This window comes from Sphaerochaeta sp. (assembly GCA_022482495.1).
In the GTDB taxonomy this organism is placed as follows: Bacteria; Spirochaetota; Spirochaetia; order Sphaerochaetales; family Sphaerochaetaceae; genus RUG023.
In genome coordinates this window covers 1-84,897 of the sequence record JAKVPA010000009.1, presented here as the reverse complement: position 1 = coordinate 84,897, position 84,897 = coordinate 1, and the positions used below count along the sequence as shown (strand labels likewise).

The 84,897-nt window shown below is 55.3% G+C and carries 76 protein-coding genes, 2 tRNA genes and 3 pseudogenes; 48 read left to right on the top strand and 33 right to left on the bottom strand.

From position 1 onward, the window contains the following. Window positions 1-289: 289 nt before the first annotated feature. Window positions 290-568, bottom strand: coding sequence for a helix-turn-helix domain-containing protein (locus LKE28_10040; GenBank protein ID MCH3908550.1), 279 nt, complete (start codon window positions 566-568; stop codon window positions 290-292). Window positions 569-731: 163 nt separating this feature from the next. Between LKE28_10040 and LKE28_10035 the strand changes: the two genes are divergently transcribed. Then, window positions 732-1,889, top strand: coding sequence for a hypothetical protein (locus LKE28_10035; GenBank protein ID MCH3908549.1), 1,158 nt, complete (start codon window positions 732-734; stop codon window positions 1,887-1,889). A 63-nt stretch (window positions 1,890-1,952) separates the two neighbouring features. On the opposite strand, the gene LKE28_10030 is transcribed toward LKE28_10035, so the two are convergent. The 5 genes from LKE28_10030 to prfA all read right to left on the bottom strand — a co-directional run bounded on the left by LKE28_10030 (window position 1,953) and on the right by prfA (window position 7,244). Next, window positions 1,953-2,507, bottom strand: coding sequence for a TetR/AcrR family transcriptional regulator (locus LKE28_10030; protein MCH3908548.1), 555 nt, complete (start codon window positions 2,505-2,507; stop codon window positions 1,953-1,955). 120 nt (window positions 2,508-2,627) lie between these two features. Next, entirely contained in the window at window positions 2,628-3,113 is a 486-nt protein-coding gene (locus tag LKE28_10025) for a hypothetical protein (protein ID MCH3908547.1), read from the bottom strand. Window positions 3,114-3,302: 189 nt separating this feature from the next. Further along, window positions 3,303-5,336, bottom strand: coding sequence for a bifunctional (p)ppGpp synthetase/guanosine-3',5'-bis(diphosphate) 3'-pyrophosphohydrolase (locus LKE28_10020; protein MCH3908546.1), 2,034 nt, complete (start codon window positions 5,334-5,336; stop codon window positions 3,303-3,305). Next, window positions 5,321-6,178, bottom strand: coding sequence for a peptide chain release factor N(5)-glutamine methyltransferase (gene prmC, locus LKE28_10015; protein ID MCH3908545.1), 858 nt, complete (start codon window positions 6,176-6,178; stop codon window positions 5,321-5,323). The genes LKE28_10020 and prmC overlap by 16 nt, the downstream gene beginning before the upstream one ends. A gap of 1 nt (window position 6,179) precedes the next feature. After that, window positions 6,180-7,244, bottom strand: coding sequence for a peptide chain release factor 1 (gene prfA, locus LKE28_10010; protein MCH3908544.1), 1,065 nt, complete (start codon window positions 7,242-7,244; stop codon window positions 6,180-6,182). 151 nt (window positions 7,245-7,395) lie between these two features. On the opposite strand from prfA, the gene LKE28_10005 reads away from it, so the two are divergent. Then, window positions 7,396-8,085 (top strand): hypothetical protein, encoded by a 690-nt coding sequence (locus tag LKE28_10005; protein ID MCH3908543.1) that lies wholly within the window; start codon window positions 7,396-7,398, stop codon window positions 8,083-8,085. Between the two features lie 67 nt (window positions 8,086-8,152). Continuing rightward, window positions 8,153-8,224: transfer RNA gene (locus tag LKE28_10000), tRNA-Val, on the top strand. A 45-nt stretch (window positions 8,225-8,269) separates the two neighbouring features. On the opposite strand, the gene LKE28_09995 is transcribed toward LKE28_10000, so the two are convergent. Beyond that, window positions 8,270-8,896, bottom strand: coding sequence for an HAD-IA family hydrolase (locus LKE28_09995; GenBank protein ID MCH3908542.1), 627 nt, complete (start codon window positions 8,894-8,896; stop codon window positions 8,270-8,272). 2 nt (window positions 8,897-8,898) lie between these two features. Then, a complete protein-coding gene (locus LKE28_09990; GenBank protein ID MCH3908541.1) occupies window positions 8,899-9,786 on the bottom strand; it encodes a carbohydrate kinase in 888 nt (295 codons plus the stop codon). A 125-nt stretch (window positions 9,787-9,911) separates the two neighbouring features. Here LKE28_09990 and LKE28_09985 point away from each other — a divergent pair, with 125 nt between their 5' ends. The 9 genes from LKE28_09985 to LKE28_09945 all read left to right on the top strand — a co-directional run bounded on the left by LKE28_09985 (window position 9,912) and on the right by LKE28_09945 (window position 19,641). Continuing rightward, on the top strand, window positions 9,912-11,714 hold the full coding sequence (locus tag LKE28_09985; protein ID MCH3908540.1) for an alpha-amylase family glycosyl hydrolase: 1,803 nt from the start codon (window positions 9,912-9,914) through the stop codon (window positions 11,712-11,714). Window positions 11,715-11,821: 107 nt separating this feature from the next. Next, window positions 11,822-13,006 carry a tryptophan synthase subunit beta gene (gene trpB / locus LKE28_09980; GenBank protein MCH3908539.1) on the top strand — a complete coding sequence of 395 codons (1,185 nt, stop codon included), beginning with the start codon at window positions 11,822-11,824 and terminating at the stop codon, window positions 13,004-13,006. Next, entirely contained in the window at window positions 12,999-13,787 is a 789-nt protein-coding gene (gene trpA, locus LKE28_09975; GenBank protein MCH3908538.1) for a tryptophan synthase subunit alpha, read from the top strand. The genes trpB and trpA overlap by 8 nt, the downstream gene beginning before the upstream one ends. Before the next feature lie 21 nt (window positions 13,788-13,808). Then, a complete protein-coding gene (locus LKE28_09970; GenBank protein MCH3908537.1) occupies window positions 13,809-14,726 on the top strand; it encodes a substrate-binding domain-containing protein in 918 nt (305 codons plus the stop codon). Then, entirely contained in the window at window positions 14,727-16,226 is a 1,500-nt protein-coding gene (locus LKE28_09965; GenBank protein MCH3908536.1) for a sugar ABC transporter ATP-binding protein, read from the top strand. Further along, window positions 16,223-17,164: an ABC transporter permease gene (locus LKE28_09960; protein MCH3908535.1), complete on the top strand. Its 942-nt coding sequence runs from the start codon at window positions 16,223-16,225 to the stop codon at window positions 17,162-17,164. Before LKE28_09965 ends, LKE28_09960 begins: the two co-directional genes overlap by 4 nt. Next, window positions 17,164-17,640, top strand: coding sequence for a hypothetical protein (locus tag LKE28_09955; protein ID MCH3908534.1), 477 nt, complete (start codon window positions 17,164-17,166; stop codon window positions 17,638-17,640). Before LKE28_09960 ends, LKE28_09955 begins: the two co-directional genes overlap by 1 nt. Before the next feature lie 49 nt (window positions 17,641-17,689). After that, complete coding sequence (locus tag LKE28_09950) at window positions 17,690-18,544, top strand: hypothetical protein (GenBank protein MCH3908533.1); 855 nt, start codon at window positions 17,690-17,692, stop codon at window positions 18,542-18,544. Beyond that, on the top strand, window positions 18,541-19,641 hold the full coding sequence (locus LKE28_09945; GenBank protein ID MCH3908532.1) for a M20/M25/M40 family metallo-hydrolase: 1,101 nt from the start codon (window positions 18,541-18,543) through the stop codon (window positions 19,639-19,641). The genes LKE28_09950 and LKE28_09945 overlap by 4 nt, the downstream gene beginning before the upstream one ends. Here LKE28_09945 and LKE28_09940 read toward each other — a convergent pair. Continuing rightward, window positions 19,627-20,901: a Y-family DNA polymerase gene (locus LKE28_09940; GenBank protein ID MCH3908531.1), complete on the bottom strand. Its 1,275-nt coding sequence runs from the start codon at window positions 20,899-20,901 to the stop codon at window positions 19,627-19,629. The two genes, LKE28_09945 and LKE28_09940, sit on opposite strands and share 15 nt — an antisense overlap. A 77-nt stretch (window positions 20,902-20,978) precedes the next feature. Here LKE28_09940 and umuD point away from each other — a divergent pair, with 77 nt between their 5' ends. The 3 genes from umuD (at window position 20,979) to LKE28_09925 (ending at window position 23,378) form a co-directional block, all read left to right on the top strand. Further along, a complete protein-coding gene (gene umuD / locus LKE28_09935; GenBank protein ID MCH3908530.1) occupies window positions 20,979-21,371 on the top strand; it encodes a translesion error-prone DNA polymerase V autoproteolytic subunit in 393 nt (130 codons plus the stop codon). Window positions 21,372-21,830: 459 nt separating this feature from the next. Then, on the top strand, window positions 21,831-22,361 hold the full coding sequence (locus LKE28_09930) for a TlpA family protein disulfide reductase (GenBank protein MCH3908529.1): 531 nt from the start codon (window positions 21,831-21,833) through the stop codon (window positions 22,359-22,361). Window positions 22,362-22,484: 123 nt separating this feature from the next. Continuing rightward, the gene (locus tag LKE28_09925) at window positions 22,485-23,378 is read left to right on the top strand and encodes a 4Fe-4S binding protein (GenBank protein ID MCH3908528.1); all 894 of its coding nucleotides are present in this window, start codon (window positions 22,485-22,487) and stop codon (window positions 23,376-23,378) included. Here the strand turns inward: LKE28_09925 and LKE28_09920 are convergent. From LKE28_09920 to LKE28_09905, 4 genes are read right to left on the bottom strand one after another with little or no spacing between them, the layout of a single operon-like run. Then, a complete protein-coding gene (locus LKE28_09920) occupies window positions 23,290-24,165 on the bottom strand; it encodes a hypothetical protein (GenBank protein MCH3908527.1) in 876 nt (291 codons plus the stop codon). The genes LKE28_09925 and LKE28_09920 overlap by 89 nt on opposite strands. Beyond that, window positions 24,162-24,935 (bottom strand): class I SAM-dependent methyltransferase, encoded by a 774-nt coding sequence (locus LKE28_09915; protein ID MCH3908526.1) that lies wholly within the window; start codon window positions 24,933-24,935, stop codon window positions 24,162-24,164. The genes LKE28_09920 and LKE28_09915 overlap by 4 nt, the downstream gene beginning before the upstream one ends. Window positions 24,936-24,968: 33 nt before the next feature. After that, window positions 24,969-25,505, bottom strand: a complete 537-nt coding sequence (thpR, locus tag LKE28_09910; GenBank protein MCH3908525.1) for an RNA 2',3'-cyclic phosphodiesterase — start codon at window positions 25,503-25,505, stop codon at window positions 24,969-24,971. Further along, window positions 25,502-26,836, bottom strand: coding sequence for a bifunctional folylpolyglutamate synthase/dihydrofolate synthase (locus LKE28_09905; GenBank protein MCH3908524.1), 1,335 nt, complete (start codon window positions 26,834-26,836; stop codon window positions 25,502-25,504). Before LKE28_09905 ends, thpR begins: the two co-directional genes overlap by 4 nt. A gap of 144 nt (window positions 26,837-26,980) precedes the next feature. Here LKE28_09905 and LKE28_09900 point away from each other — a divergent pair, with 144 nt between their 5' ends. Then, entirely contained in the window at window positions 26,981-28,714 is a 1,734-nt protein-coding gene (locus LKE28_09900) for an acyl--CoA ligase (protein ID MCH3908523.1), read from the top strand. A gap of 33 nt (window positions 28,715-28,747) precedes the next feature. Further along, the gene (locus LKE28_09895) at window positions 28,748-29,044 is read left to right on the top strand and encodes a YhbY family RNA-binding protein (protein MCH3908522.1); all 297 of its coding nucleotides are present in this window, start codon (window positions 28,748-28,750) and stop codon (window positions 29,042-29,044) included. Window positions 29,045-29,095: 51 nt separating this feature from the next. Here the strand turns inward: LKE28_09895 and LKE28_09890 are convergent, their stop codons facing one another. Beyond that, the gene (locus tag LKE28_09890; GenBank protein ID MCH3908521.1) at window positions 29,096-30,574 is read right to left on the bottom strand and encodes a beta-N-acetylhexosaminidase; all 1,479 of its coding nucleotides are present in this window, start codon (window positions 30,572-30,574) and stop codon (window positions 29,096-29,098) included. 111 nt (window positions 30,575-30,685) lie between these two features. On the opposite strand from LKE28_09890, the gene LKE28_09885 reads away from it, so the two are divergent. The 6 genes from LKE28_09885 (at window position 30,686) to LKE28_09860 (ending at window position 36,885) form a co-directional block, all read left to right on the top strand. After that, window positions 30,686-30,859, top strand: a complete 174-nt coding sequence (locus LKE28_09885) for a winged helix-turn-helix transcriptional regulator (protein ID MCH3908520.1) — start codon at window positions 30,686-30,688, stop codon at window positions 30,857-30,859. Next, window positions 30,834-31,886, top strand: coding sequence for an ROK family protein (locus LKE28_09880; protein MCH3908519.1), 1,053 nt, complete (start codon window positions 30,834-30,836; stop codon window positions 31,884-31,886). The genes LKE28_09885 and LKE28_09880 overlap by 26 nt, the downstream gene beginning before the upstream one ends. Next, complete coding sequence (locus LKE28_09875; GenBank protein MCH3908518.1) at window positions 31,879-32,796, top strand: sugar ABC transporter permease; 918 nt, start codon at window positions 31,879-31,881, stop codon at window positions 32,794-32,796. Before LKE28_09880 ends, LKE28_09875 begins: the two co-directional genes overlap by 8 nt. Window positions 32,797-32,799: 3 nt before the next feature. Then, window positions 32,800-33,651, top strand: coding sequence for a carbohydrate ABC transporter permease (locus LKE28_09870; protein MCH3908517.1), 852 nt, complete (start codon window positions 32,800-32,802; stop codon window positions 33,649-33,651). A 152-nt stretch (window positions 33,652-33,803) separates the two neighbouring features. After that, window positions 33,804-35,144, top strand: coding sequence for an extracellular solute-binding protein (locus LKE28_09865; GenBank protein MCH3908516.1), 1,341 nt, complete (start codon window positions 33,804-33,806; stop codon window positions 35,142-35,144). A 259-nt stretch (window positions 35,145-35,403) separates the two neighbouring features. Then, window positions 35,404-36,885, top strand: a complete 1,482-nt coding sequence (locus LKE28_09860; GenBank protein MCH3908515.1) for a sodium:solute symporter family protein — start codon at window positions 35,404-35,406, stop codon at window positions 36,883-36,885. 161 nt (window positions 36,886-37,046) lie between these two features. Here the strand turns inward: LKE28_09860 and LKE28_09855 are convergent, their stop codons facing one another. Both LKE28_09855 and LKE28_09850 read right to left on the bottom strand, forming a co-directional pair. Continuing rightward, window positions 37,047-39,527 carry a glycoside hydrolase family 2 protein gene (locus LKE28_09855; GenBank protein ID MCH3908514.1) on the bottom strand — a complete coding sequence of 827 codons (2,481 nt, stop codon included), beginning with the start codon at window positions 39,525-39,527 and terminating at the stop codon, window positions 37,047-37,049. Window positions 39,528-39,620: 93 nt separating this feature from the next. Next, window positions 39,621-41,278 (bottom strand): annotated as a pseudogene (locus tag LKE28_09850) (diphosphate--fructose-6-phosphate 1-phosphotransferase). A 101-nt stretch (window positions 41,279-41,379) separates the two neighbouring features. On the opposite strand from LKE28_09850, the gene LKE28_09845 reads away from it, so the two are divergent. From LKE28_09845 to LKE28_09835, 3 genes are read left to right on the top strand one after another with little or no spacing between them, the layout of a single operon-like run. Next, a complete protein-coding gene (locus tag LKE28_09845) occupies window positions 41,380-43,677 on the top strand; it encodes a glycoside hydrolase family 2 protein (protein MCH3908513.1) in 2,298 nt (765 codons plus the stop codon). Next, on the top strand, window positions 43,670-44,206 hold the full coding sequence (locus LKE28_09840; GenBank protein ID MCH3908512.1) for a DUF188 domain-containing protein: 537 nt from the start codon (window positions 43,670-43,672) through the stop codon (window positions 44,204-44,206). Before LKE28_09845 ends, LKE28_09840 begins: the two co-directional genes overlap by 8 nt. A 36-nt stretch (window positions 44,207-44,242) precedes the next feature. Beyond that, entirely contained in the window at window positions 44,243-44,812 is a 570-nt protein-coding gene (locus LKE28_09835; GenBank protein ID MCH3908511.1) for a LuxR C-terminal-related transcriptional regulator, read from the top strand. Here the strand turns inward: LKE28_09835 and LKE28_09830 are convergent. After that, window positions 44,809-45,536 (bottom strand): annotated as a pseudogene (locus LKE28_09830) (phage Gp37/Gp68 family protein). The gene LKE28_09835 and the pseudogene LKE28_09830 overlap by 4 nt on opposite strands. After that, window positions 45,536-46,921, bottom strand: coding sequence for an asparagine--tRNA ligase (gene asnS / locus LKE28_09825; GenBank protein ID MCH3908510.1), 1,386 nt, complete (start codon window positions 46,919-46,921; stop codon window positions 45,536-45,538). Before asnS ends, LKE28_09830 begins: the two are co-directional and overlap by 1 nt. 168 nt (window positions 46,922-47,089) lie before the next feature. On the opposite strand from asnS, the gene LKE28_09820 reads away from it, so the two are divergent. The 8 genes and pseudogenes from LKE28_09820 to cysK all read left to right on the top strand — a co-directional run bounded on the left by LKE28_09820 (window position 47,090) and on the right by cysK (window position 54,735). Beyond that, window positions 47,090-47,872, top strand: a complete 783-nt coding sequence (locus tag LKE28_09820; GenBank protein ID MCH3908509.1) for an MBL fold metallo-hydrolase — start codon at window positions 47,090-47,092, stop codon at window positions 47,870-47,872. Further along, the gene (locus LKE28_09815) at window positions 47,869-49,677 is read left to right on the top strand and encodes an AMP-binding protein (GenBank protein MCH3908508.1); all 1,809 of its coding nucleotides are present in this window, start codon (window positions 47,869-47,871) and stop codon (window positions 49,675-49,677) included. Before LKE28_09820 ends, LKE28_09815 begins: the two co-directional genes overlap by 4 nt. Before the next feature lie 37 nt (window positions 49,678-49,714). Then, window positions 49,715-50,776, top strand: a complete 1,062-nt coding sequence (locus LKE28_09810; GenBank protein ID MCH3908507.1) for a 3-deoxy-7-phosphoheptulonate synthase — start codon at window positions 49,715-49,717, stop codon at window positions 50,774-50,776. A 12-nt stretch (window positions 50,777-50,788) separates the two neighbouring features. Next, window positions 50,789-51,337 carry a DJ-1/PfpI family protein gene (locus tag LKE28_09805; GenBank protein MCH3908506.1) on the top strand — a complete coding sequence of 183 codons (549 nt, stop codon included), beginning with the start codon at window positions 50,789-50,791 and terminating at the stop codon, window positions 51,335-51,337. Between the two features lie 75 nt (window positions 51,338-51,412). Beyond that, window positions 51,413-52,877, top strand: a pseudogene (locus LKE28_09800) (DUF1846 domain-containing protein). An 8-nt stretch (window positions 52,878-52,885) separates the two neighbouring features. Further along, window positions 52,886-53,290 (top strand): Rrf2 family transcriptional regulator, encoded by a 405-nt coding sequence (locus tag LKE28_09795; protein MCH3908505.1) that lies wholly within the window; start codon window positions 52,886-52,888, stop codon window positions 53,288-53,290. After that, window positions 53,287-53,697 (top strand): Rrf2 family transcriptional regulator, encoded by a 411-nt coding sequence (locus LKE28_09790; protein MCH3908504.1) that lies wholly within the window; start codon window positions 53,287-53,289, stop codon window positions 53,695-53,697. The genes LKE28_09795 and LKE28_09790 overlap by 4 nt, the downstream gene beginning before the upstream one ends. Window positions 53,698-53,802: 105 nt before the next feature. Then, window positions 53,803-54,735 (top strand): cysteine synthase A, encoded by a 933-nt coding sequence (gene cysK / locus LKE28_09785; protein MCH3908503.1) that lies wholly within the window; start codon window positions 53,803-53,805, stop codon window positions 54,733-54,735. On the opposite strand, the gene LKE28_09780 is transcribed toward cysK, so the two are convergent. Beyond that, a complete protein-coding gene (locus tag LKE28_09780; protein ID MCH3908502.1) occupies window positions 54,728-55,225 on the bottom strand; it encodes a DUF3320 domain-containing protein in 498 nt (165 codons plus the stop codon). The two genes, cysK and LKE28_09780, sit on opposite strands and share 8 nt — an antisense overlap. Before the next feature lie 73 nt (window positions 55,226-55,298). Here LKE28_09780 and LKE28_09775 point away from each other — a divergent pair, with 73 nt between their 5' ends. The 6 genes from LKE28_09775 to LKE28_09750 all read left to right on the top strand — a co-directional run bounded on the left by LKE28_09775 (window position 55,299) and on the right by LKE28_09750 (window position 61,219). After that, complete coding sequence (locus LKE28_09775) at window positions 55,299-56,459, top strand: MFS transporter (GenBank protein ID MCH3908501.1); 1,161 nt, start codon at window positions 55,299-55,301, stop codon at window positions 56,457-56,459. A gap of 64 nt (window positions 56,460-56,523) precedes the next feature. Further along, window positions 56,524-56,892: a desulfoferrodoxin gene (locus LKE28_09770; protein MCH3908500.1), complete on the top strand. Its 369-nt coding sequence runs from the start codon at window positions 56,524-56,526 to the stop codon at window positions 56,890-56,892. A gap of 36 nt (window positions 56,893-56,928) precedes the next feature. Then, window positions 56,929-57,675, top strand: coding sequence for a DNA lyase (locus LKE28_09765; GenBank protein ID MCH3908499.1), 747 nt, complete (start codon window positions 56,929-56,931; stop codon window positions 57,673-57,675). Beyond that, the gene (locus tag LKE28_09760) at window positions 57,663-59,372 is read left to right on the top strand and encodes a cyclase family protein (GenBank protein MCH3908498.1); all 1,710 of its coding nucleotides are present in this window, start codon (window positions 57,663-57,665) and stop codon (window positions 59,370-59,372) included. The genes LKE28_09765 and LKE28_09760 overlap by 13 nt, the downstream gene beginning before the upstream one ends. A gap of 40 nt (window positions 59,373-59,412) precedes the next feature. Next, entirely contained in the window at window positions 59,413-60,057 is a 645-nt protein-coding gene (locus LKE28_09755; protein MCH3908497.1) for a cytidylate kinase-like family protein, read from the top strand. Window positions 60,058-60,235: 178 nt separating this feature from the next. Then, the gene (locus LKE28_09750; protein MCH3908496.1) at window positions 60,236-61,219 is read left to right on the top strand and encodes a LacI family transcriptional regulator; all 984 of its coding nucleotides are present in this window, start codon (window positions 60,236-60,238) and stop codon (window positions 61,217-61,219) included. Window positions 61,220-61,275: 56 nt separating this feature from the next. On the opposite strand, the gene LKE28_09745 is transcribed toward LKE28_09750, so the two are convergent. Continuing rightward, window positions 61,276-62,538 carry an FKBP-type peptidyl-prolyl cis-trans isomerase gene (locus tag LKE28_09745; GenBank protein MCH3908495.1) on the bottom strand — a complete coding sequence of 421 codons (1,263 nt, stop codon included), beginning with the start codon at window positions 62,536-62,538 and terminating at the stop codon, window positions 61,276-61,278. A gap of 98 nt (window positions 62,539-62,636) precedes the next feature. Between LKE28_09745 and LKE28_09740 the strand changes: the two genes are divergently transcribed. From LKE28_09740 to LKE28_09725, 4 genes are read left to right on the top strand one after another with little or no spacing between them, the layout of a single operon-like run. After that, the gene (locus LKE28_09740) at window positions 62,637-63,140 is read left to right on the top strand and encodes a nucleoside deaminase (protein ID MCH3908494.1); all 504 of its coding nucleotides are present in this window, start codon (window positions 62,637-62,639) and stop codon (window positions 63,138-63,140) included. After that, on the top strand, window positions 63,137-64,096 hold the full coding sequence (locus LKE28_09735; GenBank protein ID MCH3908493.1) for a translation initiation factor 2: 960 nt from the start codon (window positions 63,137-63,139) through the stop codon (window positions 64,094-64,096). The genes LKE28_09740 and LKE28_09735 overlap by 4 nt, the downstream gene beginning before the upstream one ends. Window positions 64,097-64,105: 9 nt before the next feature. Then, window positions 64,106-64,825 carry an MTAP family purine nucleoside phosphorylase gene (locus LKE28_09730; GenBank protein ID MCH3908492.1) on the top strand — a complete coding sequence of 240 codons (720 nt, stop codon included), beginning with the start codon at window positions 64,106-64,108 and terminating at the stop codon, window positions 64,823-64,825. Beyond that, complete coding sequence (locus LKE28_09725; protein MCH3908491.1) at window positions 64,822-66,690, top strand: DUF2207 domain-containing protein; 1,869 nt, start codon at window positions 64,822-64,824, stop codon at window positions 66,688-66,690. Before LKE28_09730 ends, LKE28_09725 begins: the two co-directional genes overlap by 4 nt. Before the next feature lie 48 nt (window positions 66,691-66,738). Here LKE28_09725 and putP read toward each other — a convergent pair whose 3' ends face one another. The 5 genes from putP to LKE28_09700 form a co-directional block, all read right to left on the bottom strand. Then, window positions 66,739-68,229 carry a sodium/proline symporter PutP gene (putP, locus tag LKE28_09720; protein MCH3908490.1) on the bottom strand — a complete coding sequence of 497 codons (1,491 nt, stop codon included), beginning with the start codon at window positions 68,227-68,229 and terminating at the stop codon, window positions 66,739-66,741. Between the two features lie 118 nt (window positions 68,230-68,347). Continuing rightward, window positions 68,348-69,397: an extracellular solute-binding protein gene (locus LKE28_09715; protein MCH3908489.1), complete on the bottom strand. Its 1,050-nt coding sequence runs from the start codon at window positions 69,395-69,397 to the stop codon at window positions 68,348-68,350. Window positions 69,398-69,627: 230 nt separating this feature from the next. After that, window positions 69,628-70,431 (bottom strand): ABC transporter permease, encoded by an 804-nt coding sequence (locus LKE28_09710; GenBank protein MCH3908488.1) that lies wholly within the window; start codon window positions 70,429-70,431, stop codon window positions 69,628-69,630. Then, window positions 70,428-71,375, bottom strand: coding sequence for an ABC transporter permease (locus tag LKE28_09705; protein MCH3908487.1), 948 nt, complete (start codon window positions 71,373-71,375; stop codon window positions 70,428-70,430). The genes LKE28_09710 and LKE28_09705 overlap by 4 nt, the downstream gene beginning before the upstream one ends. After that, window positions 71,372-72,505 (bottom strand): ABC transporter ATP-binding protein, encoded by a 1,134-nt coding sequence (locus tag LKE28_09700; GenBank protein ID MCH3908486.1) that lies wholly within the window; start codon window positions 72,503-72,505, stop codon window positions 71,372-71,374. The genes LKE28_09705 and LKE28_09700 overlap by 4 nt, the downstream gene beginning before the upstream one ends. 171 nt (window positions 72,506-72,676) lie before the next feature. Here LKE28_09700 and LKE28_09695 point away from each other — a divergent pair, with 171 nt between their 5' ends. Then, window positions 72,677-73,006 carry a hypothetical protein gene (locus LKE28_09695; protein ID MCH3908485.1) on the top strand — a complete coding sequence of 110 codons (330 nt, stop codon included), beginning with the start codon at window positions 72,677-72,679 and terminating at the stop codon, window positions 73,004-73,006. Window positions 73,007-73,134: 128 nt separating this feature from the next. Here LKE28_09695 and LKE28_09690 read toward each other — a convergent pair whose 3' ends face one another. Together LKE28_09690 and LKE28_09685 are read right to left on the bottom strand one after the other, a co-directional pair. Next, window positions 73,135-73,545, bottom strand: a complete 411-nt coding sequence (locus LKE28_09690) for a hypothetical protein (GenBank protein ID MCH3908484.1) — start codon at window positions 73,543-73,545, stop codon at window positions 73,135-73,137. A gap of 175 nt (window positions 73,546-73,720) precedes the next feature. Beyond that, window positions 73,721-74,752, bottom strand: coding sequence for a DUF2156 domain-containing protein (locus tag LKE28_09685; GenBank protein MCH3908483.1), 1,032 nt, complete (start codon window positions 74,750-74,752; stop codon window positions 73,721-73,723). Window positions 74,753-74,892: 140 nt separating this feature from the next. On the opposite strand from LKE28_09685, the gene LKE28_09680 reads away from it, so the two are divergent. Beyond that, window positions 74,893-74,966 (top strand) — tRNA-Arg (locus tag LKE28_09680). A 29-nt stretch (window positions 74,967-74,995) separates the two neighbouring features. Here LKE28_09680 and LKE28_09675 read toward each other — a convergent pair. Beyond that, on the bottom strand, window positions 74,996-76,822 hold the full coding sequence (locus LKE28_09675; GenBank protein ID MCH3908482.1) for an ABC transporter ATP-binding protein/permease: 1,827 nt from the start codon (window positions 76,820-76,822) through the stop codon (window positions 74,996-74,998). Further along, window positions 76,809-78,530 (bottom strand): ABC transporter ATP-binding protein/permease, encoded by a 1,722-nt coding sequence (locus LKE28_09670; GenBank protein MCH3908481.1) that lies wholly within the window; start codon window positions 78,528-78,530, stop codon window positions 76,809-76,811. Before LKE28_09670 ends, LKE28_09675 begins: the two co-directional genes overlap by 14 nt. A 339-nt stretch (window positions 78,531-78,869) precedes the next feature. Between LKE28_09670 and LKE28_09665 the strand changes: the two genes are divergently transcribed. Together LKE28_09665 and LKE28_09660 are read left to right on the top strand one after the other, a co-directional pair. Next, window positions 78,870-80,174 (top strand): ISL3 family transposase, encoded by a 1,305-nt coding sequence (locus LKE28_09665; GenBank protein ID MCH3908480.1) that lies wholly within the window; start codon window positions 78,870-78,872, stop codon window positions 80,172-80,174. A gap of 92 nt (window positions 80,175-80,266) precedes the next feature. Then, window positions 80,267-80,659: a hypothetical protein gene (locus LKE28_09660; protein ID MCH3908479.1), complete on the top strand. Its 393-nt coding sequence runs from the start codon at window positions 80,267-80,269 to the stop codon at window positions 80,657-80,659. Window positions 80,660-80,875: 216 nt separating this feature from the next. Here the strand turns inward: LKE28_09660 and LKE28_09655 are convergent, their stop codons facing one another. The 4 genes from LKE28_09655 to LKE28_09640 all read right to left on the bottom strand — a co-directional run bounded on the left by LKE28_09655 (window position 80,876) and on the right by LKE28_09640 (window position 84,769). Then, complete coding sequence (locus LKE28_09655; GenBank protein MCH3908478.1) at window positions 80,876-81,118, bottom strand: hypothetical protein; 243 nt, start codon at window positions 81,116-81,118, stop codon at window positions 80,876-80,878. Window positions 81,119-81,488: 370 nt separating this feature from the next. Then, window positions 81,489-82,556, bottom strand: a complete 1,068-nt coding sequence (locus LKE28_09650) for a site-specific integrase (protein MCH3908477.1) — start codon at window positions 82,554-82,556, stop codon at window positions 81,489-81,491. Further along, complete coding sequence (locus tag LKE28_09645) at window positions 82,537-83,505, bottom strand: tyrosine-type recombinase/integrase (protein MCH3908476.1); 969 nt, start codon at window positions 83,503-83,505, stop codon at window positions 82,537-82,539. Before LKE28_09645 ends, LKE28_09650 begins: the two co-directional genes overlap by 20 nt. After that, window positions 83,495-84,769, bottom strand: coding sequence for a tyrosine-type recombinase/integrase (locus tag LKE28_09640; GenBank protein MCH3908475.1), 1,275 nt, complete (start codon window positions 84,767-84,769; stop codon window positions 83,495-83,497). The genes LKE28_09645 and LKE28_09640 overlap by 11 nt, the downstream gene beginning before the upstream one ends. Window positions 84,770-84,897 lie beyond the last annotated feature (128 nt).

The following is an 84,897-nucleotide window of genomic DNA, read 5'->3' as shown; positions in this document are numbered from 1 at the left end:
GTATGATTTTGCAACTCAACTGAATACATTGGGTGTTGATGTTCAATTGGTGATGTACCCAGGAGCAGGACTGAATCATGAATACCAATTCTCAATGAATTTGCCAGAAGCACAGGTAACGTTTGAAAAATTAGTGGAGTTTGTGAGAAAGCAAGGTGCGTAATAAAAGAACGTATTATGGCAGATGGATAAAAAAGGCGCGAATTCACCAAACAGAATAATTTGTTTTTCTTTTTGCAATTTTTCTTGCCACAAAATAAAGTTTAATTTGTGGCAAGATAAATAAATGTCAAGAAATTCTAAAATTTGTGTAATGTGTTTTTTTCTTTTTCACAATATGTGTGTGTGAACAATACTCAGGTTCTCCATCTCTGCAAACTAAAGGATATTTTAACCCGAGGATTGAGCAAAGTTTAACGAGATTTTCTTGTGTAGGATTGGTATATCCTGCTTCATATTTGCTCACCATAGAATCTGATAAACCAATTGCACGAGAAAGTGCAATACGTGTAAATCCAGCTCGCTCCCTAGCTTGTCTGATAATGCATGCCAAATCTATTTGTCTCATATTCTTCCTCCTTAATGCCAGAATAATAGTGAATTAAGGAATTGACAATACACTAGAAAAAGTTTGCAGTTTCTTGATTGTGAAGAATTGTTAAGAATGAAAAAAAGCACTTAACTTCTTTCTTAAACAGAGTATATTTTTTCATTGAGAGGTAGAAAGTACTATGAAACAAGTACATGGTTTCCGTTTGGTAGTTATTTTGCTAGTGTTGGTGTTCATTTCTAGTGGCCTTTCCGCCGAATCATTAAGTGGAAAGAAATATCAATCATTTCAGGTGCTTGACCTGTCACTTACAAGCTATTCTGATGTAAAAAAAGCGTATGAAGAAATGCAAAATGAATACATTTCAGAATATCAAGATCTTCGAAAGCAATTACAAAAGGCATTCAATCAGAACAATGCAACAAAGTATTATGCTACCTTGCAACAAATTAAGGATTTACCTGATCCGACACTTTCTGCTGAACAAACAGAAATGCTAGTCACTCGGATGGCAAATGCAACAGGGGAAGAAAAAGCGCAGTGGGCTGATTGGTTGTTTGAAAACAGCAAATATTATCATCCAACTCTTTCGCTCACATTATCTAATCAAAGTGAAAATCGTAAAGTTGCATATAGTCAAACCATTTCTATCAAGCCAGGCGAGAAAGTTACTCTTCCAACAATAGATATTGGTGGAAATAATGGAATTTTTGTAGGGTGGGGGATTACTCCCGATGAAGTGAAGTATAAAGCAGGCGAAGAAATTTCAATGCCTTATACTGACCAAAACCTTTATGCAATTTTCCAAGATGGAATTAAATTCTCTGATTCAGTTACGAACCTAAGTCAGATAACACAAGGGAATTCTGCTAAAGTTCCTTCTGTTGTCGCCCCTGATTCAAGCTATATCTTTGATGGCTGGTACAATAATGATACAGGAGAGAAATTGACGACAGATTCCGTTTCTCTTCCTGATGGGGTAGCAAGCGCTTCTTATAGTGCATCCTGGAAGTCGATTCGTTTTGATGCAATCAATACCAAATATTATAAGAATTTGACGATTCCTGCTGGCGAACAGGTTTCTGTTTTGTTCACTCTGAGTAACCAGGGAAACGAAACATTGAGTGGTGTTACGGTAACATTGGAGAGTACCAACCAAAGTTTGCGTGTTCTCTCTTCCAATCTTTCAGCAAGATATATCCGTCCACAGGAAAAACGAGAAGGAAGCTTCTTGGTGTTGGTGAGTGGACAGCCAGGAGATAAAATAGATGCGACTGTCAAAGTCACAGATAGCGATGGTGTTTCTTGGAGCCAGCCTGTTACTTTTACAGTAAAATAGAAAGTTAAAAACTTTCTTAATCATTTGTGATGCCCTCTTGAAAAAAGAGGGCATCAATTTTGCTTAATTCACTTTTTTCGCGGGAGTGAGGGATGCAACAAGCAATGCCACCATTGCAATAAAACTTGCATCTGTCCCTGTAGCATTTTTAAAATATCCTAGGTTCTCCAGTTGTATATATCCAAAAACAGCAGCACTATATGCCCTAATAAAATGTTTTGCGTCATTGGGTGCTAATGTGAACTCTGCGAGAGGTTTATCTATGAGTCGCTCAAGTTCCATACCTCCTTCATTAGCGGACAGAATAAAAACTGTTTTAAAGAGTTCAGGGTTTGTCTTTGCAAACTTGCGTATTGCTATGGCTATAGAAACGAGAGCTTCTTTCCCTTCTTTTCCTTCCCCTGCAGTATGAACGACATTTTGGAGTTGTTCGATTGCGCAGAGACTAATAGCTTTCTTAAGATCTTCCAGATTCTTCATATGATTATAAAGTGAAGATGGTTTTACTCCTAAGCGATAAGCCAATTCATGTAAAGAGAAATTCCCATAACCCATCTCTTCTATCATTTCTGTCGCGCCATGAACAATGATGTCTTTTGAAATGCGTTTCTGAGCCATAGAATACCTCCATACGAATGATGTTAGTTTTATTGTATGCTAACACTGTTCGTTTGGCAAGAAAAAACAAAGTCTGCATAATGGAAGAAACAATAATTGGTGATTACATGTTTGGATTTTCTATTTTGCTTCCCCGCTCATTGCCCTGAACCCGATGGTGATGATCCATACGAACGTAACGGCTTGAGGAATCATAAGAACCCAAAGAGAAGGAGCATAGCGGATCCAAATGACTACTGGAATATAACAAGCATAGTTGCAAGCAATTGCCAAAGACATCCAATGGAAATGTTGGTCATTAGCTTTCTTTGATTCAATTGCGAAAAAGATACAGACAAGAACGCCTAATGCGATATATGGGATAGCTCGTACAATTCCAATTGTCCATGAGGGCGAACGCGTAATCCAATGATTCTGTGGGAGCACATGAAGTACAAAGGTTGCCCCTGCACAAATGTACACACACACCATGAATGGAATGTGACCTTGAATCCGGTAACGAAGACGGGCTACATGATAGAGCAGCACAAAAAACGTCACATGGGAAAGAAGAGCAACCAGCATCCCGATTCCACTGACCCAAGCATTTGTCTCAAGATTCCCCATACTGAGCGCATAGGCCCGTGGAAGGAGATACATGGCATCGCCCGTACCAAGCAACAGAGAAGCGACCGCAAACAACCAGTACTGCTTCCGTCCATGGCACCTTCGTACCATTACACTTCCTGTCGTCATGACAATGACAAGATATACAAGATAAAAAGCGGTCTCAAAGAGATTTCTCATGCGTTCGCCTCAGTTGATCGTCGTGATATTAACGATGGATGGAATGGTCTTCAGACTCTTCATGATTTTGTTGAAATCCTCCTCATGAGCAACTTCCATGGCGAAATTCCCAATCAACCGGCCTTCAGGGTTGTCATGAAGGTTTCCGCTGATCAAATGGCCTTGGTATTTATGGATAGCACCCTCAATCTCTCCAAACAAATCATTGGTGCGTTTGGAAATGATGGAAAAATTGCGTGTAAGCCGAGGATTGCCTGTTTCCCACTCAACATCAATGACCCGGTCTTCCATCTCACTCATGTGCCGAAGGTTTGGGCAATCCTTTTTATGGACAATAATACCTCGACCACGTGAAATATATCCGACGATATCGTCTCCTCGTACAGGATTGCAACATCGGGCGAGATGGATCATCATGTTTCGCTCATCACCGACTTTCAGTTTGGAAAGCCCGCTGTTGTTCACATGACGGACAATACCATCCGCATCCGGAACAAAGGTGGATGTCGTCTGTTGTTCTTGTTTGGGAGGTTGGGGTTCCTCGCTCTTCCGTTTGGCAATAATGTCGTTGTCGATCAAAATATCTTGGTCGTACTTGTTCAACCATGCCTTGATCTTCTTTCTCGCACCAGACGTCTGGGCATAGCGCAACCATTGGACATGGGGATGGGCGTTCGGACTGGTCAAAATCTCAATGACCTGGGTATTCTTCAGCGGGGTGTCCAAAGAGATGATCGAACCATCCGCTTTCGCCCCAACGGTATGATTGCCTACCTCCGTATGGATCTGATAGGCGAAATCAAGAGCGGTCGCGTTTGCCGGCAGTTCGATGATGTGACCCTGAGGCGTAAACACATAGATGGTGTCCTTTAGGATTTCATCCTTGATGTCATCCATGAACGACTCGCTGTGCTCGATCTCATTTGACCAACTCTGGAGCTTGGAGATCATCTTGGAGAATTGTTCGCTGTCCATCTTGGACCACGCGCCACTTTCTGAGCCTGATTCCGCCTTGTACGCCCAGTGGGCGGCGACACCATATTCGGCGGTATAGTTCATCTCCTTGGTGCGGATCTGAATCTCCAACAGCTTCCCATCCAGCGACATCACCGTCGTATGCAGGCTCTGGTAGTTGTTCGCCTTTGGCATGGCGATGTAATCCTTGAATCGCCCTTCGATCGGGGGCCAAAGGCTATGCACGACACCAAGAATCGCATAACACTCCGTAACGGAATTGCACAGGATCCTCACGCCGAGGATATCGAATATCTCATCGATTTCCTTTTTCCGCTTCTTCATCTTCATGTAGACGGAGTAGGCGTGCTTGACACGGCTGGAAACGATGATATCGGAGATCTGCGCCTCGCTGCAGGCCCGGTAAATGGATTTTTCCACTCGTCCCAGATAGGCGGTCTGCTCACCTTTCTTGCCCATCAGATAGTCCTGGATAAACTGATAGACATCAGGCTTCAGCGTCTTCAGGGAAAGATCCTCAAGCTCATCTTTCAGCCAGGAAATGCCAAGCCGATCCGCCAGTGGCGCGTAGATGTCCAGACACTCTTGGGCGATCTCCTTGGCTCGCTCCGGCTTGAGATGCTGAAGGGTGCGCATATTGTGGAGTTTGTCGGCCAGCTTGATGATGATCACCCGGATGTCCTTGCTCATGGCGAAGAACATCTTGCGAATCGTTTCCGCTTCCGCCGCGCTCTTGTTCATTGTCTTCAGCGCGCCGATTTTCGTTACGCCTTCCACCATGTCCGCAACCGGTTTTCCGAACAGGTGCTGGATATCCTCGTACGTAGTGGACGTGTCTTCAATGGTATCATGCAGGAGCCCGGCGCAAATGGTATCGGCATCCATTTTCAGTTTGATCAGGATTTCGCCGACGGCTAATGGGTGGATCAGATACGGTTCCCCGCTGGCCCGTTTCTGGTTCGCGTGCTTCTCTGCCGCGAACGTCGCCGCGGCCAGGATCTTTTCCTGGTCTTCCTTGGGATACTTGAACGCTTTCTGGATGAAACGTTCGATCAGCTGGTCGTACATGCGATCTCTCCCCAAACGACGCGTTCTTGGCCTGTAAGGTCCTTTTCACTGTACTCATTCACAAACCCATTGGCAAGTAGAAGTCGCTTCGCCGCATTGATTTGCCGGTCATCACACTCAAGAAACAGCTTCCCTCCAGGGGTGAGGTGCTCGACAGCGGCGGGAACCAGGCGCCGGATCAGATCAAGCCCATCGTCACTGCCACCATCCAACGCCAAGATGGGTTCTTTCCTGACTTGGGGGTCCGCCTCTTCAATCCAGGAAGGAGCGAGGTAAGGGGGATTGGATACGATGACGTCAAAGATGCCGTCAATGTGGGAAAACAAATCGCTTTGGACAAGCGTATATGGAACATCGCAAAACCTTTGCGCGTTTTTGTCTGCGACGGCAAGCGCGTCGGTACTGATGTCGGCCAACGTGACGGGACAATGAAGTTCCCGGGAGAGCGTGATGCCGACACAACCGCTTCCCGTGCACACATCCAGGAGCCTGAGAGATGGGGAAGGAGTGGTTACGCGGAGAACCGTCTCCACTAACGTCTCCGTATCAGGGCGAGGGATCAACACGCGGGGATCGACAAGAAAATCCAACCCGTAAAACTCTCGGTGTCCCAAGAGATAGGCGATGGGGATATGGGACAATCGTTTGGAAAGAAGATTCCGCAGTTCCGTTTCTTCGTTGTCATCGAGAAGCTGGTCGCGCCGGGTGACCAGCTCGGTCGGACTCAATCCCGTGGCGTGTTCCACCAAAAGCTTCGCCTCCAGATCCGCCGTCGGCGTCACGGAGGCTTCTGTGAGCGCGCGCCTGACGAAGCGGATCGCTTCCCAGGTCCGCCATGCCATGTCAGATATCCTTCAGCGCCGCTTCTCCCGCGGCGATCTTCAGCGGATCGATCACCAGATCCAGGTTTCCCGCCATGATCTGGTCAAGTTTGTACAACGTCAAGTCAATGCGGTGGTCGGTAAGCCGGTTCTGAGGGAAGTTGTAGGTACGGATCCGCTCCGACCGGTCGCCGGTTCCCACCATGCTCTTTCTCGCCGCAGCGCGCTCGGCGTTCTTCTTGGACTCCTCCAGGTCGAGCAACCGTGCCCGAAGTACCCGCATCGCTTTGTTCTTGTTTTTCAACTGGCTTTTCTCATCCTGCTGGATGACGACCAGACCGGTTGGGATGTGGGTGATCCGCACGGCGCTGTCCGTCGTGTTGACGCATTGGCCCCCATGACCGCCCGCTCGCATCACATCGATGCGGATGTCTTCGTCACGGATGACGATATCTGTTTCTTCCGCTTCGGGAAGCACGGCGACTGACGCCGCGGATGTGTGGATTCTTCCTCCGTTCTCCGTTACCGGAACCCGTTGGACACGATGCACACCGCTTTCCCAACGGAGTGAGCCATACACATCCTTGCCGCTGATGGAGACGATGATTTCCTTGTATCCGCCCAAATCGATCTGGTTGGCGCTGAGCACTTCCATTTTCCAACCTTTGATCTCAGCATACCGTTTGTACATGTCGAACAGATCGGCGGCGAACAGCGCGGCTTCGTCACCACCAGTTCCTGCCCGAATCTCCATGATGATGTTCTTGCCTTCCAAGGGATCAGGGGGGACCAGCATGATTTTCGCTTGTTCCTCAGATGCCTCGTATTGTTTGGAAAGGCCGGCAAGTTCCTCTTTCGCCAATGCGACCATTTCCGGCTCGCTTTCCGTACGAAGGAGCGCTTCGGCATCTTTGATCTGGTTGTCCAACGCTTCCAACTCGGTCAGCTTGTCCACGATGGGAGCGAGGTGCCCGCGTTCCTGCATCAGGGCTTTGTACGCGGACATGTCCCGTGTCGCGTCGGAACGCGAAAGCTTTTCGTCGAGTTCTTCGAGTTGTTTGCGGAATTCTGGCAGTTTCTCCAACATACGGGTAAGTATACCTAAAAGATTGGCGCTATATCAACAAGCTACACGGGACATGTTTCAAATGAGCGGAAACTGATATTTGTTGTTTACACCTTGTTTTTTCCATTGTACAATTCCCTCAAAAATTGAAAACACACAAGGAGAAAGATACATGGTTTCCCTCTCCGACACTTTGGTAGGGGCGCTTGATGCTGTGAGTGAGGCTACGGCGGGGTTTTTAGGGACAAGCATTCATCGAAGTGGATTGTCGATTCCCCAACTCAGTGACGCATGCCGGATTTCAGAGCGTACATTGAAGAGTTATCTTCTTGAAAAAAAGCTCGGGAACTTCTATCCATTTTCCATTGTTTTGATCGCGATAGGAGCTCAACATGAGGATTGGTTGGACGCACTTAAGCAAGAGACACCCCACGCGATGCCGCTGTTCAGCCGGACTGGTTTCGCTCGAGCCAACGCGTACTTCCGTAAAACGTCCCGAAACAGATCCATGGAGTTTCGGCAACGGTATCATCGTGTAGACACTTCCATCATCCACCAATCCAACGACAACTACAAGCATTGGGCAAATTTGGCGCAAATTGTGGCGATGGCGTACGATTTCAATGTATCTCTGGGGGCGTACATGGCAGTGGTCTCCGAAAAATCCCAAGAACGGTTGTTGGAATTGCTCGTCAAAGGGGAGACGATCGACGACGATGAATTCATCATCATGGACGAAAGCAGCGTGGATGATTTCGTCCATCACATGAAACCGAAACTCGCCGGGCCAACCGCATCCTTGTCTCCTTTATCCCACCCATGGAAGAGCATCGTTGTGCCACAACGGACATTCCTTCCGTGATGTGTAACGGGTTTTCTTTTTTTCCTATGGACAAAGACTCGGTTCTTTAGTAGGATGACATTGTTTCGGACGAGTAGCTCAGTGGGAGAGCATCGCTTTCACACGGCGGGGGTCGTTGGTTCAATCCCAATCTCGTCCAAATCGGGTCCAGGACTTCGGTTCTGGATCTTTTTTTGTATTCGTATCACGCCAAAGGGGGCGTGAACCCATACCTCTGGTTGAGAAACGCTTCCAGATTGGTCGCGTCCGGGTCTTCAGAGAACAGGTATTGGTAGGAAGGGATGCCGGCCTCTTGCGCTCCTTTGATGTTTTCCTCACGGTCATCAATGAACAGGCAGAGAGCCGGTGCGACGCGCTCTTTGTCCAGGACCGCGTGGAAGTATTCCTGGCTGGGCTTTGCCAGATGCAGCAGGTGGGAAGGGTAGTGGGCGCTGAACACTGACATATCGGCGTACCGGAAACAGACGTCCCAGTTTGGTGCGTAGGTGTTGGATGCCGAGACGAGGCGGATGCCATGGGCCTTCAGCGCCTTGAATACTCGTTCCATTCCTTTGATCGGCGTACCGTCAAAATAGGTGGTGAACGGATCTCCGGTCACGTTGACATGATAGGTGATGTTCACCGTCTTCCAGAATTCCTCGATGGGAAGGATCCCCTCATACAACATGGTGGCGAACCCGTTGAGGTACCAAGAGGTGAATTCTTCTTTGGGAAGGCCATAAATTTGGCAGATACGGGAAATAACCCCGTGCCAGCGAACATATACGTCCCCGATGTCGGAGATGACCAGGCGAAGTGGCTTATGGACCATGTTCACCTTCGTACCGGAATTCCTTGTTCTAGGAGAAAGCGGGTGATCTGCTGGTCATACGGAGGAATCGCTCCACGATGCGCGCAGACATAATCGGCAAGGGTGGAGCCGACGGCCAGCGCTTTCTTCGCGTCGTTGGTGGCCAGATAGGAAGTAAGAAATCCCGCTGACAGACTGTCTCCCGCGCCGACGGTGTCCGCCACAGGGACGTCCCCGCATGGCATGTCGATCTTCTTGTCTTCCTGGTAGCACGTCGACCCATGTTTTCCTTTGGTAAGCAAGACCACCGGGATGCGGTACTCGTCCATCAGGAACCGGACCATCCGCTCCTCATTTGCTTCCGGTCCTCCGGAAAGGGAGGAGATCAACGGAAGTTCCTCGTCATTCATCTTCAGGATGGTGGCGTATTCCAGGCCACGGTGGATGATATCCTCCGTATAAAAGCGTTTCCGGATGTTGACGTCAAAGAAGACTTCCCGGGACGGGACGGAGGATAAGAGATCTTCCAGCGTGTCCCTGCTCGTCGCGCCACGCTGGGCGAGCGTGCCGAAATAGATCAAGTCGTAGCGGGACTCAGGGGCTTTCACCAACGTAATGTCATCCCACGCGCATGGCTCGTTGAACGTATAATCAGCGTTTTTCCCAACCAGGGAAATATCGGCTCGTCCCGTAGGATACGCGCTTGTTTTCAGATAGGATTCATCCAGACCGAATGACATGATCTCTTTCCTTGCTTCCCGTCCAAGCTCATCGTCGCCTACGGCGCTGACAATGGCGCCTTCCCCTCCCAGTTTTGACAGATGGGCCGCCACGTTCAGCGGCGCGCCTCCCAATGTCCGTTTGTCCGGGAACACATCGAACAGAATTTCCCCAAACGCCAAGTACTTCACGCCAACCTCCTTTCCCGTATCATACGCCGTTCCTTTGGGGCGTGGAAGAGTGAAACGAAGGGAAGTTTGCACAAGAAACATTGCGCGTTCGGCATTTTGCATCTATGGTGATAGATGGAGGGACTATGTCAGGATACGAAGCACGTTTTGCCGCCCGCAAGGATGAGTTGGAATGGCTGTACAAGGAACTGTACGGAGATAATCGCTGGTATCTTGACCAGCTGGAGAACACGTTGGCCGGATACGCACGGGAACGTCCATTGGATCTCAGGCACCTGGATGATGCACGGGAGGCCCATCCCGGATGGTATCTCTCCGAGAACTCCTTGGAAGTGAAGGTGCATGTCAGACGTTTCGCAGGGGATCTCGCGACCATGCAGGAGAAAATCCCCTATCTGAAGGAGGTCGGCGCGACCAGTCTCCGGCTGGCGGTCCCATTCCGAAACCATGGTGGGTTGGTGGAGGATTTTGACGAACTGGATCCTCAGCTGGGAACAAAGGCCGATCTCCAGCGCCTGTGCGCAAAGTTTCTGGCCCGGCAGGTTGACATCCGTCTGGAACTTCCGATGAACGCCACCTCGTCCACCCATGCCTGGGCGGCGCTTGCCCGTCGTGGCAACGCGGAATTCCGTCAGCGGTATGTCATCGCCGATGACGCCGAAACAAGGAAGGCCATGGCGATGGCCGATGGCGTGTACCACCATGACGAGGAGCTGGGTGGTTGGATATTCTCCTCAGCGGGTCCGGGCGGTTGGGATCTTTCGTACCACAATCCCGTCGTGCTTAATGAAATGATCTTCATGATGTGCCGATGGGCCAATCTGGGAGTCACCGGCTTCCATTTGATCGGACTGCCGTACCTGTGGAAGGAACCGGGGACGTTGTGCAGAGATCTTCCTCGGGTGCATACCCTCCTGAGAATCATCCGGTTGGCGTTGGAGAGCGTCGCGCCTTCCGTCGTGCTCAGCGGAGAGTCCGGTTTGGCGATGTCCACCTATTTCGGAACCCGTTCCAAACCGGAATGCCATGTGATGGACGACAAGGATCTGGCGGCGAACCTGTTCTCCGCCCTGGCCAGCCAGGATGCCCGGGTGCTTCGATGGAGGACGGAAGACTTGCTGTCATTACCGTCTCACTGCGTGTTTACCGCGTCCCTTGGGGGCTCTGATCCCATCTCGTGGCATATCAACGCCCAGGACCTGATGGCGATCGGTCTGGATCCCGCGAAGCATCAGGTATTTCTGTACCAGTTTTTTGAAGGGACGTTCCCCGGCAGTTACGCCCGAGGCCGGCTGTACGGGTATGATCCCGTCGCGCGTACGGCATCGGTCTGCGGCACGCCGGCCAGCCTCTGCGGCATCGAAGCGGCCTTGGCGGAAGGGCAGGGAGTGGCACTGGCCCGGGCGATCCAGCGGTTGCTGTTGCTTGGGACGACACTGTTCTCCCTGAAAGGCGTGCCATCCCTGCAGAGCGGGGATGAGATCGCCCAGCTGAATGATCTCTCTTCCCCCGATGGGGATGCCAGAACATTGTTGCAGGCGCCGTTCGACTGGGACAAAGCCGCTTCTCGCAACGATCGGCGAACCGTGGTGGGCAGAGTGTTCTCCGCGCTATCCGACATCGCGTTGAAACGAGGCTCCACCGGATATTTCGCCCCGGACGCGACGGTCTCCACGTGGGACGCCCAGAATGACCACGTGCTGGCCATCCGGAGAGTGAAGGGTGGGAAAGTACTGCTCTGCCTGTCCAATTTCTCCGACGCGCCCCAGAAAGTGCGTTTTTCCTTCTTCACCGGTATGTATCGCGACCTGTTCACCTCCAAAGTAGTCAGCCCGGGATGGGGGTTCACCATGCAGCCGCTGGAGTATCTCTGGCTGGAATCGGCGGAGAATTCCTCCATTCTGGACGCCCGGGAGACGGTGGGTTGACGGGGAAGTGAAAAAAACGAACAAAAATTCCTAGGAGTGATTGATTCTCTTTGAAGAAACATGCTATGCTTTTCTGTGTTCTTATAAAAAGAAACAGGAAGGCATGCATGCATATCGGAAGATTCGGACAATATGGCGGGCAGTACATCCCTGAGACGTTGATGCCCGCGGTCACCGAGCTTGATCAAGCGTATACCAAGTACAAGGACGACCCCGAGTTCCAAGAGGAGCTGTCCCGCCTGCTCAGGGAATACGCAAACCGGCCGTCTCTGCTGTACAAAGCGGAACGGCTTACGGAAAAGCTTGGTGGGGCGACCATCTATCTGAAACGTGAGGATCTCAACCATACCGGCGCGCACAAGATCAACAACGTGCTCGGGCAGTGCCTGTTGGCCAAACGGATGGGGAAGACCCGGGTCATCGCAGAGACCGGGGCGGGGCAGCATGGCGTCGCTACGGCGACGGTCGCCGCCCTGATGGGCCTTGAATGCGAGATCTACATGGGAAAGGTGGATACCGAACGGCAGGCGCTGAACGTCTACCGCATGAAACTGCTCGGCGCCAAAGTCCATCCGGTGGAAAGCGGGACGATGACGCTGAAGGATGCCGTCAATGAGACGATGCGGGAATGGACCAGCCGTATCAAGGATACCCACTACGTGCTTGGCTCGGTGATGGGCCCTCATCCGTTCCCCACCATGGTGCGGGATTTCCAATCGGTCATCGGAAAAGAGGTGAAACAACAGATCCTCCAGAAGGAAGGGCGTCTGCCTGATGCCATCCTTGCCTGTGTCGGCGGAGGCTCGAACGCCATGGGTATCTTCTATGATTTCATCCCCGATACCTCTGTCCGGTTGATCGGCTGTGAGGCTGCGGGCAGGGGTGTGGATACCAAGGAGACGGCAGCCACCATGGCCACCGGGACGCTTGGTGTGTTCCATGGGATGAAGAGCTACTTCTGTCAGGACAAATACGGGCAGATCGCGCCGGTCTATTCAATCTCCGCTGGTCTTGATTATCCGGGCATCGGGCCGGAACATGCCTATCTCAGGGACATCGGAAGGGCGGAGTATGTGCCCATCACGGATGATGAGGCGGTGGACGCGTTCGAGCTGCTTTCCCGGACGGAGGGGATCATTCCCGCCATCGAGAGCGCTCACGCCGTGGCGTATGCCACCAAACTGGCGCCGGTCATGGGCAAGGGGAAGATCATCGTGGTCAATCTTTCCGGCAGGGGTGACAAGGATGTCGCCGCCATCGCCCGGTATCGCGGGGAGGCGCTGTATGAATAGGATTGCTGAGGCGTTCCGCCATGGAAAGGCGTTCATCGGGTTCGTCACCTGTGGGGATCCGGATATCGAGACAACGGAAAAACTCGTGGTGGCGATGGAACAGGCGGGAGCGGATCTCGTCGAGTTGGGTATCCCGTTTTCCGATCCCATCGCCGAAGGCCCGGTGATCCAGGCCGCCGACGGAAGAGCGTTGAAGGGCGGCTTCACCTGTGATGCATTGTTCCCCATGGTGCGGCGGCTCCGAAAAACGGTTCGCATCCCGCTGGTCGTCATGACGTACCTGAATCCTGTCTTTGTCTATGGAAAGGACAAGTTCGTCTCCTTGTGCCAGGAAAGCGGTGTGGATGGCCTGATCATCCCGGATGAGCCGTTTGAAGAAAAAGACGAGATGCAGGACATCTGCGCCCGCCATGAGGTGAAGTTGGTCAGCATGATCGCGCCCACCTCCCAGGAGCGGATCGCGCGTATCGCCAAGGAAGCGGAGGGGTTCGTCTACTGCGTCTCTTCCCTCGGTGTCACCGGTGTCAGGACGACGATCAGCGACGCGGTGGCCGATATGGTGCGGGAAGTGAAACGGAACCGGGACATCCCCTGTGCCATCGGGTTCGGGGTCAGCACGCCAGAGCAGGCGGAACACATGGCCTCGTTCTCCGACGGCGTGATCGTTGGCTCGGCGATCGTCAGGATTGTAGCGGAGCACGGTCGGGACAGCGTCCCGTTCGTAGCGGAATATGTGCGTTCGATGAAACAGGCGGCGGCGCGCGCTTGTACCAAAGCATAACCAGGTGAGGAGGAACAGAAGATGAGGCGATTTATTGGATTGATGCTGGCAGGGTTGCTGGTGATGGGAGGGCTCTTGTTCGCCCAGGGCAACGCGGAGACGAAGAACAATCAGGTGATGATCATCACCCCGTACTTGTCTTCGGTGACCACCAAGGCGATGTGTGATGACATCCAGGCGGGATTGAAAGCCAAAGGGATTCCTTCCAGCGTGATCGACACCGCTTCGGATTTCGGAGCGTTCGGCAGCAGGATCGAGGACGCGACGGCGACCCGGCCGTTGGCCATTGTGATCGTCAGCGCAGATCCCAATCTGGCGTTGCCTCAGATCAAGGACGCCATCGCTGCCGGAGTGCCGGTATTGGGATGTGACAGCGGGTTTGTCGATGGAATGACCCTGAACGCCACCAGCGACAACTACGCCATGGGCAAGCAGGTCGCCACGTATCTGTTCCATGATCTGATGGGAGACAAAGGGACAGTCGTTTCGCTTTCCCACCGGCCCCATCCGGGGGTCGTAAAGCGCAGCGAGGCGTTTGATGATCTGATCAAGCAGTATCCCGGCATCACGATGCTCACCGAGCAGCACGTGCCGGTTCCCAACGCCATTGAGAATTCCCGCCAGATCATGGAGAACCTGCTTGCGGCGTATCCCGAGAAGGGAAGCATCACGGCAGTGTTCTGCGGCTGGGATGAGCCGGCTATCGGCGCCACCCAGGCCGCGATGGCCGCCGGGCGGGATGAGATTCTGATCACCGGGGTCGACGGAACCAGTCAGGCGCTGGATCTGATCGCCCAGGGCACTCCGCTGAAGGCTACCTTGGGGCAGGATTTCTCCGGTATGGCCCAAAAGGTGGTGGATACGGTATACGCGCTCTCCCAAGGGAAACCCGGCCCGATGAGCGAAGTGTATGTCGCCGGCAACCTGCATACCAAATAAATGGCGGTTGCCGTCGCGCTTTCCCATCTGTCCAAGGCGTTCGGTCCGACGAACGCCTTGACGGACCTTTCCCTCTCGTTTGAGCGTGGGAAGGTGCATGCCATCGTCGGAGAAAACGGGTCAGGGAAATCCACCATGATCAAACTGCTCTCCGGTGTATACCACCCGGATTCAGGGACGATCCGTTTCCCTGATCATCTCTATCAACGGCTCAGCGTGGAGGAGAGCAGGGCGGAAGGGGTCGCCGTGATCCATCAGGACCGGACGCTGGTACCGACGCTCAGCGTCCGGGAAAACCTGTTTCTTGGGGTTCCTGTTCCCCATTCGTTTGGCCGGATGAATGTCGGTGAGATGGACCGGCAGGCAACGGAAGCGATGGAATCCATCGGCGTTTCGTTGAATCTTTCCGTACCGGTATCCCGCCTCAGTCCGATCGACCAGACGCTGGTGCTCCTCACCCGGATGCAGATGCAACGGGCAAGAATCGTCATTTTGGACGAGGTGACGGCCGCGTTGACCGACCGTGAGACGGATATCCTGTTCGGGATGATCCGCGCGATGCGCAAGAACGGGGTGGCGATCCTGTACGTCAGTCATCGGCTTGAGGAACTGCCGGTCATCGCCGATACGGTGAGTGTGTTGCGCTCCGGCCGTCTGGTTGCCACATTGGCGAACGAAGAGGCCACCAAAGACCGCTTGATCTCCCTGATGTCCGATTCCCAAGATGTCCATGTCCTGGAACACGCCGAGAGCCAGATCGGAGAGGTGGCGTTGTCCGTGTCTCATCTTTCCGTCCCCGGCAGCAGGGTGAAGGATGTGTCGCTGCAGGTTCGTCATGGGGAGATTCTTGGCCTGTTCGGCCTTGCTGGCAGTGGGAGAAGCGAACTGTTGGAGGCAATCTATGGAGCCCGCCCGATTTGTGGCGGTGAGATCCAGTTGCAGGGAAAACGGATGGGAAAGCATTCCCCTCAGGAGAGTATCCGGCGGGGAATGGCGTTGATCTGCGAGGACCGCAAGGTCAAAGGGATGTTTCCCCGCATGTCGTTGACGGCCAATGTGATCATGACCAGTTTGAGGGCATTCGCCCGGCCGCGGGGGTTGGATCTTCACCGGGCGGAACGGGACGTCACCACGTTGCTCGATTCCCTTTCCGTGGTATGCGAGGGACCGTGGGAGAAAATGTGGAAACTCTCCGGAGGAAACCAGCAGAAGGTGATCGTCTGCCGCGCGCTCCTGCAGGGGGCGCGGGTATGGTTGTGCGATGAGCCGACCATCGCCATCGACGTGGTGACCCGCAGGCAGATCCATCAGGTGCTTCGTTCCCGCTCGTTGGACGGGGATGCCATTCTGATGGTCTCCAGCGATGTGCGGGAACTTTTGGAAGGATGTGATCGTATTGCCGTCCTTTCCCAAGGACGGATCATGGATGTGCTGGAAAATGATCATCTCTGTGCGCAGGATGTACTTTCGGTCTGTTATCAAGGGGAGAGAACGGAATGAGCGACGTATTGAAACGATATGGTACCGTAGTGGTCCTTGGCGTGGTGATGGTCACCTTTTCCATCCTCCAGCCGAGGGCGTTCATGACGATGGGCAATCTGTTGTCCGTCTCACGGCAGATATCCCTGCTGGTGATCATCGCTCTTGGCGCTACCGTGGTGATGGTGGTGGACGAGTTCGACCTTTCCATCGGGGCCGTCGCTTCGTTCGCCGGCATCCTGTACGCGTTGCTTGCCCGATCTGGCATGCCGCTTTTCGCGGCGTTTTTGCTGACACTGGGCGCGTCGGCGCTGTTTGGTCTGGCCAACGGGTTTCTGGTGACCCACTTTGGGATCCTTTCGTTCATCACCACGCTGGCTACCGGTACGCTGTTGGGTGGCGTGACGTTCGCCATCAGTGACGGCGCCACGATCTTTCATGATCTTCCCAAGGCGTTCACCACGATGGGGACGATGACCTTCGGCTCGGCGCGGATCCCCCTGCTCAGCCTGATCATGCTGGCGCTCTGCGTGGTGGTCTGGTACTTCCTCAGCCGGATGGTGGCAGGGAGGGAACTATACGCCATCGGCGGCAACCGTACCGCTGCCTGGATGTGCGGGTTGGGAGTCAAACGGGGGACTTGTCTGGCGTTCTCCCTCTCTTCGGTATTCGCCGCCCTGGGGGGGATGCTCCTGGCAAGCCGGCTTGGTTCGGCGAGTCCCTCGGCGGGAGACGCCTATTTTCTCAAGGCGTACGCCACCGTGTTCCTTGGCCGGACGGTCAGTGAGGAAGGAGTCCCCAACGTGTGGGGGACGTTCGTCGGCGCGGCGATCCTCGGGGTCATCGCCAACGGGCTGACCATTCTGCAGATTCCCTCCTGGGTGCAGGACGTCCTGACCGGATGCATCATCATCATCGCCATCATCGCCCAGAAACGGCTGGGTCCGAAGGAGGAGTGATGTTCTTTTCGTTGGATTTCGGTTCGACCTCCGTCAAAGGCGTGTTGGTTGACCAACAGGGAAAAATCGTCTCCCGTGGGACGGTGGATGTGGCTACCCACAAGGGGGAGCAGCATCCCCAGGATTGGATCGCCGCGTTCCGGACGCTGGCGAACATGATCCAGGGCCGTCCCGTTGACGGGGTGATCTGCGCTTCCCAGATGCAGGATCTGATTTTGGTGGACAAAACAGGCCGGGCGGTGATGGATGCCATCCTGTACCATGACACTCGAGCCGAGGACCAGGCCCGACGTTTGGAATCGTTCGGGGACGCTTCTTCTCCGGCGGCGAAAATGCTTTGGGTGAAGGAGAACAAACCAGAAATCTGGAAAACGACGGACAAAGTTCTGTTCGGCGCCAAGGATTATGTGTTGCTTGCGTTGACGGGAAAGGTGGTGTGCGACACCACCACGGCGTGCACCACCAGTCCTGTATGACACTTCCTCCCGGACGTGGAGGAAAGATCTGTTTTTTCCTTCCCGGATATTGCCCGCCCTCCGCGCGCCGGGTGAGGTCATCGCAACGGTGACCAACGGTTCGTTTGGCGTGCCCGTCGGGGTACCGGTATATGCCGGTATCGGGGATTGCGGGGCGACGACCTATGCCGCCGGTCTGGTGGAGGAAGGGGACGTCAACATCAATCTGGGAACCACCGGATGGGTGGCGACCATCACCCATGAGGTTCATCCCTCCGACGGGGTGTTCCATCTGGTGGACGCCTCGGGCAGCGCGTTCATCAGGGTCGTGCCGTTCTTCAACGCGGCGAATGTCTACGCGAAAGCGTTGGAACTGACCAGAATGGACTATGCGGAAGCGGAACAATTGCTTCAGCGAAACCAACCCGCCTGCGCCAAAGGCGTGTTCGCCGTTCCGTATCTCAACGGGGAGCGGTTTCCGGTCTGTGACCCCGACATCCGCGCCTCCGTCGTCGGTCTGGACGGAGAGGCGACCGGCGCCATCGTCGCGTTGGCGTTCCTGGAAGGTGTGGCGTTCTCCCTGCGTATGGCGATGGAGCATCTGGCGCTCCATCCGTCGTACGTGTCCGTCATCGGGGGAGGCGCGAGGAGTGACGCCTGGTGCCAGGTGGTGGCCAACGCGCTTGGAGTTCCTGTCCACCGGTTTCCGGAGAGCCAGTATGAAGCGGCCAGAGCGTTGGTCTCCCTGGTTCAGCGGTTCGATGAACGCCCCGAACCGTCGGATGCTTCCGGCTACCAAGTGTTCCTTCCTGATCCTGGGGCTACGGAACAATACCGTTCCTGCTATCCGTTGTTCACCCAATTGTGCGCCATGCTGAAAGATTTTGCCCACAACCAACGACAATGTCGTATACTGGGCGCATGAAACAGGAAACGTTGGATCTGCTTGCCACGCTTTCGCATATTCCCTCCCCATCCGGTCATGAGGAGCAACGGGCGCAGTTCATCCATAATTGGCTGTCCGGAGCGGGAATTGATTCCCAGATCGACCAGGCGCTGAACGTCATCATTCCCTATGGGGATGGACCCTCGTTCGACGTAGTCGCGGCGCACACCGATGTGGTGTTCCCTGATGAGGACATGTTGCCCCAGAAGTGGGAAGAAGGACGGTTGTATTGCCCCGGTGTGGGGGATGATACGGCCAATCTCACCTTGATGCTGCTCAGCCTGAGGGAACTGCGGAGACAGAACGTCAAGCCAGCCCATTCCATGTTGTTCGTCGCCAACTCCGGAGAGGAGGGGCTGGGGAATCTCAAAGGGGTGCGCGCCGTTTGTGAAACGTACGCCGGGCGGATCCGCAGCTTCACCAGCTTTGACGGATACATTGGGCACGTGGTGACCCGCGCCGTCGGATCCCGCAGATACCGCCTGTCCTTCCATTCCCAGGGAGGCCATTCGTACGCTGACTTTGGAAATCCCAACGCCATCGCCCAGGCGGCGGAGATGATCGCGTCCCTGTACCGTACGCAGATCGCGCCCAAAGGAGCCGCGACGTACAATGTCGGGACGATCACCGGAGGCACCAGCGTCAATTCCATCGCCCAGGATTGTTCGTTCACCTATGAGTACCGTTCCATTCATGAGCAATGGCTGTCCAAGATGGGGCGGTTGCTTGAGGGAACCATTGAAGATGCCCAAAAGGACGGGGTGGATGTGACGGTGGAGGAAGTGGGAAGCAGACCGTGTGGAAAAGCGGTGATCCCCGGTCGTGACGAGATGGTTCGGCTGGCGTCGGACTGCATGAAAGCCCAAGGCATTCCCCATGTGGACGCCGTCTCCGGTTCGACTGACTGCAACATTCCGCTTTCGTTGGGGATCCCTTCGGTTTGCTTCGGGTTGATCGAAGGGAAGGGCGCCCATACCCGGGAGGAGTATGTCGAGCTGGCCTCGTTGGATCGTGGGTTGGCGCTCTGCCTCCAGTATCTGCAAAAACTTGCCAGTGACGTGTCAACCATCGGATGAGAACAGCTTGGCGATCCGGTTGGCGTTCGCCACGGGAAGCTGGGTGATGTCGGTGGTGTAGCGGGGGGAAAGACGTCCTTGTTGCATCAGCGCCGCTTTGCTTTGCAATCCGGTGGCCCCCGGCACCAGGGACATCCTGCCGTATCGCGCGTGGATTTCCTCGACGGTCTCCTGCATCCGATCCCGCTTTTCGTGCCGCTGGATATCCTGGTCCGTTTCGTCCAGTTCCAACTGCCGGTCGGAGGGGCGTACCAGCCCGTTCGCCCAGACACGACAGCCTTTGTACCTGCCGGGACGATAGATTTCCCGAAGAATCGCCGCGCTCGCTTTGATCAGATCCGGGGCGTAGGAGGTTGCCTGCCTGAGCCGCATCGTTCCGATGGGACAGATGAAGTCTTCCCGAAACCGGTCGGTGAACGCGCTTACCGTGATCTCCGTGGTCATCAGATGATGTTGGTGCAGTTTTTCCGCCAGACTCATGCAGTGCCGCGCTGCCGCTTGACGGAGCCCGGCAAGGGTGTCGATCGGTTTGCCGAACGAGATGCCGCTGCAGATGGATTGCCGCTGTGGCTCTTCCAGGGAGATGACATCCATTCCGCGCAGTTCCATGACGGTCTTCAGCCCGGTGATGGATAGTCTGCGTCGTATCCACAGTTCATCCTTCTGGACGAGATCCCACGCCGTCGCCACGCCTGATTTGACCAGGGCCGGGCCGGAGCGCCACCCGATGCCCCACACGTCGGAAATGGCCGTCTTCTTGAGAAGTTCCGCTTCCATCTCGGGAGGAACGAACAGGGCGCCGGTGGTGTGTTTGCACGCTTCTTCCCCAGCTTTTGCCAGCGTTTTGGTCCGGGCGACGGCGATGGCCACCGGCATGCCGGTCCACTGGACCATCGTCTTCCTCAGCTGGTCGCACCATGCCTGGTCCGCTTCTTCCACGGTGAAAAACGATTCATCGATGGAGTACTGCTGTACCGATCCCACCAATTCCTTCAATGCCGCCATGACGCAGTCGGAAATGCTTTGGTACAGCGGATAATTGCTGGAGAAGACCGTCACGCCGCCACGGTCCACCACATCCTTCACCTTGAACAGCGCGTCCCCCCGTTTCAATCCCGCCTGTTTCGCCTCACGGGTCAACGCGACGATGCATCCGTCGTTGTTTGAGAGCACCGCCACCGGCTTGCCGAGCAGATCGGGACGGAACAGCCGTTCACAGGAAGCGTAGAAACTGTTGCAGTCACACAGTCCGTACCACATGATTCCATGATGAGCGAAAAGGGAAGGATTCGTCAAGAAGTACTTTACAAATGTTACCATTATGCTACGATGGAGCCATGGAAACGATTCCGTTCATCCAAGACATCATCCCCTGTGGCTTTCCTTCTCCCGCGGCGGACCAAAGTGAGGAGTCCATCAACCTGCAGGAGTATCTGGTGCGGCACAAGACCAGCACGCTGTGCGTCCGCTGCAGTGGCGATTCGATGAATGGCGCCCATATCATCGATGGCGACATTTTGGTGGTGGACCGGCAGATCCGCGCCAAAGACGGGGACATCGTGCTTGCCGTCTATGATGGCGCGTTCGTCATCAAACGGCTTCGTTTGCGTGGGGGAATGGCGGTGCTCCACGCGGAGAATCCAGCCTACCGTGACATTCCCATCCTCAGGGAGGAAGAGCTCTCCATCTCTGGTGTGGTTGTCGGTGTAGTGAGAAAATACGAGAAATGAGTGATGATTGTTTATTTATTTCAATACAAAAAGTTATGATCTTTCCAAGTCTGATGAAACCTTGACTCCCCTCATAAATCATGCTAGACTGCTTTTTCGTCGGGGCTGAACGAACCCCAAATACAGCGCAGGCAGGCATGGCATGGATTCCCACGAAAAAATAGTTCCGGACGCAACCGCGAATACCACGTTTCGGGCATATTTTGACGAAGCGTGCAGGATCAATGGCATCTATATTCCACATGGGATGGACAGCGGGAAACTCCGGGAAAAATGGAACCTTTTTTCCCAGAAATGCCCGAGTAATCTCAACGTGCTCCGCATGCGCTATTTCTCCGCTGCGGAACCCTGTACCTGGCAGACCATCATGAAAAAGTACTATCGGGGCTGAAAAGCGTTGTTTGCGCCGGACAACCGTTTGTGGTTGACGGTAGGGAAATCCATACGCTACAGTGCGATATGGAGGGATTATCCATGCGCACCCGTTCCGTTGTCCTGTCACTGTTGCTTGTCTTCCTGTTGTCCGTCGTTCCCGTGTTCGGCGCTGATTTCACCTCGTTTTCCGGCCATGATCTTTCCGGACGGGCCGTTGACCAGTCTTTGTTCGCCAACCGGAAACTGACCATGGTGACGGTATGGGCCACCTACTGCGGGTACTGCCGGGAGGAGATGCCTTCCATCGCCGAACTCCAGAGGGCGTATCCCGATCTCCAGGTGGTTGGTGTCGTCACCGATGTGCTGGCGCGTAATGGAAAACTCTTGATGGGACAGGTCTCCTTGGCCCAGCGTATTCTCAAGCAGACGGGTCTTGAGGAAGTGACGTTGCAGCCTGAAACGTCCGTGATGAACGCCGTCGGCTCCCTGCAGGGAGTCCCCACCAAGTTCTACGTGGACGGGACGGGGAAGGTCATCGCCGGTCCGATCATCGGGTACCAGGACAAGGCATCGATGGAACGTGACATCATCGCGTTGCTGGAGAAGACGACATGAAGCGGGGGATAGGGTATGGCATCGTGGCGCTTGCCGTCGTGATGCTGTTCGTCGGCGCCCATCTGGGTGGTATGGACGCCGTCTGGCAGAAAGCCAGCGTGATCTGTCTGGAGTGTGTCGGCCTTGGCTGAGAAACGAACCATCGTGCAGATTCTCTGGAGCGCGCTTTCCAACGGATACCTTGCCGGCTTCCGTCAGGGCAGGGTGTATGACGGCCCGCTCAAATCCTTCTGCGTCCCTGGTCTGAACTGCTATTCCTGTCCCGGCGCGCTGGGAGCCTGTCCGCTGGGGTCTCTCCAGTCCTCACTGGCGACGAAAAGCGGCATCGTGTATGCCGTAGGCTGGCTGTTTCTCTTCGGCGCGGCTCTGGGGCGTCTGGTTTGTGGGTGGCTTTGCCCCTTCGGGTTGGTGCAGGAAGCGCTCCATCGGATTCCCCTTGGCAAAAAATGGAAGAAACTTCCCGGGGACAAGATTCTTGTCTGGCTGAAGTATCTGCTCCTCATCATCTTCGTCATCCTGTTGCCGCTGTTCGCTGTGGACGCGTTCGGACTGGGAACGACGTGGTTCTGTAAGTACGTGTGTCCGCAGGGGACGCTTGAAGCTGGCATCCCGCTTCCTCTCGCCAATTCCGCGCTCCGTTCGTCATTGGGATTCCTGTATCATTGGAAGCTTTCCATCCTGATCGTCGTCGCGGCGCTTTCCGTGTTTGTCTACCGGCCATTCTGCCGGTATCTCTGCCCGCTGGGGGCGATCTACGGACAGTTCAACCGTATCAGTGTGTATCGTTATCGGGTGGATGAGAAGACCTGCATCCACTGCGACGCTTGCACAAAAGCGTGCCCGATGGATTTGTCCGTCTACAAAAATCCCAACCAGAGCCTGTGCATCCGGTGCGGACGGTGTAAGGCGGTCTGTCCCACCGGCGCGGTCACCAGCGGATGGACGGTCTGGGATGGGAAGAAAGGGAAGGCTCTGGTGTCTCACGCTCATCCCGCGCGGAATCGCGAAGGTAGGTGATCACCTGCTTTCGTTGCGGCGTCCCGGTAGGGAACGCCCGCTTGAGCATATTCAGGATCCAGAAGCGGGTTTCCATGGCTCGTTCCGTGTCTCCCACCCGGTACAAAACCCGATGCCAATGGGCCAGCAATGAGATTTTGTCCTCCGCGGTGGAGAACCATCCGTTGATCTGAAACGCCGCGTAGACGGATTCATAGTCTCCCCGCGCGTCGTTCCACGCCTTCAACCGTTCCTCGCACTCTCCCAGGTACATGCGCAGGATCTGGGTTTCAAACAGGTTCGTTCCGAATTCTCCGGCAAAAGAGGCGAGAACGTCTTCCCTCGTTTTCCGTTCCAACGCAGGAAGTCCTTTCTCCTTCAGGATGTCAGCGCGAAGACTGAGGATTTTCAGACGCCAGAAGCTTCCCCATTGCCCGAGTACGGTACCGTGGGTTTCCTTGAGAATCGCGGAGGAGAGTTCATCCGCTTCGATGAGGTCTCCCTTGGCAAGTTGGGTTTGGATGATCAGATGGATGTTCTCCAGCCTGAGGGGCAACATTCCGGAACCTTTGGCGTACCGGTCGAACGCAAGGCAGCTTTCCAATGAACGGTCATACTCCTTTGCCGTCTGTTCCGCCTGGGCCAGGTCAAGCAACCGGTTGAGGAAACGGTGATCTCTTGGGCCATAGGTGTTGAACGCCTCCACTTCCGCGACCCGGGCGGTGAGCAGGGCGTTCTGTGCCCGGGAGAATGCCCAGAGGGGTTCCTTCCGATCACAGACCAGCATGCGCGAAAATGGATCGATCATGGTTTCCTCGCTTTGACGCCGAAATAGCATTCTCCGAGGAAGCTGTCAAGCGTCTGGTTCCCGCTTTCATCCGTATAAAAATCTTCAATGACGTATCCCGCCCGGCATAATCCTCCAATGAGACTGTTCATCGAATGGGAGAATTCGAACGTATCGTGCCGAGCGCGCATGGCGTGGATTTCCTTTTGAGACAAGCTTTTCAAATCACTGTAAGGAAGCGTGTAACGGACTTTGAGTTTTCCCTTGGGGATCAGTTTTTCGTTGAACAGGTACATCGCCGGGTTGGTGACCGAGGTGAGGAAGCAGCCTCCGTGCCGCAACACGCGGAACGTCTCTCGATATACTTTGGTGACGTCGGCGACGAAACAGGTGGAGGTCGGATTGAACACCAGGGAGAACATGCCGTCAGCAAAGCGGGAGAGATCCTGCATATCCCCCTGTTCCGTCCGGACCGGGACATGGTGGCGTTCCGCCATTTCCCTGTCTTTCTCCAATTGCCGTGAAGAGATGTCCAGGTCGGTGACCTCACATCCATAGGCGGACAGAAGAATGGCCTGTTGTCCGCCACCGGAACCGATGCAAAGCGTTTGTTCTCCGTGAAACGGCGCAATCCAAGGAATGGGTACCGGTTTGAACGGGGTCAGGGAAATGGCGGGATTCCCGGCGCGGGCCCGCTCGACGGAGGCGTCGTCCGTCCCTTCCGTCCATATGTTGCCCCGCTGGGACTCCCAGTCCCAGGCAGCGGCGTTGAGATGTTGGTATGATTCCATCTTCCTCTCACTGTACCATGCAGGAAAGGAAAGTCAACCCGCCAGGACGAATGTGGCCAATGGGGTGTAGGTCAGTTTTCCGTCAATCCGATGGGAGTGGTACAGGTGGAATGAGCGGCATCCAAAGGAGATCGGGGAAAACGAAGGATGGTATGCTCCTGAGAACCGCACGTTTCTTCCCAACGTCAGGTGTGGGCGGAACGGCCGGTCGTCAAAGGGAAATGATGCGCCCTTGAGTGCTTTTGTCACTTGGTCGTTGAGCGACTGAAGCGCCGGTTCCTCATCGGGGGCGATGAACGCTACATCCCCCTGTTTGCCTCGGAACGTTCCGAAATGGGAGAAGGTGAGGGAGAACTCCGTTCCGTCGATGGGGGAAAGCGCCTTGATGAGGGAAGGGACGCGATCGGGGTCGGTCCCGCCGAGAAACGCCAAGGTGAGATGGAAATTCCCTTCGTCGCTGAACGTTCCCCGACTGACGTGGTCCTTCAGGTCATCTTGGATGTCTCTGATACGGGAAACGGCGTCCGGAGGAACGGGGATGCCGATGAACAGCCGCATCGGTTCCATCATTTGCCTCGCACCAGATGATCGATGGCTCCGGAAAGATAGAAAGAACCAGTGACGAGGATCGCGCCGTCTGGTCCCGCCAGCCGTTTGGCCTCAGAGAGCGCCTGCCGGTTGTCCGGGATCAAACGGATGTCCTTGCCCTTGGACGCGGGATCGGCCATGAACACCTCATAGATGGCGTTGATGTCGCTTTTCTTGTACGTGCCCGGGGTGCTGATCAGAATGTGGGTGAACGCGGAGAGAAGCAAGGAACACATATGCCGGTGGTCCTTGTCCAGCAGAGCGCCGTAGATGACGGTGCGTTCACCTTCGGGGTACAGACTGACATACGAATGGACCAGCGCGCGGAGTGAATTGACCGTATGGGCCCCATCCACGTAGATGGCGGGCGCGTCGGAAATCTTTTCAAACCGTCCGGGAAGCGTGTTCGCTTCCAACGCCGGGATGGTTTTCTGGGCGTCGTACAGCCCAAGGGTCCGAAGGGTCAGGAGCGCCAGCGCCGCGTTCTGTGCCTGTACTTCCCCGATCATCTTCAGCGTCAGATGATCTTCCATCCCATTGTTCCACACCAGATGCACCCGTTCTCCTTGGAACGTGGTCCGGTATTCCATCGCCTTCAATTCTTCGGCCAGACTGTAGAGCCGGCTGTTCCGTTCTTTCGCTTCGTTCTGGAAAACCCGCATGGCGTCCTCCGTCTCCAAGCCAACGAACGCGGGAACCCCGTCCTTGATGATCTTGCTTTTCTCAATGGCGATCTTCTCGATGGTGTCTCCCAGGATCCGGGTATGCTCCAGTTCAATGGGGCAGAGGATGCTCGCTTCGGGGATGACCACGTTGGTTGCGTCCAGCCGGCCTCCCAGGCCGGTTTCCAACACTACCCAGTCACAGCGCAGTTCCTTGTACAGGAGAAACGCGAAGGTGGTGTACAACTCGAAGGTCGTCGGTTTTGTCTCGCCCCATTGGTCGGTGAAGGTGAAGTCATCGACTCCCTGTTTCAGAATGTTTCCCGCTTTCACCAGCGACGCGTCATCGGCGAACGCGCCATCCACCAAGAACCGTTCCCGGTAGTCAAACAGATGAGGGGAGAGATACAGTCCGGTGCGATAGCCAAGCGCCACCAATCCACTGGCCAGATAACTCGCCGTGGAGCCCTTTCCTTTGCTGCCGGCGATGTGCAGTTTCCGATAGGCGCGCTCGGGGTGCCCGAAATGGTCCATCAACGCGCGCATGCGGTCAAGTCGGTACGTGCGTACCGTATAGTGGTCGACCTGTTTTTCCAGGTTGGTGAAGCTCTCCATGTAGGAGACGACTTCATCGAATGAGGTGAAATCCATAGCGACAAGAGTGTAGCCACAAAACGGAAAATGGGCAAGGATGGCCACTTTTATGACAATCTTACACTTTTCGTCAATATAAATATTGCATATTTCCCCTACGGGGGATACGATACAACCATCTCAGAGAGGAGCGTTGTCGAAATGGAATTGCGCGATGATGGATCAGTCTGGAAATGGCTTGATGAGTTCCGGGGAAAAGACTTCACCGGAGAATGGCCCACGGTGGTGGAATTGTTTGACATCACGACAAAACGGTACCCGAACAACAACAGTTTCATCGCGATGTCCCCAAAGAAGGAAGTGTTCACCTATGCCCAAGCCAGGGAAAAAATCTCTCGGTTCGGCAACTGGCTTGTTTCCAAAGGCGTGGTGAAAGGAGACAGGGTCGGGGTGACCGGCAAGAACAGCCCGGAATGGGCCATCGCCTACCTGGGGATCCTGTACAGTGGGGCCATCGTGGTTCCATTGGATTACTCCCTCCACGATGATGAAATGGAGAAATTGATCGACTTCGCCGGTCTGAAAGGTCTGTGCGTCGACAGGGAACGCATCAACGACGTGGGTAAGCATACCTCGTTCAAGGTTTCGTTGGAGGAGGATGATCCGGATCATCCGTTCCTTTTGGACTGCCAGGAAACGGAAGAACTGCCGCGGACCAAAGCGGTGGAGACGGATACCGCCGCCATCCTGTTCACCAGCGGTACGACGGGAACGCCCAAAGGCGTCATGCTCAGCCACAAGAACCTGGTCAGCGATTGTTTCATTGCGCAGTCCCAGATGGACATTTTCTCCACCGATGTGTTCTACGCCATTCTGCCGATCCATCACGCCTACACGATGCTGGCGGTGTTCGTCGAGTCGTTCTCCGTGGGCGCTGCCTGTATCTTCGGCAAGCGGTTGGTCATCAGCCAGGTATTGAAGGAACTGAAGGAAGGGCACGTGACGATGTTCCTCGGCGTGCCGATGCTGTTCAACAAGATGATCGCCGCCTTGATGAAAGGCGTGCGGAAGAAAGGAATCGTCGTCTACGGCGTCGTCCGCATGATGATGGGCTTCTCCGGACTGTTGAAGAAGCAGTTCGGCAAGAACATCGGCAAGAAGATGTTCAAACCGTTGCTCTCCCAGCTTTCACTTGCGGAGAACCGCATCTGCATCTGCGGTGGAGGACCTCTTCCCCCGTCGACGTTCCGGATGTTCAACGAGTTGGGTATTGACTTTGTCCAGGGGTATGGACTTACCGAGGCGAGCCCCATCACCCACCTGAACCCGATCTACCATTTCGTACTGACCAGCGTGGGACGTTCGTTCCCGTTGGAAGAGGTGAAGATCGTCGATCCCGATGAGGATGGCAACGGCTTGATCTACATCAAGGGACCGAACGTCATGCAAGGCTACTACCACAACGAAGAAGCCACCAAAGAGGTGCTCTCCGATGATGGATGGCTGAATACCGGAGATGTCGGGCACATCGGGGCGGACAAATTCCTCTACCTCACCGGACGGGCGAAGAACATCATCGTCACCGAAGGCGGAAAGAACGTGTTCCCCGAGGAGATTGAGGACCACTTCCAGCTGTACGAGGAGATCGACACGATCTGCGTCATCGGGTATCTGATCGACAAGGAGACGAAGAGCGAAGGAATCCGCGCGTTGATCTATCCCGACCAGAAGTACGCCAAGAGCGTGATGGACGCCCATCCCCAGGATGGCAAGGCGCTCATCCAGAAACGGATGGAAGAGATTGTCTCCGAAGTGAACAAGGAGCTGCAGAGTTACAAGAAGATCGAACGGGTCACCGTAGTTGATGAGCCGTTTCCGATGACTTCGACGAAAAAGGTCAAGCGCTTTTTGGTGACTAAGCAGTACCAGGACTAGACCAAGCAGGAGAAAAGGAGTAGCGTTCCGCCTATGGACAGTGATTTTCGCGCGTTTTTACGGAACTATGGGCAGACGCTCTCCCCGGTGGTCATGGTAGGGAAGAACGGCTTTGATGATCGTGTCGCGGCGCATCTGGATCTGGCGCTGAAGGCGCAGGAACTGGTGAAGGTGCGTTTCCAATCCCACAAAGAGGATGCGGAGACGATCGGCCACCAACTCGCTGACAAGGTGGGTGGGGAAGTGATCACCAAGGTTGGCTTCAACCTGTTGATCTATCGGGATGGAGAACATCACCTGCTCCAGGAAAAATACCAGAAGCGCTCGTGAAGATGAAAAAACCTCCTCATGACGGGGAGGTTTCTTCATGTCCAAAGGCGTTTATTCCAACGGGCCCCGGTAGGAGAGAACGCCAAGTTTGTCCAGCTTCTTCCCTTCCCAGGAGAGTTTGTCGGGCAGCCCTGCCGGATCCTGTGGTTGCCACAGACGCTCGGCGATGACAGCGAGACGAGGGTAGAACAGATACTCCGCCATCCTTCCGAACGGCACTTTCTCCGTCCAAAGGTTTCCTTGTCCTCCCAATACCAGAGAACGGTCCACGCCTTCCTTGATGGGATCGAACCGCGCCGTCTGCATGATGGTGGAGACCCCCAGGTTTCCCGGCTCGTTGGGATCATTGGTATGCCGGTAATCCAGATAGACGCCTTCCGTATTGGGGCACATGATGATCTGGTGTCCCTGCTTTGCCGCGGAAACGCCTCCTTCGGCGCCTCTCCATGACATGATGATCAAATCATCCGGAAGGCTGTCCTTCGCGGCGAATTCCCACACCTCATCCCAACCGATGCACCGCTTCCCACGGGCGTGGACCATTTCGGCGATCTTGGTGGTGAACCAGCCCTGCAGTTCATCCTCGTTGGCGATTCCTTCCTCCCGCATCCGTTTCTGGCATTTGGGACAGCTTTTCCACGCGGTGTGGGGGCACTCATCCCCCCCAATGTGGATGTATGGGCCGGGGAACAGCCTGCACAGGCTGTCCAAGGCGGCTTCCATGAAGGCAAACACCTTCTCTTCGCCCGGGCACATCACCTCGGGGAATATCCCCCACTGGTCACGCACATGGTAGGGGCCGCCGGAACAGCCCAGCTCCGGATAGGCGGCGAGCAGCGCGCTCGCGTGGCCGGGGCATTCGATCTCCGGCACGACGGTAACCATCCGCTCCTCGGCAAACTGGACCACATCCTTGATGTCCGCTTCGCTGTAGAAGCCACCATAGGTCCGGCCGTCGGTGTACGCGTGGTCAACCCGTTTGCTGGCGATCTCCTCCAGCCGGGGATACCCTTGTACCGGGAAACGCCACCCTTGGTCGTCAGTCAGATGCCAGTGGAAGACGTTCAGATGATGCATCGCGGCCACATCGATCAACTTTTTGATCTCATCCACCGGGAAAAAGTGACGGGAGCAATCCAGCATGAACCCACGCCATGGGAATGCCGGCGCATCCTCGATACGACAGCAGGGGATCAGGCCATCATTTGCCAGATACAGTTGGCGGAGCGTCTGGATGGCGTTGAACATCCCGTGGATGTCGCTCGCCTTGGCGACGACCTGCTCTTTGGTGACCTTCAGGGTATACGCCTCCTTGGGAAGCGGTTCGGGTGAGCGGCCAAGCAGCACATCCTCGCATCCCTCGTTCAGTCCCAGCTGGGATTCCAATAGGGGAGCGAGGGGTCTGAATGATTCATCAAGGGCGTAGGCGCTGCCCAGGTGCAGTTTGAGCAGGCCGCCGGATTCTTCCATGCTTTTGGGGGATGGAAGCAACAACTCATGCGCAGGTACCTGATAATTGTAGGAAATCATGCAAAACCTCCGCGGTATTTTTTTGTTGACAGGGGTGGGAACAGGGTGTACATTAGTTTGTACAAGGTACGAACAATTCCTGCCTGATGCAATGTAAGTATAGGACAAGTCATGCGAATAAACAACAACAATTATCAGAAGAACGCCAACATCGCCCTGGTCAGCCAGATGATCTGGAAGAACCCTGGCATCAGCAGGGTGGAGATCGCGCGTCAGCTTGACTTGTACCGTTCCACGGTGACTTCGATCATCTCCACTATTGCTGGACGAAAACGTCGTCTATGAGGGGGAGACGGGGGATGGCATGTCCAAGGGCGGGAGAAAGCCCATCACGCTTCGATTGAATCCCTCCTTCGGTTGTGTGGTTGGTTTCGATATCCAGCCATCCCACTACCGCGCCGTATTGCTTGACCTCACCGGAGCGGTGCTGTGGAAGCAGAGTGGCAATATCCCCCAGGTGGATTTCGATGGGGTGTTCACGTTCCTGATGAAGATCGCGTTGGAGAAAGTGGAAGAGGTTGGAATTCCGCTTCTTGCCGTATGCATCGGCATCCCTGGCATCGTCAATGCGGATAATGGCGTGATCCTGTACGCAGAACCGTTCAAATTGCATAACTACGATTGCTATTCCTTTTTTCATAAGCGCTATCACGTGCCGGTGTTCGTCGAGAACGACGCCAATTGCACCGCGTGGCTGGAAATGGCCCACCACCGTGGCATTGATCTTGGCGATTTCATTACGGTGATCGCCGATTATCATGAAGGCAGTTACCAGTTCGGTGACCGCAGCGGCATCGGTGTGGGCATCGGCCTGTGCCTGGGAAGAAAAATCTACGCCGGCAGCCACCATGCCAGTGGTGAGATCTGTACGCTTTCGTGGAGAGGGGACAACCTTGGACAGACCGGTCTTGACCGTGATGTGTTGGTCCGCTCCGCCAGTGAACCGGAAGCGTGGGAATCCTGGATGGCCGATCTGTTCGCCTCGCTGGTTCCCGTCGTTTCCGTCCTGGATCCCCGCACCGTGTTCATCCATGGACAACCGTTCAGTGACCAGGCGCGGCTGGATTCCATGATGGAACGCAGGTGCCCCCAGTTCAAAGCGGTATTGAAAAAGGTGGGCTGTACGCTTGTCTGCAACGCGGAGGATACCGTAGTGGCGGAAGGCGCGGCGTTGATGTTCCTTGAGAAATTGTTTTCCGTTCCGGAACTTACCGAGATGGAAAATCGGTGCCATTTCACGTGGGATGACGTGTTGGCGCAGTCGAAACGTTCCATGCAGCATGGATACCAAAAGAGGGAAGAAGATGATTGAAAAACATGCGACGATGAAAAGCTCCTTGCGGGAGCAACGCACCGCGTACTGGATGCTGGTGCTGCCGGGGTTTCTAATTTATTTCCTCGTGCTGGCGTTTCCGACAGTTGTCTCCATTTTGCTTTCGGTAAGCAACTTCAAAGGGGGCAAACTGTTTGGCGCCAAGGTGCCATGGAAGCTGGTCGGCTTCTACAAGTACAAGGTGTTGTTCCATGATCCGTACTTCTACATGGCGCTGAAAAACAACATGTGGATCGTCTTGATCTCCGTGTTCGGGCAGATTCCGCTTGGTTTCATTCTGGCCTACATCCTGTATCGCGGCATCGTCAAGGCGGCGGATTTCTTCCAGTCGATGATCTTCCTGCCGTGCGTCATCTCCACCGTTGTCATCGGTATTTTGTGGAGCGCGTTTTTCTCGCCGCGTGGCGCGTACCCGGAACTGGTGAAGATGTTCAAACCGGATTATGTGTACCAAGGGTCGGTCAATCATCCGATGGCGCCGGTGTTGTTCGTCATCCTGTGGATGTACACCGGCAACTACCTGATCATCTTCATCGCCAACTTGCAGAAGATTGACAGTTCGATCATTGAGGCGGCGAAGATTGATGGTGCCAGCGAGATGCAGGCGCTCCGGTACATCATTCTGCCCGCGCTCTCCGGTGTCATCGTCACCAGCGCCATCCTGGCCATCAGCGGAAGCTTGAAGAGCTTTGATTTGATCTACGTCATGACCGCCGGAGGTCCGGCTCACCGGACGTCGGTTCTCTCCGTCTACATGTATGACAAGGCGTTCATCAACGCGCCGGATTACCCGATGGCAAACGCCATCAGTACGGTGATGGTGGCCATCAGCTTCCTGTTGATCGGCCTTACCAAGCTGGCGGAGAACAAATTCGGGGGGAGGGAATAACCTATGGCGAACATCAAGGACAAACGGTCAGTGACCTCTCGCATCGGATTGTTTGTGGCGTATCTGGTATTGCTGGCTTTTACCGTTCTTGCGCTGTATCCGTTGATCTGGTTGGTGTTGAACAGCTTCAAGACCACCACGGAGTTCCAGCTGAACCGTTTGGGATTCCCCAAGAAATGGACGACGCTGAACTACACCTACGCGTGGGTGAAAGGCAACTTCCCCACGATGATCATGAACAGCGTCATCTACACCGGCATCACCACCGTCGTCACGTTGATCTTCAGCATGATGGCCAGTTTCGCGTTCGCCAAAATCGCAAACAAGGCGACGCCGTTTTTGCACGGTTCCTTCGTCATCGGGCTGCTGCTGACGCTCCAGTCCATCATGGTTCCGTTGTTCCTGCTGGCCAACTGGGCGCATCTGTACAATACCCGTCTGGGCGTATTGATCCCCTACATCGGCATCGCCATGCCGATGGGCATCTACCTCTGTACGGAGTACATCAAGAGCATCCCCACCGCGTTGGTGGAATCGGCCCGTATCGATGGCGCCACCTACTTCAAGATTTTCGGGGCGATCATCGTGCCGATGGCCGCTCCGGTGGCCACGACGGTGGCGATCATGACGGTTACCGGGACATGGAACGAATTCATGTTGATCAACATTCTGACCAGCAAGGAAAGCCTGAAGAGCCTTCCGGTCGGTGTGCAGAAATTCGCTGGCGCTCTGTCCAGTGACTTCGGCAAACAGTTCGCCTCGTTGGTCATTGGATTGATCCCGATGCTGGCGTTCTACGCGGTGTTCCACAAGGAGATCACCAAAGGCGTCAGCGCCGGCGCGGTCAAGGGGTGAGTTGATACGAATTTTGTTTACAGCTCACCAGAACGATGGTAAAATTAGTTTGTACAATGTATGAACTAATTTGCATATCACAAGAATTTGTCATAGGAGGAGTGAAAATGACAGGTTTGAAAAAGGGTCTTGTTGTTTGCTTGGCATTGCTGATGGCAGCAATCCCCGTGTTCTCCCAGGGAACCAAGGAAAGCGCGCCGGCTGCGACCACGGAAACGAAAGCGGGAGAGCCGATCACATTGACGGTTCTGAATTATCTCGATATGTCTGAACCGAACAGCGCGAACGAGGTCACGATGATCTGGGACAAGTTCGCAAAAGACAATCCGGACATCAAGCTTGTCCGTGAGGATCTGTTCAACGAACCGTTCCATCAGAAGACCGAGGCGTACATCGCCGCTGGTCAGGTTCCTGATGTCATCTATATGTGGCCGAGTGGAAGATCCACCAGTCTGCATACCACCCACAGCGTCAAGGATTTGATGCCGTTCCTGAAAAAGGATGGATTGGTCGACAAGTATAATCCCGCCGCGCTTGCCCCGCAGTTCGCCGGATATCTTGGCGAGCTTCCCAACGGCATCACGACGACCAACATGCTGTATGTCAACACCAAACTCCTGAAGGACAACGGATTTGAAGTTCCGAAGACCTATGAGGACATGAAGGCGATGATCCCAGCGTTGAAGGCCAAGGGCATCGATCTGATCGCCATGGACAACAAGGATGCGTGGGTAATGCAGTCCTGCTTGTTCTCTCTGGTCGTAGGCCGCTACGGCGGGACGGACTGGTATACCAGGCTTGCCAACGGCGAGATCAAGTTCACCGACAAGTGGTTCCTGGATTCCCTGAACCTGATCGATGACATGTACAAGAGTGGCATGATCAACCGCAACAGTCTGCAGAGCGGATACGGTTCTTCTCGTGGCGCGTTCGCGTCCAATCTGGCCGCGTTCTACATCGACGGCGACTGGTCAACGGCGAGCTTCCAGACGGATATCACCACCGGACAGGGTCTGATCAGTCCGGAGCGCCAGCAGAACGAGTTCGAGTTGATGGCTATGCCGGCTCTTCCTGGTGAGATCATCCATGATTCCAACTCTGGTGTCGTCGGAACTGGTTGGGGCATGAGCTCCTCGATTCCCGATGGATCGGCCAAAGAAGCGGCTGCGTGGAGATTGATCAAGTTCCTGGAAGGCGAGTATGTGCAGACCTACCGTCTGACCACCGGCGCTTCGTTCCCGTCCCTGAAGACGATCGACGTCGCCAAGGTAGCCAAGGACAACAACCTCGAGCCGTTCATCACCAAGCGTGCCGCGTACTACAACAAGTACACGACCATCACCCCGGTTATCGACGGTGTGCTTGCTGGTGATGTGTACAACGTCATCAACGATGGACTTCAGAACATCGGTCTTGGAACCAAGACTCCTGCTCAGGTCGCCAAAGAAGTTCAGGCTGCTTGGGAAGCTTGGAAAGCCGCAAACCCCCAGTAACGACGTTCCATTGTTCTTTCACCCGCAGGGCAACACCTGCGGGCTTTTTTTTGTTTGTGGTTTCCTATCCAAGATCCAAAAGATATCCTTAGATTGCTCGTTCGCCGTACTTCAAGCGCTGTGGTGGAATAGCTCTCAGTTCTTGGTGGTAAAATCGTAAGATTCGTGTTTGAAATCTCAAAATTCACCATTTTCCTTGTCAAAATGTCGTGATACGCTGTTCCCATCACAATATAACTTACTGTTTGGGGAGAAGAGTATGGAAATCAACAGTGGAGCGCTTCTGATCGTCGGTGTGTACCTGATTGGAATGCTGGTAATCGGCTACATCGTCGGCAAACTGAAGATCAAGAGCAGCAAGGACTACATGATCGCGGGACGACGGATGGGCTTGTTCATGGTGGCCTTCTCGCTGTCCGCCAACAATATCGGTGGTGGCTCGACGACTGGGTTGGCGAACAAGGCCTTCGGAAGTTGGGGCATGAGTGCCGTCTGGTATGTGCTTGCCGCGTCGATCGCGATGATTCCGCTTGCCTATTTCGCGCCGAAGATCCGTAAGACGATGGCCGTGACGATTCCGGAAGTCATTGAGCGGCGTTTCGGAAAGCCGAGCGCGACGTTCTCCGCCGTGTTGAACATCTTGGCATTGTTTTGCCTGACATCGTCACAGATCGCCGCCTCAGGTGCGGTCATCACCACATTGACGGGCATCCCGCTGAACGTTTGTCTGATCATCGCGGGCATCGTCGTCATTCTCTATACGACACTCGGAGGCATGATCGCCGACCAGATATCCGACTTGGTCCAGTTCATCATCATCCTCGTCGGACTCGCCATCGCCACACCGATTGTCATCCATGGGTGCGGAGGCTGGGATGCGCTGTCCGCAAAACTTCCCGCTTCGCAGCTGGACATCACAAAGATCGGCTGGGTCGTCATCATCGGATACATCTTCAACTATTTCTGCACGTTCCTTTCTGGTCCTGAGATGATCAGCCGTTTTGAGACAGCCAAGGATGAGAAGACCGCCCGCAATGCGTCGCTGCTGTCTGGACTGCTGATGGCCGCGATGGCGTTTTTCCCCACTTTGCTCGGTCTTGCGGCCCTCGCGATGAAGGACCAGATTCCCGGCATCACCGGAGCGACCGCGATGATGGACGTCACCGAGCATTTCGCGCCGACATTCATCACCGGGTTTGTTTCGGCGGCAATCATTTCCGCGACGATGAGTTCGGCCGACTCGAACCTGCTGTGCATGTCGACGATGTTCATCCGTGACATCTACATGAAGTATTTCAGGGCCGACAGGCCACTGACAGACAAGCAGGTGATCTTCGCCACCCGGCTGTGCAACGTCATCGCCTGCTTGATCGCCATGGCGATATCCCTTGGTGGGGTAGACATCATTACGATGAACACCTTCGCCTTTGCCATCCGTTGCTCCGGTCCGTTCGCGGCTTATGGCCTGGGGATGGTTGTCCCTCGCGCTACGAAAAGCTCCGGACAGTTGTCGATCATCACCGGTACCATCGGCGTCATCGTCTGGCAGTTTCTCTCCAAGGGGGGATTCTACCTCGGCATCCTGCCAGTGGTCTTCGGATGCGCGGTCGGCGCGGCGACCTTCTTCCTCGTCAATCTGATCCAGTGGAAACAGGGAGCCGAGCCTGCTCCGTCCGCATTCCTGACCGACGCACAAGTCGCGGCCTTGGAATTGCAGGAGAAGGAAACCAGCATCGACTGACGCCACGCGCGATCATGAAAGCAGACCATGAAATACAAGGCGTATGGATTGGTCTGTTTTTGTCTTGATCGCTTCTTGAGAACATACGAAAGCGGCTGTTCCCATGACGTCTGATAACCTCAGACTGTTGGAACAGCCCCCACGTTGAGCTCTGGGATTGATCATCTCCCGCTTTCGTACAGGTGATATACGGAGAGGCGTTCCTGGAACTCCGAAACGGAGATGCGATCGTTGGTATGGAACCATACCTGCTTCTCTCCCGTCGGACGCATGTCAAACCAGTTGTCGGAGAAGATTCCGTTGGTCTGACCCGCGTCCAGCGTCACCCAGAACGCCGGCTTTTCGCATCGGAGCGTCACCAAGAAACCAGCTTCTGCCTGTTGGACGGAAACCGTCAGCGCCGGGTCCTCCAAGGCGCAATGTTTGGGAAGGTCCAGGAACAACGTGTTTTCCGCGTACAGGTCATTGCACTTCAGTTTCACATACAGGAACGCTTCTGTCCTGACGGAATCCAAAAGAGACGAAGGCAACGTGCAGACAGGGGTGGATGACGCGGGAGGGATATCCAGCGTGAACGCTTTTGCAAACCGTTTTTCCCCTCCAAACGAAGCGCATTTTACCTCGATCTTTGCCTGGGAAAGCGTCTTTTGGGTATCGTTGGAGACAAACACATCCACCGACCCATCATCCCTCCGGATTGCGATGGGCGTCACAGGCGCGTAGAACCTGCGCATGGCATAGTGCAGCGCCTTCCATTTCCCGGTGTAGTCAATGGATGACCAGCTGGCCACCGGCCAGTCATCATCCAGTTGCCATATCAAGCTGCCCATGCAATGGGGGCGAAGGGAACGGAAGTACTCACAGGCCATCTTCATCGCCAGCGCCTGCTGGCATTGGGAGAGATACACCATGTTGCCCAGACCACTTGGCATCCGGAAATACCGGGTGAAGTTTCCGATGATGATGCTGTTGCCGCTGGGGTTTTTCTGATGGTGTTCCATCACCGGGCTGGTGAGGTTCAGCTGGCTGTCAGGGCAGTATGTCTCGATGGTGGACAGGGCAGGGAAACTCTGGTAACCGAACTCGCTGACAAACCGGGGCTTGATGGAATAGTACGCCTCAAACGGCTTGCCTTCATGCCAGACGGACCAGAAGTGCATGTCCCCTTTCTGGTCATTGTGCCAGTTGTCGGAGAAATCATCCACGCCCGCCGACGGACTGGATGGCCAGAACATCCGATTGGGATCCAATTCCTTGACCACCCGTTCCACCGTTCCGTGGTTCAGCCGGTCATAGTCGATGACGTACCGGTCCCGGTTCTTCCGGGATTCCTCGTACCAGCTGATCGCCCCGAGATCCTCGTTGTTGCCGCACCACAGCGCGATGGATGGGTGATCGGCCAAGCGTGGGATCTGGTAGCGAAGTTCCGCTTCCACCGAGGAAAGGAACTCTTCGTCGGATGGATACATGGAGCAGCCGAACATCAGGTCGTGCCAGATCAACAGGCCTTTCTCGTCACACAGATCATAGAAGGCGTCATGCTCAAAGAACCCGCCGCCCCACAGACGAAGCATGTTGCAGTTTGCCTGCACGGCGCTCTCCAAAAGATATTCGTACCGCTGGGGTGTGATGCGTGACGGAATGGCGTCCAGCGGGATCCAGTTGGCGCCTTTGGCGTAGATGGGCCTGCCATTGACCAGAAACGTCACGCCACCGCCTTCCGTATTGACCTTGATGGTGCGGAAGCCGATCCGCTTGTCCACCGTCTGGTCTCCCAAATGGAGGGTGAGGGGATACAGCGGTTGTTTCCCTTCCCCATGCGGCCACCATCGTTCGATGTGTTGGCAGGAGAGGTGGAACGTGACGCGGTTGCGTCCTTCATGAACCGCCACCGATCCTTCTTGGTGAGCTCCGGCAATGGTGGCATCCATCGGATAGGTTCCTTCCGAGAAGGAGTCGATGATCACATGGATGATGACATCGAACGATGTTTCTGATGTTTCCTGAAGATCCGTCTGTACCGACTCAATAAGAAACTGGTCGGTCAACGCCAACGTGATGTCCTGATACACTCCCATGGAAAGGATGCAGGGACCCCAGTCCCAACCTCCGCTGAACTGCGCCTTACGCACCAGGTTCCGATGGGGGGAGCCGTTGGGATATTCGGAGAATGGAATAGGGTATTTCAGACGGGATGCCCGATCCAACGCTTCCTTTTCGGAGCTGCGAAAGGTCAGGGAAATGGTGTTCGTCCCTTCATGAAGCAGGGGCCGCACGTCAAACCGATATCGCCGGAACTGGTTGTCCATCGTCCCGACAACCGTCCCGTTGACTTGTACGGTAATGATGGTGTCGGCCATGGTGAACGTCAGGATGGCGTGCTTCACGGAAAGATCATCGTTGGACAGGGTGAATTCCCGTTCCATGACCCAGTCGTTCCGGCCAACCCACAGCACATCATTCTCATTGGTGCCGTAATAGGGGTCGGGGATGATTTCCTGGGTGAGCAGGGCCGCGTGCACATCGCCGGGAAGGGCGCATGGCACGGAAGGGTGATCAAGGAAGAAACGGGTGAACGGAGCCACCGCGTGAGGGTCACGGGGTGAGAGCCTCCAGATTCCGGAGAATGACAGGGTATGCATGGCAAGCCTCCGTCCAAGAGTATAGCACAACAACGGGACGTGGAGATAAAGAAGCCGGCCGTTTCCGGCCGGCTGGTTGATCGTTTTCGTCTTTCAGGTGGATTGCTCCAGATTCAGCGTGATCGTTGTGGCGTCGCACACCTCCACCGGTCCCCAGTATTGGACGGGGCCTGGATAGGTGAAGCAAGTCTGCCGTGCCCATTCGGCGCGATGAGCCGCGAAATAGGTGAACGGTTTTCCGTTCAGATCTACCAACGCTTTGCGGATGACCGGCTTTTTCTCCCCGTTGCGCACTTCCATGTTGAACATCATGGTGATGGGATTCCTCCCGCCTGCCAGTTGTCCACACCACTGTGGAGTTTGGTGATGCTGGACATGTACCCTGTCAGACCGCTTGCGATCAAGACAAACGCGTTGTACCCGAGGGCGTAGCAGTAATCCGCGTCAAAATTGGATGGGAAGGCGCATCTGCCTTCGTACCCGAAGAAATGGGTCAACGCGGAATACTTACCCACATAGGTTCCTTTTTTCTTCCGCTTGTCCAGTTCGTTTCCAACCATTTCCGCCAGCAACTTCTCCGTCTCGATTCGGGAAACCTGGACGTTGCCGTGCGGGTCGCGATCCATCAACAACTGTTTCTTGATGCCGGCCGGCAGGAGATTGAACACCGTCTGGCTTTTGGGTTGCAGATTGCTGCTGATGAAGGCGAACTGCTCCGTCTCCCCATCGCATGCCGCGTAGGCGGTCGCTTCCTTTGCCAAAAGATCGTTGATCTCCTCGATCACCTCACCCATTTCAGGAATGAACTCGATCAGGCCTTCCGGGACAAGCACCACTCCGAAGTTGTTGCCATCCTCCGCCCTTGCTTCCACCACGTCGGCGATGGAATTGACGATCTGGGAAAGAGACTGCCGCTTTTCCTGGACCTCTTCGCCGATCAGACAGATGTTGGGGTGGGTTTGCAGCGCGCATTCCAACGCGATATGGCTTGCGGAGCGGCCCATCAGCTTGATGAAGTGCCAATACTTCTTTGCGCTGTTGGCGTCCCGCTCGATGTTCCCGATCACCTCGCTGTACGTCTTGGTGGCGGTATCGAACCCGAAGGAAATCTCGATGTTCTCGTTCTTCAGATCTCCGTCAATCGTCTTGGGGCATCCAATGACCTGCACCCCGACGTCATGCTGCATGAAATACTCGGCGAGCACCGCGGCGTTGGTGTTGGAGTCATCTCCACCGATGATCACGATGGCGCTGATGTCATGCTTCCGGCAAACCTCGGTGCACTGTTGGAATTGCGCTTCCGTCTCCAGTTTGGTTCTTCCGCTTCCGATGATGTCGAACCCACCTGTGTTGCGGTATTCTTTCAGCAGTTCCTCCGTAATCTCCATGTATTTGTCATCGGTGATTCCACTGGGGCCACCAAGGAATCCAAACAATCTGCTTTGAGGGTTTGCCTGTTTCAACGCGTCAAACAACCCGCTGATGACGTTGTGTCCGCCGGGGGCCTGCCCACCGGAAAGGATCACGCCGATGTTCCGTGGTTTTCCGCATACCGGGTTGGCTTCTTCCTGAATGGATACTTTGGGAAGACCATAGGTATGAGGGAACAATTTCTTGATTTCCTTTTGGTCCGCAATACTTTGGGTCGGTGCACCGGGGACCGGCTTGATGGTGGTGATCGGCTTGCGCAGGATCACGGGTAATTTCGGCTGATACCCGAATCGCGCCTGTTGTAATACAGATACATTCATGAGTAAACACTCCTTTTTCATTTCATACAATAGCGGAAAGTCCTTTCTTGTGGCAAGCGATTCGTTGCCAGAGCGGGACGGTTCGGTATACCATAGGGAGTATGAACAACCGATGGAAATATCATGCAGGTTTTGAGGATTCATACCTTCTTCCCACCTTCTCTGACGAGGATTGGGAAGAGGTGGACATCCCACATAATCCGACACCTTTCCCGTTTCACGATGGCGATGAAAAGAAGGTATGGACGATAGGCACATACCGGAAAACGGTCTCCCTTCCCGCCAAGCCGGGGTGGGAGCGGGTCGCGCGATTTGAGGGAGTGGGTGTGGATGCCGTTGTATCCTTCCAAGGGAAGACACTGGCAACGCACCAAGGAGCGTACACTCCGTTTGACGTGGTGCTTCCCGATGAGGAAGGGATGCTGGTGGTGAAGGTGGATACCCATGAGGATCCCCTGGTCCCTCCGTTCGGCGGCGCGGTGGATTATCTCGCCTTCGGCGGCATCTACCGTAACGTAACGTTCCTGACCCGTCCCATCGCGCGGCTGGATTTTCTTGCCGCGGACAGCGCCGATGGAAAAACCGTCTCCGTCCGCATGCACGCCACACGTCCGGATGGCATCGTCCGGCTTCGGCTTCGTGATGGACAAACCATCATCGCCCAGAGCGACGCGACCCTTTCCGATGGCATCGCCCATGCTGATTTTTCGGATCTCTCCCTCCGATTGTGGGATGTGAGGGATCCTTACCTGTATCAGCTGGACGCAGATTTCGGTGAGGACCACCAGACCATTTCGTTTGGCGCCCGAAAAGCGGAATTCACATTCAACGGATTCTCCCTCAACGGCAAGCGGATCAAACTGGTCGGATTGGACCGCCATCAGAATTATCCCTACGTGGGATACGCCATGCCGGAGGAGAATCAGGCGCATGACGCCGAAATGCTCAAGGCGATGGGATTGAACATCGTGCGTACCAGCCATTACCCGCAAAGCCCGGCGTTCCTTGACGCCTGTGACCGTGTCGGATTGTTGGTGCTGGAGGAGATTCCCGGTTGGCAGCATATCGGTTCTGATCCCTTGTGGCGGGAGCGATGCATGAAAAACGTGGAGGACATGATCCGAAGGGACATCAATCATCCCTCCATTGTGCTGTGGGGCGTGCGGATCAACGAATCGTTGGATGATGACGAGTTGTACCGGAAAACCAATGCGCTGGCCCACCAGCTGGATCCTGTCCGGCAGACGTGCGGGGTGCGGAACTTCCTGTCCAGCAACCTGCTGGAGGACGTCTACACGTACAATGATTTCTCCCACGCGGGAACCGGACAGGGATTGCTCCAGCCACGGGTCAACGCGCCATACCTGGTGACCGAACACAACGGGCACATGTTCCCCACCAAGCGGTTTGACGCCCAGATGGTCCGGACCGAGCAGTATCTCCGGCACATGGCTGTTCTGGAGAGCGCGTTTTCCAGTGACCGCATCAGTGGGGCCATCGGATGGTGTTTTGTCGATTATCCGACCCACAGCAACTTCGGAAGCGGGGACGGCATCTGCTACCATGGGGTGTGTGACCAGAACCGATACCCGAAATTCGCCGCGTACGCCTACATCAGCCAGCAGGAGAAACATCCGGTGCTGGTATCCTCCCAAACGTTTGACGCTGGTGATACGCCGGCGATGAAGGATCTTCCCTGGGTGGTGGCGACCAATTGCGACTTCGTCAACCTGTATCGTGACGGACGCTTCGTCAATACCTTCTATCCGGCCCGGAAGGAGTATCCCCATGTACCGCATCCACCGGTGTTCATTGACGACCCTATCGGGGAGACCATCACGGATGAGACGAAATTCAGCGCGAAAGACCAGAAGGCCATCGCCCGGTTGCTCTGCAAGTCCCGATTGTCCAAAGGCACGTTCACGCTGAGTGACAAGCTGGTGTATTCCACGTTGTGCAAACGGTACCATCTGGAACGAAAGGATGTCCTGGAATTGGGCAACCGGTATTTCGGGATGGACCGGCCGCGCAAATCGGTCTGGAAACTGGAAGGAGTGATCGGAAAAGAGGTCGTCGCGTCCGAAATCTATGGGCCTGACCAGAAACGTGTGGTTCGGGCCACGCCAGAGCGGACGGAAGTGAGACTGAGAGAAACCTATCAGGTGATCCCGGTAATCCTGACCATCGGAAAGGAAGGGATGACGCTGCCGTCGCCGTACGCGTTTGAACCGTACCTGGTGGAAACGGAAGGCCCGCTTTCGTTGCTCTCTCCCGTGATGGACGCTACCATCGGCGGCGTCGGAGGCATCTATGTCCGGACGACCGGAGCTTCGGGAACAGGCATCGTGCGGATCAAACTCCAGGATCAGACGATCCAGGTGGTGATCACCATTGGCTGACCTCTGTCTGTACGTGGACGCCGATTCCGTACCGGTCCCGATCCGCGCCATCATCCTTCGCTTTGCCCGAAAGCACGCCATCCCGACGCTGTTTGTCGCTGACCGTGTCCTGAAGGATGTGCGGGACGCTTCGGAACAGGACACCCACCAACGCCGGATGGAGGCGGAGACGAGCGGGGTGACCGATCCTGAGGCGCTCCGAGCCATCAAAGGCGTGATCTCCCAGATGACCGTCCCGACCGGCATGAACAGCGCGGATGATTACCTGGTCGAACACATCACTGTTCCTTGTCTCGCCGTCACCCATGATATTCCGCTGGCCTACCGCCTGGTGGAGAAGGGCGCCATCGTGCTGGATGACCGGGGTGGGGTGTATACCAAGGAGAACGCCGGCGCGCGAAAGTCGGAACGGGACGCCAATATGTTGCTGCGGGAGTGGGGCGTGCTGGAAGAAAAATCCCGGCCCCTGTCCTCAGGACAGGTCAAAGCGTTCGCCGACGCGCTGGATCGGACGTTCGCCCATCTGTGATAGACCGGAAAACCCTTTTCGCTGGTACGAAGGGGCATGAGAGAAGCGATAGGTTGTGTATGTCTTGCTCCGGAGGATTCCCTGTTTTTCCATCGGTTGTTTGACCGGGTTACCCGGTATCGTCACGTCCTGCTGTCCTATGGCGCGGGCTCGTCGCTTGAGGGGGAATACGCCTTGTACGTGGTGCGATGCGCCAAGGCGCTCCAGTTGTACCGTGACATCCCACTGCTTGCCGATATGTGCCAAAGGCCTCTGCTGGTGCTGGTGGATGACATCCGCTTCCGTTTGGTATCCCTGGAACGGAACGAGCGGCTCTGGTACGCTGGCTGTGATGATCCTGAATTCCGGCTGGAGGAGCGCATCACCGCGTTGATCCAAGGCAGGGACGCGGTGCTGGAACGGGAACAGGTCTACCTGACGCCCCGGGAACAGGAAGTCTGCCAGCTGTTGATGACCGGTTTCTCCGTCAAGGAAGTCGCCCAGCACCTGGGCATTACCGTCGCGACGGTCAACGCCCACAAGAAACAGCTGTTCGCCAAGTTCAAGGTGCATTCCACCCCGCAGATGGTCAGCAGCGGAAAAGCCGCCCTGTACCACATCTGTTAGGAGGGATCCCAATCAATACCTGCTTTCCTTGCCTGGCTCTCCTGCAGTTCACGGTGGATCAAATACCCTTTGCCATCCTTGACGAACCGGGTGCCTGTCTGCTTGAAACGGAACGGCGTACGCGTTTGGACGCATTGTTCGCGGAGAGACAACACCCAACGATAGTCGCAGATCCGTCCGTCATCCCCGCTTTCTCCTCCCACCGTGACGGATTGGATCCGGCCGTCCAGGTATGGTTGCAGCTGGATGGGGCCGAGCAAGGGTTCGCAGATCACCGCCTTGTGCCGGATCGGGACGGCGAGGAACACGGGAAGCCGGATATCCGCCTGCTTTTGGTTTTCTACGGTGCACATGATGGTGACGTTGGGGTAGCCATCCCCCCAATCCGGGGGACGCAGGACGTGAAACGGACGATCCGTTTGGTGATGATGATGAAGGAAAGGTCAGAGCGGTAGCGGATGATCTTCCATGCTTCTTCCCGCCAGGGATCGGCCTTGTCCAGGAAGAAATCGCTGGTCATGCAGGTGTAGACGGGATTGTCTTTCTTGGTCAGCGTGAAGATTCCGTGGCGGTTCTTGCGAAGCGGCAGGTCGAACTGCTTGGTGCGCGTGACGACGGAAGCGTCCCGTCCGACGCTCTGGTCCCTTCGGTAGACATAACAATGCATGCACCCTTCGGAGTACTTGACACATCCGTGCCATGGATTCCAAAGGGCGGATGCCATCAGAATTCCGCTTGCCCCACCGCCCTGGGGTATGGAATGACGTCACGGATGTTCTGCATGCCGGTGACGTACATCACGGCGCGCTCGAAACCGAGGCCGAAACCACTGTGAGGCACCGATCCATACTTGCGCAGGTCCAGGTACCACCAGTATTCGTCCTGCTTCATGTGCAATTCATTCATCCGCGCCACCAGCTTGTCGTAATCCACCTCACGTTCGCTGCCGCCGATGATCTCTCCCAGACGCGGGACGAGCACGTCCATGCCGCGCACCGTCTTGCCATCATCATTCTGCTTCATGTAGAACGATTTGATCTCCTTGGGATAGTCGGTGACGATCACCGGGGATTTGCAGACCTGTTCGGTAAGGAACCGCTCGTGTTCCGTCTGGATATCGCTTCCCCAATGGACGGGGAATTCGAATTCGGCGTTGTGCGGTACCAATTCCTTGATGGCGTCGGTGTACGTCATGTGGGCGAATGGCGTCTCCACCACGTGGGTCAGCGTCTTGATGATGTTCGGCTCAACCCGTTTCTCGAAGAACGCCAGATCCTCGCCATTCTCCTCCAATGCCGCCTTGAACAGGAACTTCAGATATGCTTGGGCGACATCCATGTCCCCTTCGATGTCACAGAAGGCCATTTCCGGCTCGATCATCCAGAACTCGGCCAGGTGACGCTTGGTCACGCTGTTCTCCGAACGGAACGTCGGCCCGAACGTGTAGATGTTCTTCATGCTGGTGGCGTAGGTTTCCCCCTCAAGCTGGCCGCTTACGGTAAGCTTCGCCATCTTTCCGAAGAAATCCTTGGAATAATCGACGTTTCCCTCCGGGGTCTTTGGCACATTGCGAAGATCCAGCGTGGTGACGGTGAACTGTTCTCCGGCGCCCTCGGCGTCACTTGCGCTGATGATCGGGGTGTTGACGTAGACGAAACCGTTTTCCTGAAAGAACCGATGGGTCGCGTAGGCAAGGGTATTGCGGACTCTTGCCACCGCTCCGATGGTATTGGTGCGGCTGCGCAGGTGCGCGATGTCCCTGAGGTACTCCAGCGTCTGGAATTTCTTCTGCAACGGATAATCGTTGGGGCAGGAACCGACCAGCATGATGTCATTGCTTTGCATCTCCACTGGCTGTACGCCGCCCAGACTTTTGACGATTTTCCCCTTGCAAATGACGGAAGCTCCGGTTGTGATGGAAGAAAGGAGTGCGTCATTCTGGAATGTGGTGCGGTCGACGACCACCTGCAGTCCCTTGAGACAGGAACCATCATTGACTTCAAGAAAACAGACGTTCTTGCTGTCGCGCTTGGTGCGCACCCAACCTTCGGCCGTAACAATCTCATCACCCGGCTCCCGTGAGAGCAGTGTCTTGATACGAGTTTGCAACATAGATGAAACCCCTTTGTGAATGCCCCGATTGTACACGAATCACCCGGCAAGCACAACACCGAAGGAATAGTGAGAATTGGCTAGAAAAATTTAATTTGACGTATTCATGGGTAAGTGTCAGGATAAAACTTGCTTTTTTCCTGGTCTGTCACGATAATAGCAAGTATGGAACGAGGGAGCAGCATCCGGTATGCCGTGCTTGGCAGCGGATCCAGCGGAAACAGTTACGCGTTTTATGACGGACGATCGACATTGTTGGTCGATCAAGGGTACAGCCTGGCAGAGTTGAAGCGCAGGTTGGCGTCGGTGTCCATTCCGTTTGCCAGTGTGGTGGGGGTGTGTGCCACCCATCTGCATCCAGATCATGTGCGAGGCATCGGAACGTTGGCTCGGCAGACCGGGCTTCCCGTCTATTTCGCGCAGGATACGCCCGTGAAAGAAGCCATTGTCTTTGCCCGTTTGGGGTTGCCTTCCGACACGGTGCGGTTGGTCCCTCACGGGGTAAGTTTTCCTATCGGACCATTTTCCGTGCATTGTTTTCCCACCAGCCATGACTCAGGTGGTTCAGTGGGATGGTCCATTACCCAAGGAAATGAGCGGTTCATGGTGCTTTCCGATACCGGAGTGTGCTCTGATACCCAGCGGGAGGAAGCCAAAGAAGCCGATGTACTGTTCCTGGAAGCGAATTACGATGCACAGATGCTGGACAAAGGTCCATATCCCCCGATGTTGAAACGAAGAATTGCCGGAGCATGGGGTCATTTGTCCAATGACCAGGCCTTGACGTTCCTTACGGAGAGCGGGTTTCATGGTTCCCATGTCTATTTCGTCCATCTGTCCGACACCAACAATGATCCCATGTTGCTGGAGCGGCAGGTGGAAAGCAGATATCTCAGGCCGTTTACCGTATGTGAGAAAGGGAAAACATACCAAGGGAGCGTAGGATGAGCAAAGGGAAGGGAAAAAAAATTCGCTGGACCAAACAGCGGATCAAACGCATCAAGAGGAGTGACGGGTTGCGACCCAAATTGGTTGATGCGTACACCATGCGCTCGGTCATCACCTGCGCGGAGAGCCGGTATGGACACCGCGTCGCGCTCAGCGTATGGCGCGATGAGCGCAGCGAGATCACCTACACGGAACTCAATCGAATGAGCCGGAGTGTCGGCATGTATCTGCTGGACACTGGCCTGTCCAAAGGGGACCGGATTGCGATCATCGGGGAAAGCTGTCCTTCGTGGTTTGTCCTGTATCTGGGCGCCACCGGGGTGGGGATCGTCGCCGTTCCCGTGTTGCCGGAATTTTCCGCGGATGACATCCAGAACATCATCACGGTGAGCAACGTAAAGATGGTTGCCGTGGCGGAAAAACAGTTTGAGAAGGTCAAGCCCGGGCTGAAGGAAGGGATGCGTCTGGTCCGTCTGGAGGATCTGTTTGAGATTCCCCGGCCGTTCTTCGCCGATTTGACGGACAAAAAGGACTTTGCCAAAGCGCCGGGAAACGACATGTCCCGGTACAAGCCGAAACAGGATTCAATCCGCAGGTGGGAGGAGTCAGCGCCCAGCGAAGAGGATCTCGCCAGTCTGATCTTCACCAGTGGGACTACCGGCAGAAGCAAAGGCGTGCTGCTCACCCATCGCAACCTGGTGTGGAACGCTGATGTGTGCACCGACCTGTTCTTCCTGTTGAAACCAGGCTATCACGTCCTGTCCATTCTTCCGATGAGCCATGTGTATGAATTCACCACCGGACAGGTCCTTCCGCTTCTCTGTGGTTGCCATATCGTCTATCTGGGACGGATGCCGGCACCCTCAATCCTGATGCCCGCGTTGGCCGAGGTGCGGCCGCAGATCATCATGACGGTGCCGCTTTTGATGGAGAAGGTGTACAAGAGTTCCGTCAAGCCGGTGCTTGAGAACCCGAAACTGAAACGGTGGCTGTTCTTCCCACCGATGCGCAAGTTCATTTACCGGATCGTCGGACGGAAGATCAAACTGGCCTTCGGGGGAAAACTGAAGTTCTATGGTATCGGTGGCGCTCCGCTTGACAAGACGGTTGAGTCGTTCCTGCGGGACGCGAAGTTCCCCTATGCCGAAGGATACGGCCTGACGGAAACCAGCCCGATGATTTGCGGTCATGGTCCCACGGAACATTACAAGCACATGTTGGGCCGGATTGTTCCTGGCGAGACGGTGAAACTTGACCAGCCCAATGCCGAGGGCGTTGGGGAGATTCTCGTCAAAGGTCCCAACGTGATGACCGGCTACTATGAGAATGATGCGTTGAACAAGGAAAGCTTCACCGAGGATGGATTCTTCCGTACCGGGGATCTGGGGAAAATGGACCGGCGGGGAAGACTGGGGCTTCGTGGGCGGACAAAGACGATGATTCTGGGCAGCGGAGGGGAGAACATCTACCCGGAGATCATCGAGACGTTGATCAACGAGCAGGATTTCGTCACGGAAAGCCTGGTCGTCGCCCAGGATGGCGGACTGAGCGCGTTGGTCAAGCTTGACCTGGACTCCTACGCCAAACAGATGGCGATGAACATGGAGGACGCGAAGAAAGAGGCGAAAAAGTATTTGGCCAACCTTCGGCTTCAGGTCAACCGGAGCCTTTCCTCGTACAGCAAGATCTCTTCGGTGGAATTGCAGGAAGAGCCGTTTGAGCGCACTCCGACGATGAAGATCAAACGGTTTTTGTACGGAAAGAAAAAAGAGAAGACGGAACAGGAAAAACAGGACAACGGCTGATGTACAGGCCTTCGCGCTTTGTGGTATACAGGTGGGTATGGCTACAGTAGACATACGTATCAAACAAACGGAAAGCATGGCCCCTCCGGCGGAGATTCTGCGCAGGTACCCGATTGACGAGGAAACCAGCAAGTTCATCACCGATGCCCGGAATACGGTCAATGACATCATCTGGGGCCGGGACAAGCGCCTGTTGGCGGTTGTCGGTCCCTGTTCGATCCACGACCCCAAAGCGGCGCTGGAATACGCCCGCAAGCTGAAGGAATTTTCCAAGACCATTGACGACAAGATGTTTGTCGTGATGCGGTGCTATTTTGAGAAACCCCGTACCGTCTTGGGGTGGAAAGGCTTGATCCTCGATCCCCGGATGGATGGTTCCTACGACATTGCCCATGGCATCGAGATCGCCCGTGATCTGTTGGTCCGCATCAGCCAGTTGCGTCTTCCTGTCGGGTGTGAGGTGCTCGATCCGATCATCCCGCAGTACATCGACGATTTGATGAGCTGGTCGTCCATCGGCGCGCGGACGACGGAAAGCCAGACTCACCGGACGTTGGCCAGCGGGCTTTCTGTTGCCGTCGGATTCAAGAACAACACCAACGGGGATGTCGCTCCGGCGATCAACGCCATCAAGAGCGCCTACGCTCCGGCGTCGTTCATCGGTATGGATCGCAACGGCATGTCGACGATTTTCCGTACGACGGGCAATGATTGCTGCCATCTGATCCTCCGTGGCGGGGATGACGCCCCCAACTACTATGAGGATGATGTGGAGGCGGCCCGGAAGATGATGATTACCGCCGGTTTGAATCCGGCGATCATCATCGATTGCAGTCATGGCAACAGCAGGAAGATTTGGGAACGCCAGGCGCGGGTGCTTCGTTCCGTCATCGACCAGCGGTGCTGGGGTGATACCTCCATCCGCGGTTTCATGTTGGAGAGCAACCTGAAGTCCGGCAAACAGAGCATCGGCGATGATCCGTCGAACCTGGTGTACGGGCAGTCCGTCACCGATGGGTGCGTTGGCTGGGAAGAGACGGAGCGGATGCTTGCCGGGGCGGTTGAACTGCTTCGCAAAGGCCCGCAGTCGCCGCTGTAAGGAGGATGGATCATGAGCAATGTGGTTGTGGTGCTTGCCGACGGATTCGAGGATATGGAGGCGATCGCTCCGATTGATCTGCTCCGTCGCGCCGGTTGTGAGGTGACCGTCGCCGGATTGGGGAGGAAGGTGATTCTCTCCAGTCATCGGATGACCATCGTCTGTGATGCCCAGTTTGAGAAATGCAAGGATCAAGCGTGGGACGCCATCGTCCTGCCCGGAGGCGGAGTGGGGAGCAAGAACCTCGCCGCCAGTTACGACGTGGTCGGCACGGCCATCAGGCTTTCTTCCCAGGGAAAGCTTGTCGCCGCCATCTGCGCCGCGCCTGCCGTCGTCCTGGGCGGATCCGGCTTGTTGGAAGGAAAACACGTCACCTGCTTCCCCGGCGCCGAGAAAGCCGCCCCGTCCATCACGTTTGACCAGACTCAGAAGGTGATCACCGACGGGAATCTGATCACCGCCATCGGTGCCGGAGCGGCGATTGATTTCGGTCTTGCCATCGTCCGGTACCTGTTCGGAGCGGAGGAAGCCGAGGCACTGCGAAAGCGCATCTGTTATTGATGTTTTTCGGGAAGGGAAGGAATGCGAATCGGCTTTGACAATGAGAAGTACCTGAAAGAACAGACACGAAGCATCATGGATCACCTTCGATCCAGCAATGGGAAACTGTACATGGAATGCGGAGGAAAACTCCTGTATGACTACCATGCCTCCCGGGTGCTCCCCGGGTTCGATCCCAACGTGAAGATGCGGGTGTTCCAGGGGATCAAGGACCAGCTGGATGTGATCATCTGCATTTACGCCGGGGATGTGGAGCACCGGAAGATCCGCAGTGATTTCGGCATCACCTATGATACGGATGTCTTCAAGATGATCGACGATTTCTCACGCTGGGGCCTTGTAGTGCACCAAGGTGGTCATCACCCGGTACGACCGCATGGATGACACGGTGGAGCGGTTCCGCGCGCTGTTGGAGCGTCGTGGCATCCAGGTGTTCCTGCACAAGAGCACCCCGGGGTATCCCGCGGATGTCGACCTGATCGTCAGTGACGCTGGCTACGGGGCGAACCCATACATCCCGACGGATCGTCCCGTGGTGCTGGTCACCGCCCCGGGACCGGGCAGCGGCAAGCTTGCCACCTGTCTGTCTGAGATGTATCATGATGGGAAAGCGGGAAGAAAATCGGGCTACGCCAAGTTCGAGACGTTTCCCATCTGGGATCTGCCCATTGATCACCCGGTGAACATCGCCTATGAAAGCGCGACGGCGGACATCGGGGACAGGAACCGGATCGACCACTACCATCTGGCGGCATATGGGACGGCTGCGGTGAACTACTCTCGGGATTTGGAGGCGTTTCCGCTGCTTACGCGGATCCTGGAGAAGATCACCGGAGCGGAATGCGTGTACAAGAGCCCGACGGACATGGGGGTCAACCGCTGCTCCCAGGGAATCATCGATGACGCGGTGGTGCGCGCCGCGGCCCAGCAGGAGATCATCCGACGGTACCTGCACGCGGCCTCGGATTACGCGCTGGGGGTGGGAAGCAAGGAAACGGAAGAGCGCTGTCGCGCCATCATGCAACGGTGCGGGCTCTCCGAGGAGGATCTGCCCGTGGTGCCTGTGGCGCGGAAGGCGCTCTCCGATGCCATCGCGCAGGGCAAAGGAATCGGCGGGGTGGTGTGCGCGGCGGCGATCCAGTTGCCGGACGGAACAATGGTGACCGGGCATAATTCCGCGTTGATGCACGCTTCCAGCGCCGTGATCCTCAACGCGTTGAAGCGGCTTGCAGGCATCGACAGGGACGTCGATCTGATCCCGTCTTCCGTGGTGCGAAGCGTCACCACCGTCAAGCGTGACATCCTCTCCGGCAGAGGGGTGTCGATCAACCTTGACGAGATGTTGATCTGTCTGGCGATGAGCGCAGTCATCGACGGCAACGCCAAGAAAGCGCTCGGGGTGTTGCCAACGCTTTCGGGGTGTGAGATGCATCTGTCCCACATCCCGTCCAGCGGAGACAGTGCGGGACTGAGGAAGGTCGGGCTGTACGTGACCAGCGATCCGAAGTTCCCCACGACGAATGTGTACAACCCGATCTAGGAGGAGGAATGCAGTTATCCACAAAAGGACGGTACAGTCTTGAAGCGATGTTGTATCTGGCATCATCCTCCGTGCCCCGCAGCGGCACGGAAATCCATCAGGCGACGGGCATCCCGTTCGGATACTTGGAGCAATTGATGATTCCCCTGCGCAAAGCGGGATTGGTCACCTCCTCGCGAGGCGCGACGGGTGGCTACACGTTGGCGCGCAAAGGCATCACCTGCCAGGATGTGCTTTCCGCCAGTGAGGGGGGATTGAAGCTTCCCTGTCGGAAATGTTCCCGCAACGGGGAATGCGTCACCGAGTCGTTTTGGGATGAAATGGAGGATTTGATCTTCCAGACGGCCGATTCCATCACGATGGAACAACTGGCCGGGAACTTGGCCTCGATGGTCAAAGGGATGGGCATATGAAACTGACCACACGCGCCCGTTACGGGCTTCGGATGCTGGCGGACATCGCCGCTCATCCCGCTCCGGTGACCCTTTCCATGGTGGCCGAACGGCAAGGCATCAGCATCCAGTATCTCCGGCAACTGGCGTTGTCGCTTTCAAGAAACGGGATTTTGGTTTCCGCGAAAGGAAAGAACGGAGGCTATCAGCTTTCCCGTTCCGCACATGCCATCACGCTGTACGAGATTCTTTCCGCGTTGGAAGGGGATATCTGCATCACTCCGGAGAAGAATACGGACGAGAACCCATATGAAATGTGCCTCCGCGTGTACCTGTACGAAGTGGTGGACCGAAAGTTGTCCGAACTGCTCTCTGGCAAAACATTGGCTGATCTTTTGCTGAACAGCAAGATTTTCTTCCAAATCTGAGAAACATACTGAGAAAAACCCATCTGACCCTCTTGACAAATACCCATGACCTAATTACTATTAAGTGTATCAAATTACTAAGAATTAAAAGCTAGGAGGCTTGGAATGTCGCACATCTATCAGGACATCACGCAGACCATCGGACATACTCCCCTGGTACGGATCAATAAATTGAACAAGGACGGTTACGCGACCGTGCTGGTCAAGGTGGAGAGCTTCAATCCTTGCTCTTCCGTGAAGGATCGTATTGGATTCGCCATGATTGACGACGCGGAGAAGCGCGGAATCATCAAACCGGGAGCAACGCTTGTTGAGCCGACCAGTGGAAACACCGGTGTCGGATTGGCGTTCACCGCGGCGGTGAAGGGATATCATCTGATCATCACCATGCCGGAGACGATGTCCATCGAGCGCAGAAAACTACTTGCCGCCTTTGGCGCTGAGCTGGTGCTCACCGAAGGCTCCAAAGGAATGAGCGGCGCCATCGCCAAAGCCAAAGAGATCGCGGCTTCCATCCCTGGTTCGTTCATCCCCAGCCAGTTCACCAACCCGGCCAACTGGAAAGCCCATTACACCACCACCGGTCCGGAGATTTGGGAAGATTCCGGACATAACGTGGATGTGTTCATCGCCGGCGTCGGCACCGGTGGCACGGTGACCGGTATCGGCAAGTATCTGAAAGAGAAGAACCCCAACGTAAAGATTGTTGCCGTTGAGCCGGAGACCAGCCCGGTCCTGAAGGAAGGGCATGCCGGTCCGCACAAGATCCAGGGCATCGGCGCGGGATTCGTTCCCGAGGTGCTTGATCGTTCCGTGCTGGACGATGTGTTCGAGGCGAATGACGCCAAAGCCGGTCAGACGGCGCGCGCCGCGGCCCGTGAGGAAGGCCTTTTGATCGGTATTTCTTCCGGTGCAGCCCTGTCCGCCGCCCTGGAGTACTCAAAGAAGCCGGAGAACAAGGGCAAGACGATCGTCGCGCTTCTTCCCGATACGGGTGAGCGCTATCTGTCCACCTGGTTGTTCGAAGACATCAAATAAGCGGATAGGCGAGGGCGAACGTCTTTCTGATGTTCGCTCCCTTGCGCGCGTAGCCAAGCTGTTTGGCCGTAAGGTTGAACAGCTTGGTTTTTTGTTTGACGCCGATGCTCCGCATCAGGTTGGCCACCTCGCACAGCGGGATTTCCATGATGTCACGATCACTGGGAATCCTGCATTCGGTGAACGTCGCCTTGTCTTTTCCGCGGTAGGATTCCGGCCAATAGACGGCATGCCGCTTGCCATCGGCGGATACCTGCCAGGTGCGTTCCGTATCCATTGCTTCCAGGATACGGTCCATCAACGGGCGAATCCTGCTTCCCCGCTTCACCAAACCATAGGAGCGGAGCACCCGTTTTTCCAGAAGGCTGTCCAGAATCGGACCTTCCGTCTGGATGACTGCCTCAAACCTCCGGCGCATCTCCTCGGGATCACTCTGGAGGAACGATTGGGCATCCATCTCCGTCATCGGTAACACGCATTCGGTATACATACCCCAAGTATACGGGCTTTCCCCTGGCTGGTCGATTGTCTTCCCTCCCGTTTTGTCGATATCATTTGCGTATATGTCCTCATTGTTGCTCGCATTGGTCTACGCAGCGTTCATCAGTCTGGGCCTTCCCGACGGGCTGTTGGGAAGCGCCTGGCCCACCATGTCCCAAGGGTTCGCCGTTCCCGTGTCTTACGCCGGGATCGTCAGCATGATCATCGCCGGCGGAACCATTCTTTCCAGTCTGGCAAGTGATCGTGTGATCACCCGGCTGGGTACGGGGAAGACGACGTTCTTCAGTGTCCTGACCACCGCCATCGCGTTGTTCGGCTTTTCTCTTTCCCACTCCTTCTGGCAGGTGTGCCTTTGGGCCGTCCCGTACGGGTTGGGGGCGGGGAGCGTTGACGCGGCGCTGAACAACTATGTGGCGCTCCATTCCACGTCCCGCCACATGAGTTGGTTGCACTGTTTTTGGGGCATCGGAGCTTCCACCGGACCTTTCATCATGGGGTGGAGCCTGTCCCGAGGGTTTGCGTGGAACCGTGGATACCAGACGGTCGGCGTCATCCAGGTGGTCCTCTGCGCCGTATTGTTGTTTTCTTTTCCCCTTTGGAAGGAAACGCGGGCACACAACAAAGCTTCTGATGAACGGCATGTCCGCCTGTCGCTGAAGAATACAGCCTCTCTTGCCGGGGCGAAAGCGGCGCTCATCGCGTTTTTCTGCTATTGCGGTCTGGAGACGACCACCGGACTGTGGGCTGCCAGTTATCTGGTGCTGCATCGGGGCGTCGACCCCACCACCGCCGCGTCGTTCGCGTCGCTGTTCTATTTGGGAATCACCGCGGGAAGATTTGTTGCGGGATTCGTTACCGGAACGTTGGGGGATGAGCGCATGGTACGCCTTGGGCAGGGCGTCATCGCGATCGGATTGCTCTGCTTGTTCCTGCCGCTTCCCGGGGGCATTCCCTTGGCGGGATTCGTCATCATCGGCGTGGGATGCGCTCCGGTGTATCCCAGTCTCCTGCATGCCACCCCGGCGCATTTCGGAGCCCAGTACTCACAGTCCATCATGGGGGTGCAGATGGCTTCTGCCTATGTGGGTTCCACGTTCCTTCCTCCGTTGTTCGGCAGGATCGCATCCCGTATCGGCATCGCGTTCCTTCCGTGGTATCTCCTGTGTTTCCTTGTCCTGATGGTTTTCATGACGGAACACTTGGCAAAAACCACAAGAAAGTAAGGTTTCTTGACTTCCCTGCCATCCGTAGGTATCTTTAAACAAGGCACAGGGAGGTGCCATAACCATGAGATTCTTGAAGTGTATGCATTGCGGAAACATTGTTGAATTCGTCAAAGTCGGTGGCGGTACGGTCACTTGCTGCGGAGACCCGATGACGGAACTGGTTCCGAATACCACGGATGCCGCGAAAGAGAAGCACGTCCCCGTTTTGACTGAAGAGAAAGGCAAAGTGAAGGTTGTTGTTGGTTCTGTACCTCATCCGATGGAACCGGATCACTACATCGAGTGGATCGCTCTGGAGACTGAGCAGGGCTATCAGCGCAAAGATCTGAAACCGGGTATGAAGCCGGAAGCTGAGTTCGCCATTCTGTCTGGCGACAAGGTGAAGAACGTCTACGCCTATTGCAACAAGCATGGGCTTTGGAAAGCGTAATGGATTGATCGCGTCCCATATGCTACCATAAGCGGTATGGACGTGGTTGATTTTCCCGCAACGCTCCTCGGGGGGCAGTGCTTCTCGTGGAAGGCGCAGGCGGGATGCTTTCAGACCGTACTCGATGGCCGTGTGGTGACGGTTCGTCACCAGGAAGACATCGGGAAGGAAGGCCTGTCAGACTATTTTGACATGGACTTCCCTTACAAGGAGGCAAGAGGATATCTTGCCTCCTTGTCGTCTGTCTTGGCAAATGCCATTTCCCTGCATCCGGGGCTGCACATCCTTCGCCAGAGCCAATGGATCGCGACGATCAGCTTCATCATGAGCCAGAACAACAACATCAAGCGGATCACAACGATGTATGACGCGCTCTGCCGGATGTACGGCACCCATGTGGAAGGATCGTGGTACGCGTTTCCCACCCGAGAGCAACTGGGACGGGCGACGGAATCTGAATTGCGGGATCTTCATTTTGGGTATCGGGGCGCCTACATCGTCAAAGCAGTGGAGGAGTTCTCCGAGATTCCTGATGATCTGCCGACTTCCAAAGCGCGAAACCAATTGATCGCCCGAAGCGGCATCGGTCCCAAAGTCGCCGACTGCATCCTGTTGTACGGGTGTCACCGGATGGATGTATTCCCGATGGATACGTGGATGAAAAAGGTCATGGCCTGTTATTTTTCTGGAAAGACTCCTTTGATGTTCGCGCCGTATCAGGCCTTGGCCCAGCAGTATCTGTTCCAGGCAGCGCAAAGCGGGGTATTGCCATGCTCACGGTAAATGGAATCCAGTTTTCAGATGTTCCCCCCGAGGATCGGACGGTGTTCGCCCTGGCCGATCGTGGACGGCTCTCCGATCTGTTGGTGGAGCTGAAAACCCGCGTTCGGTGTCATGGCGCCGTGCTTCTCTCCACCTGTGACCGTGTGGAGTTGTGGCAGGAAGATGGCAACGCCGACGGGTATGAGCCACTGTGCCGTGTGTTTGGAACCAGCCCGCTTCGATGGAAGAATGTTGCCTATCGCAGGGAAGGTGACGCGGCGGTCACCTGGTTGTTTGAGCTTGCCTGTGGCCTGCATTCACCCCTCTTCGGGGAGGATGCAATCATCAGCCAGCTGGAGGATGCCGCCATCCTGTCACGAAACAGTGGGTGCGCCACACCGGTCACCCAGCAACTGTTCCGCCTTGCCGTTACCGTGGGGAAAAAAGCGCACAGCCTGCTGGATCTGGATCAGTGTGAACCCCATCTCTGTACCGCATTGGCGGATGTGATCCATCCCCATGAGGGGCTGCCCGTTTTGGTGATCGGCTCCAGCGCCACGGGTCGGATGGTCGCGTCGTTCCTCACGGAAAAAGGATGTCGTGTGCGCATGACGCTTCGGGATGAACGAAAGACGGAATTGGTTCCTCCTGGTGTGGAACCAGTCTCCTATGATGGGCGCTTTTCGTTGTTGCACTCCTATTCCGTCGTGATATGCGCTACCAAAGGGTTGGAGTACGCGCTTTCCCAAACCGCGCCGATGCGGGAGAACGCGTTGGTGATCGACCTTGCCAATCCTCATGACGTGGAGGACGGGTTGGCGGGGAGGAATGGCGTCCGGTTGGTTCGGGATGCCGATCTCTCCTACCGGCGGGAAAACAGGGAGAAGAACATCGCCCAAAGCAACGTGATGATCCAGAGAACATTGGGGGAATTCAAGGCATGGCTCAAACGGGAGCGGGAAACCCATTCCATCTCCTCGTTGGCCGAAGCCGCTGCGGAGGATCTGGTGTTCCGGATGCATCCTGTCGTGGGGAAGCTTGGTATTGCCGATGAAACAGAGTTTTCCCATCAGCTTGCCGATACGGCGTACAAGAGTGTCATTCACCAGCTGTTTTCCCATGGCCTGAGCGAGGATGTCGTCGACCTCAGCCATCCGCTTGTCCCGACACCAGCATTGTATCCCGGCGATCCCGCGGTGGATATCCAGGATTCCTTCTCGTTGGAACGCGATGGATACCGGGTGAAACGGATCACGCTGGGAAGCCACAGCCTGACCCATGTGGACGCTCCGGCCCATCTGCTTCCACAGGGGAAAACGCTGGGACGGTTCCCGCTTTCCCGTTTCATCGGTACGGCCTACGTGATGGATGGAATGGATGTCCGTTCCGTCCCCGACGGAGTGGACATGGTGGTGGTTTCCACCGGATGGGAGGGGAAGTGGGGGACGAAAGCGTACCTGGAAGGATACCCCGTGCTCTCTGATGCGGATGTGGAGCGGTTGCTGGCCCGTGGCATCCATCTGTTCGCCTTTGACACTCCCAGTCCTGACGTGGACGCATCATATCCGATCCACCGACGTATTTTCTCCGCCGATGGCCTGATCGTTGAGAATCTCACCGGGACCCGGGCTCTTGTCGGACAGACAGTGCGGCTTCTGGTGCTTCCCCTGCCGATTGATGGGGATGGCGCTCCGGCGCGTGTCATTGCCTTGCGATGAACCCTATGTGGTGTGGTATACTGGAGGCGAGGAGGACGGCATGAGTTGCAGTACGGTGTTTACCATTGGGAGACAGTTTGGAAGCGGTGGTCGACAGGTAGGCAAACGGCTTGCCAACGAGCTGGGCATTCCGTTCTATGACAAGGAACTGGTCGCGTTGGCCGCCAAGGACAGCGGGTTGTCCGAAGCGCTGTTCGCCAATGCTGATGAGAAAGCCTCAAGCAGCCTGTTCTACTCGCTGGTGGTGGGAAGCTATCCGTTGGCGACCGGGGCCATCGGAGTCACGGAAATGCCGTTGAACGACCAGTTGTTTTTGATCCTCAGCAAGACGATCAAAAAACTGGCGGAGCAGAGTGGCTGTGTGATCGTTGGGCGATGCGCCGACTACATCCTGCGGGATCATCCGGATCTGGTTTCCGTGTTCATCCATGCCCCGATCGAAGACCGGAAGAAACGGGCCATCGACATCTACCAGGTCGCGCCTGCTGACGCCGAGGATGTCTGCCTGAAGAACGACAAGAAACGGGCCAACTTCTACAACTACTACAGTGACCGGAAGTGGGGGATGTGCCGGACGTACGACCTGTCGTTGGACAGCGGGATGCTGGGCATCGACGGGTGCGTGAAACAGATCATCAGCTTCACGGAACTGTGGAAGGCGAATAAGAACCAACCGATCAGATAACGGTGTCAGATTTCGCAACTGAGTATGCCAGGATCCCTGACGATGCGTTTTTGTGTCCGAACCCTGTGTCGAAACGATAACATTCGTTGCGAAAATGGTGGTGTGGTTTTGTTTTCTGCGATACAATCTGAGATAAATTGACATATAATAATGGTAAGGCTACACCAAGGAACCAGCAATGAAACACACCAAAGAAGATGATATTCAAGAAATCATCCGTATCTCAGGCGTCTCTCGTTCCACGATTTTTCGGTATCTCGCAGGGAAAGGAATTCGCTCTTCTTCACGTGAATGCATCGAAGAAGCGATGCAGATGCTCCAGGGGAGGGAAGGGAAACAGAGACTCGCTCCGGCAACGGAGACGGAAACACAAGAAATCATTGTATCGATCAACACGACGACATTTGACCAGTTCCAGGGAAACAGTGAGGCTCTCGCCGGCGTGATGGAGGAAGCGGGGAACCGGAACGTCCATATTCGGCTTGAGCGGGACATGCAGGCTGATCGCTTTGGGAAAGGGGTGATCGTGTTGGGAAAACATGATCCGGAAGAGACGCAGGAATGTGAATTGCTGAAAGCACTGCATAAACCGTTTGTGGTCATCAATCGTATGATTGAGGACCCGTGTGTGAGTTATGTGGCTTCCGATGTGAACCGCTGTGCCTATGATGTCTGCACCCATTTGCTTTCGACAGGAAAGCGGCGAATCTTGTTTTGGGGAGAACAGGAAACCAGGGTTTCGAGGGATAAGTTCCGAGGGTACCGCAAGGCGTTGCAGGACCAAGGAATTCCGTTTGATCCCTCGCTTGTGTTTGACGAAAAAACTCCGTTGGAGGAAGTCTTTTCACGGTTTTCCCAGATGCAATCGCGTCCTGACGCGCTGTTGTGCATGGACGATGAGACCGCAACTGTCGCAATTCGATTGGCGGTGGAACAAGGGTTGCGGATCCCAAAGGAATTCTCCATCAGCGGGATGAACGACCTTGGGTCGTCAAAAAGCATCATTCCTTCGTTGACAAGCGTCAGAATCCCGTTTCGGAAATTGGGAACGCTGGCGTTGCGTACTGTGCTGGAGTTGATGAACAATCCATTCATGAAAGCGGCGAAAATCACCGTCTGCCATGATCTGGTGATCCGTGATAGTACCAGACTCCCTTCCTGAGCGCAAAAAAAAGAGGGAACGGAATTCCGTCCCCTCTTGCGGTCGCGTGGTTTCCCTCAGTTTGCGGGGGTCGCGTCGGGACTCTTTGTATCGATCAGGTCAATATCAAAGATGATCATCTCACCCGGCTGGATGTTTCCCGCCCCACCATCCCCGTACGCCAACGCGGAAGGAATGAAGAAGCGGAAGCTGGATCCGACGTTCATCAACGGGATGCCTTCCTGCAGGCCGGCGATGACTCCGTCAAGCGGCATGGCGGGCGCGTCCCCACCATCCTTCTTGGAATCCTCCAGGATCTGTCCGTCCAGCGTCTTCAGCTGGTAATGGAACGTCACCGTGTCATGGGGACCCGGTTTCTTGCCGTCAGAGGATACCAAAACCTGGTATTGCAGACCACTGTCCGTCGTCACGACTCCCGCCTGATTCTTGTTGGCGGAGAGGAACGCCGCCTCTTTTTCCTTGTTCTGCGAAATGGTTTGGTTGGTCAGTTGCTGCTGGTATTCGGTGAAGGTCTGCTGCATCTCCTCGTCAGTGAGGAGGGGATTGGAACCGAGGGCCATATCCAGCATGCCGTAGGAGAAATACGGTCCGTTGATGGTCAATCCCTGCTTGAGCATGTTGTAGGTGACCAGGTATCCGTACGTATAGCTGAAATTCTGGAACAGATCATTGGGCTTTTGCATCTCTCCGATGGACTCAAGATCGGTCAGTTCCAGTCCGCTGAACTCCTTGGGCGCGGTCCCTTTGTTCCAAATGTCGTCCTGGTACTGCTGCACGAAGGCGTTCATCTCATCTTCGGTGAAGAACACGGTGATCGACTTGCCCGCGGATGCCTGGATGGCGTCCAGCGTGCCTCGCACGTAGTAGTCAATGTCGAAATACAGTCCTTGCTGGGAGAGTGACTTGATCAACAGATATCCGTAGGTGTAGCTGAAGCGGTTGACCAGTCCTTCCGGCTTGTTCACCGCTGACTGGTTGATGTTGACGTCGATGGAACCCAGGCTGACCAGTGGGTTGACCCAGCGGAGCGCCACCGCGTAATCCGTGCCATCCAGATCCATCTCGACGTAATCCCCGACCGAGATGCTGGACGGGGGAAGGACACCTGCCGTCTCCTCGTCCGCCACCACCGTCTTGGTGGTGCCGTCGGCAAGCCGGACGGTGAATACGGGCTGCTGCCCTGGCTCGAGGATCTCCACGATTCTCCCGATGACCGCGTCCTGGGATGATTCCTTGGATCCCGCGGCGAACACGGCCACACTGACCATGACGAGCATCAGGCAGGCCACGGCGCATTTCTTACCGATACGTGTATTCATCTGTAATCCTTTCTGTTTCAAAACGAACAAACTCGTTCTTTCAAGATACGAATCTTTCCCCCTTGCGTCAATCGTCATCACTCTGCTACGCTTTTCGTATGGGTACCGTGTGTGATGGGACGTTGACGGAGCTTGACCTCCGTATGTTGTATGAGGCTGTGGCGGTCGCCCACCAGGCGAAAGAAGCAGGCAATCATCCATTTGGCGCGTTGGTGGCGGATGCACAGGGCCATGTACTGGTCCGCGCGGGAAATGACCACCGTGACAGTCCCGCGCTTCACGCCGAAACAAAGGCGTTGCTGGAAGCGGGACGTCGGTTTGACCAGGAAACGCTCAGCCGATGCACCCTGTACACCACCGCCGAGCCGTGCGTGATGTGTACCGGCGCGCTGTACTGGACGGGGGTTCCCCGTTTGGTGTACGGCATCAGTGAACGGGATCTTCTGGCATTGACCGGAGACAATCCGGAAAACCCCACCTTCAGCCTGGACTGCCGCACCGTGCTTCGCGCCGGACAAAAAACGATCACCGTCATCGGACCGGTGAAAGATCCCAATCTGGTGGAAGCGATTTTGGCCGACCATCGAGGGTTCTGGAAATGATCACGCTGCCGTACCTGCTTCGCGGCGAGAACATCGCTCGGGTGGAACATGGCGCCTTGTTGATAGGCGACCGACGGGTGTTCCCGTTCCGAAGGGAATTCGTCGCCTGCCACAACGCCCAGGAAATCGCCCAGGCGATCAAGGACATGGTCACCCAAGGGGGCGGACCACTGGAAGTCGCCCTTCAGGCGCTCCCGTACCTTGCGCGGAAAAGCGCCTCTTTCTCCGCGCTGGAATCGGATATGGGAAAGATCATCCAGGCGCGCCCCACCAACACCACGATGAAGCGCACCGTGCTTTCTCTTCTGTCCCAGGAGAAAGGGGACGCGGATTACGCGGATAAACTCCAGACGTTGGTTGCCCGGACGTTGGACCAATTCCAACAGGATTACCTTGCGATGGGGAAGCTGGGAGCATCGTTGCTTCCTCAGGACGCCAAGGTGCTCACCACCTGCTTCGCCGAGCATTCCCTCTGCTCTACGTTGCAGTTCGCCAGGGAACAAGGGAAACAGGTCTCCGTATTGGTCAACGAAACCCGGCCCTACCTGCAAGGAGCGCGGCTTACCGCGCCAAGCCTGAAGGAGCTGGGCTTTGATGTACGGTTGATCACCGATGGAGCGGGGGCTGCCTGCATGGCGGAGGGGTTGGTGAACATCTACCTGACCGCCTGCGATCTTGTTTGCGCAGACCGGAGCGTTGCCAACAAGACCGGCACCCTTCCCAACGCCATCGCTGCATCGTATCATCATATTCCGTACGTGGTGTTCGCCGTCTCTCCCGATCCTACCAAACGAACCATGGAAGAGATGGTGGTGGAGTGGCGGGATGGGAAGGAAGTGACCCACTGCATGGGACAACCGGTAACCGATCCCTCGGTGGAAGGGTTGTATCCGGCGTTTGACCGAATCCCCGGGTCTCTGGTCACCCACATCGTGACACCGGAGGGCATCATCTAGGAGGCGCTGATGAAAGCGATCATCGGAGGAACGGGACTGGATCACCCAAATGGCATTCAGGTGACGGAGAGAAGGATATCAACTCCCTTTGGCGTTGTGCCGGTATCCATCGGGGAAGGGAAGGACACCTCTCTGGTGTTCCTCGCCCGCCATGGCTCGCTGCATGACACGCCACCTCATCTGGTCAATTACCGCGCCAACATCGCGGCATTGAAGAAACTGGGCGTGGACGCGCTTGTCGGCGTGTATGCCGTCGGCTCGATCACCCGGTTCCTCCTGCCGGGGCAGTGTGCCGTGGTAGCCGATTTTCTGGATTTCGCTTCCGCTTCCCGTCAGGGGACGTTCTTCACCGGAGGTGAAGCGGGAGTGCGTCATGTGGCGATGGACCAGCCGTTTGACCAGAATCTCCGCTCCACGTTGCTGGCTGGAAATCCCACATGGAAGGATGGGGGCGTGTATGTGACCACCCCCGGGCCTCGGCTTGAGACCAAGGCGGAGATCCGGGCGTATCGCGCACTTGGCGCCGACTATGTGGGCATGACGCTGGGGACGGAAGCGACACTGGCCAAAGAGGCCGGCATCGCCATGGCCGCCGTGGCGTACAGCGTCAACTGGGCCGCCGGAGTCGCGGAAGAGGGGATGGCGTTCCTCTCCGACGCAGATGCCGGATCGCTGGCGTCCTCATTGCTCGGGGCCATCCGAACTGTTTTGTTGAAGGAACGAATATGAAACGAACGTTGGGCCTCTTGATGGCGCTGCTTGTCACCATAACCGCATCAGTGTGGGCGGCGACGGATTATACCATCACCGATTACCGGATGGATGTGGTGGCCAGTGATGCCAATGTCCTTTCCGTGACGGAGACGATCGACGTGTACTTCTCCATGCCGCGCCATGGGATCTATCGATCCATTCCTATCCGGTTTGGAGACAAACGGGTGGGAGTATCCCATCTTCAATCTACCGTCCCCATGACACGGGATTCCGTATCGGATGATTATCTGACCTTCCGCCTGGGAGACGCCAACCGGTATGTCCAAGGGGCGCAACGCTATGTGATCTCCTACCAGTACGCCATCGGGGATGACCGGAACCCCGCCTATGACGAACTTCTGTATGACCTGTTGGGAACTTCGTGGGAATGCCCGATCGAGAGGTTCTCCTTTTCCGTCATCATGCCGCACCCCGTCGATCCCACCCGGATTTGGGTCGCGGTGGGGGCGGAAGGTTCAGATACGCCGGGCTCGTTCACCGTCTCTTCCGACCGTCTGGTCGTCAGTGGGTCAGCCCAGAACCTCGGGGAAGGAAAAGGGTTGAACCTCCGCATCGAACTCCCGGAAGGATATTTCGCTTCGGTGGTCAAGGAGAAGGATTGGTCAACCCTTGCCACAGGAGTCTCGCTTCTTTCCGCGCTCATTGTCATCGCGTTGACCATCTGGCTGTTCCTGCGGTATGGTCGTGATGATCCCGTCATTCCCGTCGTCCGGTTTGACGCGCCTCAAGGGCTTTCGCCGATGGACGTAGGGTATCTCAGCGATGGATCGGTCGACCCCAAGGATCTCTCCGCCATGGTGTTCTACTGGGCGGACAAGGGGTGTCTTTCGATTTCCTTGCCGCAGAAAAAACTGTTCCAGTCGCAGGAGTACGTGTTCACCAAAATCAAGGAACCGGAAGGTGGACAACCCTATGAACAGGACTTTTTCGACGCGTTCTTCCGTTGCGGAACGGATGGCGTGGTTCGCCTTTCCGAAATGAAGAGTACTCGTTTTTCCAAGGATGTGACGGCGGTGAAGGCGGCGGTGAAGTATCGGTTCTCCCATGGGGAGAACGCCTTGCAGGATGGCAAGGCTGACCGGGTTAAGGCGATCGCCGGCATCCTTTCATTTCTTCCCGTGCTGGTGTCTGTCGTCGCGGTGGAAAAAGGGTTTCTGGATGTGGAGAGCGCCCAAGTGCTCCTTCTGGGGATCATCAGTGTGGGCGTCGCTTCCGTCATGGCACGGTTCATCGCTTCCTGGTCGTTGACCGTATCCAAAGCCCGGTTGTTCCTCGCCGCCTTGGTGGGGATCGTCGTGACCTTCATCTGTTTCGGGGGTGTTGGATATTCCTTGTACCAGGAAGGATGGAAAGGTGTGGTGATCGCTCTCTCCTCCACGGTGCTGTCTGCTTTCGCGGCGACCGTCTCCGCGTTCATCGGCAGGAGAAGCCCGTACGGCGTGAAGGTATTGGGAGAGACGCTGGGCTACCGTGAGTTCATCGCAACGGCGAAGATCGAGCAACTGAAGATGATGATCGACCAGAATCCGCAGCTGTACTATCACGTTCTGTCCTACGCCATCGTGTTTGGATTGGAGAAGAAATGGGCCCGGAAGTTCCAGGGCATCATGGTGGAGAATCCCGCCTGGTGCGATGGCCCCGCGGGCTCTTTGGGAGACGCCATGATGCTGGGCGCCATGATCGGCTCGCTCCAATCCTCCGTCGCTCGGAACCTGTATGCCCAAGCGGCTTCCACGCCCCGTGGCCCCATCCATTCGTCATTCGGTGGTGGTGGGTTCGTCGGGGGTGGTTTCGGTGGTGGCGGGGGCGGCGCCTGGTAACAAAAAAGCCGGCGTTCAGCCGGCGGCTCTCTGAAAAGGAAACATCCTTCAGCTTGCCTTGAGGGAAGCCTGGAATTGATCGAACTCCGCCTCAACGGTGCTGTTGTCGCTCTTGTCCAGCAGACTGAACACCACCAGGAAGAGGGTAGCGATGATGAACGCGGGAAGCAGTTCGTACAGATCGAACAGACCTCCATGGAGCTGTTTCCATACGATGACCGTCACCCCTCCGCTGATCATCGCGGCGATGCAGCCTTTGCGGGTCGCTTTCTTCCAGAACACCGAAGCCAGGATGGCCGGTCCGAACGTCGCGCCGAAGCCCGCCCAGGCGTAACTGACGATCCGGAATACGGAAGAATTCTGATCCATTGCCAGGAAGATGGCGATCAACGTAATGGCAATGACGGAAATTCTGCTGACCATCAACACTTCCTTGTCACTGGCGCGTTTATGGATGAACGTCTTGTACAGGTCTTCGGAGAACGCGCTGGAGGCGACGAGCAGCTGGCTGTCCGCCGTGCTCATGCTAGCCGCAAGAATTGCGCAGAGGAAGATGCCGGCGATGAACGTGGGGAAGAGCAGTTTGGCGCTGTCGATGAATACCGACTCCGCCGCAGCCTGACTGGCGTATGCCGGGCTGATGATCAGTTTGCCGACCACACCGACGATCAGGGCGCAGAACATGGCGATGAATACCCATACCATGGAGATGCGGCGTGCCGTCTTGATGTCTTCGTTCCGCTTGATGCTCATGAACCGTACCAGGATGTGTGGCATGCCGAAGTACCCCAGACCCCACGCCAGGGTGGAGATGGCGTTCATCACCCCATACTTCTCTCCTGCGAACGGATTGACGAACTGGGAGCCCATCGCCTTCAGGCTCTCAAACGAATAGGACGCGCCTCCGGCATGATTGATTCCTAGGAACACGGTGATGGCCAACGCGATGAACATCAACGTACCCTGCAGGAAATCGGTGGAGACGACGGCAAGATACCCGCCCATCAACGTATAACCCAGAATCACCACGACGCCCAACAGCAGGCCGGAGTAGTAGCTCATCCCGAATACCGAGTTGAACAGTTTGCCGCAGGCGACGAATCCGCTTGCCGTATAGATGACGAAGAACAGGATGATCAACACGGCGCCGATCGCCTTGATGACGCCGCTCTTGTCATGGAACCGGTTGGACAGGAACTCCGGAATGGTGATGGAATTCTTGGCCTGAATGGTGTATATCCTCAGCCGTTTTGCGACAAACAGCCAGTTCAGGTACGTGCCGATCAACAGCCCCAGCGCCGTCCAGAACGCTTCCTTCAATCCGGAGAAATAGGCGACACCGGGAAGACCCATCAACAGCCAGCTGGACATATCCGACGCTTCCGCGGAAAGGGCGGTGAACCAGGGGCCCACGTTCCTTCCTCCCAGGAAGTAGTCATCCGTTTTTTTCGTCTTGCGCATTGTGACGAACCCGATGATCAGCATCAACACCAGATAAATAATGAACGCCAATGCCGTCAAAAGATTTGTGTACGTCATCCCACAACCCCTCTTTCACTTTGCTAAGATGGTACCAGCATAGCGGAAACGAGGGGTTGGAGACAAGCGAAAATTGTGTCTATATTGTATATTTATGCAATAATATCGATACGACCACTCACTGATCGTACCGGATCTTCTGCCAAAGCGCGTTGTATTTGTCCAAATCGGCACCGAGATCCACGTATAGTTCGCTGTTGACGATGTCATCCGGTTGGAAATACGGCGTGGCGGTTTGGTATTGTCCCGCGTCGGTATTCACCGTGCTGGGATAGTTGAACGCGTCCAGGAACCGGGCGTACACCTTCGGGTCACAGAAGTAGTTGATGAACTGGTAGGCGTAGTCGATGTGCTTGGCGTCCTTGGGAATGACGAAGTTGTCGATGTAGCTGACACCCCCTTCCGGTGGAACAAAGAAATCGATGTCTCCCCACTGGTCTTCCGGCACTTCCTGGAATACGTTCTCCGCGTAGCAGTGGACGATGGTGAACTCCCCGCTGGCGAAACTCTTGCCGAAACTCTCCGAATCAAACTTGACCAGGTTGGGTTTCCACTGGGTGATGATCAGGTCGGCCGCTTCCTGCAACTGGGCGTCATCCGTCGTATTGGCGCTGTAGCCCAGGTATTTCAACGCGGCGCCCATCACCTCGCGCATGTCATCCAGCATGGACATCTTGCCCTTGTACCGGGTGTCGGCGAAGATCGACCAATCCCGCGCGTAATCCGTCACCTTTGTCTTGTTGACGGCGATCCCGCTGCCACCCGCGAAGTAGGGTACGCTGTACTGCATCTGGGGATCGTACTGGGCCATTTTGTTGATCTCCGGACGGATGTACTTCAGGTTGGGGATCTTGGAATGGTCAAGTTCATGAAGCATTCCCAGCTTGATCATGATGGAGACGTAGTCTTGGGAAGGAACGATCAGGTCATAGCCCTTCGCGCCGCCCCCCGCCTGGACCTTGGCGAACATCTCTTCGTTGGACGCGAAGTTGTCCACGATGACGGTGATGCCTGTTTCCTCTTTGAAGGATTGAAGGATTTCATCCGGAGTATAATAGGTCCAGTTGTATAGGTACAGTACCTTGTCTTCCTGGGTTTTGTGGCAACTGGTGAAAACCAGCACCACACCGATGAGAAGGACCAGCAGCAACGCTTGATGACGTTTCACGTTTCCCACCCCCTAAAACCTGCTTCGGAGTATACCAATTGCAACCAAAATGTAAAGTGGTTTTGGGCCTATTCCCTCATAAGCCGGAGATTATTTTCTCCGTATGGGGGAGTGTGCGCTTGGCTTTGCTCCATCCGCGTGATTTTCAAGATTTTTCCGCTCCCGAATGGAAGCGGAACCGACGAACAAGAGTGTAGCATATTACGAAGATTTGACCAACCGCCCTGAGATCAACCGGATGCGGCGACATTCTTCAGGAATCTGCGGAACACGAACGCCAGCAGCATCGTGCCGAGGATCATGACGAACGAAAGCGCGTTGATCACCGGGGAGACTCCGTAGCGGATCTGTGAGTAGACGTAGATGGGCAGCGTCCCCGATCCCGGTCCGCTGACAAAGAACGTGATGACGAAGTCCTCAAGGCTCATCGTCACGCACATCAGGAACGCTGACATGATGCCGGGCATCAGCGACGGAATGGTGACCATCACCAGGGTCTGCACTTCGTTGGCTCCCAGGTCATGGGCCGCCTCGATGGTGCTGTAGTCGAACTCGTCCAGTCGTGCCGAGACCATCATGAACGCGAACGGAAGCTCGAAGGTGGTGTGGGCGATGAAGATCGTCACCATGCCGAGGTTCAGATGCACGGCGGAGAAAAAGATCAACATGGAGACGCCGATGATCACCTCCGGCAGAACCATCGGCAGATAGCTGATGGCGGTGATGTAGGTCTTTCCCTTGAACCGGTACCATTTGATGCCAATGGACGCCAGCGTTCCCAGAAGCGTCGCGGTGACGCTGCTGGCCAGGGCGATGATCACGCTGTTCTCAAACGCACGCCACAGCGGCTGGCTGCCGAACAGCAGCTTCTCGTACCAGACGATGGACGCGCCATGCCATTCCATCCCCTTGGTGCTGTTGAACGAAAAGAGCACGACGACAAACAGAGGGATGAACAGGAAGATGATCACCAGGCAAAGCATGGTGGTGCTGAACGAAAAATGCCTCTTGTTGGTGTAGGTGTGGTAGTTCATGACGCGCCTCCCTGATGGGTCTTGTGGTGTTCCGCCACGCTGTCCTCAAGCTCCGTCTGGGACGTGACGACCTTCTTCGACTGGGAAACCTGTTCCCTCGCTCCGGTGGTCAGCATCCAGAAGACGCCGATCAACGACAGGATGGTCAATACCATGGAGAAGGCCGAGGCAAGCGGCCAGTTTCTTGTCTTCGACACCTGGTCGACGATGATGTTTCCGATCATTGTGCTTTCCTTGCCACCGACGAGCAGCGGCACGGTGTACTCACCGAAGATCGGGATGAACGTGAAGATCAGGGAGGTGGTGATGCCGCTTTTGATGTTGGGCAGCAACACCAGGAACATTGACTGCGGTTTGGACGCCCCAAGATCCCTGGCGGCGTCAATCAACGAGAAGTCAAACTTGTCGATGGTGGTGAACAGGGGCAGAATGGCGAAGGGCAGATACATGTAGATCAACACGAGAATGACCGAACCGTTGTTGTAGATCATGTGGAGCGGCTGGGAGATCAGGTGGAGTTTGATCAGAATGTTGTTCAGAAATCCTTCGGTGGACAGCAGGCTGATCCACGCGTAGATGCGGATCAAGCTGTTGGTCCAGAACGGGATGATGATCAAGAACAGCAGGAGCGTCTGGTGCTTGCTCTTGGCCATGGCGTATCCGGTGGGAAGCGCCAGCGCCATGCAGAAGAACGTGGCCACGATGGTGATCCACAGTGTCCGGAGCAATACTTTGGCGAAGCTGGGATTGAACATCTGGCGGTACGCGGTGAGGGAAAACTTCCATTCCACGCCGCCGTACAGACCGCGTTTGAGAAAACTGTACAGGATGATGATGCCCAGCGGCACGGTGAAGAACAACGTGAACCACAGCCCCATCGGCCAGGCGTACGCCGTTCCTTTCAACTCTTCCTGGAACTGGTTCTTGCGTAACGGGCGGTTCATCGTTTCAGGTCCTTGATCAGATACCCGTCGGTAGCCGTCCAGTTGATGTACACATGATCCTTCCACTCAATTTCTGGACCGTCGTCCAGGAAGGTGGTGTGCTGCTTGAAGATCTTGAAGATCGGATGTTCTCCCGCGTCCAGCCGGACAAAGAATTTGGACTGGAAGCCGCTGTACACCGGCTCATCCACATATCCTTGGAAGCTGTTGACGCTCTGTCCGGGATGGACGGCAGGCGCTTCGCTGGTGATCCGGATCTTCTCCGGCCGGATGGTGAACGCCTCGTGGGCTCCCACCGGCTGGGGGTCGTAATCGGTGACGCTGACCTGCTGCCCCAGTTCGGGAATGTCCACCATGCACAGGTATTCATCCCCTTGTTTTTCGCAGGAGACGATGGTTCCTTCAAAGTAGTTGGTCTCCCCGATGAACTTGGAGACGAAACGGGTCGCCGGAGCCTCGTAGATTTCGTACGGGTTGCCGATCTGCAGCACCTGTCCCTGGTTCATTACGGCGATCCGATCACTGACGGAGAGCGCTTCGCTCTGGTCGTGGGTGACGTAGATGAACGTGATGCCCACCTGCTCATGCAGGTTGTCCAGGTCAATCAACAGACTCTGGCGGAGTTTGGCGTCCAACGCGGAAAGCGGTTCGTCCAAAAGGAGCACCTTCGGCTCGTTGATCAACGCGCGGGCGATGGCCACCCGTTGCTTCTGGCCGCCGGAGAGCATCGACGGTTTCTTGTCGATGTGTTGGTCCAGCTGTACCAGATGAATGTATTCACGCACCTTCTTGTCGATGGTTGCCTTGTCCAGTTTCTTCAGACGGAGCGGGAACGCGATGTTGTCATACACCGTAAGGTGGGGGAACAGCGCGTAGGTCTGGAAGACGGTATTGGATTGCCGTTTGTCCGGGGGGAGCGGCAACACGTCCTTGCCGTCGAACAAGACGTCTCCGGTATCCGGAGAATCGAATCCCGCAATGATGCGCAGCAGCGTCGTCTTGCCGCATCCCGAAGGCCCCAACAAGGAGAAGAACTCTCCTTTGTGAATCTGGATGGAGACGTTGTCCAGAGCTTTGAAATCCCCGTACGTCCGAGAGACGTTTTTGATGGTCACTTCCACGCCGTTCAATTTGGGTCGGTTACCCTCCTGCGTCATGAACAAATTGTATTTGGACTATGTTCTATTTAGGGGGTGTTGTCAATAAGATTGGAAGCTTTGTTCCCCTATCTCTTCACAATTCTTCATTTAACTTTTCTCGTGGCATTCAGTATGTTTTCTTCTGAGGAAGGTGAGACAAAGATGAAGAAAAGTGCGATTGTGAGTGTCGTGTTCGCGGGCGTGATGGTCGTCGTGGGTTTTGCCTTGATGGTCGGCAGTCTCTGCTCGTATCAGTTCCGTCCGATCATGGGCGGGTACATGATGTCATACCGGGGCGGATTCGTCGGCTACCAGGTGCTGTTGATGATCTTTGCCGCGGCGCTGTTCGTCGGTGGCATTGGCTTGCTTTGTCTGTCCGGATACCTGTTCGCCAAATCTTCTTCCTGTGAGAAGAAAACGGTAGCGGAACCGGTCAAACCGGAAGTCGCCAAAACTCCGGAAGCCGAGAAGCCTGAAACGTCCACCACGTAAATACGATCACGAACAAACAACGGTGTCGCTTTTCCAACGGCACCGCTTTTTGTTTTTCCTTATCATGAAGGGATAAAAAAAACGCCGCCACGCGAAACGTAGCGGCATTTCTTCTCGCAGAAGGGTGGTTAGGCGATGTGCGCGCACTGCATCTTGGCAAGCCACTTTCCAATGGACTTTCCATAGTTGGCGTCATAGTCAAGGGCTACATCAAACGCGTTGTCGTGCTTCTTGCCATCCTTAGCCATGTAGAACCAGTGGTCGCACAGCTCGAAGAACACATCATCACGCTTCTGGCCAGGGAAACTGGCGCTGGTGGTGAAGGTCTCCATCGCTTCGCTGATCGGCAGGTATACATTCTCCATCCAGGAGAACGCCACCTCCGTCCAGCTCAGATCGCGCCCCAGCTGACGATCGAGAAAGTATTTATGTCCTTTCACCTGTTCGGTTAATCTGTCTGCATCCTCTTCCGTGAACATATCCGTATTCTTGATGATAAGTTCAATGTTTTCTTTCAGCTCTTTTTCGTTCTTTTCCATAAGCTGTATTCCTTTCTTCCTTTCTTTTTACGCCCTCAATGTACTGTAAATATGGAAGAAGTTCAATCAATCTTTGCTATTTTATTTGAAGTGTTCCGCTCAGTAATTGTATTTTAACGTACTTATGAGGGAAGTATCGAAAATATATGAAAAAACTTTGAACACACCTTGTACATCAGAGGTAAGCGTGCCGGTGGGAGAAAAATGCATGGACGTAATCATGGAAGCCCTTGCTGTCCAACACATCCGCCATGGCGTACCGCATCCGGAAGGTGAGCAGGCGGGGACGGGAGACCACGTACACCGGCTCCCAGCGGGTGGGGGCGTACTCAGCTTTGGCGTTTTTCAGGGATTGGAAGCCATAGACCCGATTCATATGTCGGTACAGATACCGGCATTCCCACTGGAATCCTTTCCGTTTCCATGGTTCGTGGACATCCGCCAGCGGAGCGATGCCAAGACTTGCCGTCGTATGTCCTTCTTCTCGGAACTTGGCGAATGCCTGGGTGATGACCAGTTGGATGGCGCCATACACGGCGTCAGGACGCCTGCGGGTCACATCAGCCATGTAAGCCGTCCCGCCACGGTAGGGGAGAAAGACAACGAACGCTTCAATCCGCCCATCCGGCGCCTGGGCGTACAGGTACCGTTTGTCAGTGGGATTGTCAAAGCCCACATCCCCGAGGGCGAATTGGAGCCGGGATGTTTGCTTGCCGGAAAACCACCGGTTGGTGATCGCTTCGAATTCCTGCTCGATGAAAGGGTTTCTCCCCTGGGTTGGAACGTATTCCTTCACCACCAGCCCCGCTTTCTTTGCGTGGTTCACCGCGGCGCGGAGTTTTGCCGCTTTGCCGCCACGGAGGTTCCATGTGGTGAGATCGAACACCGCTTCCTCGCCAATGGAGGCGATGCCGAACCCACAGGCGCGGTAGACGGAAAGGAACCGTTCTCCGGGAAACAACAGCACCAGCCGGTACCGATGCCGCGCCGCGTAGCGTTTGATTTCATTGAGAAACGATGGCATCATTTCGGGAGGACAGATGGGGTCGGCGCAGACGATCATCACGCCATGGGAGAGGGCGTACGCCGCCACGCCTTCCCCGTTTTGGGAGAAGAACCACTGTTTGTCCGGTTCCAACGCGAGATACGCCATGGAGTTCCACGCGTAGTTCCGGACCAGGCTCCATACGCGTTCCCTGTCTTCCATATCTTCATCGTACTCAAAAGGAAAAAATGAAGCTTGTACGCCATTTCCATTGGCGTCCGGTTTCTTTCCGTTTTACGGCTTGAATGAGGAATAAAAAACCGTTATAACTGTCATGCAATACTTTTTCGTTATTATTGCTCGTGCCTGTAGCTCAGTTGGATAGAGCACCTGCCTTCTAAGCAGGGTGTCGAAGGTTCGAACCCCTCCAGGCATAACCAAGCCGTTCCGCAAGGGACGGCTTTTCTATGGTTCCTTGACGCCGCTCTGGCTGAGCACCATGCTCCGATACCGTCCTGGGGCCACCAACAGCGACGCGTGGGTTCCCTGTTGGACGATGCGGCCTCCGTCGATGACAAAAATCCAGTCGGCATCCCGGATGGTGGAAAGACGATGGGCGATCAAAAAGGTCGTCCGGTGTTCCATCAGCCCGATCATGGCATGTTGGATCTCTTTCTCCGTCCGGGTGTCCACCGAACTGGTCGCTTCGTCAAGGATCAACAGGGAGGAGGGGCGGAGCGCGGCGCGGGCGATGGCCAGTTGCTGCCGTTGTCCTTCGCTCAAGCGGTCGGCGTTTCCCTGGATGACCGTCTCATATCCTTCCGGCAACATGGTGATGAACGCGTCGGCGTGGGCCAGTTCAGCCGCGGCGCGCACCTCGTCCATGGTTGCCTCCGGTTTTGCGTACCGGATGTTGTCGGCGATGGTACCGGTGAACAGGCAGGTATCCTGCAACACGACGGAGATGTTCTTGTGCAGATCCTCCCTCCGGTACCTCCGGATGTCCTCACCGTCGATCAAGACGGAACCGGAGTCGCAATCATAGGCCCGGGAGATCAGATTGACAATGGTCGTTTTCCCTGAACCGGTCTCTCCGACCAACGCGACATGAGCTCCAGGCTGTACATGGAACGAAATGTCATGGAGAATTTTCCGCTTGCCGTCATAGGAAAAACAGACGTGCTGGAACGTCACCTCTCCGGAGAGGGTTTGTGCCGCGACGGCGTCTTTGGTATCCGGCTCTTCCTCGTCGGCGTCCAGCACCTCGAATACCCGTTCCGCTCCCGCCAGCGCCGACTGGATGGTGTTGAACAGACCGGCCACCTGGTTCAGCGGGGAAGCGAAGTGTTTGGCGTAGCTGAGAAACGAGACGACTACGCCGATGGACACCAGGCTTTGGGCGGAAAGGAGTCCTCCGACAATGGCGATGACGGAGAAGGTAAGGTTGTTGATCACGTTCATCATCGGCATCATGAAGCCTGAGTGGATCTGCGCCTTCGTTCCGTACGTCTTCAGCTTTTGGTTCTCCTGGTCGAACCGGTCCAACACATCCTGTTCCTTTCCGAACGCTTTGACCATCGTCAGTTGCTGGATGTGTTCCTCGATGATGCCGCCAATGGCCCCCAAGGAGCGTTGCTGGCCCAAGAAATTCTTCGCGCTTCGTTTGGCGATGATCCGGGTGAGGATGACCACCAGCGGCACGCTGCCCAGGACGCAGAGGGTCAGCGTCAGGTTCAGGGACGCCATGGCAATCAACGAAAAGAGCAAGGTGAACAGGCTTGCGGAAAGCTGAGTGGCTGACTGGGCGATGGTAAGGCTGATCATATCCACATCGCTGGTCAGCCTGCTCATCGTGTCCCCTCTGCTGTGGGTGTCGTAGTAGATGACGGGCAGATGCTGCATCTTGGCGAAGAACGCCTGCCGGAGACGGTGCACCAAGTGCTGGGAAATCTTCAGGACAATCAACGCGCTTTGACGGGAGGATATCCAGTTGGCAAGGTGGAGGACCACCAAGGCGGACAGGAGCCCGCAAAGCCGACGGGTGTCCACCGTTCGTGCCGTCAGGGAGAACAGGTCGAATACCTTGCCGACAAACAGCGGTATGATGACACCCACTCCTGCGGAAAGCGTGGTGAGCACCATGGCGACGAACACCCCGCCACGGAATTCCATGAACAAGGAAAACAGCCGGCGGGCCGTCTGTCTGCCGTGCTTTGGTTTTTCTTTGGGGGCGAACCGCGCAGGTCCTCCAACTTTTGGCCCTCCCATCCGGGGCAGTTCAACGGTCGCCATACAGCCCTCCGTTCTGCGTCTGCCAGATATCCTGGTATACCGGACAGGAAGCAAGCAGTTGCGCGTGGCTTCCCAAGCCCATCTGTTTTCCGTTTTCCAGTACCAATATCCGTTCGGCGCTGATGGCCGTGGAGCACCGTTGGGTGATCAACAGGGTGGTGGGGCGGGGGGAACGGGACAGAAGCGCCTGCTGCACCCGCGTGGCGGTCAACGCGTCCAACGCGCTGGTCGCGTCATCCAGAATCAGAATCGGGGTGTTCCGAAGGATGGCGCGGATGATGGCGATCCGTTGCTTTTGTCCTCCGGACAGGTTGGCGCCTCCGGCGTCAATCCTTCCTTCCAGTCCTCCGGGAATATCGTACAGGAAGGCCGCGTCGGCGATATCAATCGCATCCTTGACCGCGTCATCCGTCGCCTGAGGCGCGCCCCAGGTCAGGTTTTCCCGTACCGTTCCGGTAAACAATGAGGGTTTTTGTGGTACCAGCGAGATGGCATGCCGCACTTCGTCGGTCCCGTACGCGGAAATGGGATTGCCATCCAGCTGCAACATCCCATCCTTCACTTCATACATCCGCAGGAGCAACCAGGCAAGCGTGGATTTTCCACTGCCCGTCGGACCGATGACCGCCAGGCTTGCGCCGGGTTCCAAGTGGAACGTGATGTCATCCAATGCCATCGTCCCGCTTCCCTCCGGGTAGGAGAAATCCAGATGATTGCAAGTGATCGCCCCATGGATCACCTTTCCCATATGGATCGTGGAAACGTCATCCGGAGCCTGCATCACTTCATCAATCCGTTCCAGCGACGCCTTGGTTCGTACGAAGATGTTGAAGATGTTGGTGATCATCAACAGGGAGGAAAGCATCTGCGCCATGTAGATGGTGAATGCCGAGATGTCTCCGGCATTGGTCATGCTGAGGGAAAACAAACGGGATCCCCAGAAGAGGACAAGTACGGTGCCAAGCCCGACGATCAGGGTGAGAAGCGGGGAGAGGAGCGTGACGGGGCGTTGCGCCTGCACCGCCGTGGTGCGGAGCGCGTCGTTGTCTGTTCCGAATTTTCGTTGTTCTTCCTTTTCTGTACCGAACGCCTTGACCAGCCGGATGCCCAGAAGGTACTCCTCCACACGGGTGTTCAGGTGGTCCATGGCTTGTTGCAGGAGCCGGAATCGGGGATAGCTGGTCCGCATGCACTGGATGATCAAAAAGGTGACCAGCGCCACGACGGCGTAGATGATCAACGAAAGGCGCCAGGAAAGCAACGTGGCCAGAATGATGCTGCCCAGGCAGGTGACCGGCGCCTTGATGAACACCCGCATGGTTCCATTAACCATCTGGGTCACCTGCGTCACGTCTCCCGTCATCCGGGTGATCAACGATCCCGGTTGGATGTGGTCGGCGCTTTCCGTGGAAAGGGACAACGTTTTCTTGAACAGGTCATGGCGAAGATCAGCGCCGAAACTCTGGCTGACTTTTCCGGCGAGAACATTCCGTAGGGTGGCGAAGATCGCGCCGAACGCCGTGGCCAACAACATCAGGCGGCCCCAATGCCATACCTCGGGCAACGATTGCTGCTGGATGCCGTAATCGATGATCCTGGCCATAAACGTCGGGCAAAGAAGATCACACACCGCTTCCAGCGCGACACAGAGCACCGCGACCAGAAATTGGGTGCGGTACGTAGGAAAATACCGTCTGAAGATATCCATGCTTCGCCGCCTGGCACAGTATAGCACCCACGTTCGTTCGGGGGAACAGGGAAGGAAGATACGCATGAAAACCGGGATCTCCGCTTCCCAATGGGTCCCATTCCCTCGGTGGACAGGAAACATCTTCTTGGACCGTACTATCAACACATTTGTTTTGTTATCAAAGGGATTTCACGCACCAAGCAGAGCAACGGTATGCAAGGCTTGAAGCATGAATGGTTCCTGCGTATGATTTTATCAAAGAGGTTTGGGTTATTCGCTGTTTATGGTGGGTAGGAATCAATCGAGTATTCATAAATAGAAGGTGTTCTGCTATGTTTAGAGCAAGGAGCAAAGCAGATGATCGACCCGCATATTCAGAAACTTTTCAGCCTCGGATTGGGCCTTGAGGAACCTTGGCGCATCACTTCACTGGAGATGGTTCCGTCCGAGAAGCAGCCAACGCTGTTGGAACTCCACATACGGATCGATTTTAAGGAAGGGTCGAGTTTCCAGTATCCAGGATTCGACCAGAGCTGCAAGGTCCACGATACCCGAGAAAGAACCTGGAGGCATCTCAATTTCTTCCAGTACCGTTGCTACATCACCGCAAAAGTCCCCAGAATCATCACGCCCGACGGCAAGGTGAGGACCGTTTCGGTGCCCTGGGCAAGAAGCGGCAGCGGCTTCACCTTGATGATGGAGGGGGTGATACTCACCCTGGTGAAGCACATGCCGGTCAGGACGGTTGCCCGGGAGATCGGGGAGCACGACACCAAGCTGTGGCGCCTGATCGACTACCATGTGGAGGAGGCCCTCAAGGACCAGGACTTCTCGGATGTCAGTGCGATAGGGGTGGATGAGTACAGCCACAAGGGCCACAACTACATAACGGTCTTTCTTTCCCATCCCGATGTCGCCACCGATGAGGCCGGAAGGTGCAGGCAGGCGGGGAAAGCGAGGGTACTCTTTGTGACGGAAGGAAAAGACAAGGATGCCGTGAAACGTTTTCTTGAGCGTTTCAAGGAGAAGGACGGAAAACCCGGGCAGGTGAAGGTTGCCACCAGCGACATGATCCACGGCTACCGCAGCGCCCTGGGGGAGAGCTTTCCCGAGACCGTCGTCACCGTGGACAAGTTCCATGTGGTCAAGAATTGTTCGGATGCGGTGGACAATACCAGGAAACGGGAAATGCGCAGCAAGAACGCCGCAAAGACAAAGGACCTGAAAAAGACGCGGTACATCTGGCTGAAGAACCCCGACAACCTCACCGACAGGCAGCGGGAGCGGCTCGGCCAACTGCTCCAGGTCGAATATCTGGATACGGTCCAGGCCTACAGCTGCCGTCTTGAGCTGCAGGATTTCTATGAGACCCACAAGGCCTATGACGAGGACATGGTGTCTGACTTTGAGCGGCTGGCCATCAGATTCGCCAACTCGGCGGTCATGGAAATCCGCAAGTTTGCACAGTGCCTGACAAGGAATGCGGTGGAGATTCTTAACTACTTCCAGACCCTGAGGACCAATGCAATCCTGGAGGGGTTCAACTCGAAGATAAGCATCATCAAGAGCCGTGCGAGAGGCTTCAGGAACATGAGGAACTTCATGAACATGATCTACTTCGTCTGTGGAGAATTGTCTCTCCCCCTGCAGCCAATCATGTAGAGCTACCCACTATAAACAGCGAAAGGCCGAGGTTTGATATGGCAAGGCGATCCCCTTTTTCTTCTGAGCTCATGCGGAACGTGGTGTTTTCTGTGGATGGAAGGACCCTTTCCTGGGCAATGGAATTCCGGTCAAGAGACGAGCGTTCTGAACCAAGGTTTTTCTTGGTCAATGACCTGGGGGATTCCGCGTCGGTCGGATTCAAAAAGAAGTTGATCTACAACCAGCAGATTCCCGGTTCGAAAGAGGTAATCTCCCGGTGGATCGGAGATTTTACCGATATAGAACTCTTTTCCTTGAAAAAGGTACTGGATGCCAACTTTGTCATGATCGTGGTCGATGCCGCCAATGAGGTCCATGGGACGATCACCATGAAGGATCTGTTTTCCCCGAACGGAATGTACCAGCGCCTGCTTGTCTGCCAGATGAGTGAAACAAGACGGCAGGAGTTATATGACGCAATCCACGGACTCCTTGCGCCATAATTGCATGCAATGAAAGAACCATGCAGGATAGGATACAGAAAAGACGGCAACTCCGCTTTCCCATGGGTCCGATTCCCTCTATGGAAATTACTGGCTTGCAATTCAAACACCATCATCCATGATCAGCTTGTCAATGAGCTGTAAGGTCACAGAAGACTCGGAAAACCTTATGCGTGTCAGAGAAGGAATGACCGAATGCACAATACGGCGGGACGCTTACTCTTCCAGTGGAACATCGTACGACAATCCGGGATTGAGAGACAAGGCTTCCGCTACTTTACGGGAAATCAAGGAACTGTCCAACCTGTTACGGATGAACATGGATATTTCCCTTTCTGTTGGGGGGCGCTCAACTACGGACTTGCCGTCAGCCGAAGGAACGAGTACGGCTTCCAAAGAAACCCCAACTTCGTCCGAACGCATCGGAATATCCACAATATCCCAGTATCTGACCGCCATGGAAACCTCCTGTACTTCACATATCTGCAGAGGGAATCAAAATGTCCTTAATCCCTTCACCGTTTTCTTTTTGTCCGGATGCGAATCCAGATTCTCACTTCTGTGTCGTGGTTGGAAGCCAGCCGGAAACCTTTTTGTGGGGGAGGGGAAAAGGCCCTTTGACCAGTATCCTCCCTTGCCCAAAACGGATATTGAGGAGATACTCTGTCTCTTCAATAAGATAAATTTTTTATAACTTATTATTATAAAAGAAAATATAATCGGGGTTAAGTGGCTTGCAACTTTTCTGCTATTAAGTGGCGAAATACATTAAGTTGCATTTCGCCACTTTTTGTTTGAATCAAAGGGTCCAAAAACAGTTCGGAGCAACTTAATTTTTCTTGATTCCGTGACTTATCAGGAACTCATCATCTGAGAAGGTCCGTTCCTCAGCGACCTTGGCCTTTGCCAGCGGATGGTTTTGCTCCGTAGCCCTTTCGATGGCGTCCCTTTTCATCTTCAGACTTGCTTTTGCATAGATCTGAGTGGTGAGTGTACTGTTGTGACCAAGGATATGTGCGATTTCCGTCATGGAAGCGCCGTCATCGAGCAGATGCATGGCCCTGGAATGCCGAAAAGAATGAGGATGCACATTTTCAGGAATTTCCGGGCAGGTCTTTCTGGCGATGTCCGCATGCTTTTTCACCAGACGGATAATGGCGTATTTTGAAAGCTTCCGATGGTTTCCCGAAGAATCTTTTCGATAGAACAGATGATTGTTTGGCAGTGAATCCTTGTGGAATCTCCTGATGTAAACCTCCAAATGTTTTGCTGATTCCGTGATGGGTGCCATTCTCTGTTTGCCTCCTTTGCCATGAATCAGGATGTAAGGTTCTTCCGCATCCAGTATCACATCCCCCAGCTTGATTTCCGTGAGTTCGGAGTTCCTGCATCCCGTGTCGTACAGGACGATCATGGCGACCTGGTCGCGATGGCTGTTTCTTCCCAATGCAGGATTGGCCGATGCAAGGATAGCCTTGAGAGCTGTCTTGCTGAAATACTTCACGGTCTCATCCTGAGGGACTTTCTTCTTCGGGACAAGCTTCAGCTCGTTCAGTGTGGCGTTGAGCATTGGGCTTCTCGTGCTTGCATAATATATGAACGCCCTCACGACCCCCACATAAAGGTTGACTGTTTTAGGTGACAACCCATTTCCGTTAAAGCATTGCGTGGCGAAAGCCGTCACGGAATCCTTGCCGATGTCGTCGAAACCGAGGAAATCCATCCGTTTGCCAGTTGATTTCGACAAGTGGCCGAGGAACATCAAAAGAGCCACTCTGTAGGTGTCAATCGTTTCCCGACTGAGGTTCCTCTGGAGCGGGAGATACTCATTGAGATAATCCCCGAGATACGGGAACAGCTTGTTGTCCTCTTTGCTTCTAATCGTTTTCTTCATCATAATTGAACACCTCCGGGCATTCCTGCCATTTCATGTGCGACCTGATGCCAACAGAAGGGCACAGGATGTTGATATAGTACTCGGTCTGGAGCGTATCTTCGTGTCCGAGATATACGCTGAGAAACGGCAGGTTCCTGTCGACATCGATTCCCGTCGTGGACCATTTTGCAATGACATGGAACACAAACGTATGCCTTGCGTCGTAGGGACGGGGGAACCTGCCCATATGAGGTTTGATTCCCGCCTTCATGAAGCAGGCCTTGTTGATTCTGGAAAGCCATTTCCTGCCATAAGGTCCGCCATATGGGTTCTCGAAGAACCAGCATCGCTGGGGTATCCTTGTGCGTATCAGACAGTCGTATCTGGCGCAGAGACGGCGGACGGACTCATCCATTGGGATCGTCCTGCTTTTGCCGAATTTCGACTTCCGCACGGTGAGGAGTCCGTCCTTGAGGTTCATGTCACTGACCAGCAGCAGTCTTGCCTCGAAAGGCCTCAAGCCGCAGCAGAACATGACACGCAGGATTACCGGCACCACATATTCCCATTCGGGTGTGTGGTGGTTTTCAGCGAAAGTGTCTGCGGCGGCGAAATAGCCGGCAAGCTCGTCGTCCGTATAGATGAACGGGAGAAAACGTACCGTCTTGGGGGCATCCCTGTCCGGAACGACGTAGGCGTCCTTCCCAAGAAGTTTCTGGTAGTGGGAGAACATCCTGATCTTGGATATCCTGTGTTTCACGGTCACGCCCTTCTCTCCCGGTCGGAACGCACGCCACCTCGTGTATATCTCCTCCGTCAGCACGTCATCTCCAGGGAAATGCCGCAACGCGAAAGAGTCAAAGTCGGCAAGGATCGCCTTGTACGTACCCTCCTTGTAGCCGGTCTGGACCTTCATGCCGATGAATCCCTCGATGTCTGGAGCGAAAGGGCTCTTGAACTCATACCCCATGGAACACCTCCGACTTGCATTCGATTCCATCAAGCCCCAAGGCACAAAACCGCATCTCATGCGGCTTGATGGGTATGTAGCGCATGAACGCCTTCGCGTCGGTGTGGCCGAGCACCATCGATATCATGTCATGGTCGGCTCGGGACTGCAGGAGCCAGAGCCCCATGCTCCTCCTGATTGCGTGGAATCCTTTGCCTTTCGCCCTTTCGATCCCGCACCTGTCCATGATCCGTCCCATCACGGGAGCCATGGAGGTCATCTTGCGGTAGGGCTGATGGCCTGAGAGGAACAGATGGTCCATCCCTGCTCCTTGGGGACGTGCCGCATGGAGATATTCCCTGAGCGTCGAGACCGCTATCGGGTCAACAGGCAGTTCCAGAAGGACACCCGTCTTCTCCTGACGGAAACGCAGGGACCCGTTTTCCAAATCGATGTCGCCAAGTCTCAGGTTGGCGATGTCACATCCCCTGAGTCCCGTGAAGCTCGCAAGCACGAGTATCGCATAGTCGCGCATCCCCTCAGAAGTGCTCCTGTCAATGCCGTCGAACATCATCCGGAATTCCTGAGTGGTGAATGCCGGCAACACAACCGAATTTCTCCATTTCTTGAACGGCATGAGATGCTGTGACGCGTCGCCGTCTTTCAAGCCGATCCACTCAAGGTGGGAAAGGAAACCCCGGAGCATCTCCATGACACCGTTCATGTCGAGGCCTTCCGTTGCGCAGTCATCAAGGAACTCCAGGATGACCGGCATCCTGAGCTTGTTGAAGTCGTCGATGCCCTTCATCGCCATGAACGAGAGCAGAAGGGTGGCCCTCGATGCTTTCGCATGTGCGGTCTTCCTGATTCCCGACGCCATAAGCCGCGCCTCATAGCCGTCGAGCAGCTTCTGTTGCCCTAGGGTGAGTGATGCCAGCCGTGGGATGACCCGGACGACGGCTCTTGGAATCTCGTCCACGGGGATCTCGTTCAGGATGTTGATCCTCCTGCCGGCCCAGTAGTTGTCGATGTAACGGGAGACCCTGATGCGGGCGTTGTGGAAGTTCTTGCAGACGAACCCCTTGTCGTAGAGATTATCCGTCCATTTCCTGAAAAGCTCATTCGCCTCAGGCGTATAGTCCCGGATTCCCCTCAGGCCATAGAATTCAAGGACATGACCGTAACTGATCCTGTAGTCCTTGATCGTCGTTTCCCGCCTGTCCTCAACGGTGAGATACCGTAGGATGTCGTCGAAGGCGAGTCTCAAGAGAAAGAAATTTTCCATACGTATGCTCCTTGCGGTCGTCCTGGACCGCAAGAAAAGTATCGCATGCCTTGAAAATGAGGAATTATTAAGTTATCCTGATGCACGAACGGCGCTTTGGTTGAGAGAAAAGAAGAGAAAACGCCACT

What these genes read in the sequence shown, in the direction of transcription:
- LKE28_10040 (MCH3908550.1), bottom strand. Translation starts at nt 568, where the DNA reads ATGAGACAAATAGATTTGGCATGCATTATCAGACAAGCTAGGGAGCGA.
- LKE28_10035 (MCH3908549.1), top strand. Translation starts at nt 732, where the DNA reads ATGAAACAAGTACATGGTTTCCGTTTGGTAGTTATTTTGCTAGTGTTG.
- LKE28_10030 (MCH3908548.1), bottom strand. Translation starts at nt 2,507, where the DNA reads ATGGCTCAGAAACGCATTTCAAAAGACATCATTGTTCATGGCGCGACA.
- LKE28_10025 (MCH3908547.1), bottom strand. Translation starts at nt 3,113, where the DNA reads ATGGGGAATCTTGAGACAAATGCTTGGGTCAGTGGAATCGGGATGCTG.
- LKE28_10020 (MCH3908546.1), bottom strand. Translation starts at nt 5,336, where the DNA reads ATGTACGACCAGCTGATCGAACGTTTCATCCAGAAAGCGTTCAAGTAT.
- prmC (MCH3908545.1), bottom strand. Translation starts at nt 6,178, where the DNA reads ATGGCATGGCGGACCTGGGAAGCGATCCGCTTCGTCAGGCGCGCGCTC.
- prfA (MCH3908544.1), bottom strand. Translation starts at nt 7,244, where the DNA reads ATGTTGGAGAAACTGCCAGAATTCCGCAAACAACTCGAAGAACTCGAC.
- LKE28_10005 (MCH3908543.1), top strand. Translation starts at nt 7,396, where the DNA reads ATGGTTTCCCTCTCCGACACTTTGGTAGGGGCGCTTGATGCTGTGAGT.
- LKE28_09995 (MCH3908542.1), bottom strand. Translation starts at nt 8,896, where the DNA reads ATGGTCCATAAGCCACTTCGCCTGGTCATCTCCGACATCGGGGACGTA.
- LKE28_09985 (MCH3908540.1), top strand. Translation starts at nt 9,912, where the DNA reads ATGTCAGGATACGAAGCACGTTTTGCCGCCCGCAAGGATGAGTTGGAA.
- trpB (MCH3908539.1), top strand. Translation starts at nt 11,822, where the DNA reads ATGCATATCGGAAGATTCGGACAATATGGCGGGCAGTACATCCCTGAG.
- trpA (MCH3908538.1), top strand. Translation starts at nt 12,999, where the DNA reads ATGAATAGGATTGCTGAGGCGTTCCGCCATGGAAAGGCGTTCATCGGG.
- LKE28_09970 (MCH3908537.1), top strand. Translation starts at nt 13,809, where the DNA reads ATGAGGCGATTTATTGGATTGATGCTGGCAGGGTTGCTGGTGATGGGA.
- LKE28_09965 (MCH3908536.1), top strand. Translation starts at nt 14,727, where the DNA reads ATGGCGGTTGCCGTCGCGCTTTCCCATCTGTCCAAGGCGTTCGGTCCG.
- LKE28_09960 (MCH3908535.1), top strand. Translation starts at nt 16,223, where the DNA reads ATGAGCGACGTATTGAAACGATATGGTACCGTAGTGGTCCTTGGCGTG.
- LKE28_09955 (MCH3908534.1), top strand. Translation starts at nt 17,164, where the DNA reads ATGTTCTTTTCGTTGGATTTCGGTTCGACCTCCGTCAAAGGCGTGTTG.
- LKE28_09945 (MCH3908532.1), top strand. Translation starts at nt 18,541, where the DNA reads ATGAAACAGGAAACGTTGGATCTGCTTGCCACGCTTTCGCATATTCCC.
- LKE28_09940 (MCH3908531.1), bottom strand. Translation starts at nt 20,901, where the DNA reads ATGTGGTACGGACTGTGTGACTGCAACAGTTTCTACGCTTCCTGTGAA.
- umuD (MCH3908530.1), top strand. Translation starts at nt 20,979, where the DNA reads ATGGAAACGATTCCGTTCATCCAAGACATCATCCCCTGTGGCTTTCCT.
- LKE28_09930 (MCH3908529.1), top strand. Translation starts at nt 21,831, where the DNA reads ATGGAGGGATTATCCATGCGCACCCGTTCCGTTGTCCTGTCACTGTTG.
- LKE28_09920 (MCH3908527.1), bottom strand. Translation starts at nt 24,165, where the DNA reads ATGATCGATCCATTTTCGCGCATGCTGGTCTGTGATCGGAAGGAACCC.
- LKE28_09915 (MCH3908526.1), bottom strand. Translation starts at nt 24,935, where the DNA reads ATGGAATCATACCAACATCTCAACGCCGCTGCCTGGGACTGGGAGTCC.
- thpR (MCH3908525.1), bottom strand. Translation starts at nt 25,505, where the DNA reads ATGATGGAACCGATGCGGCTGTTCATCGGCATCCCCGTTCCTCCGGAC.
- LKE28_09905 (MCH3908524.1), bottom strand. Translation starts at nt 26,836, where the DNA reads ATGGATTTCACCTCATTCGATGAAGTCGTCTCCTACATGGAGAGCTTC.
- LKE28_09900 (MCH3908523.1), top strand. Translation starts at nt 26,981, where the DNA reads ATGGAATTGCGCGATGATGGATCAGTCTGGAAATGGCTTGATGAGTTC.
- LKE28_09895 (MCH3908522.1), top strand. Translation starts at nt 28,748, where the DNA reads ATGGACAGTGATTTTCGCGCGTTTTTACGGAACTATGGGCAGACGCTC.
- LKE28_09890 (MCH3908521.1), bottom strand. Translation starts at nt 30,574, where the DNA reads ATGATTTCCTACAATTATCAGGTACCTGCGCATGAGTTGTTGCTTCCA.
- LKE28_09885 (MCH3908520.1), top strand. Translation starts at nt 30,686, where the DNA reads ATGCGAATAAACAACAACAATTATCAGAAGAACGCCAACATCGCCCTG.
- LKE28_09875 (MCH3908518.1), top strand. Translation starts at nt 31,879, where the DNA reads ATGATTGAAAAACATGCGACGATGAAAAGCTCCTTGCGGGAGCAACGC.
- LKE28_09870 (MCH3908517.1), top strand. Translation starts at nt 32,800, where the DNA reads ATGGCGAACATCAAGGACAAACGGTCAGTGACCTCTCGCATCGGATTG.
- LKE28_09865 (MCH3908516.1), top strand. Translation starts at nt 33,804, where the DNA reads ATGGCAGCAATCCCCGTGTTCTCCCAGGGAACCAAGGAAAGCGCGCCG.
- LKE28_09860 (MCH3908515.1), top strand. Translation starts at nt 35,404, where the DNA reads ATGGAAATCAACAGTGGAGCGCTTCTGATCGTCGGTGTGTACCTGATT.
- LKE28_09855 (MCH3908514.1), bottom strand. Translation starts at nt 39,527, where the DNA reads ATGCATACCCTGTCATTCTCCGGAATCTGGAGGCTCTCACCCCGTGAC.
- LKE28_09845 (MCH3908513.1), top strand. Translation starts at nt 41,380, where the DNA reads ATGAACAACCGATGGAAATATCATGCAGGTTTTGAGGATTCATACCTT.
- LKE28_09835 (MCH3908511.1), top strand. Translation starts at nt 44,243, where the DNA reads ATGAGAGAAGCGATAGGTTGTGTATGTCTTGCTCCGGAGGATTCCCTG.
- LKE28_09820 (MCH3908509.1), top strand. Translation starts at nt 47,090, where the DNA reads ATGGAACGAGGGAGCAGCATCCGGTATGCCGTGCTTGGCAGCGGATCC.
- LKE28_09815 (MCH3908508.1), top strand. Translation starts at nt 47,869, where the DNA reads ATGAGCAAAGGGAAGGGAAAAAAAATTCGCTGGACCAAACAGCGGATC.
- LKE28_09810 (MCH3908507.1), top strand. Translation starts at nt 49,715, where the DNA reads ATGGCTACAGTAGACATACGTATCAAACAAACGGAAAGCATGGCCCCT.
- LKE28_09805 (MCH3908506.1), top strand. Translation starts at nt 50,789, where the DNA reads ATGAGCAATGTGGTTGTGGTGCTTGCCGACGGATTCGAGGATATGGAG.
- LKE28_09795 (MCH3908505.1), top strand. Translation starts at nt 52,886, where the DNA reads ATGCAGTTATCCACAAAAGGACGGTACAGTCTTGAAGCGATGTTGTAT.
- LKE28_09790 (MCH3908504.1), top strand. Translation starts at nt 53,287, where the DNA reads ATGAAACTGACCACACGCGCCCGTTACGGGCTTCGGATGCTGGCGGAC.
- cysK (MCH3908503.1), top strand. Translation starts at nt 53,803, where the DNA reads ATGTCGCACATCTATCAGGACATCACGCAGACCATCGGACATACTCCC.
- LKE28_09780 (MCH3908502.1), bottom strand. Translation starts at nt 55,225, where the DNA reads ATGTATACCGAATGCGTGTTACCGATGACGGAGATGGATGCCCAATCG.
- LKE28_09775 (MCH3908501.1), top strand. Translation starts at nt 55,299, where the DNA reads ATGTCCTCATTGTTGCTCGCATTGGTCTACGCAGCGTTCATCAGTCTG.
- LKE28_09770 (MCH3908500.1), top strand. Translation starts at nt 56,524, where the DNA reads ATGAGATTCTTGAAGTGTATGCATTGCGGAAACATTGTTGAATTCGTC.
- LKE28_09765 (MCH3908499.1), top strand. Translation starts at nt 56,929, where the DNA reads ATGGACGTGGTTGATTTTCCCGCAACGCTCCTCGGGGGGCAGTGCTTC.
- LKE28_09760 (MCH3908498.1), top strand. Translation starts at nt 57,663, where the DNA reads ATGCTCACGGTAAATGGAATCCAGTTTTCAGATGTTCCCCCCGAGGAT.
- LKE28_09755 (MCH3908497.1), top strand. Translation starts at nt 59,413, where the DNA reads ATGAGTTGCAGTACGGTGTTTACCATTGGGAGACAGTTTGGAAGCGGT.
- LKE28_09750 (MCH3908496.1), top strand. Translation starts at nt 60,236, where the DNA reads ATGAAACACACCAAAGAAGATGATATTCAAGAAATCATCCGTATCTCA.
- LKE28_09745 (MCH3908495.1), bottom strand. Translation starts at nt 62,538, where the DNA reads ATGAATACACGTATCGGTAAGAAATGCGCCGTGGCCTGCCTGATGCTC.
- LKE28_09740 (MCH3908494.1), top strand. Translation starts at nt 62,637, where the DNA reads ATGGGTACCGTGTGTGATGGGACGTTGACGGAGCTTGACCTCCGTATG.
- LKE28_09735 (MCH3908493.1), top strand. Translation starts at nt 63,137, where the DNA reads ATGATCACGCTGCCGTACCTGCTTCGCGGCGAGAACATCGCTCGGGTG.
- LKE28_09730 (MCH3908492.1), top strand. Translation starts at nt 64,106, where the DNA reads ATGAAAGCGATCATCGGAGGAACGGGACTGGATCACCCAAATGGCATT.
- LKE28_09725 (MCH3908491.1), top strand. Translation starts at nt 64,822, where the DNA reads ATGAAACGAACGTTGGGCCTCTTGATGGCGCTGCTTGTCACCATAACC.
- putP (MCH3908490.1), bottom strand. Translation starts at nt 68,229, where the DNA reads ATGACGTACACAAATCTTTTGACGGCATTGGCGTTCATTATTTATCTG.
- LKE28_09710 (MCH3908488.1), bottom strand. Translation starts at nt 70,431, where the DNA reads ATGAACTACCACACCTACACCAACAAGAGGCATTTTTCGTTCAGCACC.
- LKE28_09705 (MCH3908487.1), bottom strand. Translation starts at nt 71,375, where the DNA reads ATGAACCGCCCGTTACGCAAGAACCAGTTCCAGGAAGAGTTGAAAGGA.
- LKE28_09695 (MCH3908485.1), top strand. Translation starts at nt 72,677, where the DNA reads ATGAAGAAAAGTGCGATTGTGAGTGTCGTGTTCGCGGGCGTGATGGTC.
- LKE28_09690 (MCH3908484.1), bottom strand. Translation starts at nt 73,545, where the DNA reads ATGGAAAAGAACGAAAAAGAGCTGAAAGAAAACATTGAACTTATCATC.
- LKE28_09685 (MCH3908483.1), bottom strand. Translation starts at nt 74,752, where the DNA reads ATGGAAGACAGGGAACGCGTATGGAGCCTGGTCCGGAACTACGCGTGG.
- LKE28_09675 (MCH3908482.1), bottom strand. Translation starts at nt 76,822, where the DNA reads ATGGCGACCGTTGAACTGCCCCGGATGGGAGGGCCAAAAGTTGGAGGA.
- LKE28_09670 (MCH3908481.1), bottom strand. Translation starts at nt 78,530, where the DNA reads ATGGATATCTTCAGACGGTATTTTCCTACGTACCGCACCCAATTTCTG.
- LKE28_09665 (MCH3908480.1), top strand. Translation starts at nt 78,870, where the DNA reads ATGATCGACCCGCATATTCAGAAACTTTTCAGCCTCGGATTGGGCCTT.
- LKE28_09655 (MCH3908478.1), bottom strand. Translation starts at nt 81,118, where the DNA reads ATGGCGGTCAGATACTGGGATATTGTGGATATTCCGATGCGTTCGGAC.
- LKE28_09650 (MCH3908477.1), bottom strand. Translation starts at nt 82,556, where the DNA reads ATGATGAAGAAAACGATTAGAAGCAAAGAGGACAACAAGCTGTTCCCG.
- LKE28_09645 (MCH3908476.1), bottom strand. Translation starts at nt 83,505, where the DNA reads ATGGGGTATGAGTTCAAGAGCCCTTTCGCTCCAGACATCGAGGGATTC.
- LKE28_09640 (MCH3908475.1), bottom strand. Translation starts at nt 84,769, where the DNA reads ATGGAAAATTTCTTTCTCTTGAGACTCGCCTTCGACGACATCCTACGG.